Origin of the sequence: Massilia paldalensis (genome assembly GCF_044901715.1) — a bacterium.
GTDB classification, from domain to species: Bacteria; Pseudomonadota; Gammaproteobacteria; order Burkholderiales; family Burkholderiaceae_D; genus Telluria; species Telluria paldalensis.
In genome coordinates this window covers 962,839-1,047,983 of record NZ_JBJCIU010000003.1, presented here as the reverse complement: position 1 = coordinate 1,047,983, position 85,145 = coordinate 962,839, and the positions used below count along the sequence as shown (strand labels likewise).

Sequence of the window (85,145 nt, the reverse complement as noted above, 5' to 3'; positions counted from 1 at the left end):
CCACTCGCCGCCAGGTTGCCCCGCGCTGCCGTTCGACTTGCATGTGTAAAGCATGCCGCCAGCGTTCAATCTGAGCCAGGATCAAACTCTTCAGTTCAATCTCTGTTTGCGACACTTTCGTGTCATCTGCATTTCTGCAGAGTCGCTCACTCAAAATACTGACCATCACTTCATTGCTGAAGCAACGTATTTCTTTTGCGTGAACATTTGATAATTTAAGCATTCAGCAGCTACCGAAGCAGCTGCTGGCACTTCATCAAACGCCCACACTTATCGACTGTTGATTGTTAAAGAACTCGAATCTTGTACTGCTTTGCTGCGTTGTGCGAATCGTTTTGTTCGTCAGCAGCAGAGAGATGAGATTATGCATTGTTTCGCTTAACTCGTCAACCCCTCGTTTTCTTCCGCTTTCGCTGCCGTGAAGCTGCGTCTGCGTCGGAGGAGCAAGACTATAGCAAACGCATGCGCAGATCCGCAAGAGCGTCCCGGCAGTTTTTTACAACAGCCAGTCGATGGGCAGCCACGACAGCACGCGTACGCCGGCCCGCTTCCATGCGCTCGTCCCCGGCTCCTCATGGTAGGTCGTCACCTTATCCCCCGTGCGCTGCAGCCAGACCAGCTTGCCGTCGGCATCCAGGCGGACTTCGAAGGCCTTGGCCGGCATCGACGTATCCAGACGCTGCGCGAGCTGGCCGGCCAGCGCGGGGCTGTCGATGACGAGGCCCATCTCCGTATTCAGCTCGATCGAGCGCGGATCGAGGTTGAAAGAGCCGACGAAGACACGCTTGCCGTCGACGCCGAACGTCTTCGCATGCAGGCTCGACGAGGAACTGCCGCCGATGCGGCGCTGCTGCGTGGCGCCGTCGTCCATGCGGCGCAGCTCGTACAGGGACACGCCTGCTGCGAGCAGGTCACGCCGCCACTTGGCATAGCCGGCGTGGACGGCCGCGACATCCGTGGCCTGCAGCGAATTGGTCAGCACCCGCACGTGCACGCCGCGCCGCGCCATGCCGGCCAGCGCCGCCGTCGTTTCCTTGCCGGGCACGAAGTAGGGAGACACCAGGTCGACGCTGCGCTCGGGCTCGCCCATCGCCTGGCGCAGCGCGACCGCCAGGCGTTCCTGGTCCGCCGACTTGCCCAGCGCCTTGGCCGGGTCGTCGCTGACCAGGCGCGCCGGCGCCCATTCCAGCGCCAGGCGGCCCTGCAACAGTTGTTCGACGAAAGGCAGCTTGCGCAGCGCCTCGATATAGTCGCGCGCCGCCGGCTCGCGGCGCCGCTCCTCGGCGCGCCGCGCCAGTGCCTGCGGCTCCTCGGCCTCGCCCCCATGGACGATGGCCGCCACCGGGTAAGCGGAGGCGCTGTTCCAGTAGCGGTCGAAGTCGCTGGAGACTTCCCGGACGGCCGGGCCGACCGCCAGCACATCCAGGTCGACGAACAGGAAGTCATCGCCGGCGCCGAAATACTCGTCGCCGACGTTGCGCCCGCCGACGATGGTGACCTGGTTATCGACCGTGAACGATTTGTTGTGCATGCGCCGGTTCAGGCGCGCAAAGTCGGTCAGGTAGCCGACGCCGCGCCAGGACCGCAGCGCGAACGGATTGAACAGGCGCACCTCGACGTTCGGCATACGGGCCAGTCCCAGCAGGACTGGATCGAGCCCGGACGTATTGTTATCGTCCAGCAGCAGGCGCACCCGCACCCCGCGCGCCGCCGCACTGCGCAAGGCATCGAGCAGCAGCGTGCCGGTGAGGTCGCCGTGCCATATATAGTACTGGACGTCCAGGCTGCGCTCGGCCCCGGATGCTAGCAGGGCGCGGGCGGCAAACGCATCGTGACCGTCGGCCAGCGCGTAGACGCCCGACTGCCCCGGATGCTGTGCCAGCAGCGGCCCGATGGCGGCGCCCAGGCGCGTACCGGCGGTATCGGTGAACGCGGTGGATGGCGTCCGCGGGGCCAGCGGCGGCAGCGCCGTGCAGCCGACAGCGGCCGCCGTCGCGAGGGCAAACGCCACGCCGATCCTGATGGCCGCGGACGCCCGCACGGGATTACATCCCGTCGAAGTTCGGCTTGCGCTTCTCCAGGAATGCCGCCATGCCCTCCTTCTGGGCCGCGGTACCGAATCCCGCATGGAAGAAGCGCCGCTCGTAGCGCACGCCCTCGGTCAGCGTGGTCTCGAAGGCGCGGTTGACCGCATCCTTGATCTGCATGGCCACCGACACCGGCATCGCGGCGATGCTGTTCGCGACTTCCAGCGCCACGTCCATCACCAGGTCGGCCGGCACCACGCGCGAGACCAGGCCCGTGCGCTCCGCTTCGGCGGCGTCGATCATGCGCGCGGTCAGCAGCATGTCCATGGCCTTCGACTTGCCGATCGCGCGCGGCAGGCGCTGCGTGCCGCCGGCGCCCGGGGTGACGCCGACCTTGATCTCGGGCTGGCCGAACTTGGCCGTGTCGGCGGCGATCAGGAAGTCGCACATCATCGCCAGCTCGCAGCCGCCGCCCAGCGCATAGCCGGACACGACGCCGATCACGGGCTTCCTCACGTCCAGGATGTGTTCCCAGTTACGGCCGATATAGTTGCCGGGGTACGTGTCGGCATAGGTGTAGTTGGCCATCGCTGCGATGTCGGCGCCGGCCGCGAACACCTTGTCGCTGCCCGTCAGGACGATCACGTTGATCGACGGGTCGGCGTCGAAGGCGTGCAGCGCATGCCCCAGCTCGTTCATCATGTTGTCGTTCAGCGCATTCATCGCCTTCGGACGGTTCAAGCGAACGACGACGACCTTCTCGTGCTGCTCGATCAGCAGATCGGCATATTCCATGGCACACCCCCATCTGAATTATCCAAGAGCGTCGATTGTATGACGTATACGGCAAGCTTGCCTGCGCTCGGCCAGGCCCTCGCCGATGCCCGTGCTGCCGCGTGAATCGACGTCAAGGCTGGGCCGGCAGCGCGATCCGCGTCTCCGGACAGCCCATTGCGAGGCAGGCGTTCGGCAGCGTGCGCAGCCAGGTCAGCACCGAATCGACGGTCACCGTCTGGATGTGGCCTTTCCAGCGCAGCTCGGGAGGATGGTCGTCGAAGCTCACGTTGGCCTTCGACACGCGCGCGCCCAGGCGCGTCAACGTCCCCAGTTCCAGTTCCGTCGGCACGTAGCCGGCAGTCTTCAGCCAGGCCTGGGCGGAGCGCCGGGTATTGGCCTCGTCCTCGGGCGCCAGGCCGTAGGCCAGCACTTCGAGCACCCAGCCGTTCGAATTCTGGTAGGCGGTATTGAACGGATAGGCCACCAGGCTGTAGCGGGGCTCCTGGTAGTCGCCGGCCTTCTTGCCCAGCAGCGCCTTCTTCAGGCGCGCCTGCAAGGGCGGCTGCACGCGCCAGATGCCGGCCTGGTAGCGGAACGGCGAATCGGAAAAGAAATTGACCAGGCCCTCGTCGTAGAGCGCCGACGTCGCCGTGCCGCAGGTATTGAGCTTGTGGACGACGGACCAGGGGCCGGCCGGATGCTCGCGCACGGCGAAGGCCAGGTGCGAGTAGCCCAGGCGGTACTTGGACAGGTCCTGGCCCATGCGCCCGATCAGCACGACGTCGTCGTCGATCTTGTCGAGCGCCGCGCGGGTGGCGTCGGCCATTTCGATGGAAAGGCGCGCCGCCTCGGGCGATCCCTGGCGGCCTTCGCACGGCGTTCCGGCCGCGGCCGTGCCGGCGCCGGCGGCCAATAGCACGGCCAGCGCCGTGGTCGACAGGAGCCGCCGCATCGTCAGCCGCGCGCCTTCGAGTGCACGGCGCCGGTCCCCGGCGGCACCAGCACGCCGATCGTCGCGTCACCCTTCCTGACGACGTAGCCGATGGTGCCGACACGGTCGACGTCCAGCACATCACCGGCGGCAAGACGCTGCTCGCGCACGGTCGGCGCCATTACCGTCATCGTCAGCTCGAACTGGCCGTCTTCGCTCTGCATATGCGCCTCGGCCTGGTTCTTGTCCTTGTCCATGATGCCCTTCACCTTCCAGCGCGAATGGTCGCCGATGCGGGCGAAGGACTCGTTCACCGCCTCGCTTCCCTTCATGCTGCCGCCCGCCACCAGCAGGAAAGGCAGGGCGACGACGTAGGAGGCCCCGACCATGCTGGCTTGCGACGGCGTCATATTGGAGTATTGGGCATGGCATGTCGTGCCGAGCGTGGCGGCCAGGACGGCCGCGAGGATCTTCGATGTCTGCATGGAGCGCTCCCGGATGAAGCTCGTGTCCGGAACCGGTAGGAGTTTCCCGAACGTAAGCGGTCCTTACGTTATCCGAATTTGCGGTGCGCCGCAATCGTGCTTATTTTTTCGGCAGCAGCGCCCAGATCTGGCCGCGCTGCTTCATGCGCCCCGCATTGTCCGCCGCCTGGGCGCCGAAGCCGAAGAAGAAGTCGGCGCGCACGGCACCCTTGATGGCGCCGCCCGTGTCCTGGCCCATCACGAGGCGCTGCATCGGCACGTCGCTGCCCGCCTCCGTCGTCGACAGGAACAGCGGCGCGCCCAGCGGCAGGAAGGCCGGGTCGATCGCCGCCGAGCGTGACGGCGTCAAGGGCACGCCGAGCGCGCCCTTCGGACCGACGCTGGGGTCGGGCAGGCGTTCTTCGCGGAAGAAGATATAGCTGGGATTGACGTTCAGGAGTTCCTGGCGCCGCTCGGGATGGGCCGCGATCCAGGCACGGATGCCCTGGGCCGTGGCCTCGGCGGAGGTCAATTCGCCCTGCTCGACCAGCCAACGGCCGATCGCCTTGTACGGATGGCCGTTCTGGTCGGCGTAGGCGACGCGCACCGTCTCGCCGCCATCCAGTTCCACCCTGCCCGAGCCCTGCACCTCGAGGAAGAAGGCCTCGACCGGGTCGTCGACCCACAGCAATTCCTTGCCCGGGATCCGCGCACGCTCGATCTCGGCGCGCGTCCCGTAGGGCACGACGGTCTTGCCGGACAGGCGGCCGCGCAGGCGCATGCCCTTCAGGGTCGGGTAGACGCTGGCCAGGTCGACCGTGATCAGGTCGTCCGGCACCTTGTACAAGGGCGTCTGGTAGGCGCCGCCGCGCTTGCGGGCGCCGCGCAGCGCCGCCTCGTAGTAGCCGGTGATGAGGCCGGCATCGGCGCCGTCGGCGGCGCGCACCAGGTTCGGCACGAAGTAGGTCTCGAAATATCGGCGGATCGCCGCGCCGTCGGTGGCGTCGACCGTGCGGCTGGCGGCGCACACGGCCTTCCAGTCCGGCTTGGCCCCCAGCGCGCGGCAGGATGCCTGGAACGCGGGCCAGGCCTGGCGCAAGTCGTCCTGGCGCCAGCCCGGCAGCACGTCGAACGCGACGGGCGTGAACAAGGGGGCCGGAGGAGGCGCCGGTGGCTGGGGCGGCACGGTCACGGGCCCCACCGGCGGCGGCATCCTGATCGGCGGTTCGGCCGGCTTCGGCTGCGGCTGCGGTCCCGGTTGCGGTTGTGCCGGCTGCGGTTGTGCAGGCTGCTGCGGCGCCGTCGTGCAGGCCGCCAGCATGGAAACGATCGTCGCGACGGTCAGGAAGGCGGGTACACTGCGGGGTGTCGAGAGCATGGGGGAAACCATATGTGGATACTGCTGTTGGAAGCGGGCGTGGCGCTGTTCCTGCTGGTGTTCATCGTCTGGTGGACGATGTTCGCGGGCCGCAAGCCGGAGCAGGAGCAGAAACCGCAGCCGCGCCGGGACGAGCCGCCCCGGTCCTGATCAGTGCAGGGCGTGCGGCAGCGACAGCGCGAACTCGGGGATCGCCACCTCGAAGCGGTGGCCGTCCTCGGCCACGAAGAAATACTCGCCCTTCATCGAGCCGAGCTGGGTCTCCAGCTGCGTGCCGCTCGTGTATTCGAACTGCTGCCCCGGCTGCAGCAGCGGCTGGTGGCCGACGACGCCCAGGCCGCGCACTTCCTGCAGCTGGTTGTTGGCGTCGGTAATGGTCCAGTGGCGTGAAATCAGCTGGGCCGCGATGTCGCCCGTGTTCTTGATCGTGATCGTGTAGCTGAACACGTGCTGCCCGCGGTCCGGGCTGGATTGCTCGGGCAGGTATTGCGTCTTGACGGTAATCGCGAAGTCGTAGACGGGCATCGATGTTCCTTGTGGGTGTTGAGAAGCGTGGCCAACATGATACAACGCCCGCAGCAAGGGCGGCGGCGGGCAGGAAGATGGCGCCGCTGCCGTGCCCTGGCGCTCTTGTCGGCGTACAATGTCGCCTCTTCGACACCAGCAGCTCCAGCACACCATGACCACCTACCGCATCGCTCCCAGCATCCTGTCCGCAGACTTCGCCCGCCTGGGCGAGGAAGTCAGGAATGTCGTCGCCGCCGGCGCCGACATCATCCACTTCGACGTGATGGACAACCACTATGTCCCGAACCTGACCATCGGTCCGCTGGTGTGCCAGGCCATCCGTCCGCACGTGCAGGTGCCGATCGACGTGCACCTGATGGTCAAGCCCGTCGACCGCATCATCCCGGACTTCGCCAAGGCCGGCGCCGACATCATCACCTTCCACCCGGAAGCATCGGAACACATCGACCGCACGCTGCAACTGATCCGCGATAACGGCTGCAAGGCCGGCCTGGTATTCAACCCGGCCACCCCGATGCACTACCTGGAACACGTGATGGACAAGATCGACATGATCCTGATCATGTCGGTGAACCCGGGCTTCGGCGGCCAGTCCTTCATCCCGGAAGCGCTCAAGAAGATCGCGATCGCGCGCCGCCTGATCGACGAGTCGGGCCGCGACATCATGCTGGAAGTCGATGGCGGCATCAAGGCCGAGAACATCGCCGCCGCGGCGAAGGCAGGCGCCGACACCTTCGTCGCCGGCTCGGCCATCTTCGGCAAGCCGGACTACAAGGCCGTGATCGACGCGATGCGCGCCCAGCTGGCCACGGTCGGGAAATAAGCATGCGGCACGGCGCTGCGGCCATCCGGGCCGCCATCATCGACCTGGACGGCACCATGCTGCACACGGTGCCGGATTTCGAACTGGCCCTGAACGGCATGCGCGCCGACTATGGCCTGGCGCCGGTCACGCAAGCCGTCATCGAACCGATGGTGGGCAAGGGATCGGAACGCCTGATCCGCGACGTGCTGGCGCTCGACTACGGACCGGAACGCATCGACGCCGTGTTCGCGGCGGCGATGGCGTCCTACCAGCGCCACTACCTCGCCATCAACGGCCAGAAGAGCACGCTGTACCCGCAGGTGCTGGAAGGCCTGGCCGCGCTGAAGGAACAGGGAATGCGCCTGGCCTGCGTGACCAACAAGCCGGTCGCCTTCGCCACCCCGCTGCTGGCGCAGAAGGGCCTCGCGCCCTTCTTCGAGCTGGTCTACGGCGGCGATTCGCTGCCGCGCAAGAAGCCCGATCCCTTGCCGCTGCTGCAGGTGTGCAGCGACTTCGGGCTGGCGCCGGCCGAGGTGGTCGCCATCGGCGATTCCAGCAACGACGCCGAGGCCGCGCGCGCCGCCGGCTGCTTCGTGCTGACGGTGCCGTACGGATACAACCACGGAAAGCCTGTGCAAACGATTAATTCCGATGGTATAGTTGATTCGCTGCTCGAAGCGGCAAAGCTGATATCTGCACACAACGACACCGCAACGTAACTCGTCTATACATGTTTTTCACCAAAAAACACACCGTCAACCACACCAGCGCCCCTGAGGCCTGGGTCTGGCGACGCTGGCAATCCTGGTCCAACTGACCGCCTGATTGCTGCAGGCACATGCACGTGCCTGCAGGTTTTTTGAAGACACCGCCGCCCGTCCCTCCCCTTGCACGGCCGGCCTGGAGAAAAGCATGACCGAACTCGAATTCAAATCGCTGGCCACGCAAGGCTACAACCGCATCCCCCTGATCGCGGAAGCTTTCGCCGACCTCGAAACCCCGCTCACGCTGTACCTGAAGCTGGCCCAGAGCCAGGGCGCCGGCAAGAACACCTTCCTGCTGGAGTCGGTGGTCGGCGGCGAGCGCTTCGGCCGCTATTCCTTCATCGGCCTGCCGGCCCGCACGCTGCTGCGCACCTTCGGCAACGTCACGACGATCGAGCGCGACGGCAAGGTGATCGAGACGCACGAAGGCAATCCGCTCGACTTCATTGAGCAGGTGCAGGGCCGCTTCAAGGTCGCGCTGCGCCCCGGCCTGCCGCGCTTCTGCGGCGGCCTGGCCGGCTACTTCGGCTACGACACCGTGCGCCACATCGAGAAGAAGCTGGCCGGCGGCGCACCGAGGGACGATCTGGGGCTGCCGGAAATCCAGCTGATGCTGACCGAAGAGCTGGCCGTGATCGACAACCTGTCCGGCAAGCTGTACCTCATCGTCTATGCCGATCCGTCGCAGCCGGAAGCGTATGCGAAAGCGCGCCAGCGCCTGAAGGACTTGCGCATGATGCTGCGCCGGAGCGTCGATGCGCCCGTGACGTCGAGCTCCGTGCGCACCGAGGCGGTCCGCGACTTCAGCAAGGAGGATTACCTGAAGGCGGTGGCCGTGGCCAAGGAATACGTGATGGCCGGCGACCTGATGCAGGTACAGATCGGCCAGCGCATCCGCAAGCCCTACGTCGATTCGCCGCTGTCGCTGTACCGCTCGCTGCGTTCGCTGAACCCGTCGCCGTACATGTACTACTACAACTTCGGCGACATGCAGATCGTGGGCTCCTCGCCCGAGATCCTCGTGCGTAACGAACAAGAATCCGACGGCCAGCGCAAGGTCACCCTGCGCCCCATCGCCGGCACTCGCCCGCGCGGTTCCACGCCGGAACGCGACGCCGAGCTGGCGCACGAACTGCTGAACGATCCGAAGGAAGTGGCCGAGCACGTGATGCTGATCGACCTGGCCCGCAACGACATCGGCCGCATCGCCACGACGGGCAGCGTCAAGGTGACGGACAAGATGGTCATCGAAAAGTACTCGCACGTGCAGCACATCGTCTCGAACGTCGAAGGGACATTGAAGGACGGCATGTCCAACCTGAACGTGCTGCGCGCCACCTTCCCGGCCGGCACGCTGACGGGCGCGCCCAAGGTGCGGGCGATGGAAATCATCGACGAGCTCGAGCCAGTGAAGCGCGGCATCTACGGCGGCGCCTGCGGCTACCTGTCGTTCGGCGGCGAGATGGACGTCGCCATCGCCATCCGCACGGGTGTGATCAAGGACGGCAACCTGTACGTGCAGGCGGCGGCCGGCATCGTGGCCGACTCCGTCCCCGAGATGGAGTGGCTGGAAACGGAAAACAAGGCGCGCGCCGTGCTGCGCGCGGCCGAGCAGGTCCAGGACGGCCTGGACGGGGAGATTTGACATGCTGCTCATGATCGACAACTACGATTCCTTCACCTACAACATCGTGCAGTACTTCGGCGAGCTGGGCGAAGACGTGCGCACCGTGCGCAACGACGAGATCACGCTGGAGCAGATCGCCGACATGGATCCGGACCGCATCTGCATCTCGCCGGGCCCGAAGTCCCCCATCGATGCCGGCGTCTCGGTCGACGTGCTGAAGGAATTCAAGGGTAAAAAACCGATCCTGGGCGTCTGCCTGGGCCACCAGGCCATCGGCGAAGCGTTCGGCGGCAGGATCATCCGCGCCAAGCAGGTCATGCACGGCAAGACCTCGAAGATCGCGCACACGGGAGAAGGCGTGTTCAAGGGCCTGCCCAGCCCCTTCACCGTGATCCGCTACCACTCGCTGGCCATCGAACGCGCCTCGCTGCCGTCCTGCCTGGAAGTGACGGCTTGGACCGACGACGGCGAGATCATGGGCGTGCGCCACAAGGAATTCGACATCGAGGGCGTGCAATTCCACCCCGAGTCGATCCTGTCGGAGCACGGGCATGCGATGCTGAAGAATTTCCTCGAGCGCTGAGCGCCTGCCACGTCGTCCCTGCGGAGGCAGGGCCCAATTCCTGCGAGCTGCCTGCACATTGGGCCCCTGCCTGCGCAGGGGCGACGTTCCATTGCCGCGTGTCGAACACTGATTTTCAAGAACGGACCCCGCCATGATCACCCCCCAAGAAGCCCTGCTGCGCTGCATCGAGCACCGCGAAATCTTCCACGACGAGATGCTGCACCTGTTCCGGCAGATCATGTCCGGCGAGATGTCGCCGACCATGGTCGCCGCACTGACGATGGGCCTGCGCGTGAAGAAGGAAACGATCGGCGAGATCACCGCCGCGGCCGAAGTCATGCGCGAGTTCTCGACCAAGGTGCCGATGGCCGACACCACCCACCTGCTCGACATCGTCGGCACCGGCGGCGACGGCGCCAATACCTTCAATATCTCGACGGCCTCGATGTTCGTCGCCGCCGCCGCCGGCGCGCGCGTGGCCAAGCACGGCGGACGCAGCGTCTCGTCCTCGTCCGGCAGTGCCGACGTGATCGAGGCGCTGGGCGCGCACATCGACCTGAAGCCCGAGCAGATCGCCCAGTCGATCGCCCAGACGGGCATCGGCTTCATGTTCGCGCCGAACCACCACGCCGCGATGAAGCACGTGGCGCCAGTGCGCCGCGAGCTGGGCGTGCGCAGCATCTTCAACATCCTGGGGCCGCTGACCAATCCGGCCGGCGCGCCGAACATCCTGATGGGCGTCTTCCACCCCGACCTGGTCGGCATCCAGGTGCGCGTGCTGCAGCGCCTCGGCGCCCAGCATGCGCTGGTGGTGTGGGGCCGCGACAATATGGACGAGGTCTCGCTGGGCGCCGGCACGCTGGTCGGCGAACTGGTCGACGGCCAGATCCGCGAGTACGAGATCCATCCGGAAGACTTCGGCCTGTCGATGATCTCCAGCCGCAACCTGAAAGTCGCCGACGCCGCCGCCTCGAAGGCACGCGTGCTGGAAGCGCTGCGCGGCGAACCGGGTCCCGCGCACGACATCGTGGCACTGAATGCCGGCACCGCACTGTACGCAGCGGGCGTGACGACCTCGATCGCCGAAGGCCTCGAGAAGGCGCGCGCCGCCATCGCATCCGGCGCGGCGCTGGCCAAGCTGGACCAATTCGTGGACGTGACGCGCCGGCTCGGCGCGCCGGCCTGATCGAGGAGCAAGCATGTCCGATATCCTGAACAAGATCCTGGCCGTCAAGGCCGACGAAGTCGCCGCCGCGCGGAAGCACCGCGACCTCTACAGCCTGCGCCGCGACGTGGAAAGCGACGCCGGGCTGCGTGCCGGCATCCGCGGTTTCGAGGCGAGCCTGCGGCGCAGCATCGGCGCGGGCCGCGCCGGCGTGATCGCCGAAGTCAAGAAGGCGTCGCCGTCCAAGGGCGTGCTGCGCGCGGATTTCCGCCCGGCCGACATCGCGCAAAGCTATGCGCAGGGCGGCGCGTCCTGCCTGTCGGTACTGACCGACGAGCAGTTCTTCCAGGGTTCCGCCGCCTACCTGCAGCAGGCGCGTGCCGCCTGCGAGCTGCCCGTGATCCGCAAGGACTTCATCGTCGATCCCTACCAGGTCTACGAAGCACGCGCGATGGGCGCCGATGCGATCCTGCTGATCGTGGCGGCCCTGGACCACGGCCTGATGGCGGAACTGGAAGCCTGCGCGATGGAACTCGGCATGGACGTGCTGGTCGAAGTGCATGACGGCGATGAGTTGACGGCGGCGCTGCGCCTCAAGACGCAACTGCTGGGCATCAACAACCGCAACCTGCGCACCTTCGATGTCACGCTCGATACCACCATCGGCCTGCTGCCCCGCATTCCGGCCGAACGCCTGGTGGTCACCGAGTCGGGCATCCTGAAGCCGGAGGACGTCAAGCGCATGCGCGAGGCCGACGTGCATGCCTTCCTGGTGGGCGAAGCCTTCATGCGCGCGCCCGATCCCGGCACGGAATTGCGACGACTATTCTACTGACATGGACCACATCCGCGCAGGCCTCTTCATTCTCTTGATCGCAGGCCTGGGCGGATGCTCGGGCGTCCGCACCACCGTCGTCGCGGCGCCACCGCCGCCGTCCTCGCCCATCCAGCCCGACGCACCGGCCTTCCAGGCGCCCGTTTCGCAACCAGCGCCGACCGGCCTGGACGACTACAAGACGCAAGTCGCCCGCCACGTCCTCCAGCACAATCCCAACCTCGCTTTTTCCGGCACGCTGCCGCCGCTGATGCCGGCGATCGTCGTCCTGCGCATCACGGTCGACCGGCAAGGGCAGATGACGGGCGTGGAAGTACAGCGCTCGCGCGACGCCAACGCCTCCCGGGTGGCCGTCGACTCGCTGTGGCGCAGCCTGCCCCTGCCGCCGCCGCAGCGGCTGGCGCAGGCGGACGGCAAGCTGACGTTCTCGGAGACCTTCCTGTTCGGCGAGCGCTATCGCTACCAGTTGCGCAGCCTGGAGCCGCCGCAGGCGGGCGAATGACCATGACAGGGCGGGTGATGGTGGGCACATGGTGCCCACCCGACGTCACGGCATCATCGGTACCACGTAGGGTGGGCACCACGTGCCCACCTCGATCGCACGCTCAGCTCGCGCTGGGACGCTTGATGGCCGCCTTGCGCGTCCCCGGCGCCGTCGTGATCTGGATGCAGGGCACGCGGTCGCCCTGCAGCGTCACGTCGAACGCCATCAACTCGTCGCGGCGGAAGGCGTGCACGGTCACCTTGTCGCCCACGCGGTAGCGCGCGAACAGCTGTTCCAGGTTGGACGGGGTGCCGTTCACGCGCAGGCCGTCGACGGCGATCACGATGTCGCCCGCCGACAGGCCGGCCTGGTGCGCGGCGCCGCCTTCGTGGACCTGGGTCAGCTTGGCGCCGGCGGCGTCGCGGCCGATGCCGGCGTCGAGCGACGACTTGCTGCTCTTGCGCTCTTCCGTCACCTTGATGCCGAACGGCGCATACAGCTTGGCCAGCGGGATGTCCTCGGTGCCGCGGATGTAGCGTTCGAAGATCGACTTCAGGCGCACGCCGGCCACTTCGTCGAACAGCGCCTCGACTTCCTGCTCCGTCACGCCGCGCGCGCCACCCTCGTAGAAATCGCGGCCGTAGCGTTCCCACAGCGCCAACATGACGTCGTCCAGCGATTTCGCGCCGCCCGTCTTGGCGCGGATCGTCAGGTCGAAGGCCAGGCCCACCAGCGAACCCTTAGTGTAGTAGCTGATGATGGCGTTCGGCGCGTTCTCGTCCTGGCGGTAGTACTTGCTCCAGGCGTCGAAGCTGGATGCGGCGATGCTCTGCTTGGTGCGGCCGCTGCCGCGCAGCACGCTGGCCACGGTCTTGCCGAGCAATTTGAAATAGGTCGCCTCGCTGATGATCCCGCTGCGCACGAGCATCAGGTCGTCGTAGTAGCTGGTGAAGCCTTCGAACAGCCACAGCAGCGGCGTGTAGTTCTCGACCTGCAGGTCGTAGGGCGCGAACACGGCCGGCTTGATGCGCTTGACGTTCCAGGTGTGGAAGTACTCGTGGCTGCACAGGCCGAGGAACTTGGTATAGCCCTCGTTCGGCTCGGCCGTCTTCGGCGCGGCCGTCGTCGGCAGGTCGGCGCGCGAGCAGATCAAGGCGGTCGAGGCGCGGTGTTCCAGGCCGCCGTAGCCGTCGCCCACGGCCATCGTCAGGAACACGTAGCGGTCCATCGGCGCCTGCTTCGTCTTGGGCTCGAAGAACGCGATCTGGGTCTCGCAGATGGCCTTCAGGTCCTGCTCCAGGCGCGCCATGTCGAGGTTCGGCACGCGGCCCGTGATGACGATGTCGTGGCGGATGCCGTGCGCCGTGAAGCCGCCCAGCGCGAAGTCGCCCATCTCGACCGGGTGGTCGATCAGTTCGTCGTAGTCGGCGGCGGCATAGGTGCCGAAGCCGTAGCGCTTGGCCTGCAGTTCCGGCAGCGAGGTGGCCACGCGCCAGGTCTTCGTCGCCGGGTCGGCCGGGCGCTGGATGTCGACGTGGTGCGCAGCCCCTTCCTTGCCGTGCGCGCGCAGGAAGACGCTGGTGCCGTTGAAGAAGCCGTGGGTCTGGTCGAGGTGGGCGGCGCGCACCGACAGGTCCCAGGCATAGACCTCGTAGTGCAGCGTGAGCGGACCGGCGACGGGCGCCGCCTGCCAGGCATGCTTGTCCAGCTTCGTCAGGGCGACTTCCGTGCCGTTCGATTCGGCCCGGATGCGCACGATGTTGCGCGCGAATTCGCGGATCATGTAGCTGCCCGGGATCCAGGCCGGGAGCGAGAACACCTGCCCCTGCGGATCGGGCGCCGCCACGGTGGCGGTGACGTTGAACAGGTGTCCGGCCAGGTCCTTGGGCACGATGGTGTAGTGGACCGCCGCCTGCTTCTTCTGGTTGGTTTTTTTCATGGGGTTGAAGAATCCTCTCTCGATGCGCCGTAGTGTAATCGGATTCCCCAGCGCCGGGGAGCGCTACAGATCGCCCGGCGTATCGATATCGCGGAAAATACCCATGTCGCCGACAGGGATTTCTATTACCGGACAGGTTTGCAGCAGCCGGCGCGCGCCCTGGTCGCCTTCCAGGGCCAGCAGCGCGTCGAGGTGGACGCGGCCGAAGCCGACCGGATTGCCGCGCTTCCCTTCCATGACGGGCGCCACGATGGGGGCGCTGCCGGCCAATGCCGCCGCCAGCGCCGCCAGCGTGGCGGGCGCCACGTGCGGCATGTCGCCCAGCGCCACCAACCAGGCGTCCGCATCCGGAAGGGAGTGACGGATCGCATGCATCAGCGACGCCGCCATGCCGCTGTCCGCATCGGGGCAGACGGTGACCTCGCAGCCGAGATCCGCCAGCAGCGCCGCCACGCCGCCGTCGCCGGGCGGCACCACGGCGACGACGCGCGGCACGGCCGCCAGCAGCTTGCGCGCGCTGGCGACGACGACGGGCGCGCCGCCGGCGTCCGCCAGCGGCTGCAGCAGCTTGTTGCGCTGCCCGGCCGGATCGAAACGGCGCCCCCGGCCCGCGGCCATCAGGATGCCGACCACGGACAGGGGCGCCTCCCTCATTGCGTCTCCCTCATGACACCCCCGTCAGGCCGAGGCCAGGTCGAACGGCAGCTTGCGCAGGCGCTTGCCGGTCAGCTTGAACACGGCATTGGCGAACGCCGGCGCCAGCGGCGGCAGGCCCGGTTCGCCCATGCCCGTCGGCGCGTCCTGCGAGGGCACGATGTGCACGTCGATCTGCGGCATCTCGTTCATGCGCGGGACCACGTAGTCGCCGAAGTTCTGCTGCTCGACCACGCCGTCCTTGAGCGTGATGGCGGCGCCCGGCAGCGTCGTGCCCAGGCCCATCAGCGCGGCGCCCTGGATCTGCGCCTCGATGGTGAGCGGGTTGACGGCCAGGTTGCAGTGCACGCCGGCCGTGACCTTGTGCAGCTTCGGCGCGCCGTCCTTCATCGACGCCTCGACGACGTAGGCGATCACGGTATTGAACGACTCGTGCACGGCCACGCCATGCACGTGGCCCTTCGGCAGCCTGGCCTTGCCGTAGCCGGATTTGGCCACGGCCAGGTCCAGCGCCGCGTGGTGGCGCGCGTGTTTCGGGTCGATCAGCTTCTTGCGGTAGGCCACGGGATCCTGGCCGGCCGCGTGCGCCGCCTCGTCGATCAGCGTCTCCATCACGAAGGCCGTGTGGGTCGAGCCGACCGAGCGCCACCACAGCACCGGCACGTTGGCCTTGGCGGTGTGCGCCGTCAGGTTCAGCGGGATGGCGTAGGGCTCGCCCATGCCTTCGATCATGGTGCCGTCCACGCCGTTCTTGACCATGAAGGCTTCGAACGGGGTACCGGCCATGATCGACTGGCCGACGATCGCATGGTCCCAGGCGACGATATTGCCTTGCGCATCCAGGCCAATGTCGGCGCGGTGCACGTGCGACGGGCGGTAGTAGCCGCCCTTGATGTCGTCCTCGCGGCTCCAGATCATCTTCACGGGCCCCTGGTGGCCCGCGGCTTTCCAGGCCTTGGCGATGTTGACGGCTTCGACCACGAAGTCCGAGCTCGGCACCGCGCGGCGGCCGAAACCGCCGCCGGCCATGACCGTGTGCAGCGTCACCTGTTCGGGTTTCAGGCCAGCCGTCGCGGCCGCCGCCGCCTGGTCGCCGGTCTGGTATTGCGAGCCGACCCACAGCGTGCAGCTGTCGTCCTTCAGGTCGACCGTGCAGTTGATCGGTTCCATCGGCGCGTGCGCGAGGTAAGGGAATTCGTAGACGGCCGAGATCTTCTTCGCCGCGCCCGCGAGCTTCGACGTGTCGGCCTGGCGCGCGACGGCGCCCGGCGTCTTCGCCAGCGCGATGAACTGCGCCATCTGCTTGGCGCTGTCGACCTTCTCGACGGCGCTCGTGTCCCATTCGATCGCCAGCGCGTCGCGGCCCTGCTTCGCCGGCCAGTAGCCGTCCGCGATCACGGCGATGCCGCGTCCGCCGCGGTCGACGGGGATCTCCAGCACGTCGACCACGCCGCGGATCGCCTTGGCCTTGGCAGCGTCGAACTTCGCGACCTTGGCGCCGAACACGGGCGGATGGGCGACGACGGCGACCTTGGTGCCGGCCGGCTTCACGTCCAGGCCGAACTGCTGGCGGCCCGTGGACTTGGCGCGCGCATCCAGGCGCGCCATCGGCTTGCCGACGTAGCGGAACGCCTTCTGGTCCTTCAGCACGACGGTTTCCGGCACCGGCATCTTCGCGGCGGCGTCGGCCAGCGAACCGTAGGTGGCTTTCCGGCCGCCGGGGCCGATCACGACGCCCTTCTCGGTACGGCACTGCGACGGGTCGACCTGCCACTGCTGCGCGGCCGCGGCCACCAGCATCGCGCGGGCGCGGGCACCCACTTCGCGGTACTGGGTGAACGAGTGGGCGATGGTGCCCGAGCCGCCCGTGATCTGCATGCCGAACACGGGATCCTTGTAGACGTCGGCCGCCGGCGCCAGTTCGCTGCGCACCTGCGCCCAGTCGGCATCCAGCTCGTCCGCGATCACCATCGGCAGCGCCGTATGCACGCCCTGCCCGAATTCGAGGCGGTTGACGATCACGGTGACGGTATTGTCCGGCGCCACGCGCACGAAGGCGTTCGGCGCGTAGACGACGGGCTTGGCGTCGGCGGCGCGCGCCAGGCGGCTGCCGCCCGGCAGCACGAAGCCCAGCACCAGGCCGCCCGTGGCGGCGGCGCCGGCCTTCAGGAAGCCGCGGCGCGACGATACGTTGACGGCTGCAGCCTCGGCTGCGCCCTTGAACCATTCTGCTCGCATGTCGGTCTCCTCAGGCCAGGGTCTTGGCCGCGTCCTTGATGGCCAGGCGGATGCGTTGGTAGGTACCGCAGCGGCAGATATTCCCGCTCATGGCGTTGTCGATGTCGGCGTCGCTCGGCTTGTGGTTCGTGCGCAGCAGCGCGGCCGCGCTCATCACCTGGCCGCTCTGGCAGTAGCCGCATTGCGGGACGTCGTGCTTGACCCAGGCATCCTGCAGGGCCTTGCCGACCTTGTCCGACTCCATCGCCTCGATGGTCGTGATCTTCTGGCCGGCGGCCGCGGAGATCGGCGTGACGCAGGAGCGGATCGCGGCGCCGTTCAGGTGCACGGTGCAGGCCCCGCACAGGGCGGCGCCGCAACCGAACTTGGTGCCGGTCATGTCGAGGTTGTCGCGCAATGCCCAGAGGATGGGCGTGGAAGGATCGGCGTCGACCTGCACGTCGCGCCCGTTGATATTCAGAGTGACCATGAAACTCCCTATCGTTTGTGGACGTACTGCTTATTGACTGCTTATGGACTGCTGATTGACTGCTTGTGGACTGCTCATGTACGACGACGCCGCGCGTGCGGATGCAGGGCGCGGCGTCTGGCCGGCACTCGGTGGGCACGTGGTGCCCACCCTACGATGACCGGTTCACTGTTTGACGGTCGCCAGCTTGGCTTCCAGCGTCTTCTGGTCGATGGCGCCCGGGATGCGGGTGCCGTCGGCGAAGAAGATCGCCGGCGTGCCGGTGATCTTGAGCTTCTGGCCCAGCGCGAGCACCTTGTCGTTCGGGGTCTCGCAGTTGTCGGCGGCGGTCGGCGCGGCCTTCCCGTTGATCATCCAGTCGTCCCAGGCCTTGCTGCGGTTGGGCGCGCACCAGATGTTCTTCGACTTCACGAAGGAGTCGTCGGACAGGATGTTGTACATGAAGGTGTAGATCGTCACGTTGTCGACGTTCTTGAGCGTGGTCTGGCGCAGGCGCTTGCAGTAGCCGCAGTTCGGATCCTCGAACACGGCGATCACGCGCTTGCCGTCGCCCTTGACCTGCTTGATGGCGGAGTCCAGCGGCAGGTCGGAGAACTTGATCTTGTTGATCTCGTCGATGCGCTCGCGGGTCAGGTCGCGCGTGGTCTTGGCATCGTAGACGTGGCCGATGACCAGGTACTCGCCCTTCTTGTCGGTGTACAGGATGTCGCCAGCGACGCGCAGCTCGTACAGGCCGGCATACGGCGTTTCCTTGACCGACTCGATCTTGGCGCCGCCCAGGCGCGGTTCGACGTTCTTCTTGATCGTCGCCTCGACCGAGTTCTGTGCACCCACGCAGGACGCCATCAGGCCGGTCGCCAACAGCACGGCGAGCTTCGTTTTCATCATGAGTGATTCCTAAATCTTCTGTGGAGGTTACCGACCCATCGCATGGGCAATCAGCCGACGCTTAACCAGTGGCAACTTATCCAGCAAGTTTAATCCCAAATTGCGAATCACGCGCACTGGCTCCAGGTTGGCGCCGAACAGGCGCTCCAGGCCGTCGGTGGCCAATTGCATCAATAAAACCTCTTCCTTGCGCGCACGCGCATAGCGGGCCAGCACGCGTTCGTCGCCGATGCCCTGGTGCGCATCGCGCTCGCCCAGCACGCGCAGCAGGTCGACCACGTCGCCGAAACCGAGGTTCATGCCGTGGCCGGCCAGCGGATGCACGGCATGGGCGGCGTCCCCTGCCAGCGCCACGCGCGGCGCCACCAGCGAATGGGGGCGCACGAGGCGCAGCGGGATCGCCTGCACCGCCTCCGGCTGCAGGGGTTTCAACAGGCCCAGCTTCTCGTCCGCGAACTCGCCCAGGCGGATCGCCAGCTCGCCCAGCGATTCGTTCATGATGGTGTCGGCCAGCGTGTCCGGCGCCGACCACACGAGCGAGACGCGGTTGCCCGGCAGCGGCAGCAGGGCGACGATGCCGTCCTTGCAGGTGAACCACTGGTGGGCGACGTTGTGGTGCGGCTTCTCGCACTCGAAATTGGCGACGATGCCGCGCTGGTGGTAGGCGCGGTAGTCGACGCCGATGTCGCACTGCCCGCGCACCCACGACTCGCGCCCGTCGGCGCCGACGACGAGCTTGGCCGCCAGGCGGCTGCCGTCGTCCAGTTCCACGGTCGCCTCGTCGCCGCCGTTGCACAGGCGCGTGGCGCGGCCGCTGACGATGGTGACGTTCTGGGCGAAGCGCAGCGCCGCATCCAGCGCGGCATTCAGGTTACTGTCCTCGACGATCCATGCGAGCGTGCCGGCATGGGCGCCGAAGGCATCGAAGCCCAGGTGGCCGCCCTGCGCGCCGTCGCCCTGCACGTCCATCGCATCGACGGGCGCCACTCGTCCCATGTCCAGCGCGCCCCACACCTTGAGCGACGACAGCAGCGTGTGCGCCGTATGGTTCAGCGCGTACACGCGCGTATCCCACGGCTTCTCGCCGCCGCCCGCCTCCTGCTCCGCGCGCGCGGGCGGGACCAGCAGCGTGACGCTGTGCCCGGCCTGGGACAGCCCGAGCGCAGCCGTCTTGGCGATCGCACCGTTGCCAACGATGCAGACGTCGCTCTGTCGTTCATTGCCCCGGCGGGCGTCGGCGCGGGAAGTGGCGGAGGAAGTGGTCTGTGTGGTCATGGAGACATTATAGACCTTCACCGCCGGACCTTCACCGCCAGCCCCTTCGCCCGTCCCGGACCTGCCATGAACCCGGGATCGCAAAAAATTGCTGTTCAGGACTTGCGATGCCGCAAAGTGCTGGCTATAATCATGCCTCTCTTGGCCTGGTAGCTCAGTTGGTAGAGCAGAGGATTGAAAATCCTTGTGTCGGTGGTTCGATTCCGCCCCGGGCCACCAAGAATTCAGCAGTAGCGCAAAACGCCACCTTCGGGTGGCGTTTTTGTTTTCCGAAGCACATTCGTAGCGCTATCCGCCCTTCAATCGAAGAACGCCATGTCCCGCGCCACCGCGCGCGGCAACTCCTGCTTCAGCAAGTCGATCCAGGCCCGCGTCTTCGCATCCACGAACCGTCCCGACGGCAGCAGCGCGAAGATGCCGATCTCGGGCGAGCGCCAGGCCGGCAGCACCTGGACCAGGGTGCCGCGGCGCAGGTCGTCGACGACGCTGTACAGCGGCAGCATGGCGATGCCCAGGCCGCGCAGGGCACTGTCGAGCACCACTTCGGCGGCATTGCCGACCAGCGGGCCTTCGGGGTCGAGCTTGACGTGTTCGGCGCCGTCGTCCAGTTCCCAGTAGGACGTGACCGAGGAATTGACCAGGCGCAGGCAGGTATGGCGGGACAGGTCGTGCGGATGCTGCGGCACGCCGCGCCGCGCCAGGTAGCCCGGCGCCGCGCACAGCACGGAGACCATCTGGCCCAGCTTCAGCGCCACCAGGGCGGAATCGGGGAGGTACTGGGCCAGGTAGACGCTGACGTCGATGCCCTCGGCCAGCAGGTCGGGCGGGTTCTGCGACGAGCTGTATTCGATGGTCACGCGCGGGTTGTCCGTGCAATAGGTGGCGACCAGGGGCGCGACGTAGCGGTTGCCGAAGGCCGTCATGCTCATCACGCGCAGGCGGCCAGCCGACTGGCCGGCGCCGCTGGCCTCCCCTTCGGCACGCGCCACCATGTCGAGGATCGCCTTGCACTGCGCGGCGTAGCGCTCGCCGACGCCGGTCGGGGCCAGGCGCCGCGTGGTGCGGTACAGGAGCTTGGTCTGCAGGCGGTTTTCCAGCAGCGTGACCAGGCGCGACACCTGGGCCTTGGTGACGCCCATGTGCTCGGCCGCGGCCGTGAAGCTGCCGGCATCCAGTACATGCACGAATGCATCCATCGCGTGCAACAGCCCGTAGTCGAGATCCTTGCGCATAAGTCCGCCATCTTACCGCAGGCGGGCGCCGGCTTCTCCCCGTCAGTTGTTCAGGTACAGCGGGTTGGTCGACACGTAGGTGGTGACCTTGTGGTTCAGCGTGCCTTCCGGTGCGATGCGCTGCAGGTCGAACGGAATCACCTCTTCGGTGCCGGTCTGGAAATTCCAGGTGAACGAGCGGTCGCCGACGACGAAGCGGACGGTCGAGCCGCCCGTCACATTGACGTAGCGGGTGGTGTCGTTGACGACGATGACCCTGTCGACCGGCGATTGTTGCGGTGCGCTGCTGCCGATGACTTCGAGCGGCTGGGGAGCGGCACCGGCAACGCCGGCTGCCAGGGTGCTTGCGAGCAATACGGGGAGGATCAGTGCGGTTTTCATATCATGCTCCAGTTCAGACGGTGATGCAGCGCGGCGCCGTCCGCCGTACGGGCGGCGCCGTCAACCGCCGGGTTGGCGATTTGCTGTGGAACTCATCATAGTGTCCTTGCCGAGCGGGAAAAATATAGCCACATCGAACTCTTTGTTACGGATGAGGTAACGATCGTCCGGCTACCACGCTTTACCCCCGCGCACGATGTACCGGACCATCAAAGCTTCTTATGGTTGCTCCCAAGAATTCGTGAATATCGCTGTGCGCGCTTGCGTCCTAGCATGTCTCCATCGGGTGCCGTTGGCGCACCTGGCCTTCAGGAGAATGAACATGACCGACCTCAAACGTCGCAGCGTGCTTGCCGGCGCCGCGGCCGGCGCCGTCGCCCTCGGTGCCACCGCCGCCGCCAAGGCGGCCCAGCTCGGGCCCACCTTCGGCAATCCGGACAATCCGCCCCAGGGCGCCATCAATTCCTCGGCCATCGCGAACGCCGAACCGGGGCCGCAGTTCGCCCAGTTGCGCGACGTGATGCCGGCGTTCGCCAATCCGCCGCCGACCGACGTGGGCGGCATGGCGATTCCCTGGGCCTCGTTCAACCTGGCGCACAAGCGCATCCAGAACGGCGGCTGGGCGCGCGAGGTGACGACCAAGGCCTTCCCGATCTCGAAGGACATCGCCGGCGTGAACATGCGGTTGGGTCCGGGCGGCGTGCGCGAGCTGCACTGGCACCAGCAGGCCGAGTGGGCGATCATGGTCAGCGGCGAAGTGCGCATCACCACCATCGATGCGCTGGGCCGCGCCGAGGTGTCGGACGTGCGCGCCGGCGACCTGTGGTACTTCCCGCCGGGCCTGCCCCATTCGCTGCAGGGCCTGGGCGAGAACGGCGGCGAATTCGTGCTCGCCTTCGACAATGGCTCGTCCGGCGAATTCAATACGCTGATGGTGTCCGACTGGCTGGCCCACACGCCGCCCGAGATCCTGGCGCAGAACTTCGGCGTGCCGGCCGAGAAGTTCAAGGACATCCCGCTCGAGCAGCTGTGGATCTACCAGGGCGCCAGGCCCGGTCCGCTGAAGCCGGACCAGGTGTACGCCGCCTCCTCGAACGGCCGTCCCGACCACCCGTTCATCTTCCGCATGAGCTCCATGGCGCCCACGCTGCGCCAGCCCGGCGGCGAAGTGCGCATCGTCGACAGCAGCAACTTCCCCGTCTCGAAGACGGTGGCGGCGGCGATGGTGACGCTGCGTCCCGGCGGCCTGCGCGAGATGCACTGGCATCCGGATGCCGACGAATGGCAGTACTTCATCAAGGGCAGCGGCACCATGACCGTCTTCAATACCGGCCCGGCCGCGCAGACCGTCAACTTCAATCCGGGCGACGTCGGCTACGTCGAGAAGAACCTCGGCCACTACATCAAGAACACGGGCACGACCGACCTCGTGTTCCTGGAACTGTTCAAGTCCGACCACTTCTCGGAAGTGACGCTGTCGCAATGGCTCGCGAACACGCCGCGCCAGCTGGTGCGCGAGCACCTGCGCGTCGACGACGCCACGCTCGACGTGATCCACAAGCTGAAGGACCGCCGCGACGTGATCGCCTGAAAGGACCCGCCCCATGACCACCGCCGACACCGTCGCGCTCATGCGCGACAGCCTCGACCGCCCGCAGCGGTCCCGACGCAGCATCCGCTCGCTGCTGGCCTTCGCCGGGCCGGCGGTCGTCGCCTCGGTGGCCTATATGGACCCGGGCAACTTCGCCACCAATATCGAGGCCGGTTCCACCTACGGCTACGAGCTGCTGTGGGTGGTGGTGCTGGCCAGCCTGGTGGCGATGCTGTTCCAGGCGATGTCGGCCAAGCTGGGCATCGTGACGGGCCGCAGCCTGGCGGAACTGTGCCGCGACGCGTTCCCGCGCCCCGTCGTCATCGGCATGTGGATCGCGTCCGAGATCGCCGCCATGGCCACCGACCTGGCCGAGTTCATGGGCGGCGCGCTCGCCATCTCGCTGCTGTTCCACGTCGCGCTGGGCTGGGGCCTGCTCGTCACGGGCATCGTCACCTTCGCCATCCTGTCGCTCGATGCGCGCGGCTTCCGGCCGCTGGAGATCGCCATCGCGGCGCTGGTCGCCGTGATCGGCCTCAGTTATCTCGCCGAGCTGGCGATCGCGCCGCCGGACTGGCATGCGGCCCTCTTCCACGCCGTGGTGCCGCAGCTGCATGGCGACCACGCCCTGATGCTGGCCGTGGGCATCGTCGGCGCCACCATCATGCCGCACTCGATCTACCTGCATTCGGGACTGACGCAGGGCCGCGCGCCGGCCCGCAACGACGGCGAGCGCGGGCGGCTGGTGCGCTTTTCGAACCGGGAGGTCATCATCGCCCTGGGCCTGGCCGGCCTGGTGAACATGGCGATGGTGGCGATGGCCGCGACGGCCTTCGGCAAGGACGCGCCGGGCATCGCCGACATCGAGACGGCCTACCGCACGCTGGCGCCCGCGCTGGGCACGGGCGCGGCGCTGCTGTTCCTGGTGGCGCTGCTGGCCTCCGGCATTTCCAGCTCGGTGGTCGGCACGCTGGCGGGCCAGCACATCATGCAGGGCTTCGTCGGCGTGCGCATCCCGCTGCTGGCGCGGCGCCTGGTCACGGCGGTGCCGGCGGTGGCCGTGTGCATGGCCGGCAATCCGATGCAGGCGATGGTCGACAGCCAGATCGTGCTGAGCCTCGTGCTGCCGGTGCCGCTGGTCGCGCTGGTGGTGCTGTCGGCGCGGCCGTCGGTAATGGGAAAATTCGCCGCATGCCGCCGGCTGACGTGGACGGCGGCCCTCGCCACGGGGGCGATCGTGGCCCTGAATGCGGCGCTGGTCTGGCAGGGGCTGGCGGGATGAGGGCGCCCTCAATGGCCGGCCAGGGACGCCAGGATGGCGCCGCCGTCGGCCAGCAGGAACTGGCGGAACTCGCGCGCCGCCGGGGGCAGCGGACGATCGCCCGAGTGGACCACCTGCCACTGGCGCAGCAGAGGAAAGCCCTGCACGTCGAGCAGCTGCAGCTGTCCGGAGCGGACCTCGGCGTCGACCTCGTGCACCGACAGCAGGCCCACGCCCAGGCCCGCCATCACCGACTGCTTGATCGCTTCGCTGGTGCCCAGCTCCATATGCCGGGGTGCGGCCGCCTGGCCGAGGAAGACGTCGTCGGCCACGATGCGGGTATCGGTGCCGCTTTCACGCACGATCAGGCATTCGGCGCCCATGCGCGCCAGCGGAATCGCCCGCTGCCCGGCCAGCGCATGGGTGGGCGCCGCTACCAGCACGAACGGGTGGTCGGCGAACGGCCGCGCCACCATCTGCGGCAGGTCGGGCGCGCGCACCATCACGGCCACGTCGATCTGCTCGCTGCGCAGCATCTCGATCAATCGCGCGCGCGGGCCCACCTTCATGTCGAGGTCGACGGCGGCATGCTCCTGCACGAAGGAATGGATCAGGTGCGGGAACAGCCGGCTGCCGGACGTGATCAGGCCGATCCGCAGGTGCTGGACGCCGCCGCTCAGCAGATTGGCCAGCGACTGCTCGGCGGCGCGCAGGTCGGCCAGGATCACCTGGCAATGGCGCAGCACGAGGCTGCCCCCTTCGGTCAGCGAGATGCGCTTGCCGTTGTGACGGAACAGCGGCAGACCGGCCAGGCCTTCCATCTGCTTGATCTGCATGGATACGGCGGGCTGGGTCAGGTGCAGGTCTTCGGCGGCGCGCGAGAAGCTCAGGTTGCGTGCCACGCTCTCGAAGATCTTGATCTGGCGGAGGGTTACATGTTTCATAAGCTGCACGCTCTCCTTCACGAACGTCGTCGAAAACGAACATGTTGTCACGGGACAGTGTAGAGGATGATACGGTAAGCACGCGTTACAAGTTCGAAAGGAGATGCCTGCCATTTGGTAGAGCAAGGCCGCGCGGCAGTCCCGTCGCCCCTGCTCTACAATGGCCGGGCAATCCTGATCAGTTGTATGTGCACGGAATTTTTCACAGGAGACTCCCATGAAATCGCTTAGCCTTGCTTCTGCCTGCCTGATCGCCCTGCTCTCCCTGCCTGCCCACGCCGCCGACACGGTGCCGCTCAAGAAATCCGATGGCGTGCTGGTCGACGGCAAGGGCATGACCGTCTACACCTTCGACAAGGACACCGCCAACAGCGGCAAGAGCGCCTGCACGGACCGCTGCGCCGCGAACTGGCCGCCGGTGCCTGCCGGCGACGCCGCGGTTGCCGCCCCTTACTCGGCCGTCACGCGCGACGACGGCAGCAAGCAGCTGGCCTACAAGGGCAAGCCGCTGTACACCTTCGTGAAGGACAAGAAGCCGGGCGACAAGACCGGCGACAAGGTCATGAACGCATGGCACGTGGTCGGTGACTGAACGGTAAGCCGCGCTGCGCATCCCCGGAGCGCGGCTCGCCGTTCACAAAAAACGACATCCATGCGCCTCACGGCCAGGAATGTTCACAAAGTTGAACAAGAAGTAAGATTTCCACATAGAATTTCCTGGATGCCCATGACAGCAACCAGGACCTCCCGTGACCAATGAAGAATTCGGCTGGCTCGTCGCCCGCCTCGACACCCAGGCGGCGAATGCGCCGCGCGCCTTCCGCCTCAAGGTGCTCTTCATCAGCGTGGCGGCCTACGTCGCCCTGTTCCTCGCCCTGCTCGCCATCCTGCTGCTGTTTTCCTGGGCCGTCGTGCATGCGCGTACGCACGGCCCCAGCCGCATCGCCTTCGCCGCCTGCGCGCTGGGGCTGGTGACGCTGCCCGTGTTCTGGGTCACGCTGCGCACGATGCTGATGCGCCTGCCGCCGCCCGAAGGCCGGGAAATCGCGCGCCGCGAGGCGCCCGTGCTGTTCGACCTGCTCGACAAGATGCGCGCCAAATTCGACGGCCCGCCCATCCACCACGTGCTGATCGACCGCGACTACAACGCCTGCATCGCCCAGCGCCCGCGCTGGGGCCTGGTCGGGCCCAGCGTCAACTACCTGGTGGTGGGACTGCCGTTCATGTTCGGCCAGAGCACGTCGGAGATGCTGGCGATCGTCGCCCACGAATATGGCCACATCTGCGGCGCCCACGGCCGCACCGGCGCCTGGATCTACCGCCAGCGCCTGCTGTTCGCCGAGGTGCTGGCGCGCGTCGAGAGCACGGTCGAGGCCTCGTTCGCGCACATGCTGATGGCCAGGGCGCTGCACGCCTTCTTCCCCTACTTCAGCGCCTATACCTTCGTGCTGTCGCGCCAGAACGAATACGAGGCCGACCAGGCATCCGTCCGGATGGCGGGCGCGCCGGCCGCCGCTTCGAGCCTGATCCGCAGCAGCCTGCTGGGCGACTGGTTCCACCGCGATTTCTGGAGCACGCTGTACCGCCAGGCCGATACGCGCGAGCGTCCCGCCTTCCTGCCCTACAAGGCGATGGGGACGGCCTTCCGCATGAGCCACGACGAGTGGGCGAGCGGCGATTGCCTGCAGGCCGCCTGGCGGCGCGATTCGAACGCCGACGACACCCACCCCTGCCTGCGCGACCGCGTCGAGGCGTTGGGCCAGCCGGCCGCCGTGCCGCAACCGGTGCAGCGCAGCGCCGCCGCCACCCTGCTGGGCGCCTTCGGCGAGCAACTGGCCGAGGAATTCGATGCGGCCTGGTGGAAGGAACAGGCGTCCGCCTGGGGAGAGCGCCACCGCCACGCGACGCGTTCGCTGGCGCGCCTGCGCGAACTGAACGGCGCCGCGCTGGCCGTGCTGCCCCTGCACGAATTGCAGGAGATGGCGCTGCTGAAAGCGGAATTCGAGACGCCGCAGGCCGCCAAACCCGTGCTGGAACACCTGCTGCGCCAGCCGGGCGGGCCGTTCCCGCGCGCGTCCTATGTCTACGGCCGCATCCTGCTGGGCGAACAGCGCCGCGAAGGCCTCGCGCACCTGGAGACGGCCGCGCGCAGCGACCGCCACCTGGTGGACGACGCGCTGCGCGCCGGCTTCGCCTGGCTGCATGCGCGCGAGGGTGAACCCGTCGCGCTGCAGTGGGTCGACGCCGTGCTGGAGGCGCGCCCGGCCTAGCGGCTCGAACACGAAGCCGTAGGGTGGGCACCACGTGCCCACCACGCACTTGCGTCAGCCCGGCGCCCGGTGGGCACATGGTGCCCACCCTACGGCACGCACGCCCATTGAAACACGCTATCAGCGCGTCACGACCTTCAGCTGGTCGACGTCGAGCGTCGATTCGCCCACCAGTTCCTTGTCGAACTCGCCCACCAGCTCGACGGTCGTGTTCTGGTCGACCTTGGCGCCCTGCGGGAAGTGTTCGTCGTCGATCTCGACCGTCATGCGGCCGCTGGCGTCCGCGAACTCGTACTTGTCCCCGCCCTTGTGGCTGAGCAGCTTGCCTTGCAGGCGCACCTGCTGGTCATCCTTGCCCTTGGCCAGCAAGTCCTTGGCTGTCATCAAGGGCACGTTCGACGGGCCCGCGTAACCCGTGGGTGCAGTCGCGGCGGCGGCCGGCGCGGCCTTGGTCGACGGTCCCACGTAGCCGGTGGATTGGGCATGGGCAAAAGCAGCGGCGGCGCACAGGCTGGCGATGGCGGTGAGGGATGCGATGCGTTTCATGATGAGTCCTTTCTCGATGTAAGGCCGTCGTGGACGGCTGGCATGGGTGCATTACACGATCCGGACATTAAGTCGATCTTAAGGTGCGGGATCAGGTGCGGGCTCAGGTGCGGGCTCAGGTGCGGAATCCGGCGCTGCCGCGGCCGGGAAATCGAGCGTCACGCCCAGGCCGCGTCCATCCAGGCCGGGACCGAAACCCAGGGCGATGCCATGCAGGTCGGCGATGCGCTTCACGATCGACAAGCCTAGCCCGCTGCCCTCCCTGCCCTGCCCCAGCACGCGGAAGAAGCGTTCCGTCAGGCGCTGGCGCGTGGCCGCGTCGACGCCGGCGCCGTCATCCTGCACGGCGATGCGCACGCGGCCGTCGATGCGCACGGCGATCACCGCGATCCGGCACCCGTCCGGGCAATAGCGCAGCGCATTGTCGACCAGGTTGCGCAGCGCGATCTCCAGCAGGGCCGGATCGGCATCCACCGCGTCCACCTCGCAGCGGACCGTCACATGCATGCCCCGCTCTGCCGCCGCGTGCTCATGGTCGGCGCGCAGGCGTTCCAGCAGCGGCAGCAAGGCCACGGGCTGCGGGCGCACGTGCTCGCGCGCCAGCGGATCGAGGCGCGCCAGCGTCAGCAGGCTGTCGACCAGCGCCGTCATGCGCGCCGTGTCCTGGCGCAGCTTGCGCAGCGGCTGCACCAGCTCCGGATGCTGGCGCTGCAGCAGCTGCACGTGCATGTGCAGCCCGGCCAGCGGCGTGCGCAATTCGTGCGCGGCATCGGCCGTGAAGCGGCGCTCGGCCTGCAGCGCGCCGTCCAGCCGTCCCAGCACGCCGTTCAGCGCCTTCACGATGGGCAGGATCTCGCGCGCCTGGCCGCTCGTGGGCACCAGCGCCAGGTCGTCCGGCGTCTTGGCGGCAATGGCGGCGGCGGTGCGGCGCAGGGGTTGCAGCACGCGCCCCGCCAGCAGCCAACACACGAGCGCCAGCAGCACCAGCATGCCCAGCACGGGCAGCCACAGCGACTCGGCCAGTTCTTCCAGGATGTCGTAGCGCTCGTCGTAGCGCTGGCCGACCTGCACCTCGGCGCGGCGGGCGGCATCGCGCACGACGAACACGCGCCAGCGCTCGCCGTCGATCGTGGGATCGGCGAAGCCGTGGTCGTCGTCGAAGCCGGACACGAAGGGGGCGGAAACGAAGGGCCGCGCGGGCGCGTCGCCGGTGCGGCGCAGCACGCGGCCGTCGACGACGACCTGGTAGTGCATGTCGACCTTGCGCGTTTTCCCGTCACTGTGCCGTCCGGGCTGCAGCCGGGCCAGCAGGCCGCGTTCGTCCCAGTCGGTGGTGGCGGCCATGATCATGCCGCCCGCCTCCTCGAGCGCGTCGTCGAAGACTTCATTGGTTTCCTGCCAGGAGATCGCCGTGACGATGCCCAGGCTGGCCAGCCACAGCACGATGCTGGCCGAGACGATGGCGGTCAGCAGCCGGCGCCGCAGCGACCAGGGTGGCGCTTCAGCCGTCATGATCCTTCAGCCGGTAGCCGAGGCCGCGCACGGTGACGATGCTGTCGCTGCCGAACTTGCGGCGCAGGTTGTGGATGTGGACTTCGATGGCATTGCTCTCCACTTCCTCGCCCCAGCCGTACAGCGTTTCCTCGATCTGGGCGCGGGTCGAGATGCCGCCCCCGCGCAGCAGGAGGGCGTACAGCACGTGGTACTCGCGCGCCGTCAACGCCACCGGCTTGCCGTCCAGCGTGGCCTGCTTGGTGTCGATATGGAGGGCGATGCCGCCGTGCGCCAGGGTATTGCTGGGCTGGTCGGCGCCGCGGCGCGCGGCCGCGCGGATCCGCGCCGACATCTCTTCCAGCTCGAACGGCTTGACCAGGTAGTCGTCGGCGCCGAGGTCCAGGCCTTCGACCCGGTCGGCCAGCGCATTGAAGGCCGTGATCAGGATGACGGGCACGCGGTTGCCGCGCGCGCGCAGCGCCGCCAGCAGCGCGTCGCCGGACAGGCCCGGCAGGCCGCGGTCGAGCAGCACGCAATCGTAGCGGTGCGCCAGCAGCGCCGTCTCGGCCGAGTCGCCGCGCTGCACCCAGTCCACCGCGTGCTGGTCCAGGCGCAGCCAGTCGAGGATCGTCTCGCCGAGCGACAGGTCGTCTTCGACCAGCAGGATGCGCATCAGACTTTCTTGAGCGCGCTGCCCTTGTGCGCGGCCTCGGCGCCCGTCTTGTCGCTGACGACCAGGTATTCCGGATGGTCGGCGGATGCCGCCACCTCGTGGCCCTTGATGGCCGTGTGCGACGTCAGCTTCTTCTTCACCGTGCCGCGCACCGTGCCCTGGGAGGAATGCCATTCCACCTTGTCGCCCGCCTTGAATTCGCTCGTCATGCTGCCTCCTATGGATGAGATGATCGGATGAGCGATTTCAACATAGTTCGGCGGCGCTTCCCGCACGTTTGAAAACAGCAACGCCGGCCCGGCTGCCCCCATGTTGTCACACGCCAGTAACACAGCCGCTTGTATGATGGGAGGAAACATCGGACAGGTATATGTATAACAGCACACAACGGCTCCTGATCCTCGACGCGGACGGCACCACCATCGACGCGTTTTCAGCCATCGAGACCGCCTTCGCCCGCCACGGCCTCGTCATCGGCGACGAGGCGCGCTTCCAGAAGCGGCACAACCTCCTGAAATACCTGGGCGGACTGAAGGAATTCCCCTCGATCATCCGCAAGAACCTGCGCAAGAACAGCCGCACGCGGCTGGTCGAGAGCCTCACCAGCGTGTACCGCGAGGAAGCTACGTTGTACGAAGGGATCCCGGCGCTGATCCGCGAACTGATCGCCGCCCCCGACATCGTCGTCGGCATGGTCACCCGCAACATCACCAACGAGCCGCTGGAAACGCTGCGCCAGCTGTTCCTGCGCCACGACATCGACATCAACGAACTGGACTTCCTCGTCCACATCCCGCTCAGCGAAAAGAAAACGGCGCAGTTCCGCGCCATCCGCGAGCAGTTCGGCATCAACCCCGCCCGCGCCTATATCTGCGGCGACGAGCACAAGGACTTCACGGCCGCCGTCAACACGGGCATGCACCCGTTCATGGTGTCGTACGGCTTCGAGGACCACGACCGCCTGACGGCCAAGTTCGACGTGCCGGCGGAGGTGATCTCGCGCACGTCGACGGAATTGTGCGCGCGCGTGCGCCACGCGCTCGACCTGGCCGGGGACGCTAGCGGAAGCCGTACCAGAACAGCAGCACGCTGACGGCCCCGAAGATCCAGTAGTCGATCGGCGCGCCCAGCGCCCAGCGCTTGTGCCAGGGCACGTGCTCGCGCTTGAAGCGGCGCCACCCGAAGGCCGGGTTGATGAGGAACCAGAGGAAGTCCTCGACGATCCAGAACACCATCACGGACGCCATCACGCGCGCTTCCAGCTGCAGCGACCACGCGCCCATGAAGAACAGGGGGAAGTGGGAGAATACGCCGATGAAGGAAAACATCCACAGGTGGTAACCGGTCAGCGCGCGGCCGCCCCAGAAGATATCGAGCAGCACGTGCTCCTCGATGCGCCAGGTCGGCAGGTTGGCGGCCCAGCCGGCCTCCCCTTCGATCTCGACCTCGACGCGCGCGAACAGGTAGGCGGCCGCCAGCACGGCCAGCAGCGTCGACGCGAGCCGGCCGGCGGAAGATAGTTCAAACGTGGACATCGTCGCTTTCGTGTTGGTTCAGCACCGTCTCCAGCACGTGCAGGGCGGCGTGCGGGCGTCCCAGGGCGCGTGCGCTGGCGCGCATCGCCTCCAGCCGGGCCGGGTGGGCGATCAGGTAGCGGATACGGTATTCGAGGGTCTGCAGGTCGAAGGCCTTCAGCGCGGCGCCGTGCTCCAGCAGGAAGTTGGCGTTGTGCTCCTCCTGGCCGGGGATCGGCGCGTTGACGATCATCGGCAGGCCCATCGCCAGGCATTCGGCCGTGGTGGCGCCGCCCGGCTTGGTGATGGCGACGTCGGCGCAGGCCATCAGGCGCTCGACCTGGTCGGTGAAGCCCAGCGCCGCCAGCCGGCCCGGGTGGCGCACGGCCAGGCGCTGCAGCGCCGCCAGCTCCTCTTCGTTGCGGCCGGCCAGGACGATCAGCTGGAAGTTGCCGGGAATGGCCAGCAGGCGCTGCGCCACGGCCGACAGGCCGCCGAGGCCCGCCCCGCCGCCCATCAGCAGCAGCGTCGTCAGCGCCGGGTCGAGGCCCAGCGCGCGGGCGCATTCGGCCCGCGACGGTGCGCGCGCGAACGCCGGCATGATCGGGATGCCGGTGACGTGGACGAGGTGGGCGGGAATGCCGGCGTCGCGCATGCGGAACGCCACTTCGTCGTTGGCGGCGAAGTAGCCGGCGACGTGCGGATGGATCCACATGCGGTGCAGGTCGAAGTCCGTCACCTGCACGTAGACGGGGCAGGACAGCGCACCCGCCGCGATCTGCTGCGACAGGATCTCGGCCGGCTGGAAATGGGTGCAGACGATGGCGCTGGGCGCCAGGGCGGCGATCTCGTGGACCAGCTTGCGGCTGTCGCGCCGCTCGATCCAGCGGCGCAGGCGGTTGACCCAGCCGTCGCGGCACGCGTCGTTGCTGAGGCGGTAGACATGGCTCCACAGGCCGGGCGCGCGCTTGACGAGCAGGATGTAGAGGTCGGTGTAGACCTTGCGCAGGCGCGCCGTGGCGAAGGCCATCGCGTCGAGGTGGATCGCGTCGGCGTCGCCGTAGACGATGGCGGCGCTGGCCCGGATCGCCTCGGCGGCGCGGGTATGCCCGGCGCCGGCGGGCACGCTCAGCAGGAGGATCCGTTTCCCGGCCATGCGCAGGTGGAGGTCGTTGCCGTTCATGGATCCCACTCTAGCCACCGAATGTGACCCGGCCATGACGGCCGGGCCGGACGCCGCGCCGGGCGCTCAGGTGTTGCGTCGGCGCCGGCGCGCCAGCGCGCCCATCAGGCCCATGCCGCCCAGGACCAGGGCGACGCTGCCCGGTTCCGGCACCTCCGCCGCGGCCAGGTCGATGTTGGTGTAGACGCCGTCGAACCCGTAGCTCAAGGCCAGGCTGCCGACGGCCAGTCCGCGCAGCAGCGCCTGGAAGTTGGCATCGTTCGACAGGTCGCCCTGGAAGCGCAGCACGGTGCCGGCCGCATCCCCGATGCCCGTCAGGGTCAGGCGCGCGCCGGCGGCGATGTCGCCCAGTGCGTCGAAGACCAGCGTGGTGCCGCCGAAGTCGATCGTGGAGTCGGCCCCGAGCACCAGGCTGGCAAAGGTCTGCTTGCGGTCGAACAGGCCGCCCACGTCGAGCGTGCCGCCCGCCAGCACGAGGGTGGCGGCCGGGTCGATGGCGCCGTCGCCCTGCAGGGCGAAGGTGCCGCTCGCGAGGACGATGCTGGCGAAATGGGAGATCGCGCCGTCGTAGGCGAAGGCATTGCCCTTGCCCGCATCGACCGTCATGGTGTTCCTGCCGCCGCTGCCGCCGTCGATGTCGCCGATGATGCGGGCGTTGCCGCCGTCGATGAACAGCGCATTGATGCCGCTGCCCATGCGGATCGCCTGGCCGCTGCTGCCACCGTCGATCAGGCCGGCATTGCGGATGACCGTGGCGTCGGCCTTCGTCAGGATCGCCGCGGTCGCGCGTCCGCCGCCCACGATGGCGGCGCCGGCGCGGTTGTCGACGGTGATGGTGAAGCCGCTGGCCTCGCCCGAACCGACGATGGCGGAATCGCTTGCCCCGCGGATGGTGCCGCCGGCTTGGTTGACGACGGTGGCATTCGCGTACAGGCCTTCGCGCAGTCCCCCGCTCAGGTCGTTGCCGGCCAGCGTGATACCGCGCCCCACCGCGTTCGTATTGCCGGCCGCAACCTGGCCTTCGATCAGGCCGGCATTCACGATGCGACCGCCGCCGGCCGAGATGCCCTCGCTGTAGGCCAGGCCGCTGGACGGGGCGCTGACCGCGTTCAGCGAGCGGATCGTGCCCGTGTTGACGATGTCGACGGTGCCGTCCACGTCGATGCCGTCGCCGTCGCCCGTGATGCCATTGCCGCTGATGGTGCCGTGGTTGACGACCGTGACGACCTGCCTGGCGTTGAAGCCGTCCACGTTGATGCCGCCGCCGTCGTTGCCGCGGATGATGCCGCCCGCGGCATTGCTCACGTCGAGCGTGAACGACGTGCCGGCCGTGGCCTGCTCGGCCGTGATGCCGTGGCGGCCGCCGTCGACCAGGCCGGTGGCGGCATTGGCGATGCGGATGCCCGAATTGGACTGGCCGTCGATGCCGTCGCTGCTGCCGGCCTTGGCCGTCGTCGAACGGATCGTACCGGCATTGTTCACCACGCCGTTGGCGCCCGGACGCACGGCGTCCGCCTCGCTGGCCGCCAGCAGGCCGCCGGCGTAGTTGTTGACCACATTGGCGCCGGTGACGACCGAGAAATCGACGGCCTGGGCCCCGCCGGCCGACGCATTCGCCGAGATCATCGCGCCGTAGTTGTTCAGCACGACGCTGGACCCCGGGACGTTCATCTGGACGACGTCGGCGTCGGCCGTGCGCATCGTCGCCGCCGCATTGGTAGCGCTGCCGTTGTTGATCGTCAGGTTCGTCACGCCCTTGTTGTCGCGGACCGCGCGGCCCGTGCCGGTCTGGGCGATCGTGCCCTGGTTGTCGAGCGTCGCGTTGTTGCCCGTGATCGCCACGGCCACCGCCGAGCCGCCGAGCATCAGGGATGCCCCCAGGGCGATGGAGCCCCGTTCTCCGCTTGCGCTGCCCAGCGTCTGCGCCGTCGTCACCGGCCCCGTGATGGTGAACGGGGTCGCATGGGCGGGAGCCGCGCCCCAGGCCAGTGCCAGGGACAGCAAGGTAGCGCCGGCCAGTTTGCGGTAGGCGAAGGAGAGCGAAGGAGCGGGCATGCGAAGTTCCGGGAAAAGATTGTGTTGTCAAATTTAAACTGCTTTTATGACAAGCAAATGACCCATCGAAAATTGCATCTTGGATACAACTATCCGCTTCCCATGCCGGCGCGCTCTGCTAGACTGCGCCGCTGTCCCAATCACCGGAGTCGTCATGCCTACCTTCGCCGCGCGCATCATGGCGCTCGCCCTTGCCGCCATTGCGCTGGCGCTGTGCATCCTCGCCTGGCAGTCGACGCGCCACGACGCCGTGCCCGACACGGGCAGCAGCTACCAGGCCGTGGCGCTGATGAACGGCCAGGTGTATTTCGGCCGCCTGGAGCCGGCGGCCTCGGGCTACCTGGCGTTGCGCGACGTGTTCTACGTGCAGACCCGGCAGAACCCGGACACGCGCGCCGTCGCCAACGTGCTCGTCAAGCGCGGCAGCGAGGCGCACGGGCCGGACCGCATGCTGCTCAACCGCCAGCAGGTGCTGCTGGTGGAACCGGTAGCCGCCGATTCGCAGATCGGCAAGCTGATCGCCGAGCAGCGCGGCAAGCCCTAGCAGGCGTCACGCCGGCGGCTCGTGTTCGGCGCCGCGGCGCCCCAGGCCCAGTCCCAGGCCGGCGCCCAGGCCGCTGCCTCCGCCATCGCCTCCGGCGCCACCGCCACCGCCGCCACCCCCGCCGCCCTTGCCGCCTTCGTTCCGGCCACGCGCGCCGCCGCCGCCGCCCTGCACGCGGGTCGGCCCCTGCAGCGGGATGGCGACGCCCGGCACCGGGCCCAGATCGAGCGCTTCGCGGATGAAGTCGCGCAGCGCGATCACCAGTTCGGCCGTGTGGATCGGGCGGCCGGCCGCCATGTCGGAGGCGGCTTGCGCGGCCATGCGGCATTGCGCCTCGGTGCCGAGCAGCAGGATGTCGGCCAGCGCGCCTTCGACCGCGTCGCGGATGCGGCGCGAGCGCTCCGAGCCCGCGCGTGCTTCCACGGCGCTCAGGTCTTCGGCCGCTTCCTGCCCCGTCGTGCGCAGGTCGCGCATATGGGTCGGGTCGACCGTCAGCTCGCCCGTGAACGAGCCGCCCAGCGTGCGGTAGGCCGCGATCAGCGTGCGCAGGCGCTCGTTGATCTGGCGGTTCATGCGCTCGCGGCGCTGCTGGATCGTCTGCATCATGAGCACGCGGATGCCCACGCCGATCAGCGTGAACAGCAGCAGCCCAAACAGCGTCGTCAGCGCGGCCTGCCAGGAACTGAAGTCGAAGCCGCGCATCAGCGCACGACCTGCAGCTTGACCTGCTTGCCCTGGCGGTAGGTGTACAGCGTGAGGGCGGCGTCGCGCAGGTCGCCGTGGGGATCGAAGGCGATGGTGCCCGTCACGCCCTGGTAGCGGATGGCGGCCAGCGCCGGGAGGAATGTTGCCGGGTCCACCGAGTTCGCCTTCTGCATGGCGGCCGCGAACACCATCGTCGCGTCGTAGGCGTACGGCGCATAGGTCTGCAGCGGGATCTTGTAGCGCTGGCGGTAGCGGTCGGCGAAGGCGTCGAGCGCGGGCTGCTCCTTGTCGGTGACGCCGCCCGCCACCACGCAGGTGACCTTGTCGTCGCCGAGCGCATCGCCGGCCAGCTCCGGCAGCTTTTCCGAACAGATGCCGTCGCCCGACACCATCTTCGCGGGGATGCCCAGCGCCTTCATCTGCTTGAGCATCGGGCCGGCCACGGCATCCATGCCGCCGTAGAAGATGACGTCGGGCTTCTTGGCGCGGATCTGCGTGAGGATCGCGTTGAAGTCGGTGGCCTTGTCGTTGGTGAACTGGCGGCTGACGATCTCGGCGCCCTTCATCCCCTTGACGCTTTTCGTGAACTCGTCGGCCAGGCCCTGGCCGAACGCGGTGCGGTCGTCGATGACGGCGATGCGCTTCGCCTTCAGGGTCTGGATCGCATACCTCGCCAGCGCGCTGCCGACCATATTGTCGTTGGCGACGACGCGGAAGGCCGTCTTGTAGCCCTGGCGCGTGTAGACGGGCGTCGTCGCGGCCGGGGAAATCTGCGGGATGCCGGCGCTGGAATAGATCTTCGAGGCCGGCACCGTGGGACCGGAATTCAGGTGGCCGACGACGGCAGCCACCTTCGCATCGACGAGCTTCTGCGCGACGCTCGTGCCCTGCTTCGGGTCGCTGGCATCGTCCTCGGCCTGCAGCACCCACTTGATTTGCTTGCCGCCGATGACGATGTGTTTCGCGTTCAGGTCGTCGATCGCCATGCGGGCGCCGTTCTCGATGTCCTTGCCCTGGTGGGCGCCGGGGCCGGACAGCGGAGAAGCGCTGCCGATCCTGACGACGGTCTGGGCGTTGGCGGACGGCGCGCAGGCCAGGACGAGCGCGGGCAGGAGTGCGGGTAGAACGACGGCAGACAAACGCATGGCGATCCTTCGTGTTATACGGATGGCATCGATTCTACCGGTCGGCCGCGGCGCATGGCGCCGCAGTCGCCGTGCGCAGCCATGCATAGCCGAGCAGCCCCGATCCCAGCGAGGCCGCCAGGATCGCCATCTTGGATGCATTGATGACGTGGGCATCGCCGGCGAAGGCGAGGTTCGTGATGAAGATCGACATCGTGAAGCCGATCCCGCCCAGGAAGCCCGCTCCCAGCAGGTGGCGCCAGTCCAGCCCCGCCGGCAGCCGGCAGGCGCCGACGGCCACCGCGAGCAGGCTCGTCAGGGTTATGCCCAGGGGCTTGCCCAGCATCAGGCCGGCGAGGATGCCCAGGCCGTTGGCAGACGCGAGATCCTCCTGCCAGCCGGGGCCGATGACGACGCCCGTATTGGCGAGCGCGAAGATCGGCAGGATCAGGAAGGCCACCGGCAGGTGCAGCGCGTGCTCGAGCCGGTGCGAGGGCGAGGCCGCGTCGTCGTGCCGCGCGGAGTACGGGATCGCGAACGCCAGCAGCACGCCGGCGATGGTCGCGTGCACGCCCGACTTCAGCATGAACAGCCACATCAGCGCGCCGCCCAGCAGGTAGGGCGCCAGCGCCGTCACGCGCATGACCCGGTTCAGCAAGCACAGCGCCGCGAACACCGCCAGCGCGGCGCCCAGCCAGCCCCATGCCAGCGACGACGTGTAGAACACGGCGATGACGACGATGGCACCCAGGTCGTCCATGACGGCCAGCGCGGTCAGGAACACCTTCAGCGACGCCGGCACGCGGCTGCCCAGCAAGGCCAGCACGCCCAGCGCGAACGCGATGTCGGTGGCCATCGGGATGCCCATGCCGGCCTGGGTCGGCGTGCCGCCGTTGAGCAGGAAGTGGAATGCGGCCGGCACGCCGATGCCGCCCGCGGCGGCCAGCATCGGCAGCAGCGCATTGCGCGCGTCGGACAGCTCGCCGTTATACAGTTCGCGCTTGAGTTCGAGGCCGATCAGCAGGAAGAAGATGGCCATCAGCGCATCGTTGACCCACAGCGCGATGCTCAGGCCCGCCACCTGCCGTTCCCAGGCCTGCAGCCAGGCCGCGCCGAACGGCGAATTCGCCGCCAGCAGTGCGACGACGGTGCAGGCGATGAGCAGGATGCCGCCGCTTTTCTCGGACTGGAAGAAGCGCTGGAAGGTGGTGGTCGTGGTGGCAGGGGTCGGGGTGGTATTGTGCATCGGGCATGGCTCCGCCGCGCGGCGGCCCGACCAGCGCATCTCCTGTCATACGGGATCGTATGAACACCCTCCCCCGAGTGTAGCGGATTGCCGGTGGCAGGACAATATCCGCTTGCCGGCCCGCGCACAGGCCGGCAGATGCCTTACTTGGACATCATCTCGCGCACACGGCGCCGGATCTCGCGTTCGCGCCGGTTCTCGGCCTTCCAGTCGTCGCGCATGGCACGCCACAGCGCTACCGTCATCAGGATGATGACGAAGGCGAACGGCAGCGCGAACACGATGGTCGCCGTCTGCACCGCCTTCAGGCCCCCGGCCAGCAGCAGGCTGATGGCGATGCCGGCGATCAGCACGCCCCATACGATCTTGATGCGCGTGGGCGGTTCCGGATTGCCGCGCGTGCTCATGATGCCCAGCACCAGCACGGCCGAGTCGCCGGAGGTCACGACGAATATCAACACCAGGAAGATGGCGACGACGGACATCACGCCGCCGAGCGGCAGCGCGTCGAACAGCGTGAACAGGGCCGTCGCCACGTCGGCGCGCACGGCATCGGCCAGCGGCACCTGCTGCCAGATCTGCATGAACAGCGCGCTGCCGCCGAAGATCGAGAACCACAGGAAGGCCGCCAGCGAGGGCGCCAGCACGGTGCCGAGTATGAACTCGCGGATCGTGCGGCCGCGCGAGACGCGCGCGATGAACAGGCCGACGAACGGCGACCACGAGATCCACCAGGCCCAGTAGAAGATGGTCCAGGTGCCGACCCAGCCGCTGCCGCTGAACGGCGCCGCGCGCAGGCTCATGCGGATGATCTCGCTCAGGTAGGAGCCCAGCGTGGTGGTGAAGGTGTCGATGATCGCCACCGTCGGGCCGAGCACGAACACGACCAGCGCGAGGATGGCCGCCAGGATCAGGTTGAAGTTCGACAGCAATTTCACGCCCTTGTCGACGCCGCTCACGGCGGACAGCAGGAACACGACGGTGGTGGCGGCGATGAGGCCGACCTGCCAGGGCGCGCTGATGGCGATGCCCAGCGTCTTGTGCAGGCCGCTGTTGATCTGCAGCGCGCCCACGCCCAGCGAGGCGGCGACGCCGAAGGCGGTGGCCACCACCGCCAGGCCGTCGAACACGCCGGACAGGGCGCGCACCGGACGCCACGGCAGCGACGACGTGGCGCTGCTGATCAGCGCGACCTCGCCGCGGCGGTAGTGGAAGAAGGCGATCGACAGCGCCACCACCCCGAACACGGCCCACGGATGCACGCCCCAGTGGAAGAACACGTAGCGCATGGCGGCGCCGGCGGAATCGGCCGTCCTGGGCGCCACGCCGGGTGGCGGATCGGCCCAGTGCGAGACGGGTTCGGCCACGCCGTAGAACACGAGGCCGATGCCCATGCCGGCCGCGAACAGCAGCGCGAACCAGCTGCCCATCGAGAACTCCGGCTCGTCGTCCTCTCCGCCCAGCTTCAGGTCGCCGTAGCGGCTGAACGCGACGAAAAAGGCGAAAATGACGAGACCCAGCACCAGCCACAGGTAGAACCAGCCGAAGTTGCGGGTGAAGGCGGCGAGCAGCACGTCGAATACGGCCGCCATGCTGGCCGGCGCGACGATGCCCCACAATACGATGAGCAGGATGAAACCTGCGGACAAGATGATTTGCATAGAGCTCCTTGAATACAGGCGCCGGCATGCGGAGGAACGACGATGAAGATGCGCAAGAAGGGCGACTTGCCCAGCAAGCCATGTGCCCGCTGCGGGCTGCCCTTCAGTTGGCGGAAAAAATGGGAGCGCGACTGGGAGAACGTGCGGTTCTGCTCCGAGCGCTGCCGGCGCGCCGCCAAAGGCGGCAGCGCCGGGTAATGCCGCTGCCGGTGGCAGGGATGATATTACTTTATTAACGCTTGACGAGCGAGAGGAATTCGCGGCGCAGCGCCGCATCCTCGCGGAACACGCCGCGCATGACGCTGTTGGCCATGGAGGCGTCCATGTCCTTCACGCCGCGCCACTGCATGCAGAAGTGGTCCGCTTCCATGAACAGCGCCAGGCCGTTCGGCGCCATGATCGCTTCCAGCGCGTCGGCCAGCTGGATCACCGCCTCTTCCTGGATCTGCGGACGGCTCATGATCCAGTTGGCGATGCGCGCGTACTTCGACAAGCCGATCAGCTCCGACTCGGCATTCGGCACGACGCCGATCCAGACCTTGCCGATGACGGGGCACAGGTGGTGCGAGCAGGCGCTGCGCACGGTGATCGGCCCCACCACCATCAGTTCATCGATGTTCGACACGTTCGGGAATTCCGTCACGGCCGGCATCGGCTCGTAGCGCCCGCCGAAGACTTCCTTGACGAACATCTTGGCCACGCGGCGGCTGGTGTCGCGCGAGTTGTGGTCGGCCGCGGTGTCGATGACGAGGCTTTCCAGCACGCCCTGCATCTTGCCGCTCACTTCGTCGACCAGTTCCTCGATCTCGCCGGGCGCAATGTGGGCCGAGATGTTGTCGTTGGCAAAATAACGGGTGCCGCTGGCCTGCAGGCGCGCGCGGATGCGCTGCGAGGCAGGGCTGACGGCGGGGCTGGCGGCAGCGGTGCTTCCGGCGTCGGCAAGGTTCTCCGGCTCGAAAGGAGGAATGAGGTCGTTCGGCATGAAATTCCTGAAATCTAGTCAATCGGATGCAGCGCGCCCATGTGGCGCGGGCGGCGACGCGGCGCGTCGCCTCGTGCATCGGTGCGGGACGGCCAGTCCCGGGATCGTGCGGACGGTCGCTGGGGACCGTCGATGAAGTACGGGATTATAGCCCGGTATTGTCCGGCGTAAATGTCGAGCCCCTCTTTCGGGAGCGGCAACCCCGGTTCAGTGTTGCACGGGCGGCCCGCGGCGCGCCGGCGGCAGCGGCAGGCCCTCAGCCCGCGCCAGCCGTTCCATCGCGCCTTCCAGCACCACGCGCGCCTGGGCCGCGGCCTGGCCCAGGTCCTGGTGCAGGCGCGCATCGGCCTCGTTGCGCGAGGCGCACTGGGCGCTGTAGCGTTCGAAGCTGCCCACCATCAGCAGCAGGTCGGCCAGGTGGCGCGGGCATTCGCAGGCGAGGCGGTTGCCGGCCGCCGTGATGCTGGCCAGGGCCTCGTCGTCGAAGCGGCGCGCCGGCGGCTCGGCCTGCGCCCTGGCGGCGGACTTGGCCACGAGGTGCGGCGACAGCGACTGCCCGGCCAGCGCCTGGCGGCACAGCGGCACCAGCTCGCCCATCTCGGCCGGCACCCGCGCCACGACCCTGCCGCGGGCGCGCAGCGCGCGGATGGTGGCGCTGGAACAGAAGCGGTACAGCACGACCACGGCGGCGGCGCCGACGGCGTCGCGCGCTTGCGCGATCATGGGCACGGCGCCCTCGTCCAGCTCCGGCAATTCGACCAGCAGCACGTCGGTGCCGCCGTGTTCCGCCTGTGCCTGGGCCTGTGTCGCCGGCTGGTCGAAGCGCGACCAGCTGGCCTGCACGTCGAGCAGCAGTGCATCGCCCGAGCTGGCAGCGATGCGGCGCGCCAGCCCAAGGCCGATGACGACCACGCCGATCGGGCCGGCCGGCAGGTCGTCCGCCCCGTCGCCGTTCGCCAGTTCGCGCAGGCGTTCGACGGGCAGGTGGGCCAGCTGCCCGATGGGATGGCCCTGGTCGACCAGTTGCTTGAGCAGGCCCAGGCGCTGTACCTGGGCCGCCGAATAGAGGCGCTGGCCGTGCGCGGAACGGCGCGTGTCGGACAGCTCGTAGCGGCGTTCCCACACGCGCAGGGTCTCGACCGAGAGGCCGGCCAGGCGCGCCGCGACACCGCTGCGGTAGGTGACGTCGCTATCGTCGTCGTGTTGGTTGGACATGATTGAACCGCCTATGAACCGTCAATTTCGTCATTATAGCGGGTCAGGGGCTGGTCAAAAGGTGTCGGAGGCAGAAATGCGACACCTGACCCGTCTTCCCTGCGAAGGCAGGGATCCAATTTTCACGCGTCGCTGCCGCGCAAACGACATTGGGTCCCCGCCTTCGCGGGGACGACGGTATCAATTTGGCGGGACTGTTACCAGAAAATCACCCGCTCTTCCGGCTTCAGATACATCTTGTCGCCCGGCTTCACGTCGAACGCCTCGTAATAGCCGGGATGGTTGCGCAGGCTGCCGTTGACCCGGAATTCGGACGGCGAGTGCGGGTCGGACTTCACCTGGGCGATCAGCGCCGCGTCGCGGGCCTTGCCGCGGCGCGCCTGGGCCAGGCCCATGAAGATGCGCTGCTCGGCCGTGAAGCCGTCGATCACCGGCGCCGGCTTGCCCTTGAGCGAGATGTGGTAAGCGCGGCTGGCCATGATGGCGCCGGCGTTGTCGGCGATGTTCTCGCCCAGCGTCAGCTCGCCGTTGAGCGTGTAGCCCGGCACCGGGCTGTAGGCGCCATATTGCGCGACCAGCACCTTGCCCTTGGCGGCGAATTTCTCGCCGTCTTCCCTCGTCCACCAGTTGCGCAGGTTGCCGTCGCCGTCGTACTGGGCGCCCTGGTCGTCGAAGGCATGGCTGATCTCGTGGCCGATCGAGATGCCCACCGCGCCGTAGTTGATGGCCGGCTCGGCGTTCGCGTCGTACAGCGGCGCCTGCAGGCGCGCGGCCGGGAACACGACTTCGTTCATCTCCGGGCTGTAGTAGGCGTTCACGGTCTGCGGCGTCATGTGCCATTCGCTGCGGTCGACCGGCTTGCCCAGCTTGTTCACGCCGTACTGGTGGGCGAATTCGCGCGCGCGCAGCACGTTGCCGGCCAGGTCGTCGCGCTTGATCGCGAGCGTGGAATAATCGCGCCACTTGTCCGGATAGCCGACCTTGACGGAGATCTTGGCCAGCTTGGCGTGGGCCGCCTTCTTGGTGTCCGGCGTCATCCAGTCCAGCGTGTCGATGCGCTCCTTGAACGCGAGCAGGAAGTTGTTCACCATGTCCTGCACCTGGGCGCGGCGCTCGGCCGGGAAGTAGTGCTGCACATAGACCTTGCCAACCACTTCGCCCAGGTCGCGGTTGATCTGGGCGATCGCCAGCTTCTCGGTGGCGCGGTTGACCTTGGCGCCCGTCAGCACGGTGCCGCGGAAGGCGAAACTCTCATCGACGAAGTCCTGGGACAGGTAGGGCGCGTAGGCGCTCAGCAGGCGCCAGGTGAAGTAGGACTTCCAGGTGGCGACGGGCGTGGCGGCGACGATCCCGTCGAAGGCCTGCAGGTAGGTCGGCTGGGCCACGTTCACGAACGGCGCCTTGCCGGCGATGCCCTGCTCCTGCATCCAGCCATCCCAGTCGAAGCCCGGCGCCAGCGCCTTCAGCTGCTCGACGGACAGCTTGTTGTAGGTCTTGACCGGATCGCGGTTCTGCACGGCGCTCCACTGCGCCCTGGCGATCTCCGTTTCCAGCGCCACGATGCGCGCGGCCTGGCCGGCGGGATCGGGCTGGCCGGCCAGCGCCAGCAGCTTTTCCACGTGCGCCTGGTACTTGGCGCGCGTGTCCATCAGCTTGGCGTCGCCGGACTGGAGGTAGTAGTCGCGGTTCGGCATGCCCAGGCCCGATTGCGCGATCTCGACGAGATAGGCCGTCGACTGCTTGCTGTCCTGGCCCACGCCCATGCGCAGCGGGCTGCCGGCGCCGATGCGCTCCGCGTGGGCGGCCAGCACGCCGAGCCCCCCCTTGTCCTTCAGCGCGGCGATGCGCGCCAGTTCCGGCGCCAGCGGCTTCGCGCCGAGCGCGTCGCGGCGTGCCTTGTCGACGTAGCTGGCGTAGTAGTCGCCCATCTTCTGGCTGTCCGACCCGGCCGCAGCCCCCTTGTCCTGGGCGGCTTGTTCGATGAGCGTGCGGATCTGGCCCTCGACGTTTTCCTGTGCAATGTTGAAGGCGCCCCAGCTCGAGCGGTCGTTGGGGATCTCGGTACTCTTGAGCCAGTTGCCTTGCGAGTAGCGGAAGAAGTCGTCCTGCGGACGGACGGCGGCATCGACGGCGGCCTTGTCCACGCCGGAGGCGGCGGACGGCACGCCATCCGCGGCGTGGGCATGCATGGCGAACGCGCCGGCGATCAGGGCGCTGCACAGGGTGCGTTTCATGAAGTCTCCATTATTTCGACGAGGCTGCATGCTAATTTAATCCTTTCCGAATTAAAAGTTTTCAAGCCAACATTCTGTATAGACAAGGTTGGATGGTCGCCACACGGCGGGCGGTATAATCCCGCGCTTTGCCGGAGCCTTCCATGTCCACCTTGCCGCCCTGCCCCCAATGCCAATCGGCCTATGCCTACGACGACGGCAGCGGCCTGCTCACCTGCCCGGAATGCGGCAACGAATGGCGGCCGTCCGCGCAGGCCGATGCGGCCGACGTCAAGGAATGGCGCGATGCCTCCGGCAACCTGCTGCAGGACGGCGATACCGTCACCGTCATCAAGGACTTGAAGCTCAAGGGCGGCAGCGGCACCGTCAAGCAGGGCACCAAGGTCAAGAACATCCGCCTCGTCGACGGCGACCACGACATCGACTGCAAGATCGACGGCTTCGGCGCGATGAGCCTGAAGTCGGAATTCGTGCGCAAGGCATAAGGCATCAGGCAAGACGACTGGAAAACGCGGCGGGCGGCCCCACCTATGGGGCCGTATGACATCCCTCGCCCGCCTCTCCGTCCTCTCGATCGCCCTCCTCGCGAGCGCCGCTTTCTCGACGCCTGCCCGCGCCGACGAGCTGGCCGACCTCGTCAACGCCTACCGCGCCGCGCCCGGCGATTGCAAGGGCGCCGCCCCGGCCCCTGCGCTGGCGGTCGAACCCGCCCTGTCCAACGTGCGCATCGGCGTGGGCACCTTCCTCGAATCGCGCCTGCGCCAGCTCGGCTACCGCGCGGAGCGGGCCGAGGCGATCGTCCTCACGGGCCCGCAGGATGCGCGCGCGGCGATGGACGTGCTGCGCCAGAAGTACTGCGGCCGGCTCCTCGATGATGGTTTCAGCGCGATCGGCACGGCGCACCTGGGCAACGGCTGGCAGGTCGTGCTGGCGCGTCCCGTCGTCATCCCCGACCTGCCGGAATGGCAGCAGGCCGGCCAGGAAATCCTGGCGCTCGTGAACGCCACCCGGGCACGGCCGCGCACCTGCGGCGACCGCGCGTTCGGACCGGCGGGGCCGCTCAGCTGGAACCCGCTACTGGGCCAGGCCGCCTTCGTGCACAGCGACGACATGGCGCAGCGCCACTACTTCAGCCACCAGCAGCCGGACGGCACCGTCCCGGCCGACCGCGCCACCCGCGCCGGCTACCGCTGGCGCGTCGTCGGCGAGAACATCGCCTCCGGCCAGCGCACGCCGGCCGAGGCCATGGCCGCCTGGCTCGACAGCCCGGGCCACTGCGCCAACATCATGAACCCGAAGTTCAGCGAGATGGGCGCCGCCTACGCGATCAATCCTGGCAACGACAACCGCACCGCCTACTGGACCCAGGTCTTCGGCGCGCCCCGTTGAGCCTTCATATACGTTCGCTATCAACACGATTGGCATAGACATATTGCGCGCAATGGAATTGCGCGCTATAGTTCAACCCATGGAAACGAACGCTGCACACGAAGCCCTGCTGCTGGACAACCAGCTGTGTTTTGCACTCCATTCGGCATCGCTGGCGATGACGAAGGTGTACAAGCCCCACCTGGACCGCCTGGGCGTGACCTATCCGCAATACCTGGCCCTGCTGGTGCTGTGGGAAGGCGACGGGATCACCGTGTCCGACATCGGCGAACGCCTGTTCCTCGATTCCGGCACGCTGACCCCGCTGCTGAAGCGGCTCGAGGCCCAGGGCCTGGTCGACCGCAGCCGCGATCCGCAGGACGAGCGCCGGGTCGTGATCCGGCTGACGGACGCGGGGCGCGCGCTGAAGCAGGAAGCCGCCGCCATTCCGGCGTGCATCCTGGGCGCCGCCGGCTGCAGCGTGGACGAGATCGTGAAGCTGGCCGAGGAAGTAAAGCTGCTGCGGCAGCGCCTGGCCAGCTCGCTGTAGAAGCATCGATGTATTTGTTTGAATTTAACCTGAACGAAAAACACAGAAAGGGAAACGCCATGACCACCAAACTCGACAAAGTCCTGTACACCGCCAAGGCCCACACCACCGGCGGCCGCGAAGGCCGTTCCGTCAGCGACGACGGCATCCTGGACGTGACCCTGCAGCCGCCGAAGGAAATGGGCGGCAAGGGCGGCGCCACCAACCCGGAACAGCTGTTCGCCGCCGGCTACTCGGCCTGCTTCATCGGCGCGATGAAATTCGTCGCCGGCCAGAAGAAGATCGCCTTCCCGGCCGACGGTGCCGTCGACGCCAGCGTCTCGATCGGCCCGATCCCCAACGGTTTCGGCCTGGCCGTCGAACTGGCCGTGAGCCTGCCGGGCCTGGACCGCGCCGTGGCGCAGGACCTGGTCGATGCCGCCCACATCGTGTGCCCGTACTCGAACGCCACCCGTGGCAACATCGACGTCAAGCTGACCCTGATCTGATCGTCCACGACCGGGATGGAGCAGGCGCTCCGCCCCGGCACGCATCCGACAAGGCGCCGCCCGCAATGGGCCGGCGCCTTTTTTGTTACCTGGGCCGGTATCAGCCCACGACACCGCCGCCGCCGAACATCTCGAGCACGCCGGCGGGCGCACGGGGACCGAACAGCGTTTCCAGCATCGCCTCCGCCTCGCGCGCGACGCGTGCGCTGCGGACGAACATCGCATCCTCGTAGGCGGCGAGCGCGGCCTCGAGGTTGCCGACATGGGCGGCAATGGCGCGTCCCAGTTCGGCTCCGTCCAACAGCGCCAGGTTGGCCCCGTCTCCGGACGGGGGCATCAGGTGCGCGGCATCGCCGAGCAAGGTGACGCCCTGCACGCGCTCCCAGCGGTGACCGACGGGCAGCGCGTGGATGGCGCGCGGCACGGGATCGGTATCGCTGCCGAGCACCAGGGTCCGCAGTTGCGGCGCCCAGCCGTCGAATTCGGCGGCGATGCGAGCCAGGGCCGCAGGCCGGTCGGCAAAGTCGATGGCGGCGATCCACTCCAGCGACCGTTCCAGCACCAGGTAGGCATGCAGCACGCCGCCGGGCTCGCGGTGCGCGAAGATGGCGCGCCCCGGCGCCGGTACCATCAGCATGCCCGCACCTACCGCCCGGGCTGCCGCGGCATGGCGCGCGTCGGCGTCGTGCAGCCAGGTCTCCACGAACACGAAACCCGTGTAGGCCGGCTGTGCTGCGGAGACGAGCGGCCGGATGCGCGACCAGGCGCCGTCCGCTCCCACCACCAGGTCGGCCGTCACGCGCGTGCCGTCGGCGAACGCGAGCGCATGGCGCCCCTGCCCAAGCGCGGTCACGCCTGCGACCTTGCAGCCCCAGCGCACGGTGCCGGGCGGCAGCGATGCGATCAGGATGCGGCGCAGCTCCCCGCGCGGCACTTCGGGACGATGGAAATTGCCGTCGTCGGGCGCATCGATCAATACCGTGCCATCCCGGCCCAGCACCCGTGTCGCTTCGGCGCCGGGATGGACGATGGCACCGAATTCCCGGGTCAGCCCGGCCGCGGCCAGCGCCACCTGCCCGTCTTCCGCATGGATGTCGAGCATGCCGCCCTGGGCGCGCGCCTTGGGTCCGGCCTCGGCTTCATAGACGGTGGCCGCAATGCCGTGCAGGTGCAGTACGCGGGCCAGCAGCAAGCCGCCGAGCCCGGCGCCAACGATCGCAATGGTGGGTGCCATGGTGTTTTTCCTTGTCGAGCATGTTGTGGAACGGTGTTCCACAGTATTATTGGAACGATGTTCCACTGATGTCAAGCACCATGGCCACGACTACCCGGCGCACGCAACGTGGCGCTCCCTCGCTCTCGCGGGAACGCATCGTCGAAGCATCCATCGCGCTGCTGGACGAGAAAGGCGAGGAAGGCCTGACCTTCCGCGCGCTGGCGCAGGCCCTCGCCACCGGTGCGGGCGCCATCTACTGGCACATTGATGACAAGGACGACCTGCTGGACGCGGCCTGCGACGCCATCGTTGCCGCGACGATGGCCGGCGCGGCAACCGATGCGACGGCGCGCACGCGGATCCGCACCATCGGCCTGGGCCTGTTCGATGCGATCGACACGCATCCGTGGGTGGGGACGGAACTGGCGCGCAGTCCGGCACGGATGCCGATGGTGCGCATCCTGGAAGCACTGGGCCGGCAAGTGCAGGCACTTGGCGTACCGGAGCACGCGCTGTGGATGGCGACGTCCACGCTGTTGAACTATGTGCTTGGCCTGGCGGGCCAGAATGCGGCGAACCGCCGCCTGGCGCGCGAGCGCGGCTTGGGCAGCCGGGACGGCTACCTGGACAGCGTGGCCGCCATGTGGAGCCAGCTGGACGCGCAGGACTTCGCGTTCACCCGCAGCATGGGCGCCCTATTGCGCGCCCATGACGACCGTGACGATTTCCTTGCGGGTATCGACCTGATCCTCGACGGCATCGGCCTGCTGCAGCAGGACGCTACGCCGCTTCCGGAAACGGCACCCGCTCCACCGCGCGCCTGAGCGCATCGAAGCACTGGGGGTCGAGTGCCGTACCGACCGTCTTGCTCATCATGTCGAGCGCCTGCGGCACCGGGATCGCGCCGCGGTACGGACGCGCCGCCGTGATGGCGTCGAAGATGTCCGCCGTCGTGATGATGCGCGTCTCCAGGCGGATGTCCTCCGCGCCCAGGCCGCGCGGATAGCCGTTGCCGTCCAGGCGCTCGTGGTGGGCGCCGGCGATCTCCGCCAGCTCGCGGAAGGCGTCGATGCGGCCCAGGATGGTCTCGGTGAAGGCGGCGTGCTGCTTGACCGCGTCCCATTCGGCGCGGTCGAGCGCCCCGGCCTTGTCGAGCACGCTGTTGCTGACGCCCAGCTTGCCCACGTCGTGCAGCAGCGCCCCGCGCTTGAGCCAGCGGCGGCGCTGCAGCGACAGGCCCAGCGCCTCGCCGATCATGTCCGTGTACAGCGCCACCCGCGCGCTGTGGCCGCTGGTATAGGGGCTCTTCGCGTCCACCACCTGGCCGAAGGCGACGGCGATGTCGTCCAGGTAGTCGTCGTCGAGCGGCTGCTGGGAACTGCCGGCGGGCTGCAGCGCGGCCACGGCATCGTCGATGCCCGGGCTGGACAGCACGCTCCAGAACGCTTCGTCGCGCGCGACTTCCACGAAGGCGTCGACCAGGCGCGGGTCGAACCACTGCCCCGAACGCGCGCGCACTTCCGCCAGCGCGGCCGCGCGGCCGTTCTCGGTGTGGAACACGTCGATCACCTGCGCCAGCAGGGCGATGCGCGAATAGATGGGAATGTCGTCCCCGGCCAGGCGCGCCGGCTTGCCCTCGCCGTTGTAGTGCTCGTCGAGCGAATAGATGCCGTCCGAGACGCCTTGCGGGAAACGCAGCAGCGCCGCGATCTCGGCGCCGCGCTGGCAGCGCGTGGCGACCAGGTCGCGCGCGATCTCCGGACCGTCGCGCAGGATCGTCATCACGCTGCGGAAACGCTCGGCCAGGCCGGCCTTCAGCCCCGTGTGCTTGAGCACGAAACCGAGTACTTGGGGCAGGCTGTCGCCGACCATCTTGTAGTCGCGCTTGAAGTCCAGGTCGTCGGTCAGGTACAGCGCGCAGATGCGCGCGGCATTGCTGCTGCAGCCCAGGTCCTTCAACAGCAGTGTGTAGTACAGCTCCCACAACTGGTCTTCCGGGAGGCCCGCTTGACGGCCGATATGTGTTCCTATCCAACAACAGCGCACGCAATGCCCGGCCGGCTGGCCTTCCGTGATGTCCAGGGCGTAGCTGAGGGATCCGATCAGTTCCGACAGTTTCAGTGATTTTTGGGCGAAGGCAGAGGGATCCATGGCGCTTTTTGTATCTTAAATGAAATATTTGATGATTTTGAGAAATAGACTACAGCTAAGGCAGCGCCAAGCAGAATTTATTTTTTCTATCGTCGCTATACAAATGGATAGTTTGATTAAATCGCCTTAACGCTCTACCATGAATACAAATAGCACTCAGCTATCGAGTAAAGGCGCTTGATAGCCCCCACCATCGTCCTGAAAGAACTGACATGAGCAAACTGACCACCGCCTCCGGCATTCCCGTCGTCGACAACCAGAATTCGATCACCGCCGGTCCGCGCGGCCCCGTGCTGCTGCAGGACTTCCACCTGATCGAGAAGCTGCAGCACTTCAACCGCGAGCGCATCCCCGAGCGTGTCGTGCACGCCAAGGGCTCGGGCGCCTTCGGTACCTTCACGGTCACCGAGGACATCACCCGCTACACCAACGCCAAGGTGTTCGCCCAGGTCGGCAAGCAGACCGAGACCTTCCTGCGCTTCTCGACCGTCGGCGGCGAAAAAGGCTCGGCCGACACCGAACGCGATCCGCGCGGCTTCGCGCTGCGCTTCTATACGGAAGACGGCAACTGGGACCTGGTCGGCAACAACACCCCGGTGTTCTTCCTGAAGGATGGCATCAAGTTCCCGGACTTCATCCACACCCAGAAGCGCGATCCGAAGAGCAACCTGAAGTCGGCCCAGATGATGTTCGACTTCTGGAGCAATACCCCGGAAAGCCTGCACCAGGTGACCACGCTGTTCTCGAACCGCGGCACCCCGGACGGCTACCGCCACATGCACGGCTTCGGCAGCCACACCTACAGCCTGATCAACGATGCGGGCGAACGCGTGTGGGTCAAGTGGCACTTCAAGACCCTGCAGGGCATCAAGAACCTGAGCGCGGCGGAAGCGACCCGCCTGGCCGGCGCCGACCCGGACTATGCGCAGCGCGACCTGTTCAACGCGATCGCCACCGGTAATTTCCCGCGCTGGAGCGTGGAAGCGCAGATCATGAACGACGAGCAGCGCCAGGCGTGGGAAGCGAAGACCGGCTGGGATGCGTTCGATCTGACCAAGGTCTGGCCGCACGGCGACTTCCCGCGCATCAAGGTCGGCATCCTGGAACTGAACCGCAATCCGGAGAACTACCATGCGGACGTCGAGCAGGCAGCCCTGTCGCCGGGCAACATCGTGCCGGGCATGGGCTACAGCCCGGACAAGATGCTGCAGGCACGTATCTTCTCCTACCACGATGCCCAGCTGTACCGCATCGGCACCAACCACCAGTACCTGCCGGTGAACCGTCCGCGCGTCGAGGTCTACAACCAGCAGCGCGATGGCGCGATGGCGGTCGGCAACGGCGGCGCGGCCCAGAACTACGATCCGGTGCACATGGGCAGCGTGCCGGCGGCCGGCGGCTTCGGCCACGGCGATGCGGGCTGGCAGGTGGAAGGCGTGGCGGGCCGCTACGACACCCGCATGACCGACGACCACTACACCCAGGCCGGCAACCTGTTCCGCCTGCTGGACGCCAACGAGCAGCGCGACCTGATCAACAATATGGCCGGCGCGCTGAGCCAAGCCGACGCCACGGTCCAGGACCGCTGGATCGGCCACCTGGCGAAAGCCGACCCGGCCTACGGCAAGGGCGTGGCAGACGCGGTCAACCGCATCCTGAACAAGGCCTGAACGGGAAGCACTTGCACGATGGGCCGCCAGCTGGACGCGGCCCCATGAAGCAAGCATCCTGATGCACGGCGAGACACAGCCGCTCCGACCACCCGGAGCGGCTTTTTTTTGTCCGTGCAAGGCCGGAACGCGTGTGGACCACGCCCATCGCTTATCGTGCGCCGCCCCGCCCGCTTCGCGTCAATACTTGCATGCGTCCCCGGTCCAGGAGGTTCCATGTCCAGCTTGCGTACAAGGATGTCTGCAACCGTGATGGCGCCACTCCTGCTTGCCGCGACGCCGGCCATGGCCGAGCCGGTGACGGTGGTGACGCGTTCGACGGGCACGACCTATGTGGATCCGGCCGCCCTCGAAGCCTTGCAGCCGGGGAACGACATCTCCTACGCGTCCCCGCTTGCGTACGAGCTGACCCTGTCGTCCACGTTCGACTGGTCCGGACCGTTGCCCGAGCGCGAGCAATGGGCGGGCCAGGTCGACAGCGACACGGTCATCGATTTCCGCGTGGGCGACCTGCACTGGCAGTATGCCGGCACGGCGTCCGGGAACGCCGTCCTGTACACGCCCTCCTTCTCCGGCGGAGACGGCTACCAGCACGAGATCTGGCTCGACCCGTCGGACACCACCCATGGCTACGCCTTGAAGTTCGAATACTTCCTCATCGCCCCTGCGGGCAGCCTCGGGCCAGGCGGGCCCTTGATGCAGCTCGTCGTCGACGGCACCGGCATGCAGCCACGCTTTGCATTCACGGCCTACCGCAGCATTCCCGAGTACACCTTCGCCTATCGGATGGGGGCTGATGCCGGCACGTTTTCGCTGATGGTGCTGAGCCCGGTTCCCGAGCCGGCGCAATGGGTCTTGCTGGTGACCAGCCTGCTGGCGGGTACGCTGGCGCTGCGCCGGCGCGCCGGCCGCGCGAACGCATAGCGGGGCCGTCCTTACCCTTCGTGCGCTGCCAGCCAGGGCACGACGATGTCGAGCAGGCGCTCCGGCGCCTCGATCGGGATCATGTGGCCGCTGTCCTCGACGACCTCCAGCACGGCACCGGGAATGGCAGCGGCCATCTCGCGCGCTTCATCGATGCTGCGCAGCCGGTCCTCGGCGGCCGCCACGACCAGCGTGGGACAGCGGATCTCGTGCGAGCGTTCCAGGTCGCCGGGACGGTCCAGCATCGACTGGCGCCGGAACACCTCGCCGCCCAGGCGCACGCCCATCGCGCGCACGCACTCGATCATGGCTTCGTTGTCGCGCTGCTTCGGATGCAGCGAGCTGGCCACGGCGACGCGGCTCAAGCCGCTGAAGGCGATCGACGGCGCGGCGGCGCCGATCGCGCCCTTGCGCTTCTGCAGCGACGGCGTGTCGGGCCGGGTGGACGTGGCGACCAGCACCAGTGCGCGCACCCGCTCCGGCGCCTGGCGCGCGATCGCGCGGGCGACGTAGCCGCCCATCGAAAAACCGACCAGCAGGAACGACGGCGGCGCCGTCTCCAGCACGCGCCGCGCCATCGCCTCGACCGAGGTGTCGTGGCGCAGGTCGGCGTGCACGACGGGACCGAAACGCTCCAGCGCCGGCAGCATGTCGTTCCACAGAGTTTCGTCGGCCATGAAGCCGGGGACAAGGAGGATAGCCATGTCCGCATCCTAGCAGATGCGCCCTCGCCTCCCGGCTCATACCCAGGTATGAGTCATCTACACCTTCATGTAATTTACATCACTTATGTTGCATTGCAGAATCATTTCGTTCAAAATCTATGCTTCGGGAGTAGCCCTCCGCAACCCTCACAGGAACCGTCGTGAACCCATCCGCCACCTCCAGCGTACGCAACCAGCTCCGGTTCACGTTCGCCATCATCATCGCCCTGTCCTTCCTGTCGACCGCCGTCGCCATCTGGCGCCTGCAGGTGCTGGCCGACGACACGCAAGCCCTGACCCAGCGCCCGCTCGCCAAGGAACGCCTGATCTCGAGCTGGCTGCTGAATACCTCGGTGGGCGTCAAGCGCACCGCCCTGATCACCCGCGCCTCGGACACGGACCTGGCCAAGGCCTATGCCGACGAAGCGCGCGAATCGAGCGCGCGCGGCAGCGAACTGCAGAAGAAGGTCGGCGAGCTGCTCGAGACGCCGGAGGAAAAGGCGGTGTTCGCCGAGATCGGCAGCGTGCGCGAGAAGTACACGGAAGCGCGCAATCGCGTCGCCAAGCTCAAGACCGAGGGCAACAACGATGAGGCGCTGGCCCTGTTCGACCAGGCCTACACGCCGGCCGCCAACAGCTACGTCGGCAAGATCAACGAACTTCTGGCCCTGCAGCAGCGCGCCATCGATACGCAATCGCACGCGGTGCTGACCAGCGCACAGCGCAGCGGCAACGTGCTGGTGGCCCTGTGCGTGGCCACGCTGGTCTTCAGCATCGCCGCCGGCGTGCTGTTCGTGCGCGCCCTGTTCAAGCGTCTGGGCGGCGAGCCGGCGGCAGCCGCCGCGGTGGCCGCCGAGATCGCGGCCGGCAACCTGCGCGTGGACGTGCCGCGCCGGGCCGGCGACGAGGACAGCCTGATGGCCGCCCTGGAACGCATGCGCGCCAGCCTGTCCGGCATCGTCGGCCAGGTGCGCACCGGCGCCACCAGCATCGGCGCCTCGATCGCGACGATGGCGGGCGAAACGCGCGACCTGTCCGCGCGCACCGAGAGCCAGGCCTCGGCACTGGAGGAAACGGCGTCGTCGATGGAAGAGCTGACCCAGGCGATCGGCAACAGCGCGGCGAGCGCCGAGCAGGCCGACAAGCTGGCGGCGGACGCGGCGAAGGTGGCGCGCGACGGCGGCGCCATGGTCGGCCAGCTGGTCGAGACGATGGGCGAGATCGATGCCTCGTCCTCGCGCATCGCCGACATCATCGGCGTGATCGACGGCATCGCCTTCCAGACCAATATCCTCGCGCTGAACGCGGCGGTGGAAGCAGCCCGCGCCGGGGAACAGGGCCGCGGCTTCGCCGTGGTCGCCGCCGAGGTGCGCGCGCTGGCCCAGCGTTCGGCCGCCGCCGCCAAGGAAATCAAGGACCTGATCGACGCGTCGACCCGCCGCGTGGCCGACGGTTCGACGCTGGCCGGCCAGGCCGGCCAGACCATGCAGGGCATCGTCGACGGCATCGCGCGCGTGTCGCACATCATGAACGAGATCGTCAGCTCCAGCCGCGAACAGGCCAGCGGCATCGCCCAGGTTAACCAGGCGATCCTGCAAATGGACGGCAGCACGCAGCAGAACGCCACGCTGGTCGAGCAGTCGGCCGCCGCCACCCGTTCGATGCAGGACCAGGCCGAGGCACTGGTGGCCCAGGTGGCGCTGTTCCAGGTCGACGGCGGCGAGCGCACGGCGCCGGCCGTCGCCGCGCCGGCCGCCAGGACTGCGGCCAAGCCGGCGCTGCCGCCGGTGCGCAAGGCCGCTGCCAAGGCCGCTGCAAAGGCCGCTGCAAAGGCCGCGACCAAGCCTGCCACGAATGCAGTCAATAAGCCGGTCACCAAGCCGGCCCCTCAGCCGGCCGCGACGACGGCCGGCGACGACTGGGAAGAGTTCTGACGCGTTTCCGCTGCCGGGCAACCCGTCGATACGCCGGGTTGTGGCAGCGGGCGTTATGAGGCACCATCTGCCTTATTTCGTTTCTTCAATCAAGACTGCCGCCATGAACCTCCCTGCCCACCAACTGACCATGACGGTCCTGATGACCCCGGACACCGCCAATTTCTCCGGCAACGTGCACGGCGGAACCATCCTGAAGCTGCTCGACCAGGTTGCCTATGCCTGCGCCAGCCGCTACGCGGGCACGTATGTCGTGACCCTGAGCGTGGACCAGGTGACGTTCCGCCAACCGATCCATGTGGGCGAACTGGTGACCTTCCTGGCCGCCGTCAACTATACGGGCCGTACCTCGATGGAAATCGGCATCAAGGTCGTGGCCGAGGACATCCGCAGCCAGGCCGTGCGCCACGTGAACAGCTGCTTCTTCACCATGGTGGCCGTCGGCGACGACAAGCAGCCCGTCCCGGTCCCGCCGCTGCGTCCGTTCACGCCGGACGAGCAGCGCCGCTTCGAGGAAGCCAAGGGCCGCAAGGAATTGCGCATGGCGCTCGAACGCCAGCACGCCGAACGCACGGCCGCCCGCGGCTGATTCCGGCGCGTCGCTATCGCGCGCCTGTACCCTTCTCCCTCCCTTTTTCCTCGCGCATGCCCGATCCCGGTGCATGCCATGCGTTTTCCCCACGAATGCGCCGTCCTGGGGCAAACCGATGCGTCTTGTCGGAAATCTTTCCACTTACTCGGAAATGTCTGACGCCTCAAATGTAACCATTTGTAATATCACCAAGCCACGCTCCCACCAAAAAAATGTAACTACCGGTTATCTCGTTCCTATAGGAATTTAAAGTTTCCCTGGTGACTGCACAAAGGGTGCGCATAAATGGTGCGCAAGTCTCCTTTCCTACAAATCCGTCGATATTTCTTACATTTCAATGACAATTTTTAAGCGTCTTTGATTTTCTTTTTGGAAATCAAATGTTTATCGGCATGGCACGCAATATGCAATTCCTCCATTCCGTGACATAGAACCAATGCATTCTTGGTCACGCAGAGGGGCACCGCAGACCCCGCTTCCAACACTTGAAGAGGCGCACTACCCATGATGATGAAGAAAGCGTTCGCCGGACTGGCACTCGCAGGGATGGCCATGTCGGCACAGGCCAGTATCGTGACCACCGAAGGATTCGACACCGTCTACGGCAAGGACGGCCTGGCCGCCAAGGGCTGGCTCGGCGTGGATACCGGCAGCACCGTCCTGAATGGCTGGTTCGGCGGTAATCCGGACACCTTCGCCGCCCAGTCCGGCGCTGCCACGTCCTACGTGGCCGCCGGCTACCAGTTGGCCGGTGCCGACGGCACGCTCAGCAGCTGGCTGCTGTCGCCGCTCTTCGATGCCACCGGCGGCGCTACCGTCACCTTCTGGCTGCGCGCGGAAGCGCTCGACGGTTACTACGACCAGGTGAACTTCGGCTTCAACCTGAACGGCGAGTTCGTCAACATGACGCCTGTCAGCGTGGTGCCGACCGATGGCTGGACCCAGTACACGGCCGTCCTGGGCGCGGACACCGTGGGCATGGCGCGCTTCGGCGTACAGTACGTGGGCGACGCCAATACGGCCGACTACGTGGGCCTGGACAACGTCACCATCACCAGCGTGCCGGAACCGGCCAGCCTGGCACTGCTCGCCTTTGGCGCCCTCGGGCTGGGTATCGCGCGCCGCCGCCGCGCCTGAACAACGAACAGGAGAACACCATGTCGACACCGCATTCCCTCCAGCGCCTGCTGGGCGCCGCCAGCATCCTGACCCTGTGCGCAAGCGCCCTGCCCGCCAGCGCCCAACAGCTTGCCGAGCCGGCGCCGCACAGCGCCGATTCCCAGACCGTGGCCCGCGACGCCACCACCGGCCGCCTGCGCGCCGCCACCCCGGAAGAAGTGCAGGCGCTGGCAGCGTCCAAGGCGCGCGCGACGGCACGCTTTGCCGCCCCGCGCACGCTGCCCAAGACCCACGCCACCGGTGCCCGCGGGGCACGCCTGACGGACGAGTTCCTGACCTCGTCGGTCGCTGTCCGCCAGCCCGACGGCAGCCTCAAGATCGAGCACGGCACCGCCGAGACCGCGCAGGAAGCGCCTGCCGCCAACACCCCCGTCGTGGAGTAATTCATGCGCACCAACGTCATTTCGCACACCGTCCGTTCCCTGATCGCCGCCGGCGCCCTGACTTGCCTGGGCGCGCACGCTGCCACCATCCAGATCACCAGCCGCGACCCCGCCGGCGTCGGCTTCAACGATCCGACCCCGGTCGCACCGGTGGGCGGCAACCCAGGCACCACCCTGGGCGAGCAGCGCTGGAACGTCTACAAATACGTCGCCGGCATCTGGGAACAGAACATCAAGAGCGACGTCACCATCACCGTCAGCGCAGGCTGGGAAGCGCTCACCTGCACGTCCTCCTCGGCCACCCTGGGCAGCGCCGGCGCCTGGAACATCTGGTCCGACTTCAAGAACGGCAAGCCGGGCACCTGGTATCCACAGGCGCTGGCCAACAAGCTGGCCGGCGTCAACCTGAGCGAAGGCTACGACGACGGCAGCGGCTACGGCGGCGTCGACATCAAGACCCAGTTCAACGTCAACCTGGGCAACCCGGGTTGCCTGGACGGCTCGCCGTTCTACCTGGGCCTGGACGGCAATGCCGGCAACAAGGTCAACTTCGTCGAAACGCTGCTGCACGAACTGGGGCACGGCCTGGGCTTCTCCGTCCTCAGCGTCTCGACCTCGAGCGGATACCGCCTGAACGCCGACGCGAGCGCCTACGTGGCGACCGGCGGCCTGCCGAGCATCTGGGAACAGTTCATGTACGACAACACGGCGCGGAAATCGTGGCTGAACATGAGTTCGGCCGAGCGCCGCGCCTCGGCGATCAATCCGCTGCAACTGGCCTGGACCGGCCCGAACGCGGTTGCCGGCGCCAAGCAGATGCTCAAGGCGACCCCGGTCATCAAGACCGTCTCGCCGGCCGCCAACGGCAACCTAAGCATCGACTTCAATACCTCCTCGTTCGGCCCGCTGCCGCCGTCCAGCGGCACGCTCGGCACCCTGGCCCTGATCGCGACCCAGGCCGGCGAACTCGGCCCGGGCTGCAGCGAGTTCAATGCCGCCAACACCGTCGCCGTGAAGGGCAAGGTGCCCGTCATCAGCCGCGGCGGCTGCACGTTCGCCGTCAAGGTCAAGAATGCCCAGAACGCGGGCGCCGTCGGCGTCATCCTGGCCAACAACGTGGCCGGCGCGCTCGTCCCGGGCGGCACCGATGCCACCGTCACCATCCCGGCCGTGGGCGTTTCGCAGGAAGACGGCAACAAGCTGACGACCTCGGTCGGCAGTGCCGCCCTCCTCGGCAGCCGCGCCAAGCCGGGCGTCGTCACCGTGAACCTGAGCACCGATCCGTCCCGCATCGCCGGCGCCGACGCCTCCGGCCGTCCGCTGCTGTACACGCCGGCCACGCTGGCCCCGGGCTCGTCCGTCTCGCACTGGGACGTCACCGCCAGCCCGAACCTGCTGATGGAGCCGAACATCAATGCGGACCTCGGCACCAAACTGGTGGCGCCATACGACCTGACCCTGCCGCTGTTGAAGGACATCGGCTGGTGACAGGCAGGCCCCGGTCCGGCGCCCCCCTGCCGGACCGGGGCCGCGCGACGCATGCGATGTGGCAGGATTATGTACTTTACGTAAGACGTGCTATAATGCGCCGCCTTGGCCTGGTAGCTCAGTTGGTAGAGCAGAGGATTGAAAATCCTTGTGTCGGTGGTTCGATTCCGCCCCGGGCCACCAAGAATTCCGCAGCAGTACCACGCTGCAATGACAACGCCACCTTCGGGTGGCGTTGTCGTTTCCGGACACCGCCGCTGCAGTCACGATCCGCATCTCCCGCCTTGCAATCGACCGGACCTCCCCAAACTCCGTCTGGTCACTCCCAGTTGTCGTTCCGAGCGGAGTGCGTTGGCAAGCTAATCAAGGAGTACCGACATGGGCGCCAAGACACGTTCCAAGAGTAAAGGCACGGCAAACGACACGGGCAAATCCGGCAACGACTCCGGCAGCAGGGTCAAGGAAGCGAGGGGCAAGTCCTACGAGCACCGGCAAGGGGAAACCCCATCGGACAAGAGCGAGCAGCACCAGGGCAAGCATCCTCCGAACACGATCTACAAGGGGCCCAAGGACTTGCATCCGCCCCCCGACCTGGAGCGTGGCAACCGCCAGTCCGACAAGGGCTAGCGGCATTTCCGGGCGGGTGTCCGCGGGCAGGCAGCCGGCGGATCCCGGCACCGGCTCGACGCCGCATTCGCTGCAGGGCCCGGCGCCTGCGCTGGCAACGGGTGGCAACCGCAACCTGCGTTTCAGGCACGCCCCCTGCCACGGGCGCAGGTGCGGCCCATGTTGTTTGAACGCCATCGGGTAACCGCCAGGAGTTCGCACAAGGCGCCAAACGGGTTACACTTTGCCTGACAGAAACCCTTTTGCCATCCCGGCACGCGACATCCGATGCGTTCTTCCCATGCCCTGCGCCATAGCGGCGCCGTCTTCCTCGCCATGCTGACGCTCGGCTGCTCGACCCGCCAGCTGCCCACCGCCAAGCCAGCCACCACGATCCTCTTTGTCGGCAACAGCTTTACCTACGGCGATCCGGCCGGCGGCGCGCCGCTGGCGAAGGCCTACCGGCCGCACACGGTCACGGACCTGAACGGCACGGGCATCGGCGGGGTGCCGGCCCTGTTCAAGGCCATGACGGAACAGGCCGGCCTGGATTACGACGTCAGCCTGGAAACCATCCCGGGCGCCGGCCTGGACGCCCACTATGCGCAGAAGTACGACACCATCGTCAAGCCGTTCGACGTCGTGCTGCTGCAAAGCTACAGCACGCTGGATGCCCACAAGCCGGGCAACCCGGACCTGCTCGTCAAGTACACGGGCCTGCTCGCCGACGCCTTCCGCGCCCGCAATCCGAACGTCGACATCCGCCTGGTGTCGACCTGGTCGCGCGCCGACCAGGCCTACAAGCCGGGCGGCGCCTGGTATGGCGCGCCGATCGAGCGCATGGCGCTGGACGTGCGCCGCGGCTACGACACGGCGGCCCGCGCGCACCGCATCCGCGACGTCATCCCGGTCGGCGAGGCCTGGAACCGCGCCATCGCCGGCGGCGTGGCCGACCCCAATCCCTACGACGGCATTGCGCCCGGCCAGGTCAACCTGTGGGCGCCGGACTCCTATCACGCCAGCGTGCACGGCTACTACCTGGAAGCGCTGACGATCTTCGGCGACGTCACCGGCCGCGACCCGCGCTCGCTCGGCGCCGCCGACCCGGTCGCGCGCGAACTCGGCATCGCGCCTGCCACCGCCGCTGCGCTGCAGCGGTTCGCGGCGGAGCAGTTGGCCGCAAAAAGAAACGGCGCCTTCGACTAATCGGACCGTAAGCGATTCACGTCGTGGGCATCGTCGCCAGAGAGACTCTGGCGACAGCACACCCTGACTCGTTCAATCCGCGGTGATCTTTTCGATTACCTTGACAGCCGCTCCCCCGCCAGGAACAAATGCGCTTGCCAACTCCGAGCCCATCTCGAACAGCATTTCTCGCGTAGTGATGGCCTGGAGCTTTTCCCTGAACCACTGACCGTTTTCGATCACTTCGCCCGTCAGTCCGTCGACCTCGATCACACCGACCTTATCCTCCGTCGTCCAGGCAAATTCGAACGCAAACACGGGGCGGTAATACAGGTGCACCTTTTCGACGGTAATCAGGTCGTCCTGGAACTCGTGCGCATTGATGACTTCCGCTGCCAGCGTCTGGCGAATTTTCTGCATCAGCATGGGCAAGCGTAACTGAGGCACAATCGCTTCAGGCAGCTCCAGTACCGATTGTTCCTGCACCTTGTACTTATTGATGTAATTGGCCAACGCGCCTTTTTTCAGTTCGCGTGATAACCCATCCAAGTGGTCCTCGTATTTGATTTTTCTGTGAGAGAACTCGATCGCCTGCAGATTGATTGTCCGTTTGTTTCCCTGCTCTGCAATCGAGTATTCTTTCCCGTTGATGATCACCTTGTTGGCGTAAGCATTTCCGATCTCTACGGGGTAGATCAATTCGCGCGAATAATCGACGGCACGTGTCGTCACGACATGCCAGAACGGTTCGTAACGTAACACGTGCTTCGATAAAAGAACGGTTTCGTCCTTGGGCCTTTTGAACGGATTCAGCTTTGCCATGAATCCGAAGGCATTCAGCTTTTTCTGATTCGCCTGCTCATTCGCTGCAGTCAGCGGATATACCTGGTCGAAGACAAAAATCTTTTCCGCGCCATCGACATACTGAAGACGTTCTGCCATAAAATTCCCTAGAAGAAATATCAGTACATATTATGCTATTCCTTCAGGCTGTGGTATATCGGTCGAGGCTTGAAGGTATCGACCTGGCAAAATGCCTTCAGATCCCTGGTATGCACGGCTCACTTGACCGCGAAGCTCACCGGATTCCCGTCGAACGCCGCCTTGTGCGCGTCCATGCAGAAGTAATAGGTGCGCTTGCGGTACACAGACGATGGCGCCGTGGCCTTGGCCACGTCCATGTCGCACACGGGGCACAGCGGGTGCAGGTCGGTAGACACGCGCCGCTGCGCATAGGCCTTGTTCGAGTCCGGGTCGAGCCAGCCCTGCCCCTGGTATTCCATCGCATCGGCCGTCTTCGCCGCCACCGCGCGACCGAAATAACGCTCGACCACGCGCAGCGCCAAGTCGATACCGGACGAGAGGCCGCCGGCGCTGGCGAACTTGCCCGACTCGACGTAGCGCGCGCCCCGCTTGAGCTCGACGTCCGGGTACAGCATCGCGAATCGTCCGTAGTGGTTATGGTGGGTCGTGGCTGGCCGTCCGGACAGCAGCCCCGTCTTCGCGAGCAAAAACGCTCCCGTGCAGACCGACATCGTCAGGTCCGCGCCGCGCGACACCTCCCTGACCCACGCCAGCACGGGGTCCGTGGGCGCGCTCTGGGCCGGGATCACGATCACCTTGGGCGCCGGCGCGGTGGCGAACGTATGGTTGGGGACGATTGTCATGCCGCCGGTCGCCCTGATCGGCTCGAGCGTCTCCGCCACCGTGTACAACTGGAACGCCGCCGCATTGTCCTGCCCGGGGATGCCGACATTGTCGAAAACTTCCCATGGGCCCGCGAAGTCGATCACTTCGGCGTTCTGCGACAGCAGGAAGGCGACGGGAATGCTGCCCTCGGACGGCGGTTGCAGCGGCGCGGTGGCGCGTCCATCAGGAGTGGGCGCCGCGCGGCCCGAGACGGCAAGGGATGGGCCCGCGGCCGCGCCCAGGCCCAAGGCGGTCGACAAGCGGAAGAGGTCACGTCTGTTCATGGAGGGTCCTTGGAGTGAACCGGCACGGCCGGCGAGGCATGCAGTGTCCCCCGACTGCAGCCGCGGCACGAGGCACCTTGCTGCAGGCAGCCGTGGATTCGCTGCAAACCGTCCCCGGCCGCCATCGTTTCCCCTATGATGGCGCCATGACAGCACGTACCCATGACTCGATGATCCCCTGGCGCCACGTGGCGCTGGCCTGGCTGGCGCTGGGCATGTTCGACGGCGCCCAGACCGTCGTTTCGATGCGTGCGATGGGCATGCACCATGCCTGGCTGACCCTGTTCTTCGTCTCCACCGCCATCTGGTCCGTATGGGCACTGTTCACGCCCATTCCGCTTGCGCTGCTGCGGCGCTTCCCGCTGCCTTCGAGGAACGCGCTGCCCTGGCTCGTGCACGGCGCGGCCTGCCTCGCGATCGGCGCCGTGTGGGCCACCTGGTCGGCGCTGCTCGAGCACACGACCAATCCGTTCGCCTACCCCCAGGGACCGGACCCGTTCCTGCCCTTGTGGCGCGCGAAGTTCCTGGGCAACCTGATCGGCGACGTGGTCCTGTACGGCGCCATCGTCGCGCTCAGCATCGGCATCGATGCGCGCAGCCGCCTGCTGCACCAGAAAGCGGCCAGCGCGCGCATGGCCGAGCTGCTGGCGCAGGCCCAGCTCGCGGCGCTGCGGCTGCAGATCGAGCCGCATTTCATCTTCAATGCCCTGAACGCGATCACGGCGCTGATCCGCGAACAGCGGCACGACGAGGCGATCGCGATGACGGCGGCACTGGGCGACCTTCTGCGCCGCGTGACGGACCGCTCGGAAGGCCAGTTCGTGACGATGGAGGACGAGATCGACTTCGTGCACAAATACCTGGACATCCAGCAGATGCGTTTCGCCGAGCGGCTGCGCTACCGGATCGACGTGCCGGAGACGCTGATGAAGGCGCAGGTGCCCGACCTGGTGGTGCAGTCGCTGGTCGAAAACGCCATCAAGCACGGCATCGCGAAGCGCGCCCGCGGCGGCGAGCTGCAGGTGGCGGCGCAGCGCGACGGCGCGACCTTGCGGCTCTCCGTCTTCAACGACGGGCCGCCGCTGCCCGAACGGGTCGCGGAAGGCGTGGGCCTGGCGAATACGCGCCAGCGCCTGCAGGCGCTGTACGGCGACGCCCAGGCCTTGCGCCTGCAGAACGAAGGCGGCGCCGGCGTGCTGGCGACCATTGTGCTTCCCTACCGCGAACGATGACGGACGCCGCCCCGCTGCTGCGCGCCCTGATCGTCGACGACGAGACGCTGGCACGCGCCAACCTGGCCTTCCTGCTCGCGCGCGATCCGGCGATCCGCGTGGTGGGCCAGTGCGGCTCGGCCGACGAGGCGCTGGCGGCGATCGGGGGCATGCGCCCCGACCTGGTGTTCCTCGACATCGAGATGCCCGAATGCGACGGCTTCGAACTGCTCGAACGCATCGGCCCGTCGCCAGCCTTCGCCGTGGTCTTCGTTACCGCCCACAACCAGTTCGCCCTGCGCGCCTTCGAGGTGGGCGCGCTCGACTACCTGCTCAAGCCCTTCGACGACCGCCGCTTCGCACGCGTGCTGGAGCGGGCCAAGGAGCGCCTGCGCGTGCCCGGCGAACAGCAGCGCTTCATCGTCAAGAACGGCGCGACGCTGGACGTGGTGCGGTTCGCGGACATCGACTGGATCGAAGCCAGCGACTACTACTCGACGCTGCACGCGGGCGGCCGGGCCCACATGCTGCGCCGCAGCCTGGCCGAGCTGGAGACGCTGCTGGCGACGCACGGCTTTCACCGCGTGCACCGTTCCGCCATCGTCAACCTCGACCGGCTGCGCGCGCTGGAGATCCGCGAAGACGGCGAATACGAGGCCGTGCTCGCATCGGGACAGCGCCTGCGCATGAGCCGGCGCTACCGCAAGGCGGTGCTGGAGCGGCTGCAGGCAGGCGAAGTAGCACGCCCCCTACGCGGAGGATGATCCCGCCGGCAGGCGACTCGGGCCGCACGCAACCGTGCGGTATTGCCAAGCCGCCCAAGCCGCGCGATGATGGCCGCATGAACCGATCCTCCACACCCCTGCGCACCCTGCTCGCCGGTGCCCTCCTGCTGCTGGCCAGCAGCGCCTGCAGCAGCGACGCGCCGCGCGCCGGCGCGCCTGTCGCGGCGCCGGCCGCCGCTCCCGCCACCCCGGCCGCTTCGTCCACGTCCGCCACGCCGGCCACCCTGCTGGCCGCCATCGACGCCGAACGCGGCGCGGCGCGCTGCGACGGCAATGCGCAATGCCATACCATCGGCGTCGGCGCCAAGGCGTGCGGCGGGCCGGAGCGCTACCTGGCCTGGTCCAGCAAGGACAGCGACGGCAGCCGCCTGCAAGCCCTGGTGCAGCAGCACGCGGCGCTGCGCCGCCAGGAAGATGCCGCGAGCGGCATGATGTCGACCTGCAACCTCATGATCGACCCCGGCGCCACCTGCCAGGCCGGCCAGTGCGTGCTGCGCGCGCCGGGCCTGGGCGGCAGCCAGGCCCGCTGACCTTCTCCATCCCTTCCTCCAAATAGAAAAGGCCGCGGCTGGTGCCGCGGCCTTTGTCATTGGGACCGCCCGCAGGCGGTCCCGCATGCTGCATTACTTGTTGTCGACGACCTTGTTGGTCGCGTTGTTGAACACCGGCAGCGGGTCGGTCGTGTCGATGTCCAGGACGGTCGTGCCGACCAGGGTCGAACCGTTCTTGTAGCCGACCGAACCGAGGTAGCGCTTGCCCGTCGCCAGGCCGGCCCAGCCCACGGTGACCGATGCGGTACCGGCGATGGTGACGGAGCTCGGCGCGCTGACCTTCAGGTTGCTGCTGGCCGTGGCCGGGTTCACCAGCCAGGACGACAGCTTGTAGCTGGTCGACGCGGTTTCCGGCGCATAGCCGACGACGCAGACGCGGTAGGTGCCCGCCACCGGGTTGGTCAGCGTGACCATCTCGTTGCTGGTGCCGCTGCCGCTGCTGCCGACGATGCTGGTGCCGCGCAGCACGACCAGGTCGAGGTCGGAGTTGGCCGTACCGTCGCCCGTATCGGCGTCGAACAGCGCGAAGCGGGCCACCGAGATGCCGGCCGGGACCGCGAAGTCGTGCACCACCACGCCGGCGCCGCCGCCGTTGTAGCACAGCAGCTCGTTGTTGGCGTTGGCGCTGATGTCGGCCTGGCCCACGCTCTTCTGGGTCTGGGTGGCCGGGATCAGGCCGCCCTTGGCGATGCCCATCGCGCCGGTGAAGCCGGTGCCGATGCTCAGCACCTTGCTGCCGCTCGGCGCTTCGCTGTAGGCGGTGGCCGGTGCGGCCAGCGCGGCGCCGCGTGCGATCAGGGGGCTGCGCACGACGTGGGTGCCGTCGGTCCAGGTCAGCTTGCCGTACTTCCAGGTGTTCTGCTCGGCGTTGGTGCGGTTCAGCTTGACCTGGAAGCTGGCCTTGGCGCCCGGCGCCAGCGTCAGCGTCGCCGGGATGACCTGCACGGTAAAGCCGGGCAGCTCGGCGCTGGCCGTGTAGGTGGCCTCGGTCGTGCCGACGTTGGTGACGGTGCGGTTCAGCGTCAGCGCGCCGAGCACGTTGGCGGCCGTCAGCGAAGCCAGGTTCAGGTCGTAGGCCGGGATCGTGCCGATGGCGTTGCAGGTGGCGTTGCTGTAGACGCCGGCGCCGATGCCGCACAGGAAGCGCGCATAGTCGATCTCGGACGCATCGTAGACCAGGCCCGGATCGGCGGCCGCGGTCGGGGCGATGTGGCCGGCGCCCTGGGCCCACGGCAGCGTGCCGGTGGTACGGGCGGTGGCATCCCACGAGACGGCGCCGTCCAGGCCGTCGCCCAGGGTGTCGTAGGCGGTGGTCATCAGCGCCGACTTGATCATCGCCGGGCTCCAGTCCGGATGGCGCTGCTTCAGCACGGCGGCGATGCCGGCCACGTGCGGCGAGGCCATCGAGGTACCGGTGTAGAACGCGAAGTCCTTGACCGTGGCTTCGGCGCCAGCGGCGATGGCGTTGCGCTGCTCGCGGGTGATGTCGGCGCTGACGGCGGCCAGGATGTCGGTACCTGGCGCGGTCAGGTCCGGCTTCATGATGTTGGGGTTGGCCACGTTCGGGCCGCGCGAGGAACTGTTGTTCATCACGGGGGCCTTCACGCTCGGGTCGACGATGCCGCGCAGGTTGCCGAGCGAAGCGGTGGCGCTGCCCGGGTTGGCCGCGATGTAGTCCTTGACCTTGGCGCCTTCTTCCTTGGTGATGTGGACCGTCGACAGCGAGTGCGCCTGGTTCAGGATGGTGGCCGCGCCGCCCGCCACGTTGGCGATGATGACGCCGGCCGCGCCGGCCGTCTTGGCGTTGGCGCTCTTGTTGACCAGCACGTTGTCGCCGCGGTCGCAGACGAGGATCTTGCCGCTCACCTTGGCCGGATCGAGCAGCTCGGTCGGCGCGACGGTGTCGGCCGGGCCGAAGCAGCGGTTCAGGTTGGCGTTGGCCGGATCGACGCCTGCCTTGCCGGCATCGCGGGCCAGGATCAGTTGCGAGGTCGGGGTGTTGGCATTGCCGGACGCGCCGGTGACGGTGACGCCGTTGCCCAGCACGGCGTCGCCTGCGTACAGGCGGTTGTGGGTCGAGTTGCCGACCGTGGTCAGCCACGGGCTGATGTGCGAGGCCGGCGCCGTCGACGGACCGGAGTTGCCGGCCGAGGCGGCGACGAACACGCCCGCCGACGCGGCGCCCAGGAAGGCGACCTCGGTCGCTTCGCTGAACGAGCCGCCGCCGGCGTTCGGGCCGATCGAGAAGTTGATGACGTTGACGCCGTCCACCACGGCCTGTTCGATCGCCGCCACGCTGTTCGAGGTGGCGCAGCCGTTCTGGCCGCTGGACGCCTCGGTCCAGCAGACCTTGTAGGCGGCGATGCGGGCGCGCGGCGCCATGCCGCTGATCTTGCCCAGGCCGACGCCGCCCGAGTAGGCCGTCACGTGGGCATTGCCGCCCGCGGTGCTGGCCGTGTGGTCGCCGTGGCCGCCTTCGCCGCTGGCGCCGCCGACCGAATCGCGGCCCGAGCGGAATTCGCTCCAGTGCAGCGCGGCGCTCGAGTTGCGGAAGGAGCGGATGCCGATCAGCTTGTTGTTGCAGTCGCTGGCCTTGATACCTTCGCCGATTTCGCAGGTGCCTTTCCAGGTCGCCGGCGGCGCGGTATAGGCCAGCTTGCTGCCGCCGCGGCTCGGGTTGCCGTTTTCGTCGACGCGGTCGGCGAAGCTGTCGTGCTCCGGCCAGATGCCGCCGTCGACGATGCCGATGATGATGCCTTCGCCGGCCTTGTCCTGGCCGCCGACCTGTTCCCACAGGCTGCCGGACTTGTCCAGGCCGAGGAAGGTCGGGGTGTAGCTCGTGTCGAGCTTCATGATCGAGTCGGCGGTGATGTTGACCACGCCGGCCTGCTTCTTCAGCGCGCGCACTTCGGCGTCGGTCAGCAGCGCCGAGAAGCCGTTGAAGACGACGTTGAAGTTGTTGGTGACGGGGGCGCTGCCGACGACGGCCAGCACGTCGGCCTTCTTCTTCTCCAGGTAGCCGATGTAGTTCTGGACGCTCGCCGCGTTGACGTTCAGGCGCTGGCCCGTGGCCGGCTTGGTCGCGGCCAGGCCGGCGACCTCGCCCGTATAGGTGGCGACCGGCTTGTCGGACAGCTGGATGATGTAGGAGCGGCGCACGTCGTCGGCGAGCGACGGGGCGGCGGCGGCGACGGTCAGTGCGAACAGGACTGCCGAGGTAATGGGACGCAGTTTCATGGTCGGATCCTTGGCAATCAGGCGTTGGTGGACGAGGCGTTCGACTTGCGGCGGCGCAGCGCGAGGGCGCCGGCGCCCAGGCCCAGCAGGGCCAGGCTGCCCGGCTCGGGCACTTCGGCCAGCGTGATGTTGTCGATGCCGAACTGGGCCTGGTTGAGGATCGGGCTGCCTTCGGCCGGATACACGCACGACAGGCTGCCGTCGGCGCCGTCGACGTTGACGCAGGCGCGGATGGACAGGCTGGTCAGGGTGGCGTTCAGGAAGTCGCTGCCCAGCTGGGCGGCGGCGAAGCTCGGGTGGCCGTCGACATAGCCCGGGAAGTCGAGGCTGGCGGAAATGGTGGAGCCGTCCAGCAGCGTGCCGACCAGGTTCAGGGCGCCATACGAGAAATCTTCCAGGCCGCCCACCGGGGCCAGGAAGGAATAGTCGAAACCGGTCAGGCGGAAGCCCCAGCCGCTCTGGCTGCTGGTGCTGTTGCGGGTCAGGACGATGCCGCCGTCGTTGACGCCGAGATAGTAGTTGCTGTTGTTGCCGGTCGGGCAGTTGTCGGCCGAGCAGGTGTACGGGTCGTTGCCGTTGACGATGACGCCCGCGCCACCCGTCCCGTCGCCATGGTTGTCGACGACCGTCAGCGTGTAGTCGTCCTTGATGATCGGGTCGCCGCCGTTGAACGGGAACGGCATCTCGTTCTCGAAATTCAGCACCGTTGCCATGGCCGGGGTTGCCGCCAGCATGGTCAGCGCCGTCGTGACGCCGAGTGCAAGTTTGGTGAGCCCGGAACGGGCGGTGGAACGCGTACTGAAGATCGTGGTCATTATCTCTCTCGCTTTGGTGAGCCGGCCCATGTCGCCATGGCACGGCGGTGTTTTTTTACTAACTCACACGGCCTTTCACTCTAGCAAGAAACACAATTCATGAAGAATAATTTTTCTCGAATTAAATTTAAATTTGGAACAATAAGCAGAATAAGATTTGGATTTCCCTATGAAAAACGCATACTTGCGTGTCATGAAATTGTCGCTTTTTTATTACAACTGATTGCAATTAGAAAAATTTATCGACATGAGTCGCGGAAAATGATAGCGATCGCTCAATAAAAATAAACATTAAATAATTACATTTTGGAAATTAAATGATGACTTTCATTGCACCGAAATGAACCCGTCGTGCATGAAAATGGACGGAAATGTCGAGTTGGGCAAGGTTCGACGCACCGCGACGAGGCGCGTGTGAAAAAGCCCGTGGAAACGGTTCCGACACGGCCGGACGGGCCGTGTGGCACTTACGCAGATGCTGCGTTGCGCCATTCCACGGGGGACAAAATAAAAAACGGCGCCGAGGCGCCGTCGAGGAAGTGGGGATGAAACCGGGTCAGGCGGCCTGGTCCAGTGACGGGTAGTCGGTGTAGCCTTCGACACCGAAGCTGTAGAAGGTCTGGGGGTTGGGCGCGTTCAGCGGCGCATCCAGCTGCAGGCGCTGCACGAGGTCCGGGTTGGCGATATACGCACGGCCGAAGGCGACGGCATCGGCGGCGCCGGATTGCACGGCATCGATCGCCATCTGGCGGGTGTAGCCGTTGTTGGCGATGTAGGTGCCCTTGAAGACCTTGCGGGCCCAGGCAAAGTCGAAGCCCGGCACGTCGCGCGGGCCGCCCGTGGCGCCTTCGATGAAATGGATGAACGCGATGCCGCGCGCATTCAGCTGCTCGACCAGGTAGCCGAACACGGCCTGCGGGTTGCTGTCGCGGGCATCGTTCACGGGCGTCACGGGCGACAGGCGGATGCCCACGCGGCCGGCGCCGATCTCGGCGGCCACGGCGTCCACCACTTCCAGCGCGAAGCGGGCGCGGTTCTCGACCGAGCCGCCATAGCGATCGGTGCGCTGGTTGGAGCCGTCACGGAGGAACTGGTCGACCAGGTAGCCGTTGGCGCCGTGGATCTCCACGCCGTCGAAGCCGGCGCGGATCGCATTGGCGGCGCCGCGGCGGAATTCGTCGATGACGGCGCGGATGTCGTCCTCGCTCAGCGCGCGCGGCGTCGGCATGTCGACCTTGCCCTCATGCGTGTAGGCGACGCCATCCGGCTTGACGGGGGACGGCGCGACGGGATCGGCACCGCCCGTCAATGCCGGGTGGGTGATGCGGCCCACGTGCCAGATCTGCGCGACGATCTTCGAGCCGGCCGCGTGCACGGCCGCGGTGATCGGCTTCCAGCCTTCGACCTGGGCGTCCGAATAGATGCCGGGAGTCGCCATATAGCCCTTGCCGACCGGGGACACCTGGGTGCCCTCGCTGATGATCAGGCCGGCATTGCTGCGCTGGCGGTAGTACTCGACGTTCATCGGGCTGCCCGGGACGTCGCCGGCCGCCTCGTCCGCGCGGCTGCGCGTGAGCGGCGCCATGACGACGCGGTTGGCGACCTCGATGTCGCCGATGCGGGTGGGCTGGAACAACAGGAAAGGTTCGTTTGCGGTCGTTGCCATCGTTCGTCCTTGTCGGAAGTGGAAATGATGAAGGGGCCGCGTTCGCCGAATGATTGGCGTAGCGGCCCCGTGCATTGATTCCATTATGCCCATTCCCAACGGGATCGAATAGCCATGGCGAGTGATATGATTTATTCCTGACAGGAATAGATAAGGAAGCCCATGGACCGCTTGCGCTTGATGGAAACCTTTTGCCGCGTCGTCGAGAGCGGCAGCTTCTCGGCCGTCGCGCGCGAAGAGATGACGACGCAGTCCGCGATCAGCAAGCAGGTGCAGGCGCTGGAAAACCAGCTCGGCGCGCGCCTGCTGGTGCGCTCCACGCGCAGCCATTCGCTCACCGAGGCCGGCCAGCTGTACTACGAGCGCTGCCGCCAGGTGCTCGACACGCTCGACGAAGCGCGCCTGGAAGTGCAGCGCGCCGAGCACGACATCGGTGGCCTGCTGCGCGTCTCGGCGCCGGCCGCCTTCGGCCGCCTGCACATCGTGCCGCGGCTGCACGATTTCTACGCGCGCTATCCGCGCATGCGCATCGACCTGGTGCTCGACGACGCCTTCGTCGACCTGGTGGCGGCCGGCGTCGACGTCGCCTTCCGCGTCGGCGAACTGAAGGACAGCCGCCTGGTCGCGCGCCGCATCGGCACGGCGCACCGCGCGATCCTGGCGTCGCCGTCCTACCTGGAACGCCACGGCGAGCCGCAGCATCCGGACGAGCTGGCACAGCACCACTGCGTGCTGTACACGGGCCTGGCCAACGAATGGACCTTCGTCGACGAGGCGGGCGCGCCGCTGACGGTGCGGATCAATGCGCGCTTCCAGTCGAACACCTCGGAGGCGACGCGCCAAGCCGTGTGCGAGGGCCTGGGCATCAGCTACTCGACCACCTGGATCTACGGCGCCGACATCCGCGCGGGCCGCGTCAAGCCGATCCTGACGCGGTTCAAGCTGCCGCCGCTGCCCCTGAATGTCGTGTTCCAGCCGGCGCGTCGGCCGTCGCTGAAGGTCAACCGTTTCGTGTCCTATTTCGCCGATGCCTTCGCCCAGGATCCGGACATCGCCCAGATGTTGGAAGGCGCCCCCGGCTGAGCCGACGCGGTAAGATGGCGGCCATGAAATACCTGACTCCCCTCCTCCTGTCCGCCCTCCTCGGCGCCGCCGCCTTCGCCCAGGCCGAACCCGCTCCCGCCTCTCGGGTCGTTCCCATCGCGCGCCTCGACGTGCCGCGCTACATGGGCACCTGGTACGAGATCGCCAAGTACCCGAACCGCTTCCAGAAGGACTGCGCCGGCTTCACCACCGCCACCTACACGCTGCAGCCCGACAAGACGGTGCAGGTCGCCAACCGCTGCCGCCGCGCCGACGGCACGCCCGACGAGGCGATCGGCAGCGCGCGCCAGATCGGCGGTCCCGCCTCCACCACGCTGAAGGTGCGCTTCGCGCCGCGCTGGCTGTCGTTCCTGCCGATGGTGTGGGGCGACTACTGGGTGATCGACCTCGATCCGGCCTACAGCCTCGTCGCCGTCAGCGAGCCGAAACGCGAATACCTGTGGATCCTGTCGCGCACCCCGGCCGTGCCTCCCGAGGCCTACGAGGCGCTGCTCGAACGCCTGCAGCGCCAGGGCTTCGACCTGTCGAAGCTGGAGAAGACACGCCAGTAGCGGCGCGTGAGGCGCTTGAGAGCCTGTCCCGGCAGGCTCTTAGTGCAACGCTTCCACCTTAACGCTTGCCAAGGGACGGTTATTTGCGGAATATACTTATTTCATTTCCGTAACAACCATCCCGCGCATGAAGACTGCCGCCGCGCGCGTCTCGCGCCTGTACGAAGTGATGGACCTGATGCTGGATTCGGTCGGCGATCCGCTCGCGTTGAAGACGCTGGCGGCGTCGGCCAGCTATTCGTCCTTCCACTTCGACCGCATCTTCCGCGAACTGACGGGCTTCTCGGCCGTCGAATACCAGAGAAAGCGGCGCCTGCGCCGCGCCGCCCACCTGCTGCGCCACGAGCCGGACGTGCCCATCGTGCGCATCGCCCAGGATTGCGGCTTTCCTTCCAACGCGGCCTTCGCCAAGGCCTTCAAGCAGCAGTTCGCGATGTCCGCCAAGGCCTGGCGCGAAGGCGGCTGGCGCGACTACATGGACCGCCAGGTCGGGCGCGAGAGCGACGTCAGCTTCTTTGTGGCGGAGCCGGACAACCTGGAAGCGATCCTGGCGCCCTACTGTCCGCCGGAACCGGGCACGGTGGCCGCGCGCATCGCCGTGCGCAGCCTGCCCGCGCTGACGCTGCGCTACCAGCGCTTCTTCGGCCAGTCCGGGGCGGCGCTGTCGATGGCCTGCAACGCTTTCATCCGCGAGCGCGAACGCGCCGACGCGCTGGCCCCCGGCACGTCCTGGTACGGCGTGTTCGACGAGGACCCGGGTTTCACGGGGGAGCGGGAATACTGCTACGACTTCGGCTGCGGCTGCGCCCACGACCGCGCGCCCGACCCGGCGCTGGGCCTGCGCACGCTGCCGGCCGGCAGCTACGCCTGCCTGGAATTCGCGAACGAATGGCCACGCTTCCGTTCGATGTACGAGGACTGGCTGGACAAGCAGGCCGTCTGGCGCCTGGACAGCACCCGTCCCCACATCCAGAAGGTGGAACGGGGACCGGACGGGCAATGGCGGGGCTGGCTGGCGCTGCCCGTCAAGAAACGCTGACCCGGCTTACCAGTCGAAATCGTCGGGGATCTTGAAGTCCTTGTACGGGTCGTCCTCGCCGGCCACCGCCTCGACCTTGTTGACGCGCACCACGCGCTCCGGCGCGCGCTCGGCGATCTTCTCGGCGATCACGCGCGGCACCAGCTCGAACGCGCCATTCAGTTCGACGATGGACAGGCGCCCCGCGACCAGGTGGCCGCGCACCGCTTCCGACACGTGGATGCGTTCGACCTTGGTCCCGATCGTGAAGTTGTAGGCGATGTCGCCCTTGCCCTTGGACTGGCGGTTCACCTGCACCATCTGGGCGATCTGGGCCTGGACGGCCTTCTGCGCCGCCGCGGCGTCGCGCTCCGCGTTCAGCGCGCGGGCGCGCTCGGCCTGCTGGCGCTGGGCTTCCAGCGCCGCCTCGCGCGACTCGTTGACGCTGGTGACGCCGGTGCGGCGCTCGATCTTCTGCTGCTTGCTCTTTTCCTGGTTGGCGACCTTGACCTTCTTCTTGTCGACCAGGCCGGCCTTCATCAGCTGCTCTTGCAGGGAAACCATGTTACTGCTCCGTATGAAAGGATGCGCCGACGGGCGCTCGAAGCCGCCAGCATAGCAAACCGCCCTGCCCCCGGGCTAGTCCAGGCGCTGTTGCAGGAAGAAGCGCAGCATCTCGGCCGAGGCGTCCGGCCCGCCCACATCCGTGTACGAGCCGGCCGGACTGCCGCCCGACCAGGCGTGGCCGGCGCCGTGCAGCACCCAGTGTTCGGCCACGGCACGGCCGTCGCCGTCCAGCGTCGTCGTCCGCGTATGGGTGCGGCCGGCGGCGCTGGTACCGCCCTCCTCGATCGTGCGCAGCTGCTTGCCGTCGCCCGAGAACTGGCCCAGCACCGCGGCGCCGTTGGACGGGTGCACGACGGCGTCGGCGTCGCCGTGGAACACGATCACGGGCACGGAGTGCGGCGCGGCATGGCGGCCCTTGCTGCCACGGCTGCCCTTCATGGCGTTCAGGCCCGACATCAGGTCGTGCGCGCTGCCGGCCGCCAGCCCCGAATGCACGCCGACGGCCGCGAACAGGCCGGGGTGGGATGCCGCCAGGATCGCGGCCATCGCGCCGCCCGCCGACAGGCCGGCCACGTACACCCGGCCCGCGTCGGCGCCGTGCTCGCGTGCGACCTCGCGCACCATGTGCGCCAGGATGGCCGGCTCCCCGCCCTCGTGCGACTGGTGCTGCGCCTCGAACCAGTTCCAGCAATTGGAGCCGTTGGCGCTGCGCGCCTGTTCCGGATAGAGCACGAGACAACCATGGCGCTCGGCCAGCGCGTTCATCGCGGTGCCGGCGGCGAAGTCCGCGGCATCCTGCTTACAGCCGTGCAGCATCACGACCAGGGGTCGCGGCCCGGTGGCCGGCGTCGACGGCACGTACAGGCGGTAGCGGCGCGTGCCGGCCGCATTGCCCGATTCGCCCTGCAGGAATTGGCCGGGCGCCCGGGGATCGGGTTCCGTCGAACGCGCCTGCGTCCCGCCCGGCTGCAGCGCCCCGAGGCGTTCCGCCCAGCCGGCCAGCGCATCGCGCATGCCGGCATGGCGGGATGTGCCCGATGCACCCGAAGCGCCCGATGCGCCGGCGTTGCCGCGCGCCTTGCCGGCCCAGGGCGGGGCCGCGTTCAGGTCGACGAACGGGGCGCCTTCCCTGGCGGGGGACAGCGCGGCGCCCGGTGCGCCGGGCAGCAGCCCGGCAGTGCGCAGCGCGTCCTGGATGATGGCAGTCGCGGCGGCGGGGTCCTTCCCCTGGCTCGCGCGGACAGCCTGCAGCAGGTCGCCGACGAAGTTGTCGTTGAGTTTCATGGTGGGTCCTAGGTAGTGTGGATGCGGTCCGCCAGCGCCGCCTTGACGGCGGCGGGGGCGAGGAAGGCGCCGAGCACGCGCAGCGAGGCGATCGCCCGGCGCGCCAGCTCGGGGGTGACGTCGTCGTCGATCGTCGCCAGGCCCAGTACGTGGATCTCGAGCTGCTCGCCGGCTGCGGCGACGCGCTCCAGTTCTTCCCTGGCATAGCGCTGCATGCCCATCACGAAGCGCTTGCGCACGACGGTCTGGCGAATGGCGTCCTGGTGCCGCTGCAGCTGGTTGCGGATGGCGGTGCGGACGAAGTCGGTGCGGTTCGTATAGAAGCCTTCTTCGACCAGCAAGTCCATCTGGGCCAGGTCGACCAGGCCCAGGTTGATCGTCACCTTGTCGGTGTCCGGCAGTTTCGCTTTGCTGTCGACGAGTTTCATGGCGTGGCCTTTTTCGATTTTATACTCCCTTTATACTCCAACCAGAGTATAAAAGTCGTTTTCCGTCAAAAAAGGCTGCGCCGGGATACGGAACGGTCACTGCTCGGGGGCAGGCTCCATGCGCACGAAGCGCGTCAGCAGCAGCACGGGGATGGCCGACAGCACCACCCACAGGAAGAAGTGGCGGTAGCCGAGCGCCTGCTGGATGTCGCCGCTGACCACCTTGGACAGCACGAAGCCGAGCTGCATGAAGCCGGAGCCGAGGGCGTAGTGCGCGGTCTGGTATGGCCCGCTGGCGATCACCTGCATGATGAACAGGATCATGCCGACGAAGCCGAAGCCGTAGCCGAACATCTCGGCCGACAGGGCGGCGGTGACGAGGCCCAGCGATGCCGGCTGGGCCACGCTCAGGTACCAGAACACGAGGTTGGGCACGTTCATCGCGAGGATCAGGAACGGCATGGCGCGCCGCAGGCCGAGCCAGGACGTGAAGTAGCCGCCCAGCACGCTGCCGGCCAGGAAGGCGGCGGTGCCGGCGGTGCCGTAGATGGCGCCCACTTCCTGCGTCGACAGGCCCAGGCCGCCGATCGCGCGGGCGTCGCGCAGGAACAGCGGACCGATCGTCTGCACCTGCCCTTCCGCCAGCCGGAACAGCACGATGAACAGGATGCCCAGCCAGATGCCGCGCTTGGCGAAGAAGGCGCGGATCACGTCCAGCAGCAGCGCCGCCGTGGCGCGCACCGAGGCCGGCGCCGCGCCGCTGCGCTGCGTGTCCGGCAGCGCCCAGGCGTGGTACAGCCCCAGCCCCGCCAGCAGGGCACCAAGCAGGCCGAACACGGTCGACCAGGCGGCGGGCGCGCCGACGCGCTGCTCGAGCACGCCGGCCAGGATCACGAGGCCGCCCAGCGACAGGAACTTGGCGCCGTTGAAGAACGCGCCCTGCCAGCCCGCGTAGGCCGCCTGCTGACGCGCCGACAGGCTGGCGATGTACAGGCCGTCGGCGCCGATGTCGTGCGTGCTCGAGGCCAGCGCCACGACGCCCAGCAAGACCAGCGCCAGCGCGAACCAGGCCGGCAGCTGCAGCGCCAGCGCCACACAGGCCAGCCCGATACCGCCCGCCAGCTGCAGGATCACGACGACGCGCTTCTTGCTGCGCGCGAGCTCCAGGAAGGGACTCCACAGGGCCTTGAACACCCAGGCCAGGCCCAGTACGCCGGTCCAGCGCGCGATCTGCTCGTTGGGCACGCCCATGCTCTTGAACATCAGGCCGGCCACCAGCGCGACGGCATAGAAGGGCAGGCCCTGGGCCAGGTACAGCGTCGGCACCCAGGCCAGCGGATGGCGGGTCGCCTGCGGTTTCAACACGTCAGCGTGCGCCTTGTCCATGCGGTTCCAGTGAAATCGGTTCGAGGGTGACGATGCGGCTCCTGCGGCCGCGCGTGTCGAAGGCGGCGACCTTGAAGACGCGGTCCGGCGGCACGGACGCGACCTCGCCCGCCGCGCCGACGCGCGGGCTGGCCGCCGTCGGCGCGCTGCCGTCCAGAGTGTAATGCAGGGCCAGGCCCGGCAGGGCGACGTTCGCGCGCACGACGGACCCGGCGCGCACGGCGCCCGGCGGCGGCAGGCGGTAGCCCCAGGCCAGCGGCGGCCGGTCCAGGCGCAGCAGCTCGCGCTGGCCGAGGCGGTTGGCGAACGCGTTCCAGTCGGCCTGCATGGCGGCGCTGCGCGCGGCGGGATCCGCGATGGCGCTCCAGCCGGGGTCCGGCGCCCAGGCCCGTTCGGCCAGCGCGATCATGCGCGGCATGACGAGGTATTCGAGGCGCGCGGGCGAAGTGGCGTTCTCCGCCCACAGCTCGCCCTGCAGGCCGGCGATGCGCGCCCTGCCCGCGTCGCCCAGGCGTTCCAGCGCGGCCAGGCGCGCGGCCGGCACCGTACGGCCCAGCGGGTCGCGCGCGGCCTCGCCGGCGGCCATGTCCAGCGGGCAGAACGCGAAGGCGTCGCGGGTCTCGACGAAGCCGGCCCAGTAATAGCCCGGCTCGTGCGGCTCCTTGGCGTAGGCCAGGTCGAAGTACAGGTTGGCGGCGTTGGCCAGCACCACCTCGTAGCCGGCATTGGCGAGGCGGTAGGCCACGTCTTCCTTGCCCGAGCCCCAGGCATTGTTCCAGGCGTAGACGTGGAAGTCGCTGCCGGCGAAGTCCGGGTTCGGCACGGCCTGGCCGTCCGCGTCTTCGAGCAACGCGTTCTCTTCCCAGCCGGCGAAGGCCAGGCCGTGGCGCGCCAGGATCGCGCGGCAGCGCCCCACGAAGTCGGCATGCAGCTGGCCGACACCCGTCCAGCCCCGCTCTGCCATCAGCGCGCGGCAGCGCGGGGAGCCGAGCCAGGCCCCGGCCGGCACCTCGTCGCCGCCCGTGTGGATGGCGCGCAGGGGCGCGCCGGCCTCGCGGTACAGGGCGACGACGTGGGCCACAACGGTCTCGATGAAGCGGTCGACGGACGGCAGCGCGATGCAGATGACGTTGTCGTGCCACATCTGCACGGATTCGTAGACGGAGGCGTCGTCCGGATCGTCCAGCCGGCATGCCCAGGCGCCCTCGTCATCGCCGGCCGCCAGCAGGCGGTCGTGGCGGGCGCGCATGGCGACCACGGCGGCGCGCGCATGGCCCGGCATGTTGAATTCCGGGATCACCTCGATGTGGCGCGCGTGGGCGTAGCGCAGGATGGCGACGAAGTCGGCGGCCTCGTAGAAGCCGGTGCCCGGCGACGCGTCCACGTCGGCGCCCGAGCCGAACGAAGGCGGCAGCGCAGTACCATCGGACGCGATGCCGCGGCGGGAACCGATGTCGGTCAGCTCGGGCAAGGCATCGATGCGCAGGCGCCACCCCTCGTCGTCCGTCAGGTGCAGGTGCAGGCGATTGAGCTTGTACAGCGCCATGCAGTCGATCAGGCGCAGCACGGTCTCCTTCGTGGCGAAGTGGCGCGCCACGTCGAGCATCATGCCGCGGTAGCGGAAGCGGGGGGCGTCGGCCACGTGCCCGAGCGGCACGCTGCCGTCTTCCTCAAGCAGCTGGCCCAGCGTCTGGATGCCGTTGAAGACGCCGTGGGCGGAGGCGCCCCGTATCCGCACCGTGCCCGCGCCGATGTCCAGGCGGTAGGCTTCCGGATCGTCCATCCCTTGCGGATCGACGTCCAGCACGATGCGCGCCGCGCTGTCCGAGCGTGGGAAAGGCGCGAGCAGCGCGCGTAGCAGGGCCGCTTCGCCGGCCAGTCCGTCCGCGGGCAGCACGATCTCGCTGTCCGCCGCCAGCAGGCAGCTGCCGCCCGCGAAGCGCGCCGACACGGGTTGCGGCGTGATGCGTGCCACCCGGGCGCGGGGCAATGGCTGCAGCTGCGCGTTCTCCTGCCAGCGCCAGGTGGCGTCGGCCGGCGGCCAGGTGTCGCCCGCGTGGCGTTGCAGCTGCTCCGGACGCGCGAACGGCAGGATCGCCGGGTCGCCCAGGTCCGTCACGCGCCCGTCCGCCTCGACGAGGTAGAAGCCGAGCGGCGCATCGGTGACGCTGATGGCCCAGAAGCGCGCGTGGTAATGCACCGCGTGCTCCTCGCCCGGCCCCCAGCCGGCGCCGGGCGAGGAACTCGTGGCCGTCAGGCGGAACAGGTCGCCGTTCAGGTGGGCGATGGCGTAGCCGGGGGAGACGCTGTCCGCAAGCGCGGGACGGGCCGTATTGAAGTACACGGCCCATCCCGGCGCGATGGTCCTGCCCGAGACGTTGGACAGGACCAGACGCGCCGCGAACACCTGCTCGTCGACCAGGTTGGACAGGCACTCCCAGGCCAGGTCGATGGGACGACTGCGCACGATCAGAGCTTGCCGCGCAGGCCGACGTAGAAGGTGCGGCCGTTCGAGTAGAAGGCGCGCGGGCGGTCCTTGTTCTCGGCGTACATCTTGATCGTCTCGTTGGTCAGGTTCAGGCCGTCGAAGGTCAGCGTCAGGTGCTCGTTGATCTTGACGTTGACCGAGGCCGCCAGCGACGGCATGCCGTCCACGTGCTGGCTGGCGCCGCGGTCCACGCCGGCCTTGTACGAGGAGCGGTAGTTGTAGGCCAGGCGCGCCGAGAAGCGGTCGTTCTCGTAGTAGCCCGTCACGTTCCAGGTATTGCGCGAGGAGTTCAGCAGCTCGCCGCCGTCGTCCAGTTCGCCGTCCGCATACGTGTAGTTGGTCAGCATGCCGAAATTGCCCCACAGCGGCTGCTGCCAGCTCAGTTCCACGCCCTTGTTCTTGGCGCTGGTGTTGTACGGCGACGTGATCTGGTACTCGGTGAAGGTGCCGCGCTTGTTGTTGTAGTAGCTGCCCGTGCTGGTGCCCTGCGCGACGATGGAGCTGAAGTCCATGTAGAACAGGCCGGCCGACAGCAGCGCCTTCGGCGCGTAGTACCACTCGGCCGTCACGTCGTAGTTCACCGAGCGGATCGGATCGAGGTTGACGTTGCCGCCGCTGCCCGACAGCGCGTCGTCGTTCAGCGAGACGGAGCCGCCCAGCGCGCTGTAGTCCGGACGCGCCATCGTCTTGGCCACGCTGGCGCGCAGCACCAGGTCGGAGCGCGCATCGTATTTCAGGTTGGCGCTCGGCAGGTAGTCGCGGTAGATGCGTTTATAGGTGGTCGGCGTGTACGGGCCGAAGGCCGAACCCGTGATCGGATTGGCGCCACCCGGCAGGTTCACCACCGTCGTCTGGCGCGTCTCGACGGCGCGCAGGCCGACGTTGCCGCTGAAGCGATCGACGCTGAAGTCGGCCATGCCGTACAGGGCCGCCGTCTTCTCGCCGACCTGGAATTCGTCCAGCCAGTTATGGCGCAGCGTGTAGTCGAGCAGGCGGTTGCCCGGCACCGCGCCCCAGGCGCCCAGCGCCGCGCCGCTGTACTTGAAGTAGTCGTTGAAGACGAAGCCGCCGAGGTCGGAGCCGAAGTCGGACGGGTAGTGCTCGCCGTTCCACACCGGTCCCGGATTGGTGAAACCGAGCGGGCCCGGACGGGTCTCGAGCGGGTGCTCGGCGGTGCGCTTGTGGTCGGTCCAGCGCGCGCCGAAGCGGATCGCCTGCAGCCATTCGACGTCGCGCACGCGCCATTCGCCGTCGGCCTGCGCATACTTTTCCTGGTCGACCGATTGGGCCTCGCCGCCGCCCGCCCAGGCCGTCGAGCCGGGGCGGTTGGTGGTGCCGCCCGGGTAGCTGACGCTGGCCGGCGACAGGCCGTTCAAGCCGTAGACCATGCCGCCGTCGACGTTGTTCTGGTAATAGACGTCGTTGCGGTCGTAGCCCACGCCGTGGGTCTTGCCGACCTTGCCGGTGAAACTGAGGTCGTCCGTCACGCGCCAGCGGCCGTTCAGGTCCACGTACCAGGATTCGCCGCCCGCATCCGGACGATAGATGTTGTCGACCTCGCCCGAGTTGGCGGAAAAGCCGGCGCCGACCAGTGTGCCGTTGCGCACCACGGGGTTCTGCGGGATCAGGCCGGCGCTGTTGATGGAGTTCGCGGGGGCGGCCAGCCAGTTGGTGTTCTGGTGCGGCGCTTCCAGCTTGGAATAGAAGCCGTTCAGGTCGATGCCGACATCGCGCGACGGTTTCGCCTCGATGTCGAAGGCGCCGCCCTGGCGCTTCTTGGTCTGCTCGAACAGCGCGGCGCCGATGAAGGTCGGCACGACCACGCCGGCCAGCGCCGGATTGGCCTGGGCGGCGGCGCTCGTCGCGCCGATCGGCGTGTAGCCCAGGATCTCCTGGCCGTCGCGGCGCACGGCCTGCTTTTCCGAGAAGCCCTGCAGCAGCACGCCGAAGGTGCTGGCCGGGTTCTTCCAGCTCACCAGCGCGGACACCTGCGGCTCGGTCTTGCCGCGCAAGTCGTTGTAGTTGGCCTGGATCGAGCCTTCGACGGTCAGCGCCTGCTTGAAGTCGAGCGGGCGGCGCGTGATCACGTTGATGGCGCCGGAGACGCCGCCTTCGACCAGGTCGGCCGTCGCGCTCTTCTGCACGACGACGGAGCCGACCAGTTCCGACGGCAGCAGCGAGAAGCTGCTGGAGCGGCCGACGTTGCCGCCGACCTGGTTCAGCACGAACCAGTCGCCGGTGCTGATCGCGTGGCCGTTGAACAGGGTCTGCTGCAGGCTGGGGCTTGTGCCGCGCAGGCTGACGCGGTCGTTCTCGCCGAAACCGCCCTCGCCGCCCGCCGACGACTGCGTGTTCACGCCGGGCAGGCGCTGGATCGCGTCGGCCACGTTCTTGTCCGGCATCTTGCCGATGTCTTCCGCCGTCACCACCTCGACCACCGCGTCGGCGCTGCGTTTCTGGCGCAGCGACTGCTCCAGCGCGGCGCGCACGCCCGTCACGATCACCGTCTGCGCGTCGCCCGGACGCTCCGGCTGGATGCCGGCGCCGCTGCTGGCCTGCTGACTGTCCTGTGCCTGCGCCTGTGCCTGAAGTCCCAGCGCCAGCATCGCCACCGCGCTCGCGATCGCCGTGCGCGCCACCGTTTTCCGTTTCAACGACTGATTCATGTTCCCTCCCAAAAGCGTGATGGCCGCCGTCCGGCGTAGCCTGGGCAATGAAGCTTCGGTGGCGAATCCGGCGGACGCTGCGGCGTCTCTCGTCTTGCCTCTCGTCTTCCCGTGGCCGGATTGTGTCGTTGAATGAATGTCCATGTTTGTCAAATCTTGCTATCGCGAACGCCCGTGTCATCTTTTCGACACGTGCGTGTGCTAGGCGAACTGCATTGATCGAATGGCCAACTTTTATCCGCCCGGACTATTCGCTTGACATGTCGGAACGATCGTTCCATTATGGACCGGTCCTTCCAAGATACTGAAGGAGTCACCATGTCCCAAGTTTCATCCGCCCGTCCCCGCATCGCCGTCGCCGGCGCCAGCGGCCGAGTCGGTGCCGCCCTGGTCGGGAGCCTCGCCGCCGATCCCGTCGACCTCGTCGCCCTGACCCGCAAGCCCGATCCGGCGCGCTTCCCTGCCGCCGTCATGCAGCGCGCCGTCGATTTCGAGACGCCCGCCACGCTGGCGGCGGCGCTGGACGGCGCCGACCGCCTGTTCCTCGCCCAGGGCACGTCGCCGCGCCAGGTCGAGAACGAGATCGCGCTGATCGACGCGGCCGTCGCGGCCGGCGTCAAGCACATCGTCAAGCTGTCGGCGCTCGGCACGCCGCTGCAAGTGCATCCGTTCGACTGGCACGCGCGCATCGAAGCGCACCTGGTGACGCGCGACATCGGCTTTACCCTGCTCCGGCCTACCACCTTCATCGACTTCCTCGGGCGCTCGGGCCGGGTGATCGCCGACGGCAACTGGGGCGGCGCGGCGGGCCATGGGATCGTCAACCTGATCGACACGCGCGACGTCGCCGACAGCGCCAGGGCGGTGCTGCTCGATCCGGACAGCACCGGCTGGCAACGCGCCTTCCACCTGACCGGACCGCGCGCCTGGAGCATGCCGCAGATCGCCGCCGAGCTCTCGCGCCTGCTGGGACGCCAGGTCGACTACCACCAGCGCAGCGCGGCCGAGCAGCGCGACTACCTGATCGCGTCGGGTCTCAATGAATTCGGTGCGGGCGTGCTGGTGGGCCTGGATCGCGTGTTCCGCGAATCGGCACTGCAGGAAGAAACGGCAACCGTCCGGCTGCTGACGGGCCACGCGCCGCGCACGCTGACGGACTGGCTGACGGAAAACCTGGCCCTGTTCCGCTAAGCCTTCGCCGGCCACGCCGCCATGGCGATATCGGCCATGCCCGCCATGGCGGCCGGCGTCGCGCCGGCCTGGGGCAGATTCATGATGGCGTGCAGGATGCCCAGGTAGTACCAGGCCAGCGTGTCGACGTCGGCGTCGGCCGGCAATTCGCCGTCCTGCACGCCTTGCGCGAGCAGGCGCACGAAGACGGCGTGCTGGCCCGCCACGCCCTGCATGACGGCGCCGCGCGCCCCCTCCGGCAGGTCGGCCTGCTCGGCGCTGCTGCGCGCCAGCATGCAGCCGGCCGGGCGCGGTGCGGCCGATGCCTTCGGCAGGAAATCGCGCAGCAGGGCCGCGACGCGGCCGCGCGCCGTCTCTCCCTCCACCTTGTCCATACGGCGCAGCACCCGTTCGGTGTAGCGCGCCACCGCATGCTGGAACAATCCCTCCTTGTCGCGGAAGCGCTGGTAGATGCTGGAGCGGGACAGTCCCGTGGCCGCGGTGAGGTCGTTGATCGACGCGGCCGCGTAGCCGTGGCGCCAGAACACCTGCATCGCGGCCTCGATCACGGCCGTTTCATCGTATTGGGGTTTGCCGCTCACTCCTCACCTCGGTTCTGGCATCGACACGGCGACATTATCCGTCGAATCGGCCGATCCGGCCGGCGTCAGCGCCGGAACAGCCACAACAGCAGCGAGACGACGACGGAGACGACCAGGCAGGTGACGATGGGGAAGCTGAAGCCGAACCCTTCGCGCACGACGTGGATGTCGCCGGGAAGGCGGCCGAACGGCAGGCGCCGCAGCCAGGGCCAGGCCAGGCCGGCAGCCAGCAGGACGAGGCCGAGGACGATCAGGAGTTTTTGCATGGTGCGCCGATTGTACGGCGGCAGCGGCGGCAGCGGCGCTCCCATTCGTACCGCCCGAAAAAACTGCTTGGGATAGACTTCTTCCCAACACATGCGGCCAACGCGGCCGTTTCAAGTGAAACTTTTCTTTGGATAAAAGGGAGGTAAGATGACTACAACCTGGATCGTTTCCGCGGACGCAGGACGCGCCCGCATCTTCGCCGAATCCGACCCGCACCAGCCCTACGAGGAAATCGAGGACATGGTCAGCCCGAATGCCCGCCTGCGGGTG

Annotated in this window: 82 protein-coding genes, 2 tRNA genes and 1 rRNA gene (1 of these 85 running past the window's edge); 39 read left to right on the top strand and 46 right to left on the bottom strand. The window is 67.6% G+C overall.

Features of this window, described 5'->3' with window-relative positions; genetic code table 11:
• From ACI1V7_RS19435 to mltA, 6 genes are all read right to left on the bottom strand, one after another.
• Nucleotides 1–97 (bottom strand): 16S ribosomal RNA (locus ACI1V7_RS19435); the annotation flags it as partial.
• Nucleotides 98–496: 399 nt separating this feature from the next.
• Nucleotides 497–2,011 carry a phospholipase D family protein gene (locus ACI1V7_RS19430; protein WP_404533415.1) on the bottom strand — a complete coding sequence of 505 codons (1,515 nt, stop codon included), beginning with the start codon at nt 2,009–2,011 and terminating at the stop codon, nt 497–499.
• A gap of 34 nt (nt 2,012–2,045) precedes the next feature.
• Nucleotides 2,046–2,822, bottom strand: a complete 777-nt coding sequence (locus ACI1V7_RS19425) for an enoyl-CoA hydratase (RefSeq protein ID WP_404533414.1) — start codon at nt 2,820–2,822, stop codon at nt 2,046–2,048.
• A 112-nt stretch (nt 2,823–2,934) separates the two neighbouring features.
• Complete coding sequence (locus ACI1V7_RS19420; protein ID WP_404533413.1) at nt 2,935–3,756, bottom strand: DUF2145 domain-containing protein; 822 nt, start codon at nt 3,754–3,756, stop codon at nt 2,935–2,937.
• 2 nt (nt 3,757–3,758) lie between these two features.
• Complete coding sequence (locus ACI1V7_RS19415; RefSeq protein ID WP_404533412.1) at nt 3,759–4,220, bottom strand: hypothetical protein; 462 nt, start codon at nt 4,218–4,220, stop codon at nt 3,759–3,761.
• A gap of 100 nt (nt 4,221–4,320) precedes the next feature.
• A complete protein-coding gene (gene mltA / locus ACI1V7_RS19410) occupies nt 4,321–5,577 on the bottom strand; it encodes a murein transglycosylase A (RefSeq protein WP_404533411.1) in 1,257 nt (418 codons plus the stop codon).
• 12 nt (nt 5,578–5,589) lie between these two features.
• Between mltA and ACI1V7_RS19405 the strand changes: the two genes are divergently transcribed.
• Nucleotides 5,590–5,727, top strand: coding sequence for a hypothetical protein (locus ACI1V7_RS19405; protein WP_314547581.1), 138 nt, complete (start codon nt 5,590–5,592; stop codon nt 5,725–5,727).
• On the opposite strand, the gene apaG is transcribed toward ACI1V7_RS19405, so the two are convergent.
• On the bottom strand, nt 5,728–6,102 hold the full coding sequence (apaG, locus tag ACI1V7_RS19400; protein WP_404533410.1) for a Co2+/Mg2+ efflux protein ApaG: 375 nt from the start codon (nt 6,100–6,102) through the stop codon (nt 5,728–5,730).
• Between the two features lie 154 nt (nt 6,103–6,256).
• Here apaG and rpe point away from each other — a divergent pair, with 154 nt between their 5' ends.
• From rpe to ACI1V7_RS19365, 7 genes are all read left to right on the top strand, one after another.
• Nucleotides 6,257–6,928: a ribulose-phosphate 3-epimerase gene (gene rpe / locus ACI1V7_RS19395; protein ID WP_404533409.1), complete on the top strand. Its 672-nt coding sequence runs from the start codon at nt 6,257–6,259 to the stop codon at nt 6,926–6,928.
• A 2-nt stretch (nt 6,929–6,930) separates the two neighbouring features.
• Nucleotides 6,931–7,629 (top strand): phosphoglycolate phosphatase, encoded by a 699-nt coding sequence (locus ACI1V7_RS19390; protein ID WP_404533408.1) that lies wholly within the window; start codon nt 6,931–6,933, stop codon nt 7,627–7,629.
• 193 nt (nt 7,630–7,822) lie between these two features.
• Nucleotides 7,823–9,319 carry an anthranilate synthase component I gene (gene trpE / locus ACI1V7_RS19385; protein WP_404533406.1) on the top strand — a complete coding sequence of 499 codons (1,497 nt, stop codon included), beginning with the start codon at nt 7,823–7,825 and terminating at the stop codon, nt 9,317–9,319.
• A gap of 1 nt (nt 9,320) precedes the next feature.
• Nucleotides 9,321–9,884, top strand: coding sequence for an anthranilate synthase component II (locus tag ACI1V7_RS19380; protein ID WP_404533405.1), 564 nt, complete (start codon nt 9,321–9,323; stop codon nt 9,882–9,884).
• A gap of 133 nt (nt 9,885–10,017) precedes the next feature.
• A complete protein-coding gene (trpD, locus tag ACI1V7_RS19375) occupies nt 10,018–11,052 on the top strand; it encodes an anthranilate phosphoribosyltransferase (protein WP_404533404.1) in 1,035 nt (344 codons plus the stop codon).
• 13 nt (nt 11,053–11,065) lie between these two features.
• Nucleotides 11,066–11,866: an indole-3-glycerol phosphate synthase TrpC gene (gene trpC, locus ACI1V7_RS19370; protein WP_404533403.1), complete on the top strand. Its 801-nt coding sequence runs from the start codon at nt 11,066–11,068 to the stop codon at nt 11,864–11,866.
• Between the two features lies 1 nt (nt 11,867).
• Nucleotides 11,868–12,368: an energy transducer TonB gene (locus tag ACI1V7_RS19365; protein WP_404533402.1), complete on the top strand. Its 501-nt coding sequence runs from the start codon at nt 11,868–11,870 to the stop codon at nt 12,366–12,368.
• A 103-nt stretch (nt 12,369–12,471) separates the two neighbouring features.
• Here the strand turns inward: ACI1V7_RS19365 and ACI1V7_RS19360 are convergent, their stop codons facing one another.
• The 6 genes from ACI1V7_RS19360 to ACI1V7_RS19335 all read right to left on the bottom strand — a co-directional run bounded on the left by ACI1V7_RS19360 (nt 12,472) and on the right by ACI1V7_RS19335 (nt 19,813).
• Nucleotides 12,472–14,289 carry a M61 family metallopeptidase gene (locus tag ACI1V7_RS19360; RefSeq protein ID WP_404533401.1) on the bottom strand — a complete coding sequence of 606 codons (1,818 nt, stop codon included), beginning with the start codon at nt 14,287–14,289 and terminating at the stop codon, nt 12,472–12,474.
• Nucleotides 14,290–14,352: 63 nt separating this feature from the next.
• A complete protein-coding gene (locus ACI1V7_RS19355; protein WP_404533400.1) occupies nt 14,353–14,943 on the bottom strand; it encodes a nucleotidyltransferase family protein in 591 nt (196 codons plus the stop codon).
• A 24-nt stretch (nt 14,944–14,967) separates the two neighbouring features.
• Complete coding sequence (locus tag ACI1V7_RS19350) at nt 14,968–17,181, bottom strand: xanthine dehydrogenase family protein molybdopterin-binding subunit (RefSeq protein ID WP_404533399.1); 2,214 nt, start codon at nt 17,179–17,181, stop codon at nt 14,968–14,970.
• Nucleotides 17,182–17,191: 10 nt separating this feature from the next.
• Complete coding sequence (locus ACI1V7_RS19345; RefSeq protein WP_404533398.1) at nt 17,192–17,650, bottom strand: (2Fe-2S)-binding protein; 459 nt, start codon at nt 17,648–17,650, stop codon at nt 17,192–17,194.
• Between the two features lie 165 nt (nt 17,651–17,815).
• Nucleotides 17,816–18,538 (bottom strand): DsbC family protein, encoded by a 723-nt coding sequence (locus ACI1V7_RS19340; protein WP_404533397.1) that lies wholly within the window; start codon nt 18,536–18,538, stop codon nt 17,816–17,818.
• Between the two features lie 27 nt (nt 18,539–18,565).
• The gene (locus ACI1V7_RS19335; RefSeq protein ID WP_404533396.1) at nt 18,566–19,813 is read right to left on the bottom strand and encodes an FAD-dependent monooxygenase; all 1,248 of its coding nucleotides are present in this window, start codon (nt 19,811–19,813) and stop codon (nt 18,566–18,568) included.
• 143 nt (nt 19,814–19,956) lie between these two features.
• On the opposite strand from ACI1V7_RS19335, the gene ACI1V7_RS19330 reads away from it, so the two are divergent.
• Nucleotides 19,957–20,032 (top strand) — tRNA-Phe (locus tag ACI1V7_RS19330).
• Between the two features lie 80 nt (nt 20,033–20,112).
• On the opposite strand, the gene ACI1V7_RS19325 is transcribed toward ACI1V7_RS19330, so the two are convergent.
• Nucleotides 20,113–21,045: a LysR family transcriptional regulator gene (locus tag ACI1V7_RS19325; protein WP_404533395.1), complete on the bottom strand. Its 933-nt coding sequence runs from the start codon at nt 21,043–21,045 to the stop codon at nt 20,113–20,115.
• A 42-nt stretch (nt 21,046–21,087) separates the two neighbouring features.
• Complete coding sequence (locus ACI1V7_RS19320; protein WP_404533394.1) at nt 21,088–21,426, bottom strand: CzcE family metal-binding protein; 339 nt, start codon at nt 21,424–21,426, stop codon at nt 21,088–21,090.
• A gap of 322 nt (nt 21,427–21,748) precedes the next feature.
• On the opposite strand from ACI1V7_RS19320, the gene ACI1V7_RS19315 reads away from it, so the two are divergent.
• Both ACI1V7_RS19315 and ACI1V7_RS19310 read left to right on the top strand, forming a co-directional pair.
• Nucleotides 21,749–23,017 (top strand): cupin domain-containing protein, encoded by a 1,269-nt coding sequence (locus ACI1V7_RS19315; RefSeq protein WP_404533393.1) that lies wholly within the window; start codon nt 21,749–21,751, stop codon nt 23,015–23,017.
• A gap of 13 nt (nt 23,018–23,030) precedes the next feature.
• Entirely contained in the window at nt 23,031–24,299 is a 1,269-nt protein-coding gene (locus ACI1V7_RS19310) for an Nramp family divalent metal transporter (RefSeq protein WP_404533392.1), read from the top strand.
• A gap of 8 nt (nt 24,300–24,307) precedes the next feature.
• On the opposite strand, the gene ACI1V7_RS19305 is transcribed toward ACI1V7_RS19310, so the two are convergent.
• Nucleotides 24,308–25,222 carry a LysR family transcriptional regulator gene (locus ACI1V7_RS19305; protein ID WP_404533391.1) on the bottom strand — a complete coding sequence of 305 codons (915 nt, stop codon included), beginning with the start codon at nt 25,220–25,222 and terminating at the stop codon, nt 24,308–24,310.
• A gap of 217 nt (nt 25,223–25,439) precedes the next feature.
• Between ACI1V7_RS19305 and ACI1V7_RS19300 the strand changes: the two genes are divergently transcribed.
• Both ACI1V7_RS19300 and ACI1V7_RS19295 read left to right on the top strand, forming a co-directional pair.
• A complete protein-coding gene (locus ACI1V7_RS19300; protein WP_404533390.1) occupies nt 25,440–25,814 on the top strand; it encodes a COG4315 family predicted lipoprotein in 375 nt (124 codons plus the stop codon).
• A gap of 157 nt (nt 25,815–25,971) precedes the next feature.
• Nucleotides 25,972–27,492, top strand: a complete 1,521-nt coding sequence (locus ACI1V7_RS19295; protein ID WP_404533389.1) for a M48 family metallopeptidase — start codon at nt 25,972–25,974, stop codon at nt 27,490–27,492.
• 120 nt (nt 27,493–27,612) lie between these two features.
• On the opposite strand, the gene ACI1V7_RS19290 is transcribed toward ACI1V7_RS19295, so the two are convergent.
• The 4 genes from ACI1V7_RS19290 to ACI1V7_RS19275 all read right to left on the bottom strand — a co-directional run bounded on the left by ACI1V7_RS19290 (nt 27,613) and on the right by ACI1V7_RS19275 (nt 30,414).
• Entirely contained in the window at nt 27,613–28,038 is a 426-nt protein-coding gene (locus ACI1V7_RS19290) for a YgiW/YdeI family stress tolerance OB fold protein (RefSeq protein ID WP_404533388.1), read from the bottom strand.
• A gap of 78 nt (nt 28,039–28,116) precedes the next feature.
• Nucleotides 28,117–29,550, bottom strand: coding sequence for an ATP-binding protein (locus ACI1V7_RS19285; RefSeq protein ID WP_404533387.1), 1,434 nt, complete (start codon nt 29,548–29,550; stop codon nt 28,117–28,119).
• Nucleotides 29,540–30,205, bottom strand: coding sequence for a response regulator (locus tag ACI1V7_RS19280; protein ID WP_404533386.1), 666 nt, complete (start codon nt 30,203–30,205; stop codon nt 29,540–29,542). The genes ACI1V7_RS19285 and ACI1V7_RS19280 overlap by 11 nt, the downstream gene beginning before the upstream one ends.
• Nucleotides 30,205–30,414 carry a hypervirulence associated TUDOR domain-containing protein gene (locus ACI1V7_RS19275; protein ID WP_404533384.1) on the bottom strand — a complete coding sequence of 70 codons (210 nt, stop codon included), beginning with the start codon at nt 30,412–30,414 and terminating at the stop codon, nt 30,205–30,207. Before ACI1V7_RS19275 ends, ACI1V7_RS19280 begins: the two co-directional genes overlap by 1 nt.
• Before the next feature lie 161 nt (nt 30,415–30,575).
• Here ACI1V7_RS19275 and ACI1V7_RS19270 point away from each other — a divergent pair, with 161 nt between their 5' ends.
• A complete protein-coding gene (locus ACI1V7_RS19270; RefSeq protein ID WP_404533383.1) occupies nt 30,576–31,298 on the top strand; it encodes an HAD family hydrolase in 723 nt (240 codons plus the stop codon).
• Here the strand turns inward: ACI1V7_RS19270 and ACI1V7_RS19265 are convergent.
• The 3 genes from ACI1V7_RS19265 to ACI1V7_RS19255 all read right to left on the bottom strand — a co-directional run bounded on the left by ACI1V7_RS19265 (nt 31,264) and on the right by ACI1V7_RS19255 (nt 34,957).
• Nucleotides 31,264–31,740: a hypothetical protein gene (locus tag ACI1V7_RS19265; RefSeq protein ID WP_404533382.1), complete on the bottom strand. Its 477-nt coding sequence runs from the start codon at nt 31,738–31,740 to the stop codon at nt 31,264–31,266. The genes ACI1V7_RS19270 and ACI1V7_RS19265 overlap by 35 nt on opposite strands.
• Nucleotides 31,727–32,875, bottom strand: a complete 1,149-nt coding sequence (locus ACI1V7_RS19260; protein WP_425593027.1) for an MGDG synthase family glycosyltransferase — start codon at nt 32,873–32,875, stop codon at nt 31,727–31,729. Before ACI1V7_RS19260 ends, ACI1V7_RS19265 begins: the two co-directional genes overlap by 14 nt.
• A gap of 93 nt (nt 32,876–32,968) precedes the next feature.
• The gene (locus ACI1V7_RS19255; RefSeq protein WP_404533380.1) at nt 32,969–34,957 is read right to left on the bottom strand and encodes a beta strand repeat-containing protein; all 1,989 of its coding nucleotides are present in this window, start codon (nt 34,955–34,957) and stop codon (nt 32,969–32,971) included.
• 154 nt (nt 34,958–35,111) lie between these two features.
• Between ACI1V7_RS19255 and ACI1V7_RS19250 the strand changes: the two genes are divergently transcribed.
• Nucleotides 35,112–35,501, top strand: coding sequence for a hypothetical protein (locus ACI1V7_RS19250; protein WP_404533379.1), 390 nt, complete (start codon nt 35,112–35,114; stop codon nt 35,499–35,501).
• 6 nt (nt 35,502–35,507) lie between these two features.
• Here ACI1V7_RS19250 and ACI1V7_RS19245 read toward each other — a convergent pair whose 3' ends face one another.
• The 4 genes from ACI1V7_RS19245 to ACI1V7_RS19230 all read right to left on the bottom strand — a co-directional run bounded on the left by ACI1V7_RS19245 (nt 35,508) and on the right by ACI1V7_RS19230 (nt 40,237).
• Nucleotides 35,508–36,203, bottom strand: a complete 696-nt coding sequence (locus tag ACI1V7_RS19245; protein ID WP_404533378.1) for a hypothetical protein — start codon at nt 36,201–36,203, stop codon at nt 35,508–35,510.
• Nucleotides 36,203–37,351 (bottom strand): branched-chain amino acid ABC transporter substrate-binding protein, encoded by a 1,149-nt coding sequence (locus ACI1V7_RS19240; RefSeq protein ID WP_404533377.1) that lies wholly within the window; start codon nt 37,349–37,351, stop codon nt 36,203–36,205. Before ACI1V7_RS19240 ends, ACI1V7_RS19245 begins: the two co-directional genes overlap by 1 nt.
• 34 nt (nt 37,352–37,385) lie before the next feature.
• The gene (gene nhaA, locus ACI1V7_RS19235) at nt 37,386–38,576 is read right to left on the bottom strand and encodes a Na+/H+ antiporter NhaA (RefSeq protein ID WP_404533376.1); all 1,191 of its coding nucleotides are present in this window, start codon (nt 38,574–38,576) and stop codon (nt 37,386–37,388) included.
• Between the two features lie 143 nt (nt 38,577–38,719).
• Nucleotides 38,720–40,237, bottom strand: coding sequence for a BCCT family transporter (locus ACI1V7_RS19230; RefSeq protein WP_404533375.1), 1,518 nt, complete (start codon nt 40,235–40,237; stop codon nt 38,720–38,722).
• A 42-nt stretch (nt 40,238–40,279) separates the two neighbouring features.
• Here ACI1V7_RS19230 and ACI1V7_RS19225 point away from each other — a divergent pair, with 42 nt between their 5' ends.
• On the top strand, nt 40,280–40,435 hold the full coding sequence (locus ACI1V7_RS19225) for a DUF2256 domain-containing protein (RefSeq protein WP_404533374.1): 156 nt from the start codon (nt 40,280–40,282) through the stop codon (nt 40,433–40,435).
• Between the two features lie 34 nt (nt 40,436–40,469).
• On the opposite strand, the gene folE is transcribed toward ACI1V7_RS19225, so the two are convergent.
• From folE to ACI1V7_RS19210, 3 genes are all read right to left on the bottom strand, one after another.
• Nucleotides 40,470–41,219, bottom strand: a complete 750-nt coding sequence (folE, locus tag ACI1V7_RS19220; protein ID WP_404533373.1) for a GTP cyclohydrolase I — start codon at nt 41,217–41,219, stop codon at nt 40,470–40,472.
• A gap of 207 nt (nt 41,220–41,426) precedes the next feature.
• Nucleotides 41,427–42,434, bottom strand: coding sequence for a MerR family transcriptional regulator (locus tag ACI1V7_RS19215; protein ID WP_404533372.1), 1,008 nt, complete (start codon nt 42,432–42,434; stop codon nt 41,427–41,429).
• Nucleotides 42,435–42,631: 197 nt separating this feature from the next.
• The gene (locus ACI1V7_RS19210) at nt 42,632–44,668 is read right to left on the bottom strand and encodes a M13 family metallopeptidase (RefSeq protein WP_404533371.1); all 2,037 of its coding nucleotides are present in this window, start codon (nt 44,666–44,668) and stop codon (nt 42,632–42,634) included.
• Nucleotides 44,669–44,811: 143 nt separating this feature from the next.
• On the opposite strand from ACI1V7_RS19210, the gene ACI1V7_RS19205 reads away from it, so the two are divergent.
• From ACI1V7_RS19205 to ACI1V7_RS19190, 4 genes are all read left to right on the top strand, one after another.
• Nucleotides 44,812–45,153, top strand: a complete 342-nt coding sequence (locus tag ACI1V7_RS19205) for a zinc ribbon domain-containing protein YjdM (protein ID WP_404533370.1) — start codon at nt 44,812–44,814, stop codon at nt 45,151–45,153.
• A 55-nt stretch (nt 45,154–45,208) separates the two neighbouring features.
• Entirely contained in the window at nt 45,209–46,057 is an 849-nt protein-coding gene (locus ACI1V7_RS19200) for a CAP domain-containing protein (RefSeq protein WP_404533369.1), read from the top strand.
• 79 nt (nt 46,058–46,136) lie between these two features.
• Nucleotides 46,137–46,586, top strand: a complete 450-nt coding sequence (locus ACI1V7_RS19195; protein WP_404533368.1) for a MarR family winged helix-turn-helix transcriptional regulator — start codon at nt 46,137–46,139, stop codon at nt 46,584–46,586.
• Between the two features lie 59 nt (nt 46,587–46,645).
• On the top strand, nt 46,646–47,074 hold the full coding sequence (locus ACI1V7_RS19190) for an organic hydroperoxide resistance protein (RefSeq protein ID WP_290413938.1): 429 nt from the start codon (nt 46,646–46,648) through the stop codon (nt 47,072–47,074).
• 100 nt (nt 47,075–47,174) lie between these two features.
• Here ACI1V7_RS19190 and ACI1V7_RS19185 read toward each other — a convergent pair whose 3' ends face one another.
• Nucleotides 47,175–48,308: an FAD-dependent oxidoreductase gene (locus ACI1V7_RS19185; protein WP_404533367.1), complete on the bottom strand. Its 1,134-nt coding sequence runs from the start codon at nt 48,306–48,308 to the stop codon at nt 47,175–47,177.
• A gap of 68 nt (nt 48,309–48,376) precedes the next feature.
• Here ACI1V7_RS19185 and ACI1V7_RS19180 point away from each other — a divergent pair, with 68 nt between their 5' ends.
• Nucleotides 48,377–49,114 (top strand): TetR/AcrR family transcriptional regulator, encoded by a 738-nt coding sequence (locus tag ACI1V7_RS19180; protein ID WP_404533366.1) that lies wholly within the window; start codon nt 48,377–48,379, stop codon nt 49,112–49,114.
• On the opposite strand, the gene ACI1V7_RS19175 is transcribed toward ACI1V7_RS19180, so the two are convergent.
• Nucleotides 49,071–50,441 carry an HD-GYP domain-containing protein gene (locus tag ACI1V7_RS19175; RefSeq protein WP_404533365.1) on the bottom strand — a complete coding sequence of 457 codons (1,371 nt, stop codon included), beginning with the start codon at nt 50,439–50,441 and terminating at the stop codon, nt 49,071–49,073. The genes ACI1V7_RS19180 and ACI1V7_RS19175 overlap by 44 nt on opposite strands.
• A 212-nt stretch (nt 50,442–50,653) precedes the next feature.
• Here ACI1V7_RS19175 and ACI1V7_RS19170 point away from each other — a divergent pair, with 212 nt between their 5' ends.
• Entirely contained in the window at nt 50,654–52,111 is a 1,458-nt protein-coding gene (locus tag ACI1V7_RS19170) for a catalase (RefSeq protein WP_404533364.1), read from the top strand.
• Between the two features lie 252 nt (nt 52,112–52,363).
• Nucleotides 52,364–53,035 carry a PEP-CTERM sorting domain-containing protein gene (locus ACI1V7_RS19165; protein WP_404533440.1) on the top strand — a complete coding sequence of 224 codons (672 nt, stop codon included), beginning with the start codon at nt 52,364–52,366 and terminating at the stop codon, nt 53,033–53,035.
• 11 nt (nt 53,036–53,046) lie between these two features.
• Here ACI1V7_RS19165 and ACI1V7_RS19160 read toward each other — a convergent pair whose 3' ends face one another.
• Complete coding sequence (locus tag ACI1V7_RS19160; protein ID WP_404533363.1) at nt 53,047–53,739, bottom strand: alpha/beta fold hydrolase; 693 nt, start codon at nt 53,737–53,739, stop codon at nt 53,047–53,049.
• 161 nt (nt 53,740–53,900) lie between these two features.
• Here ACI1V7_RS19160 and ACI1V7_RS19155 point away from each other — a divergent pair, with 161 nt between their 5' ends.
• From ACI1V7_RS19155 to ACI1V7_RS19120, 8 genes are all read left to right on the top strand, one after another.
• Complete coding sequence (locus tag ACI1V7_RS19155) at nt 53,901–55,673, top strand: methyl-accepting chemotaxis protein (RefSeq protein WP_404533362.1); 1,773 nt, start codon at nt 53,901–53,903, stop codon at nt 55,671–55,673.
• 103 nt (nt 55,674–55,776) lie between these two features.
• Nucleotides 55,777–56,262: an acyl-CoA thioesterase gene (locus ACI1V7_RS19150; RefSeq protein ID WP_404533361.1), complete on the top strand. Its 486-nt coding sequence runs from the start codon at nt 55,777–55,779 to the stop codon at nt 56,260–56,262.
• Between the two features lie 507 nt (nt 56,263–56,769).
• On the top strand, nt 56,770–57,402 hold the full coding sequence (locus ACI1V7_RS19145; protein ID WP_404533360.1) for a choice-of-anchor J domain-containing protein: 633 nt from the start codon (nt 56,770–56,772) through the stop codon (nt 57,400–57,402).
• A gap of 20 nt (nt 57,403–57,422) precedes the next feature.
• Nucleotides 57,423–57,827, top strand: a complete 405-nt coding sequence (locus ACI1V7_RS19140) for a post-PEP-CTERM-1 domain-containing protein (RefSeq protein ID WP_404533359.1) — start codon at nt 57,423–57,425, stop codon at nt 57,825–57,827.
• Between the two features lie 3 nt (nt 57,828–57,830).
• Complete coding sequence (locus ACI1V7_RS19135; RefSeq protein ID WP_404533358.1) at nt 57,831–59,315, top strand: PA domain-containing protein; 1,485 nt, start codon at nt 57,831–57,833, stop codon at nt 59,313–59,315.
• A gap of 107 nt (nt 59,316–59,422) precedes the next feature.
• Nucleotides 59,423–59,498, top strand: a tRNA-Phe gene (locus ACI1V7_RS19130).
• A 195-nt stretch (nt 59,499–59,693) separates the two neighbouring features.
• Nucleotides 59,694–59,942, top strand: coding sequence for a hypothetical protein (locus ACI1V7_RS19125; RefSeq protein WP_404533357.1), 249 nt, complete (start codon nt 59,694–59,696; stop codon nt 59,940–59,942).
• Nucleotides 59,943–60,209: 267 nt separating this feature from the next.
• Nucleotides 60,210–61,127 (top strand): PEP-CTERM sorting domain-containing protein, encoded by a 918-nt coding sequence (locus ACI1V7_RS19120; protein ID WP_404533356.1) that lies wholly within the window; start codon nt 60,210–60,212, stop codon nt 61,125–61,127.
• 72 nt (nt 61,128–61,199) lie between these two features.
• On the opposite strand, the gene ACI1V7_RS19115 is transcribed toward ACI1V7_RS19120, so the two are convergent.
• Both ACI1V7_RS19115 and ACI1V7_RS19110 read right to left on the bottom strand, forming a co-directional pair.
• Nucleotides 61,200–62,048, bottom strand: coding sequence for a hypothetical protein (locus ACI1V7_RS19115; RefSeq protein WP_404533355.1), 849 nt, complete (start codon nt 62,046–62,048; stop codon nt 61,200–61,202).
• Between the two features lie 119 nt (nt 62,049–62,167).
• Nucleotides 62,168–63,079, bottom strand: a complete 912-nt coding sequence (locus ACI1V7_RS19110) for a DJ-1/PfpI family protein (RefSeq protein ID WP_404533354.1) — start codon at nt 63,077–63,079, stop codon at nt 62,168–62,170.
• A gap of 146 nt (nt 63,080–63,225) precedes the next feature.
• On the opposite strand from ACI1V7_RS19110, the gene ACI1V7_RS19105 reads away from it, so the two are divergent.
• The 3 genes from ACI1V7_RS19105 to ACI1V7_RS19095 all read left to right on the top strand — a co-directional run bounded on the left by ACI1V7_RS19105 (nt 63,226) and on the right by ACI1V7_RS19095 (nt 65,605).
• Nucleotides 63,226–64,311, top strand: a complete 1,086-nt coding sequence (locus ACI1V7_RS19105; protein WP_404533353.1) for a sensor histidine kinase — start codon at nt 63,226–63,228, stop codon at nt 64,309–64,311.
• Entirely contained in the window at nt 64,308–65,054 is a 747-nt protein-coding gene (locus tag ACI1V7_RS19100) for a LytR/AlgR family response regulator transcription factor (protein ID WP_404533352.1), read from the top strand. Before ACI1V7_RS19105 ends, ACI1V7_RS19100 begins: the two co-directional genes overlap by 4 nt.
• A 77-nt stretch (nt 65,055–65,131) precedes the next feature.
• Entirely contained in the window at nt 65,132–65,605 is a 474-nt protein-coding gene (locus tag ACI1V7_RS19095; RefSeq protein WP_404533351.1) for a hypothetical protein, read from the top strand.
• Nucleotides 65,606–65,698: 93 nt separating this feature from the next.
• Here ACI1V7_RS19095 and ACI1V7_RS19090 read toward each other — a convergent pair whose 3' ends face one another.
• The 3 genes from ACI1V7_RS19090 to ACI1V7_RS19080 form a co-directional block, all read right to left on the bottom strand.
• Nucleotides 65,699–68,863, bottom strand: coding sequence for a S8 family serine peptidase (locus ACI1V7_RS19090; RefSeq protein WP_404533350.1), 3,165 nt, complete (start codon nt 68,861–68,863; stop codon nt 65,699–65,701).
• A gap of 17 nt (nt 68,864–68,880) precedes the next feature.
• Nucleotides 68,881–69,678, bottom strand: coding sequence for an NF038120 family PEP-CTERM protein (locus ACI1V7_RS19085; protein ID WP_404533349.1), 798 nt, complete (start codon nt 69,676–69,678; stop codon nt 68,881–68,883).
• A gap of 556 nt (nt 69,679–70,234) precedes the next feature.
• Nucleotides 70,235–71,344: an alkene reductase gene (locus ACI1V7_RS19080; protein WP_404533348.1), complete on the bottom strand. Its 1,110-nt coding sequence runs from the start codon at nt 71,342–71,344 to the stop codon at nt 70,235–70,237.
• Nucleotides 71,345–71,506: 162 nt separating this feature from the next.
• Between ACI1V7_RS19080 and ACI1V7_RS19075 the strand changes: the two genes are divergently transcribed.
• The 3 genes from ACI1V7_RS19075 to ACI1V7_RS19065 all read left to right on the top strand — a co-directional run bounded on the left by ACI1V7_RS19075 (nt 71,507) and on the right by ACI1V7_RS19065 (nt 74,038).
• Nucleotides 71,507–72,427, top strand: a complete 921-nt coding sequence (locus tag ACI1V7_RS19075; protein WP_404533347.1) for a LysR family transcriptional regulator — start codon at nt 71,507–71,509, stop codon at nt 72,425–72,427.
• Between the two features lie 23 nt (nt 72,428–72,450).
• Nucleotides 72,451–72,999: a lipocalin family protein gene (locus ACI1V7_RS19070; RefSeq protein WP_404533346.1), complete on the top strand. Its 549-nt coding sequence runs from the start codon at nt 72,451–72,453 to the stop codon at nt 72,997–72,999.
• Nucleotides 73,000–73,126: 127 nt separating this feature from the next.
• The gene (locus ACI1V7_RS19065; protein ID WP_404533345.1) at nt 73,127–74,038 is read left to right on the top strand and encodes a helix-turn-helix domain-containing protein; all 912 of its coding nucleotides are present in this window, start codon (nt 73,127–73,129) and stop codon (nt 74,036–74,038) included.
• A gap of 6 nt (nt 74,039–74,044) precedes the next feature.
• Here ACI1V7_RS19065 and ACI1V7_RS19060 read toward each other — a convergent pair whose 3' ends face one another.
• The 6 genes from ACI1V7_RS19060 to ACI1V7_RS19035 form a co-directional block, all read right to left on the bottom strand.
• Nucleotides 74,045–74,581, bottom strand: coding sequence for a DUF2058 domain-containing protein (locus ACI1V7_RS19060; RefSeq protein ID WP_404533344.1), 537 nt, complete (start codon nt 74,579–74,581; stop codon nt 74,045–74,047).
• A 75-nt stretch (nt 74,582–74,656) separates the two neighbouring features.
• On the bottom strand, nt 74,657–75,868 hold the full coding sequence (locus ACI1V7_RS19055; protein WP_404533343.1) for an extracellular catalytic domain type 1 short-chain-length polyhydroxyalkanoate depolymerase: 1,212 nt from the start codon (nt 75,866–75,868) through the stop codon (nt 74,657–74,659).
• Nucleotides 75,869–75,876: 8 nt separating this feature from the next.
• Nucleotides 75,877–76,296 carry a CopG family transcriptional regulator gene (locus ACI1V7_RS19050; RefSeq protein WP_404533342.1) on the bottom strand — a complete coding sequence of 140 codons (420 nt, stop codon included), beginning with the start codon at nt 76,294–76,296 and terminating at the stop codon, nt 75,877–75,879.
• Nucleotides 76,297–76,392: 96 nt separating this feature from the next.
• Nucleotides 76,393–77,682, bottom strand: a complete 1,290-nt coding sequence (locus ACI1V7_RS19045) for an MFS transporter (protein ID WP_404533341.1) — start codon at nt 77,680–77,682, stop codon at nt 76,393–76,395.
• Entirely contained in the window at nt 77,663–80,149 is a 2,487-nt protein-coding gene (locus ACI1V7_RS19040; protein WP_404533340.1) for a family 20 glycosylhydrolase, read from the bottom strand. Before ACI1V7_RS19040 ends, ACI1V7_RS19045 begins: the two co-directional genes overlap by 20 nt.
• 2 nt (nt 80,150–80,151) lie before the next feature.
• Nucleotides 80,152–82,836 (bottom strand): TonB-dependent receptor, encoded by a 2,685-nt coding sequence (locus tag ACI1V7_RS19035; protein WP_404533339.1) that lies wholly within the window; start codon nt 82,834–82,836, stop codon nt 80,152–80,154.
• Nucleotides 82,837–83,154: 318 nt separating this feature from the next.
• Between ACI1V7_RS19035 and ACI1V7_RS19030 the strand changes: the two genes are divergently transcribed.
• Nucleotides 83,155–84,027 carry an NAD(P)H-binding protein gene (locus tag ACI1V7_RS19030; RefSeq protein ID WP_404533338.1) on the top strand — a complete coding sequence of 291 codons (873 nt, stop codon included), beginning with the start codon at nt 83,155–83,157 and terminating at the stop codon, nt 84,025–84,027.
• On the opposite strand, the gene ACI1V7_RS19025 is transcribed toward ACI1V7_RS19030, so the two are convergent.
• The gene (locus ACI1V7_RS19025) at nt 84,024–84,608 is read right to left on the bottom strand and encodes a TetR/AcrR family transcriptional regulator (protein WP_404533337.1); all 585 of its coding nucleotides are present in this window, start codon (nt 84,606–84,608) and stop codon (nt 84,024–84,026) included. The two genes, ACI1V7_RS19030 and ACI1V7_RS19025, sit on opposite strands and share 4 nt — an antisense overlap.
• 65 nt (nt 84,609–84,673) lie before the next feature.
• Nucleotides 84,674–84,874: a DUF2905 domain-containing protein gene (locus ACI1V7_RS19020; RefSeq protein ID WP_404533336.1), complete on the bottom strand. Its 201-nt coding sequence runs from the start codon at nt 84,872–84,874 to the stop codon at nt 84,674–84,676.
• 148 nt (nt 84,875–85,022) lie between these two features.
• Between ACI1V7_RS19020 and ACI1V7_RS19015 the strand changes: the two genes are divergently transcribed.
• A protein-coding gene (locus ACI1V7_RS19015) for a host attachment protein (protein ID WP_404533335.1) crosses the window boundary here: on the top strand, nt 85,023–85,145 show its 5' end (the start). It continues 345 nt past the right edge of the window; the window shows 123 of its 468 coding nt (coding positions 1–123); it begins with the start codon at nt 85,023–85,025; its stop codon lies off the right edge, out of view.

Bases quoted from the DNA above. Each gene is read 5' to 3' on its own strand.
- ACI1V7_RS19290 (WP_404533388.1), bottom strand. From the start codon at position 28,038: ATGAAACGCATCGCATCCCTCACCGCCATCGCCAGCCTGTGCGCCGCC.
- ACI1V7_RS19160 (WP_404533363.1), bottom strand. From the start codon at position 53,739: ATGGCTATCCTCCTTGTCCCCGGCTTCATGGCCGACGAAACTCTGTGG.
- ACI1V7_RS19180 (WP_404533366.1), top strand. From the start codon at position 48,377: ATGTCAAGCACCATGGCCACGACTACCCGGCGCACGCAACGTGGCGCT.
- ACI1V7_RS19060 (WP_404533344.1), bottom strand. From the start codon at position 74,581: ATGGTTTCCCTGCAAGAGCAGCTGATGAAGGCCGGCCTGGTCGACAAG.
- ACI1V7_RS19230 (WP_404533375.1), bottom strand. From the start codon at position 40,237: ATGCAAATCATCTTGTCCGCAGGTTTCATCCTGCTCATCGTATTGTGG.
- ACI1V7_RS19090 (WP_404533350.1), bottom strand. From the start codon at position 68,863: ATGAAACTGCGTCCCATTACCTCGGCAGTCCTGTTCGCACTGACCGTC.
- ACI1V7_RS19120 (WP_404533356.1), top strand. From the start codon at position 60,210: ATGCGTTCTTCCCATGCCCTGCGCCATAGCGGCGCCGTCTTCCTCGCC.
- trpE (WP_404533406.1), top strand. From the start codon at position 7,823: ATGACCGAACTCGAATTCAAATCGCTGGCCACGCAAGGCTACAACCGC.
- ACI1V7_RS19415 (WP_404533412.1), bottom strand. From the start codon at position 4,220: ATGCAGACATCGAAGATCCTCGCGGCCGTCCTGGCCGCCACGCTCGGC.
- ACI1V7_RS19250 (WP_404533379.1), top strand. From the start codon at position 35,112: ATGCCTACCTTCGCCGCGCGCATCATGGCGCTCGCCCTTGCCGCCATT.
- ACI1V7_RS19380 (WP_404533405.1), top strand. From the start codon at position 9,321: ATGCTGCTCATGATCGACAACTACGATTCCTTCACCTACAACATCGTG.
- ACI1V7_RS19070 (WP_404533346.1), top strand. From the start codon at position 72,451: ATGAAATACCTGACTCCCCTCCTCCTGTCCGCCCTCCTCGGCGCCGCC.
- ACI1V7_RS19150 (WP_404533361.1), top strand. From the start codon at position 55,777: ATGAACCTCCCTGCCCACCAACTGACCATGACGGTCCTGATGACCCCG.
- ACI1V7_RS19200 (WP_404533369.1), top strand. From the start codon at position 45,209: ATGACATCCCTCGCCCGCCTCTCCGTCCTCTCGATCGCCCTCCTCGCG.
- ACI1V7_RS19175 (WP_404533365.1), bottom strand. From the start codon at position 50,441: ATGGATCCCTCTGCCTTCGCCCAAAAATCACTGAAACTGTCGGAACTG.
- ACI1V7_RS19260 (WP_425593027.1), bottom strand. From the start codon at position 32,875: ATGGCCGGGAAACGGATCCTCCTGCTGAGCGTGCCCGCCGGCGCCGGG.
- ACI1V7_RS19355 (WP_404533400.1), bottom strand. From the start codon at position 14,943: ATGAGGGAGGCGCCCCTGTCCGTGGTCGGCATCCTGATGGCCGCGGGC.
- ACI1V7_RS19345 (WP_404533398.1), bottom strand. From the start codon at position 17,650: ATGGTCACTCTGAATATCAACGGGCGCGACGTGCAGGTCGACGCCGAT.
- ACI1V7_RS19225 (WP_404533374.1), top strand. From the start codon at position 40,280: ATGAAGATGCGCAAGAAGGGCGACTTGCCCAGCAAGCCATGTGCCCGC.
- ACI1V7_RS19205 (WP_404533370.1), top strand. From the start codon at position 44,812: ATGTCCACCTTGCCGCCCTGCCCCCAATGCCAATCGGCCTATGCCTAC.
- ACI1V7_RS19145 (WP_404533360.1), top strand. From the start codon at position 56,770: ATGATGATGAAGAAAGCGTTCGCCGGACTGGCACTCGCAGGGATGGCC.
- ACI1V7_RS19275 (WP_404533384.1), bottom strand. From the start codon at position 30,414: ATGACGAGCGAATTCAAGGCGGGCGACAAGGTGGAATGGCATTCCTCC.
- mltA (WP_404533411.1), bottom strand. From the start codon at position 5,577: ATGCTCTCGACACCCCGCAGTGTACCCGCCTTCCTGACCGTCGCGACG.
- ACI1V7_RS19115 (WP_404533355.1), bottom strand. From the start codon at position 62,048: ATGGCAGAACGTCTTCAGTATGTCGATGGCGCGGAAAAGATTTTTGTC.
- ACI1V7_RS19095 (WP_404533351.1), top strand. From the start codon at position 65,132: ATGAACCGATCCTCCACACCCCTGCGCACCCTGCTCGCCGGTGCCCTC.
- ACI1V7_RS19055 (WP_404533343.1), bottom strand. From the start codon at position 75,868: ATGAAACTCAACGACAACTTCGTCGGCGACCTGCTGCAGGCTGTCCGC.
- ACI1V7_RS19240 (WP_404533377.1), bottom strand. From the start codon at position 37,351: ATGCGTTTGTCTGCCGTCGTTCTACCCGCACTCCTGCCCGCGCTCGTC.
- ACI1V7_RS19315 (WP_404533393.1), top strand. From the start codon at position 21,749: ATGACCGACCTCAAACGTCGCAGCGTGCTTGCCGGCGCCGCGGCCGGC.
- rpe (WP_404533409.1), top strand. From the start codon at position 6,257: ATGACCACCTACCGCATCGCTCCCAGCATCCTGTCCGCAGACTTCGCC.
- ACI1V7_RS19020 (WP_404533336.1), bottom strand. From the start codon at position 84,874: ATGCAAAAACTCCTGATCGTCCTCGGCCTCGTCCTGCTGGCTGCCGGC.
- ACI1V7_RS19035 (WP_404533339.1), bottom strand. From the start codon at position 82,836: ATGAATCAGTCGTTGAAACGGAAAACGGTGGCGCGCACGGCGATCGCG.
- ACI1V7_RS19030 (WP_404533338.1), top strand. From the start codon at position 83,155: ATGTCCCAAGTTTCATCCGCCCGTCCCCGCATCGCCGTCGCCGGCGCC.
- ACI1V7_RS19190 (WP_290413938.1), top strand. From the start codon at position 46,646: ATGACCACCAAACTCGACAAAGTCCTGTACACCGCCAAGGCCCACACC.
- ACI1V7_RS19085 (WP_404533349.1), bottom strand. From the start codon at position 69,678: ATGACCACGATCTTCAGTACGCGTTCCACCGCCCGTTCCGGGCTCACC.
- ACI1V7_RS19255 (WP_404533380.1), bottom strand. From the start codon at position 34,957: ATGCCCGCTCCTTCGCTCTCCTTCGCCTACCGCAAACTGGCCGGCGCT.
- ACI1V7_RS19110 (WP_404533354.1), bottom strand. From the start codon at position 63,079: ATGAACAGACGTGACCTCTTCCGCTTGTCGACCGCCTTGGGCCTGGGC.
- ACI1V7_RS19270 (WP_404533383.1), top strand. From the start codon at position 30,576: ATGTATAACAGCACACAACGGCTCCTGATCCTCGACGCGGACGGCACC.
- ACI1V7_RS19335 (WP_404533396.1), bottom strand. From the start codon at position 19,813: ATGACCACACAGACCACTTCCTCCGCCACTTCCCGCGCCGACGCCCGC.
- ACI1V7_RS19300 (WP_404533390.1), top strand. From the start codon at position 25,440: ATGAAATCGCTTAGCCTTGCTTCTGCCTGCCTGATCGCCCTGCTCTCC.
- ACI1V7_RS19140 (WP_404533359.1), top strand. From the start codon at position 57,423: ATGTCGACACCGCATTCCCTCCAGCGCCTGCTGGGCGCCGCCAGCATC.
- ACI1V7_RS19100 (WP_404533352.1), top strand. From the start codon at position 64,308: ATGACGGACGCCGCCCCGCTGCTGCGCGCCCTGATCGTCGACGACGAG.
- ACI1V7_RS19405 (WP_314547581.1), top strand. From the start codon at position 5,590: ATGTGGATACTGCTGTTGGAAGCGGGCGTGGCGCTGTTCCTGCTGGTG.
- apaG (WP_404533410.1), bottom strand. From the start codon at position 6,102: ATGCCCGTCTACGACTTCGCGATTACCGTCAAGACGCAATACCTGCCC.
- ACI1V7_RS19265 (WP_404533382.1), bottom strand. From the start codon at position 31,740: ATGTCCACGTTTGAACTATCTTCCGCCGGCCGGCTCGCGTCGACGCTG.
- ACI1V7_RS19195 (WP_404533368.1), top strand. From the start codon at position 46,137: ATGGAAACGAACGCTGCACACGAAGCCCTGCTGCTGGACAACCAGCTG.
- ACI1V7_RS19365 (WP_404533402.1), top strand. From the start codon at position 11,868: ATGGACCACATCCGCGCAGGCCTCTTCATTCTCTTGATCGCAGGCCTG.
- ACI1V7_RS19210 (WP_404533371.1), bottom strand. From the start codon at position 44,668: ATGAAACGCACCCTGTGCAGCGCCCTGATCGCCGGCGCGTTCGCCATG.
- ACI1V7_RS19135 (WP_404533358.1), top strand. From the start codon at position 57,831: ATGCGCACCAACGTCATTTCGCACACCGTCCGTTCCCTGATCGCCGCC.
- ACI1V7_RS19305 (WP_404533391.1), bottom strand. From the start codon at position 25,222: ATGAAACATGTAACCCTCCGCCAGATCAAGATCTTCGAGAGCGTGGCA.
- ACI1V7_RS19105 (WP_404533353.1), top strand. From the start codon at position 63,226: ATGACAGCACGTACCCATGACTCGATGATCCCCTGGCGCCACGTGGCG.
- ACI1V7_RS19320 (WP_404533394.1), bottom strand. From the start codon at position 21,426: ATGAAAACCGCACTGATCCTCCCCGTATTGCTCGCAAGCACCCTGGCA.
- ACI1V7_RS19165 (WP_404533440.1), top strand. From the start codon at position 52,364: ATGGCGCCACTCCTGCTTGCCGCGACGCCGGCCATGGCCGAGCCGGTG.
- ACI1V7_RS19075 (WP_404533347.1), top strand. From the start codon at position 71,507: ATGGACCGCTTGCGCTTGATGGAAACCTTTTGCCGCGTCGTCGAGAGC.
- ACI1V7_RS19065 (WP_404533345.1), top strand. From the start codon at position 73,127: ATGAAGACTGCCGCCGCGCGCGTCTCGCGCCTGTACGAAGTGATGGAC.
- ACI1V7_RS19080 (WP_404533348.1), bottom strand. From the start codon at position 71,344: ATGGCAACGACCGCAAACGAACCTTTCCTGTTGTTCCAGCCCACCCGC.
- nhaA (WP_404533376.1), bottom strand. From the start codon at position 38,576: ATGCACAATACCACCCCGACCCCTGCCACCACGACCACCACCTTCCAG.
- ACI1V7_RS19420 (WP_404533413.1), bottom strand. From the start codon at position 3,756: ATGCGGCGGCTCCTGTCGACCACGGCGCTGGCCGTGCTATTGGCCGCC.
- ACI1V7_RS19170 (WP_404533364.1), top strand. From the start codon at position 50,654: ATGAGCAAACTGACCACCGCCTCCGGCATTCCCGTCGTCGACAACCAG.
- trpC (WP_404533403.1), top strand. From the start codon at position 11,066: ATGTCCGATATCCTGAACAAGATCCTGGCCGTCAAGGCCGACGAAGTC.
- ACI1V7_RS19125 (WP_404533357.1), top strand. From the start codon at position 59,694: ATGGGCGCCAAGACACGTTCCAAGAGTAAAGGCACGGCAAACGACACG.
- ACI1V7_RS19390 (WP_404533408.1), top strand. From the start codon at position 6,931: ATGCGGCACGGCGCTGCGGCCATCCGGGCCGCCATCATCGACCTGGAC.
- folE (WP_404533373.1), bottom strand. From the start codon at position 41,219: ATGCCGAACGACCTCATTCCTCCTTTCGAGCCGGAGAACCTTGCCGAC.
- ACI1V7_RS19215 (WP_404533372.1), bottom strand. From the start codon at position 42,434: ATGTCCAACCAACACGACGACGATAGCGACGTCACCTACCGCAGCGGT.
- ACI1V7_RS19045 (WP_404533341.1), bottom strand. From the start codon at position 77,682: ATGGACAAGGCGCACGCTGACGTGTTGAAACCGCAGGCGACCCGCCAT.
- ACI1V7_RS19245 (WP_404533378.1), bottom strand. From the start codon at position 36,203: ATGCGCGGCTTCGACTTCAGTTCCTGGCAGGCCGCGCTGACGACGCTG.
- ACI1V7_RS19360 (WP_404533401.1), bottom strand. From the start codon at position 14,289: ATGAAAAAAACCAACCAGAAGAAGCAGGCGGCGGTCCACTACACCATC.
- ACI1V7_RS19050 (WP_404533342.1), bottom strand. From the start codon at position 76,296: ATGAAACTCGTCGACAGCAAAGCGAAACTGCCGGACACCGACAAGGTG.
- ACI1V7_RS19425 (WP_404533414.1), bottom strand. From the start codon at position 2,822: ATGGAATATGCCGATCTGCTGATCGAGCAGCACGAGAAGGTCGTCGTC.
- ACI1V7_RS19280 (WP_404533386.1), bottom strand. From the start codon at position 30,205: ATGCGCATCCTGCTGGTCGAAGACGACCTGTCGCTCGGCGAGACGATC.
- ACI1V7_RS19325 (WP_404533395.1), bottom strand. From the start codon at position 21,045: ATGCGCAAGGATCTCGACTACGGGCTGTTGCACGCGATGGATGCATTC.
- trpD (WP_404533404.1), top strand. From the start codon at position 10,018: ATGATCACCCCCCAAGAAGCCCTGCTGCGCTGCATCGAGCACCGCGAA.
- ACI1V7_RS19340 (WP_404533397.1), bottom strand. From the start codon at position 18,538: ATGATGAAAACGAAGCTCGCCGTGCTGTTGGCGACCGGCCTGATGGCG.
- ACI1V7_RS19185 (WP_404533367.1), bottom strand. From the start codon at position 48,308: ATGGCACCCACCATTGCGATCGTTGGCGCCGGGCTCGGCGGCTTGCTG.
- ACI1V7_RS19310 (WP_404533392.1), top strand. From the start codon at position 23,031: ATGACCACCGCCGACACCGTCGCGCTCATGCGCGACAGCCTCGACCGC.
- ACI1V7_RS19285 (WP_404533387.1), bottom strand. From the start codon at position 29,550: ATGACGGCTGAAGCGCCACCCTGGTCGCTGCGGCGCCGGCTGCTGACC.
- ACI1V7_RS19350 (WP_404533399.1), bottom strand. From the start codon at position 17,181: ATGCGAGCAGAATGGTTCAAGGGCGCAGCCGAGGCTGCAGCCGTCAAC.